This window comes from Bradyrhizobium sp. AUGA SZCCT0160 (assembly GCF_018130105.1).
GTDB lineage: Bacteria > Pseudomonadota > Alphaproteobacteria > Rhizobiales > Xanthobacteraceae > Bradyrhizobium.
The window spans coordinates 1-112,583 of sequence record NZ_JAFCMD010000005.1 but is presented as its reverse complement, the minus strand read 5'-3'; the positions used below and the strand labels follow the sequence as shown (position 1 = coordinate 112,583).

Sequence of the window (112,583 nt, the reverse complement as noted above, 5' to 3'; positions counted from 1 at the left end):
GCCCTTGTTGATGTCGATATAGGCCTGCGACAGGCGGGCTTCATAGCCGGTGGAGGATTGCAGGAAGATATCCTTACGCAGATCGAGCAATTGCTGCTTGCTGTCGTAATAGCCGGTGCGGGCGTCCATCGTCACCGTGCTCTTGTCTTCCAGCATCACCTTGGCGCGCGGCGCCCTGAGTTCCATGTGGTCGGGATCGGTCAGATCCTGGATCGCGGCCTTGGCCCAGACTTCGTACGGCCGCTGGTCGGTCGAAAAGCCGGCGAGATGCGGCGATTCCATCGTAATCTTGGTGCCGGAAACAACCAGATTACCGATGTCGACCGGGAGCTTCGGCAACAGCATCCGGAACGGATTGAAGATCGACACGGCAACGATGCTCGCCATCGCCAGCACCACCGCCGACGGCACCGCGATCCGCAGCATCCGTACCATCCGGCTGTGGCGCGCCGCGCTGGCAAAGCGCGCCTCCATTCCGGCGACGTAGGCTGGGTTCTGTGACGAGTTCACCGCTGCTCCAGAGCGAGGTTAGCCCACCATTGTAGCCGGGATTGCCTTAGGATGCAGCCCGGACCTCGCTTTACCAGTGTGACCGAAACGGGGCGTAAACACCCCCCAGGCGACCCTGAATGCCCCCTGGGGCTGCTTCAAATCGCCCCGGTTCAGGAATGGGCGAAAATATCCTCGGCCTCCCAGCCGCCAAGGTCGAGCCTGGCCCGGGTCGGCAGGAAATCGAAACAGGCCTGCGCCAGTTCGGTGCGCCCCTCGCGCGCCAGCATGGCGTTGAGCCGTTCACGCAGGCCATGCAGATGCAGCACGTCGGAGGCCGCATAGGCGAGTTGCGCCTCGCTGAGGCTGGCCGAGCCCCAGTCGCTCGACTGCTGCTGCTTCGACAGGTCGATATTGAGCACCTCGCGCACCAGATCCTTCAGGCCATGCCGGTCGGTATAGGTGCGGCTCAGCCGCGAGGCGATCTTGGTGCAGTAGACCGGCTGCGGCATCACGCCGAAGGCATTGTAGAGGGCGGCCAGATCGAAGCGGGCGAAGTGGAAGATCTTGATGACCTTGGGATTGGCGAGCAGCGCCTTCAGGTTCGGCGCGTCGCTGTGGTCCTTCGGGATCTGGATCACGTCGGCGGTGCCGTCGCCATTCGACATCTGCACCACGCAAAGCCGGTCGCGGTGCGGATTGAGCCCCATGGTCTCGGTATCGATCGCAACCGAATCCGTGTAGCGGGAAAGATCCGGCAGATCGCCGCGATGCAGGCGGATGGTCATGGTATTGGGAACCTCTTCGAATCGGCAGAGCCTAAAGTCCTAAGGTAACGTCGAAATCGCCGCCAAACGAGGGGCCGGCGGGCCCAAATCACGCTACTTTAGGGGGCCTTTTCCAGAATCGGCGGAGTTGCGTCAATATGGCCGCGACCACAAAGGGGGTGCACCAATGAAAGCCGAACAGCAGCGCTTGCCTCGTTTTGCCGTGCTGATCGATGCCGACAACACCTCGCCGCTGATTGCCGGCGGCTTGTTCGAGGAAGTCGCCAAATTCGGCGAGGCCAGCGTCCGCCGCATCTATGGTGATTTTTCCGGGCCGCACCTCAAGTCATGGTCCGAGATCCTGCAAAAGCACGCCATCGATCCCTACCAGCAATTTGCCTACACCAAGGGCAAGAACGCATCTGACATCGCGCTGGTCATCGACGCCATGGACCTCTTGCACAGCGGACGGTTCGACGGCTTTTGCCTGGTGTCATCAGACAGCGATTTTACGCGCCTTGCCTCCCGCATGCGCGAGCAAGGCGCCGACGTCTACGGATTTGGCGCCCAGAAGACGCCGGAGAGTTTCAGGCAGGCGTGCCGCAGGTTTATTTACACCGAGAATCTTTTGCCGGCGGCGCAGGCGGCCTCCAACGCGGAGACGCCGTCCAAGCCGGTTTCCCTCCAGCCTCGGAGTGCCGCGATTCCAATACTGAAAAAGGCCATTTCGCAGATCGAGGGCGAGGACGGATGGGTTTCGCTGGGGCAGGTGGGCACGCAACTTTCAAACCTATTCTCTGATTTCGACCAGCGCTCATACGGTCATAGCAAACTCATCGATCTGGTCCGCAAGACGGATGCCTTCGACGTTGAAAGGATCGATAGCGGGCATGTGCGGATCAGGGCCAAGGAAACAGCCAAGAATCCGAAGGGCAAGGCGAAGTAGGTTTTTCCTGCCGCTATTCGGCACGAGAGCTGGCCGCGCTGAACGCAGCCATACACCCGCGCCGCGCTGGAGTCTCTCATCACATCCTCGCGAGAGCCGACGCGATTTTTTACTTTCGTAGCCATCTTTCGATACGTTGCATCGCCTTCGACAACCTCTCGCCCGATTTCGGCGCTTGATCATCGCCGCCCGCCTCGGCCCGCGCCGTCCGTGTGAATCGATCTGTCCCAGCTCATATGTTTTCCGGCCATGCGGCGTCCGTGCGGCGCGCCGCACGGCATCGCTCCCGACGAGAGAATGTCATGACCGAACCGATCGCGGCAGCGCCAACCGAGCAACAACCGGAGCAGGAGCGCGGCTTTTCGCGCTACCAGTCGTTCCTCATTGCGCTGCTGGCGTTCGCGCAATTCACGATCATTCTCGACTTCATCATCATGTCGCCGCTTGGCGCCATCCTGATGCCCGCGCTCGATATTACCGCCGGGCAATTCGGCGTGGCGGTTTCGGCCTACGCATTCAGCGCCGGCATTTCAGGCATCCTTGCCGCCGGCTTTGCCGATCGGTTCGATCGCAAGCGCCTGCTGCTGTTTTTCTACCTTGGCTTTACGTTGGGAACGCTGCTGTGCGCGCTGGCGCCGAACTATCATTTGCTTCTGCTCGGCCGGATCGTGACCGGACTGTTCGCCGGCGTGATCGGCTCGGTGGTGCTCGCCATCATCACCGATCTGTTTCCGCTGCACCAGCGCGGCCGTGTGATGGGTTTCGTGCAAACGGCCTTCGCCGCCAGCCAGGTGCTCGGCATTCCGGCCGGACTTTTTCTCGCCAACCACTGGAGCTGGCACGTCTCTTTCGGTGCGATCGTCGGCCTGTCGATCGTCGCGATAGCTGCGATCCTGCTCGTGATGCAGCCCGTGAACGCGCATCTGCGACTAAAGCAGGACAGGAACGCGTTCCGGCACCTGATCGCGACCATCGGGCAGCCGCGCTATACGCTGGCCTTTGCGGTGACGACGCTGCTGTCGACCGGCGGCTTCATGCTGATGCCGTTCGGCAGCGCCTTCACCGTGCACAATCTCGGCATCGACATCCTGCATCTTCCGACCATCTATCTCGTTTCCGGCGTTTTCAGCATTTTCATCGGGCCGCTGGTCGGACGGGCGAGCGATACTTTCGGAAAATTCCCGACCTTTATGTTCGGCAGCGCCGTTTCGGTGGTCATGGTGCTGATCTACACGCATCTCGGCCACGTCAGTCTGACGACCGCCATCATCGTCAACGTCCTGATGTTCGTCGGCATCTTTTCGCGCATGATCCCGTCGCAGGCGCTGATTTCAGCGATACCCGACGCCAGCCAGCGCGGTTCGTTCAGCGCGGTCAGCGCTTCGCTGCAACAACTCTCCGGCGGGCTCGGATCGGTGTTCGCCGCCGCGATCATCGCGCAAAACCCGGACGGCACGCTCCGGCATTTCGACTGGCTGGGCTACGTCGTGGTCGCAACCTCGATCCTGTCGCTGATCATGATGTATTTCGTGCAGAAGTCGGTCGCGGGTCAGGCCGCCAAGCACATGGTCTGAGGTTTGAGCGTTCCGCCAGCCGCGGCAACGGGCATGCGGTTTTGGGACCGGTCTGCAGGCCGGTCAGCCCGCCTTTCAGCGTCATCATGGGCATGGGCAAATGGTGCCCAGGAAAGGACTCGAACCTTCACGGCCGTTAAGCCACTGGCACCTGAAGCCAGCGCGTCTACCAATTCCACCACCTGGGCCCGGGCGGGTTAGTAAGGATCAGTCGCGAGCTTGTCAAATTGATGAATTGCGGGCTGGGCAATAAATTTTTGGCCCATCGCCCTTGCGGAAAACCGGAGCCCACTTTTCCGGGCGGTGTGCAAATATGCTGTACAGCGGCGGCGGGTTGGCGTATCGCGAATCCGCTAAATATCCCCATTAGCTCTCGAATTTGACCGCAGGAATGGACCCGGCAATGGACCCGATGGCATCGAACCAGGAAACGCTCGTCACGATCTTCGGCGGATCGGGCTTTCTGGGGCGAAACGTGGTCCGGGCGCTGGCCAAGCGCGATTATCGCATCCGGGTGGCGGTGCGGCGGCCGGAGCTGGCCGGGCATCTGCAGCCGCTTGGCAGGGTCGGCCAGATCCACGCCGTGCAGGCCAATTTGCGCTATCCGGCCTCGGTCGAGGCTGCCATGCGGGATTCCCAGATCGCGATCAACCTGGTCGGCATCCTGGCCGAGGGCGGCGCGCAGTCCTTTGACGCCGTGCAGGCCAAGGGCCCGGCAACGATCGCCAAGGCCGTCGCCGCCGCCGGCGGGCGGATGGTGCATGTCTCCGCGATCGGCGCCGACGAAAACTCGCCGTCGGGCTATGGCCGCTCCAAGGCCGCCGGCGAACAGGCCGTGCTGGCAGCCGTGCCTTCCGCCACCATCCTGCGGCCGTCGCTGATGTTCGGCCCGGAGGATCAATTTACCAACCGTTTTGCCGCGCTCGCGCGGATGTCGCCGGCGCTGCCGCTGATCGGCGGTGGCGAGACGAGGATGCAGCCGGCCTATGTCGGCGACGTCGCGACCGCGGTCGCGGAGGCCGTCGATGGCAAGGCAAAGCCAGGCGCGACCTATGAGCTCGGCGGGCCGGAAGTGCTAACCATGCGCGAGATCATGGAAATCATTCTTATCATCACCGAACGTAACCGCGCGCTGGTTTCGCTGCCGTTCGGCCTGGCGAAGCTGAACGCACTGTTCCTGCAATTCGCACCGGGCGCGCTGAAACTGACGCCGGATCAGGTCGCCATGCTGCGCTCGGACAATGTGGTGTCGGATGCGGCGAAGGCCGCAGGGCTGACGCTGGAAGGACTCGGCATCGCACCCGATTCGATGGAAGCGATCGCCCCGCAATATCTCTGGCGCTTCCGCGCCGCAGGCCAGTTCCAGCGGAAGGCCGTGTAAGCAACCGCCTCGATTCGTAGGATGGGTTGAGCTCTACGCGAAACCCATCAATTGGTCGGCAAAGGTGATGGGTTTCGCAAGAGCTCACCCCATCCTACGATTCTGCAGGACCTACCGTCCCAGCGCCAGCGCGATCAGGCCGACCGTGCCGGCGATCACGCGCCACCACGCGAAAAACGTAAAGCCGTGGCGCGTGACGTAGGTCAAAAACGTCTTCACCACGATCATCGCGGTGATGAAGGAAACCACGAAGCCGATGGCGACGACGCCGATGTGATCGGTCGTCATCTCGCCGCGGTTCTTGTAGAAGTCATACGCGAACGCGCCGATCATGGTCGGGATCGCCAGGAAGAATGAGAATTCCGCGGCCGACCGCTTGTCCGAGCCGAGCAGCATCGAAGCCACAATGCTGGCGCCGGAGCGCGACACGCCGGGAATCATCGCCACGCACTGCGCGATGCCGATCCACAGATACATCATCAGCGGGAACCGCGTGGCGTCGAACTCGCGCGGTTTGAGCTCGAGCTGATCGACCCAGATCAGGATTGCGCCACCCACGATCAGCGAGAAACAAACCACCCACGGATTGAACAGCAGTTCCTTGATGTATTTGCCGGCAACCAGGCCGACGATGACAGCCGGCAGGAACGCCACCAGCACGCCGATGACGAAGCGCCGGTCGTCGGGGTTGGAGAACATCCCGAGTGCGACCCGCCACAATTTGGTGAAATAGAGCACCACGATCGCGAGAATCGCGCCGAGCTGAATCAGCACGACAAAACTCTGCCAGAAATTGCCCTCACCGAGGCCAAAGAAGCGTTGCGCCAGCAGCAGATGGCCGGTCGAGGAAACCGGTATGAATTCCGTCACACCCTCGACGATGCCGAGAATCACCGCCCGCACTGCATCTGACATCATGATTGGGTCCGTTTCCGATCGAAATCAGCCGAAAAAGCCGGGCCCTTCTCGCCTATTCAAACCCATCTCGCAATCGCAAAAAAACAGCAAACACCGGTTGCCTCGTATGCAGGCTCGGCTATAGCGTTTCGAGCGAACCGACACCGGATCGCGTAGCAATCTGCGTGAGGAAAACGCGCCGAAACAAGTGATTGCGGCCTCCCTTCTGATTTCAATCGGGACCCGAATAGGGTCTAGTGGCTCCGTTCGACTGACGCGGCCTTGAAGAGATTGAGGGTTTTTTAAGCGCCGCGAACTAACCCCGAGGATTCCTGATCCAAGGACTTCCAATTCCAAGGACTTCCAACTCCAAGGGCTTCCGATTCAAGGACTTCATGTACACGCTGCACCATCATCCGTTCTGCCCGCATTCGCGTTTCATTCGCCTGATCCTCGGCGAACACGGCCTCGATCTGCGCCTGGTGGAAGAACGGGTCTGGGAACGTCGCGAGGCGTTTCTCGCGCTCAACCCCGCGGGCACCACGCCGGTCCTGATTGCCCAAGGTTATCCCGCGATACCCGGCGTCGGCATCATCGCCGAATATCTCGATGAGGTGCATGGCCCCAGTGCCGACGAGCGGCGCATGCTGCCGGTCTCGATGGGCGAGCGCATCGAGGTGCGCCGGCTGATGGCGTGGTTCAACGAAAAATTTTTCGAGGAGGCCTCCAATCCGCTGGTGACCGAGCGCATCTACAAGCGCTTCATGAGCGAGGAGAATGGCGGCGGCGCCCCGGCGGCCGACGTGATCCGCGCGGCCAAGGTCAATGTGCGCTATCATCTGGCCTATATCGGCTGGCTGGCGCAGACGCGGAACTTCCTTGCCGGCGACCGGCTGACCTACGCGGACCTCGCCGCCGCGGCGCACCTTTCGGCGATCGATTATCTGGGCGATGTGCCATGGAGCGAGGACGACGCGGCAAAGGCGTGGTACGCGCGGGTGAAATCCCGCCCGTCGTTCCGTCCGTTGCTGAGCGAATGGCTGGCCGGCGTGCCGGCGTCGCAGAGCTACGTGGACCTCGACTTCTGAACAAGGCCAGACTCTCCGACGAAGATCTCAAGGCCGCGCTGGCGCATGAAGCGCGCGCGCTCGGCTTCGATGGCATCGGCGTCACCGGTCCTGAAGCGATCGTTCAGGCCGGGAAACATTTTCATGAGTTCCTTCAGACCGGCGCCCATGGCGACATGGACTGGCTCGCCGCCAGCCCCGAGCGCCGCACCGATCCGCGCGTGCTGTGGCCCGGCGTGCGCTCGGTAATCATGCTCGGCGTCAATTACGGGCCGGATGAAAATCCGCTGCACATTCTCGAAAAGCGCACGCGCGGTGCGATCTCGGTCTATGCGCAAGGTGACGACTATCACGATTTGATCAAGAAGCGCCTCAAGGCGCTGGCGCGATGGCTGGTCGCGATGTCGGGCGACGAAGTCAAGGTGTTCGTCGATACCGCGGCCGTGATGGAAAAACCGCTGGCGCAGGCGGCTGGATTGGGCTGGCAGGGCAAGCACACCAATCTGGTGTCGCGCGAGTTTGGGTCATGGCTGTTTCTCGGCGCGATCTACACCGCCACCGACCTGCCGCGCGACGAGGCGGACGCCGATCGTTGCGGTTCCTGCCGCGCGTGCCAGGACATCTGCCCGACCGCGGCATTCCCGGCGCCCTACAAGCTCGATGCGCGCCGCTGCATTTCCTATCTCACGATCGAAAACAAGGGCCCGATCCCGCGCGAATTCCGCAAGGCGATCGGCAACCGCATCTATGGCTGCGACGATTGCCTCGCCATATGCCCGTGGAACAAGTTCGCGCAACAAGGGCGCGAAACAAGACTGGCCGCCCGCACGGAATTGCGCGCACCGTCACTTTCGGAATTGGCCCGGCTCGACGACGGCGCGTTTCGCGCGCTGTTTGCGAAATCGCCGGTCAAGCGCATCGGGCGCGACCGCTTCATTCGCAATGTGCTGATTGCAGTCGGCAACTCCGACGATGCGTCACTGGCACATGAGGCGGAACGATTGCTTGACGACGAAAGCGCGCTGGTGCGGGGCGCGGCGGCCTGGGCGCTGTCGCAGCTGATGCCACCGGAAGCCTTTGCCGAACTGGCGAGCCGAGCCGCAGCCGGCGAGACCGACGCGACCGTTCGCGCGGAATGGATGGATTGCGCCCTGCCCGCTTGATTTTGCCCCGCGGTTTCCGTCATGTTCGCCGGTCATGACAAATCAGCCCTTCTTCGCCAAAAACGGCGACGCCTTCATCCCCAATCCGGTTTCGAACGGTCCGTGGAATCCGACCTCGATGCATGGTCGTGTCGTGGTCGGTCTTCTGGCCCACGTGATCGAGGAGCGCCACGGCTCCGACGAATTCGTGCCGGCACGGCTGACGGTCGACATGTTCCGGCTGCCGGACATCCACACGCCGGTGGAGGTCACCACGCGGCTGATCCGCGAGGGCCTGCGGATCAAGGTGGTGGAAGCCGAGTTTTTCTCCGGGACCACCCGCATGGCGCGGGCCTCCTGCCAGTTGTTGCGCCGGACGGAAAATGCTCCGGGCAATGTCTGGTCGCCGTCGAACTGGGACGCGCCGCTGCCCGAAACGATCCCGGCGCCGACCGACCCCAAGCTCGGCATGAACGGCAAATGGACGACCAGGCCGATCGCAGGCCACATGGGCTCGCTCGGCCCGCGGCGTTTGTGGATGAGCGAGGTCCGTGAACTGGTCGAGGGCGTGCCGATGTCGCCCTTCGTCCATGTCGCCACCGGCGCGGATTTCGCCAGCCCGTTTGCCAATGCGGGCGATAAAGGCCTCGGCTATATCAACAGCGACGTCACGCTGTATCTGCACCGCCTGCCGGTGACGCGATGGATCGGCTTCGACGTGGTCAACCATCACGCCAGCGACGGCGTCGCGATCGGCGAGTGCTGGCTCTATGACGAGAAGGGCCCGATCGGCACGTCGACGGTGGCAGCATTGGCGCAGAAGAAGCCGATGACGAACGTGCCGCCGCCGTAGGATTCTTCCGTCATTGCGAGCCACCGGGTCTCGCGAACGCGAGCCCGATGACAGGCTCCGCGAAGCAATCGATATCTGCACTCGGGGACAGATGGATTGTTTCGTTGCTATCGCTTCTCGCAATGACGGCTGCGCCGTCACTCCACCAAATGCCGCGCCATCTCGGGCCGCGCCTTCAGCGCGGCGCCCTGCTTGGCGACGATCTTGGCGATCCGCTCGGGCGCAAAATTCAACTGGACGAAAGCCGGCGCGGTGTTGGCGACCTCGTGATATTCGAGAATCTTGCCGTCGCGCAGCCGCATGATCGAAACGCCCTCGAACATCGCCCGCGCGCCCTTGGCCTCCGGCAGCGTCGAGCGGTAGCTGAACGTATAGCGCGCATAGAGCGTCTGGCCGTCGCTGACGGGACTGTGCATGTCCCAGCGAAAGTCGGTGGCCGTGCGATAGAACCAGTCGTCGATCAGCTCGGCGATTTTGGCGCGGCCGGTGAACGCGCCGTAGAACACGTCGTGATAAACGCCGTCTTCGGTGAACAATTCGGCGAACGCTTTGCCGTTGTGCTGTTCGACGCGATCGCAGAACGCGCGCAGCAGTTCGGATGTGTTCATAGCGTTTGTCTCCCGGCCGTTGTTTCTTCCCCCTCTCCCCTTGTGGGAGAGGGTGGCACGGACGCGAAGCATTCGAGACGGGTGAGGGGTTGTCTCCGCAAACGCAGTGCCCGCGGATAGAGACCCCTCATCCGGCGCTTCGCGCCACCTTCTCCCACAAGGGGAGAAGGGAAGAAGAAACTTACCCCATCTCCGCCACGGCGGCGATGATCCTTGCAATATCCTGCGGCCGCGACAGGCGGTGATCGCCGTCCTGGATCATGGTCAGCACCACATCCTCGCTCGGCAGCCGGTGCGCCAGCGCGAACGCGTGCTGCCAGGGCACGTCAGGGTCCTGCCCGCCTTGCAGGATGCGCACGGGGCAGCCGACCTCGATGGCGCTGCCGAGCAGAAGGTGATTGCGGCCGTCCTCGATCAGCGCGCGCGTGATCGGATAGGGCGCGCCGTCGCCATATTGCGACGGCCGCATCCAGACACCCTTGGTCTGGATCTCCTCCTGAATTTCGGGCGTAAACTGGTTCCACATCAATTGCTCGGTGAAGTCGGGCGCCGGTGCGATCAGCACCAGTCCCGCCAAGCTCGGCTGGCTCGCTTGCGATGCCGCCTGGCTCGCTTCCCGCTTTGCAATCTCACGCGACAGCAGCAGCGCCATCCAGCCCCCCATCGACGAGCCGATCACGACCTGGGGGCCGCGACAAAACCGCGCGAACACGGCAACGCTTTCCTCCAGCCAGCGCCCGATGGTGCCGTCGATGAAGGCGCCGCCGGACTCGCCATGGCCGGAATAGTCGAACCGGACACAGGCGCGGCCCTGTTCGGCGGCCCAGGCATCCAGCGCCAGCGCCTTGGTGCCCTTCATGTCGGAGTTGAAACCACCCAGCCAGATCAGGCCGGGAGTACCTCCGGCGCGGGCCCGCACCGCGATTTTGCGCTTGTCCTCGCCGCTACCCACCTCGATGAAGGCCGGTTCCTGATCGTTTACCGCTGAATTGGTCATGGATTCGCTACTCTTGCCCGCTGCTTTGTCGGCGAGCCCACCTTCTGGGTCAACCACCGGTCAACGCTGGCAAGCGCACAGGCAATCTCGGGGCTGTCCTTGCAGAACGTGCCGTTGCGCTATATTTGCCGGGCGTGACCAAAATGCCTCGCATTTGACGGTTTTCGAGCGCAGACAGCGAGTTCGCTTGCTCAGCGCCGCGTATTGCTTCAAAATATAGCCTTCCTTCACAGCATTGGAGAATTACCCATTCGCCGTCCCAACAGAGCCCCGCCCGCTGCAGCCAAAGACGGGCCGCGCACCAATGATGAAATCCGCAACGCGCAGATCCAGCTGATCGATCAGAACGGCACCAACCACGGAACGGTCGAGACCGTGGTAGCCGTCAAGATGGCCCTTGAAGCGGGCATGGATCTTGTCGAGATTTCGCCGAACAATAATCCTCCCGTTTGCAAGATCATGGACTACGGGAAGTTCAAATATTCCGCGCAGAAAAAAGCCGCTGAAGCCCGCAAGAAGCAGAAGGTCGTCGAGATCAAGGAGATCAAGCTGCGGCCGATGATCGACGATCACGATTACGACGTGAAGATGCGCGCGATGCAGCGGTTCTTCGAGGAAGGCGACAAGGTCAAGATCACCTTGCGCTACCGCGGCCGCGAAATGGCCCACCAGGAGATCGGCACCAAGCTCCTGGACAAGGTCAAGGCCGACGTCGCCGAGTTCGCCAAGGTCGAGCAGGACGCGCGATTCGAAGGCCGCCAGGTCGTGATGGTACTGGCGCCGCGCTGAGCGTCAATACGCGCTCAATCGATAGCGAAACACGCCCTCGGAATTGATCCGGGGGCGTTTTCAATTGGCGTCACGCGCTAACTTCGACGTCGCGGCGTTCGCGGCCCGAAATCATGGCGGCATCGATGCACGTAATGATGTGCCGTCCGTAGTCGCCGGTAACCGGCACATCCGTGCCATGAAGGATCGCCGCCGCCATCGCCTGCCATTCCCTGACGACGGCGTTCTGCATCCACACAGGATCATGGGAGTTCGGAACGTCCGTCCACGTTCCGTTTCGTCCGATTGCAACCCCGCGATCGAAGTCGATCCGGAGCGTGCCGCGCTCGCAGACGAGGTCTATGTCGAAGGTTCCAGCGCCGTCGCGGAAGCCGATGCTGGCCACCTGGGCGAACCGGCCGTCGGTAAAACGCAGCAGCATCATGGCGCTGTCATCGGCTTTTTGATCGTGAAACGACGTGCTGACCGCGGCCGAAACCGACCCGACCCGGCCGTTCATCAGCCAGACCAGCTGATCCAGTGCGTGGATCCCGGCCGTCATCAGCATGCCGCCGCCGGTTACGGGATCGAGGTGCCAGCCACGGCGGTTCGGCTCCATCCAGATCTTCTGCAGCGAACTCGACCCCGTCACGGGCCTGCCGAGCTCACCGCGATCGAGGATCTCGCGCGCCACGAGGCAGGGCCAGACGAAATGCATGATCTGCCCGACCATCAGTTTGCGACGGCCGGTTTCGGCGGCCGCAATGATGCGGCTGCATTCGGCGACCGACAGCGCCATCGGCTTTTCCAGCAATACGTGCTTGCCGGCCTGCAGCGCGGCCACCGCCAACTCGCAATGCAGGTGATGCGGCGCCGTGATCGCGACGGCGTCGACCGACTTGTCACCAAGCATCGCGCGCCAATCGCCATATGGCTTGCCGCCATGTTCGGCGGCGAACCTTCGGCGAGCGCCAGTTCTTCCGCACACACTGCGACGACGCTGACATCCGGAACGGCCGCAATCGCGCGCGCGTGAAAGGCGCCGAAAAATCCGGCGCCCAGAATACCTACTCCCAGCATCAGACGTCCCTTGATCGAGCCGCGTCTTGCGCGCGTGCCATCAAGTTACAGCCAATGCGGCGGATACGGCAAAGTCAGCTGCGTGTGGCCTGCCAGGTGCCGCTGCAGCGATCGCCGGTGATGATGCCGCTCCAGGAGCCGGCGCCGCTGGTGCCGGCGAGCCGGCCGCCGCCGCTGGCCTTGGACGCGCCAACCGACACGTTGACGGCAACCGCGCCGCCACGGCTGACCGAGCCGGAGACCCTGCCCCCGCCTGCCGATGACACCCGGGTTCCCATCACCTGGAACGGGACGCTGTAGCCGGAACTGCAATTGCCCCGGGTGGTAGCAAACACCACGTTCCAGGTGCCGTTGTAGGCGCCTGAGGCTCTGGCCGCGTCGGCGGAGGAGGGCACCGCGGTCACGGCAAGCGCGGCGAACACGGGGAGCCAGCGCAGGGTCGAAAAGTGGGAAAAGGTGGGGAAGCGGGAAATGGAACGATGAAATCTGGTCATTTTGGTCCTGCCAGGGCTGAGACGGGGATCACATCAACGACTACGTCACAGCACAGGGTTTACCGGTTCAACGTTGCAAACATGCGTCTGGTCTGCCATAAGCCCAGCCTTCATCGCCCGGCTGATTAAGGGCTGCCGTGTCGATGACCCCGTGCGGGTGGCTTCGTTTCGAAAAAACCTGAGCACTTTCAACGCTCTAACGAGCATTTTAAGCCGCAAAAGCGCCCCTCGGGGCGCGTTTTCTTGTGGCCATAGGAGAGCCAAATGCCCAAGCTGAAGACCAAGTCAGGCGCTAAAAAGCGCTTCAAGGTGACTGCCACCGGCAAAGTGATGCACGCCCAACGCGGCAAGCGCCACGGCATGATCAAGCGGACGAAGAAGCAGATTCGTCAGCTCCGCGGCACGCGCGTGCTGTTCAAGACCGACGGCGACAACGTCAAGAAGTACTTCTTGCCGAACGCCTGATCGCGCTCGCATTTCCGATTTAGCCGGCCGCGTGCGCGCGGCAATCCGTCACCTGATTTCAGATTTTAAGGATAGCAGTCATGTCTCGCGTCAAACGCGGTGTGACCTCTCACGCCAAGCACAAGAAAGTCTACAAGGCCGCCAAGGGCTTTTCCGGCCGCCGTAAGAACACCATCCGCGCCGCCAAGGCCGCGGTCGAAAAGGCCGGGCAATACGCCTTCCGTGACCGCAAGCGCAAGAAGCGCACGTTCCGCGCGCTCTGGATCCAGCGCATCAATGCCGCGGTCCGTCCGTTCGGCATGACCTACAGCGTCTTTATCAACGGCCTCTCGAAGTCGGGCATCACGGTGGACCGCAAGGTGCTGTCGGATCTCGCCATCACCGAGCCGGCGGCGTTCCAGGCGATCGCCGAAAAGGCCAAGGCTGCGCTCGCAGCCTGAGCTTCAGGGCGTTCGAGTTGAGGCATTAGCGAGCCCGTGCAGGGCTCGCAGCTTTCAGCGCCCGCTGCGAGTAACGCTGGGCGACCTTCGCCCGGCAGAACGCCGCGAACGAAATATACATCGTTCCCTCTTCGTGGCTGAACTTGCGGTCGCAGGCATCCTTTTCGTGCTGATAGGCCTTTTTCTGCGCCCGCTTGAGGCGGGCGAGGAAGTCGCCCTCGCATTTCTCCTCAACGGCGTCGGTGAGCCCAACGTCACCGGTGGCCCCGCCTGAGCAGGCCGAGGCGATTTGCATGGCACGGTTGCAGCTCGCCGCCTTCATCTTGGTCAAGACGTCGTCCCTCGATTTCGCTGGACAATCTTCGGCGGCGGCAGGTGCGGCAAACGACAGAACGAGGGCCAGAACGGCCACCCCAGGTGCAAAACGCATCGTGTATTCCTTCTCGGCTCACGATGAGTAGAGCGCGCGGGATCAAGGGTTCAAAAGCCGCCTGATCCGGTTACGGGCTTTTTGCTTGACGTTTTAGCCCGGGAGCGGCGACAACCGGCGGCCTTTTGCGAAAGAGATTTGACCGTGTCCGACCTCACAACACTCGAACAGACCATCCTCACCGATATCGCCGCCGCCGCTGACGAAGCCGCGCTGGAAGCGGTGCGCGTTGCCGCGCTCGGCAAGAAGGGATCGATCTCCGCGCTGCTGGCAACGCTCGGCAAAATGTCGCCGGACGAGCGCAGGACCCAGGGCGCCGCGATCAACGTCGCCAAGGACAAGGTCACGCAGGCGCTGACCGCGCGCCGCGATATCCTGAAATCGGCAGCGCTCGACGCCCGCCTTGCTTCCGAGACCATCGACGTCACGCTGCCGCTGCGCGATCCGGTGGCTGAACAGGGCCGCATCCATCCGCTGAGCCAGGTGATGGATGAGCTGACATCGATCTTCGCCGACATGGGATTTGCGATCGCCGAAGGTCCCGATATCGAGACCGACGACTACAATTTTACAAAACTGAATTTCCCCGAAGGCCATCCGGCGCGGGAGATGCACGACACGTTCTTCTTCAACCCGAAGCAGGACAATTCGCGCATGCTGCTCCGCACGCACACCTCGCCGGTACAGGTGCGCACCATGCTGAACCAGCAGCCGCCGATCCGCGTGGTCTGCCCGGGCCGTACCTATCGCATCGATTCCGACGCGACGCATACGCCGCAGTTCCACCAGGTCGAGGGCCTCGTCATCGACAAGGGCTCGCATCTCGGCCACCTCAAATGGATCCTGCACGAGTTCTGCAAGGCGTTCTTCGAGGTCGACCACATCAACATGCGGTTCCGCCCGTCGTTCTTCCCGTTCACGGAGCCCTCGCTCGAGGTCGACATCCAGTGCCGGCGCGACAAGGGTGAAATCCGGTTCGGCGAAGGCGAGGACTGGCTGGAGATTCTCGGCTGCGGCATGGTGCATCCGAACGTGCTCCGCGCCTGCGGCATCGATCCGGACGTCTATCAGGGCTTTGCCTGGGGCATGGGCATCGATCGCATCGCGATGCTGAAATACGGCATGTCCGATCTCCGTCAGCTGTTCGACAGCGACGTCCGCTGGCTCAACCATTACGGCTTCAAGCCCCTCGACATCCCGACGCTGGCGGGGGGATTGAGCACGTGAGCGCGCGCGAACTCCGAAAGAATTCCACCGATGCTGAACGTATCCTCTGGTCCGAACTCCGCGATCACAAGCTGAACGGCATCGGCTTCCGGCGCCAGGTGCCGATCAAGAACTACATCGCCGACTTCGCCTGCCATGCAGCAAAGCTGGTGGTCGAGCTCGACGGCGGACAACTTTTTTCGGATCAAGCCGAGCAGGCTGACGCCGTTCGATCGTCGGTGATTGAGGCCAGAGGCTTCCAGGTGCTCCGCTTCAGCAATCTCGACGTGATGACAAATCGCGCCGGAGTACTCGAAACGATTGCCACTACCGTTGTGGCGCGAGCCCCCACCCTGACCCTTCCCCGCAAGCGGGAGAGGGGACGAGAGAAGCAACCATCATGAAGTTCACGCTCTCCTGGCTGAAGGAACATCTCGACACCGACGAGCCGCTGGAAAAGCTCGCCGACAAGCTCACCATGATCGGGCTTGAGGTCGAGCAGATCGACGACAAGGCCAAAGCGCTGGCGCCGTTCTCGATTGCGCGGGTGATTTCGGCCGAACAGCATCCGAATGCCGATCGTTTGCGCGTCTGCATGGTCGATACCGGCGACGGTGGCGCACCGGTGCAGGTGGTTTGCGGCGCGCCAAACGCGCGCGCCGGCCTGATCAGCGTGTTCTCGCCGCCCGGCACGTTCATTCCCGGCAAGAACATCACGCTCGGCGTAGGCACCATCAGAGGCGTCGAGAGCCGCGGCATGCTGTGCTCGGCGGCCGAACTGCAGATTTCCGAAGACCATGACGGCATCATGGAGCTGCCGGCCGATGCGCCCGTCGGTGCGCCCTACGCGCAATGGGCCGGGCTCGGCGATCCCATGATCGAGATCAACCTGACGCCGAACCGGCAGGATTGCACCGGCGTGCACGGCATCGCCCGCGATCTTTCCGCCGCCGACATGGGCAAGTTCAAAGATCCCGGCATCAAGCCGATCAAAGGCGAGTTCCCCTGCCCGGTGCAGCTGACGGTGGAAGACGCCACGCTGTGCCCCGGCTTTGCGCTGCGGCTGGTGCGCGGCGTCAAGAACGGCCCGTCGCCGGAATGGTTGCAGAAGCGCCTGACCTCGATCGGACTGCGTCCGATCAACGCGCTGGTCGATATCACCAACTTCATGACCTACGACCGCGCCCGTCCGCTCCATGTGTTCGACGCCAAGAAAGTGAGGGGCAATCTCACCGTGCGCCGCGCGCGCGACGGCGAGAGCCTGCTGGCGCTCGACGGCCGCACCTACACGCTCGATCCCGCCATCTGCGTGATCGCGGACGAGCATGGCGTAGAGTCGCTCGCCGGCATCATGGGCGGCGAAGCCTCCGGCTGCGACGAGAACACCACCGACGTGCTGATCGAATCGGCGCTGTGGAACGATATCAACATCGCGCAGACCGGCCGCAAGCTCGGCGTCAATTCGGATGCGCGCTATCGCTTCGAACGCGGCGTCGATCCAGCGTTCATGGTGCCCGGACTTGAGCTCGCGACCAAAATGGTGATGGAGCTGTGCGGCGGCACGCCGTCGGAGAATGTCGTCGTCGGCAATCCCTTCGGCGAAGACCGCGTGATCGATTTCCCGCTTCATGAGGTCAAGCGCCTCGCCGCCATCGAAGTGCCGCTGGTCGAGATGAAGCGCATCCTCAGCCATCTCGGCTTCATGGTGGCCGGCAGCGGTCCGATCGTGAAGATCGCGGTGCCCTCCTGGCGTACGGATATCGGAGGCAAGGCCGATATCGTCGAGGAGATCGTGCGCATCGTCGGCGTCGACAAGGTGCCGATGACGCCGTTCGAGCGCGGTGACGCGCCGCGCAAGCCGGTGCTCACCACGATCCAGCTGCGCACCCGCCGCGCCAAGCGCGCGCTGGCCGCCCGCGGCATGGTCGAGGCGGTGACGTGGTCGTTCATTGCAAAGCCCGCGGCGGAATTGTTCGGCGGCGGACAGGCCGAGCTTGCGCTCGCCAATCCGATCGCATCTGATCTCTCCGACATGCGGCCGAGCCTGCTGCCCGGCCTGATCGCCGCCGCGCAGGCCAATGCCAATCGCGGCTCGTCCGATGTCGCGCTGTTCGAGGTCGGCCAGGTGTTCAAGGGCGACAAGCCGGAAGACCAGCTGGTCGCGGCGTCCGGCGTGCGCCACGGCTTTGCCTCCGCAGGGGGCATGGGGCGGCACTGGTCCGGCGCAGCGGAGGTCGACGCGCTCGACGCCAAGGCCGACGCGTTTGCGGTGCTCGCGGCCGCGGGCGCGCCGATGCAGGCGCTGCAGATCGTGCCGGGCGGCGCGAGCTGGCTGCATCCGGGACGCTCCGGCACCATCCAGATCGGCCCGCAAAACGTGCTGGGTTATTTCGGCGAATTGCATCCGCGCACGCTGGAGGCGCTCGGCGCCGACGGGCCGCTGATCGCGTTCGAAGTGATCCTCGATCGCGTTCCCGACGCCAAGCAGAAGCCGACCCGCGCCAAGCCCGTGCTTGAACTTTCCGCGTTCCAGCCGGTGTCGCGCGATTTTGCCTTCATCGTCGACCGCGCCGTCAAGGCGGGCGATATCGTGCGCGCCGCGCAGGGTGTCGACAGGAAGCTGGTCACGGGCGTCACCGTGTTCGACGTCTACGAGGGCAAGGGCATCGATGAGAGCAAGAAGTCGGTCGCGATCGCCGTGACCATCCAGCCGCGCGAAAAGACGCTCACCGATCAGGAGATCGACGCGGTGGCGGCGAAGATCGTGGCCGAGGTAACCAAGAAGACCGGCGGCACCTTGCGCGCATGATGCCGAACGGCGTGAGCGGTTCGGACATCACGCCCAAAAACGCGTTCCAGAAACAGAACATGAGCCTCGAAGGCCTGATCCCCGCCAGCGTCAGCCTCACCGCCGCAATCGCGATCTGCGCGATTGCGTTCGTGTCCGGCTTGGCGCGCGGCTTTTCCGGCTTCGGCTCCGCACTGATCTTCATGCCGCTGGCGAGCAGCATGGCGGCGCCGCAGCTGGTAGCGGCGCTGCTGCTGATCATCGATTTCATCGCAGCCGCGCCGCTGGTCCCCAACGCGTGGAAACAGGCCGACCGCAGGGCGACCGCGGTGATGGTGTTCGGCGCGCTGATCGGCGTTCCGATCGGCACCTATTTCCTGAGCCGGCTCGAACCGGTCACCACGCGCTGGATCATTTCCGCCTTCGTGTTTGCGCTTCTGCTGTTGCTGCTCTCCGGCTGGCGCTACCGGGGCAAGGACCATGCAAGCATTTCGGTCGGCATCGGCGGCGTATCCGGCTTTTGCAGCGGGCTGGCGCAGACCGGCGGGCCGCCGATCGTCGGCTACTGGCTCGGCCGCCCGATCGCCTCCAACATCGCACGGGCGAACATCCTGCTGTTCTTCGGTGCGTCGGATTTCTTCTCGGTCGTCAGCTACAGCCTGACCGGGCTGATCACGATGGAAGCGATCAAGTTTTCGCTGCTGGTCGGGCCCGTCTACGGCATCGGCGTCTGGCTCGGCGCCTCCTTGTTCGGCCGCGCCAGCGAGACATTGTTCCGCGCGATCTGCTACGCGCTGATCGCGATGGCCGTCATCGCCGGCCTGCCTGCGCTGGACGGCGTGCTGCGCTAGTTGCAGCGCGATTTCAAATGCATCGTCGTCCCGGCGAAGGCCGGGACCCATACACCGCGGCTTCAGTTTGGCGGAAGGTATCTGCTACCTTTACCCTAGTGTGAGATCACGCGGTATGGGTCCCGGCCTTCGCCGGGACGACGACATTTGTTCCAGCACCAGATCGCAATAGGCGTAGCCGTCGCGCTCGACGCGCTCACCGGTGCTGACGGAAAGTCGGTGCGAGAACATCGGCCCCGCCACCACGCAGGTGTGAAACTCGCCGTTCTCGCCGCAAGGATCGACGCTATCAGGCAGGTCAGCCAACAGCTGCGCATCGAATTTGCGGCCGGCGAATTCCGCCGACAGCTTCTTCATGTCGACGGTCGCAAGATAGGCTTCCAAACCACAACCCATCATCGCCCGCGCCAGTTCGGGCGTTGGCCGGTCCCAGAGTGGAAAGATTGGCGTGATGCCGGTGCCGGCGAGTTTCGCTTCGCGATAGGCGCGAATGTCGCGCAGGAACAAATCGCCGAAAATCATATGCGTGACGCCGTCCGCCACGGCCTCCGCGACCGCCTCGCCCATGCGGGCCTCATAGATCTCGTTCGGGCAGGGATACGGGATCGGCACGATGCGTTGCGGCAGGCCCGCGGCTTCGCATTGCGCCTGCAGGATCTCCTGCCGCACGCCGTGGATCGAAACGCGGCCGAACGTCTCCGTCACGGTGGTCAGCGCGCCCACCACATCGAATTCACCCGCGCGCCGCACTTCGTGCAGCGCAAAGGCGCTGTCCTTGCCGCTCGACCACGAGATCAGCGCCTTCGGTCGCACCATCAGTTGAACTGCGACGATGGCATTGCCGCCTTCGGCTGCGGTGCCCGCCGGCGCTGCTTCGGTGGTGGCGCCGCCGGTTCAGGATCTCTCAACGCGCCGATCCTGCGCAACGCCGCTTCGGCGGCGCGCTCGCCGCTTTCCCAAGCACCGTCGATCGTGCCCCACAAGGTTTCGTGCGTGGCTTCGCCGGCGAGATACATGCAGCCGAACGGCTCGGTCAGAACCTTTCGCGAGGCCTGCGCGCCCGGCCCGGCCGCGGACATCGCGCCGAGCGCGAACGGCGCGGCGTTCCAGCGCGTCGCACTCGATTTCTTCACCGCCGCCGCGACCTCGCTGCCGTACAGCTTGGTCAACCACTCCACCGCAAATGCGATCATGGCTTTTTCGCCCTGCGCGGAGAGATCGCGGCCGAACGAGCCGGCGACGTCGATCGAACATAGCGATGACGACCCCATATTGGCGTACAGCAAGGCGGTGCGCGTCGAGTTGCTCTGCTCGATGATGATGTCGTCGCGGGCTAATCCCAGCGGATTACCCGGCATTTGCAGCGCGATGCGGTCAAAGCTGCCGAGGCTCAGTTTGGCGGCGGCATCCAGCGTGCGCTTGGGAATGTCGGGCGTGAATTTGATGTTGCCCGCGGTCAGCACGTTGCTCGAGACCGTCACGACGGCGGCGCGCGCGACAATCTTGCCGGACGGCGTTTCCACCGCAACGTCGCGGCTGCCCCAGGAAATCCGGTTCGCAGGCGTCGACAGCGCCAACGGCACCTGCTCGCCGAGTTTCGTGATCAGCGTCCCCAGCCCCTGACGGCAGGCGATCGCGGTGTTGCGATCCTGCGCGCGGATCTTGTCGACGACAGAGAGATCCTTGAGATCCTTGCCGGCGAAATTGGCGCCGAGCACGAATTCGGTGGTGCCCGCCCAGTCGCCGAGGTCTTTGGGCAGCGCCGAGGCGCAGGAGACGTCGAACCGGCGCGAAGCCTCGTCGATGGCGCGGTTGGCGCGCACCAAAGCTGCAAGAAACTCCTCGGTCTCGCCGGCGCGGGCGTTGCGGCGGCCGATGCGGATTTTCTGGCCTGACGGCGCGGTGATAATCTCGAGCCCGGCCGATCGCGCAAGCTTGATCATCGGGTTGGTTTCGGGATTGTGCATCCAGCGCGCGCCGCGATCGAACGGCACTTCGAAGGTGGTGGTATCGGTCTGGCAGCGGCCGCCGATCTGGCTTGCCGCTTCCACTACGATCACCTTGCGGTTCGCCGCCATGACCCGCCGCGCCGCAGCAATGCCGGCGGCGCCGGCGCCGATCACGACAATGTCAGCCTCACGCGGCAATGGCGCGGCCCCCGCCCGCCCGCCGAAAACCGGCATCACCGCCAGGCCTGCGGACGCCGAGAGGAAATCGCGGCGGGTCATTGTCATGTCATGGTTTCCGGGGCCTTGAAACAAAGAGAACAGCTAGCGAACTCTGCCGCATCTCACCGTGCGCAGCAACACTCATGGTGAATCAATCCTGATTGACCCGCCTCACGCATGAACTAAATTGAAACGGCTTACGACCATGCTAATGGAGAATAAAAGCGGTCAAAGAACCGCGGGGGATTTCATGGGCGTAATGCTCGATACGATCGGCCAGTTGATTGCGGGCTACCTGCAGAAGGAAGTCCCGGGCTATGAACCGTTCACGCCCAGCGATCCCGAGCATCTGCGCGGCGTCATCGAGCCCGGCGATGTGCTGCTGGTCGAGGGCAACAACCGCATTTCCGGCATCATCAAATACCTCACGCAATCCACCTGGTCGCATGCCGCGCTCTATGTCGGCCCGATCGATGGCGCGACGGAACCGGACGGCGAACCGCATGTCCTGATCGAAGCCAACATCGGCGAAGGCGTGACGTCGGCGCCGCTGTCGAAATATTTTCCCTATCACACCCGCCTCTGCCGTCCGGTCGGACTGTCCTATGAGGACCGCATCACGGTGTGCCGCTACGCCATCAACCGGATCGGCTTCGGCTACGACACCAAGAACATCGTCGACCTGGCGCGATACCTGTTCCCGATGCCGGTGCCGCAGCGCTGGCGGCGGCGCATGATCGCGTTCGGTTCCGGCGATCCCACCAAGATCATCTGCTCGGCGCTGATCGCGCAGGCGTTCGACGCCGTGCGTTATCCGATCCTGCCCAAGATCACGCGCGCCGCCTCGCGAAAGGCCCGCCGCGAGATTCTCCACATTCGCGATTCGTCGCTCTACATGCCGCGCGATTTCGATATCTCGCCCTATTTCGAAGTCGTCAAACCCACCATCGTGCACGGCTTCGACTATCTGGCCTTGCATTGGGCCGACAAGCAGAAGCCGCTCCAGGAGGTAGCGGGCGAATTCCGTGTGTTTCCAGAAGTCGAGTCGCCGTCGCTTGTTCCTGAGGAGGCTAACGAAGAGGCGCCGGTTCCGGTTTCGGCTGAAGAAGTGACCGAGGTCGCGGTAGCGACCGAGGTCGCCGTGCAAACGACCCTGGTCGAACGCGTGACCGTGTCGGAGCATTTTCTCGCCGTCGAATATGTCCCGGTCCGCCTGCCGCAACGCCGCGCCCGTCGGCGCAACAAGGTTATTGAGGCGGCGTAAGCGCTAAAACCTTCCTGCCAGCGTCAGCCGCACCGCGAGCGGTTCTGCCGGATGCACATGGCGATCGGCAACACCGCCGATCGGCTCGCCCGGCAACCGCGACAGATAATAATATTCAATCTGGTTGGTCTTCGCGTTGAAGAGATTGAGCACGTCGAGCTGCAGGCGCAGTCCGTTGTCGAACCGGTAACCGGCGCGCGCATTGAAGATCAGCGATGAAAGCGACCGCACGCTGTCGTCCTCGATCAGCGGACGCGGACCGAAATAGCGTCCCTTCAGCGCGCCGAACCAACCTGTCTCATGGCCGAAGGTGATGGCACCACTCGCAATCCAGGCCGGCGCACCGGGGATGCGATCGCCCGCGGCGTCGAAATCGGTGAAGCGGGCGCGGGTATAAGCAACATCCAGATCGAACGTCAGCCACGGCACCGGCTTGTACTTGTTGGTCCATTCCACACCGACGCGGCGGCTCGGCCGGCTGGCCTCGGTGGTGCCGGCGTCGCCGACGAACAGCAATTCGGAATCGAAGTCGAGCATGAAGACCGCGACCGAACTTGTTAGGCCATCGATCGCCCTGGTGCGGACGCCGAGTTCGGCGCCCTTCGAGCGCACCAGCAGCGGCACCCGATCCTGCGGCGTTACCTTGTCGATCGGATCGACCGTGATCGTCGCGCCGCGGATGTCGTTGGAGTGCAGGCCATAGCCGGCATTTCCGAAAAACTCCGTCTTGTACCAGGGTCCAAGCACGATGCCGGCCTTCGGGCTCGCCATCGACGCCTGCGCATTGCCGGAGTTTTCCGGCGTGTCGCTCAGCACGCTTCCGGCGTGGACGTCCTCGCGAATGCCGACAGTGGTACGCAGCCAGTCCGTCCAGCGTGTCGTGCTATCCATCCAGACGCCGACATTGCCTTCCCTGACGCGGTCCTCACGCACGGTCGAAAGCCAGCCGCGCTGCTGGGTCTTGAACAGGCCGACATGGATATCGTCATAACGGCTTTGCAGGCCGATTCGTGTTTGCGTCTCAAGTCCGTCGAGGCGCCAATCGAAGGCGTGCCGAGCATCGAAGCCGCCGAGGGTACGGCTGTCGCGCTGGTTGAACTGGTCGCCATTGACGGGGTCGTCTAGGAAATAGGTGAAATTGTTGTAGAGCTGCAAGTTGGATCGGACGACATAGGCGTTGATCTTGCTCTGCCCGTATTCGCTCGAATGCGCGAAATTGCCGGACAGGCTGAAGCGGCTGGCGACGCCGCCGTCGGTCGGATCGAGCGTACCGAAGCGGCCGATCACGCCCTGGTCGACCGCGCGCTGCGCCACTTGGTCGGTCGAGTTCCAGGCGTTGGAATAGGCCATGGCGGTCAGCGTCATTCCGTCGGTCGCAGTACCCTGGCTGTAGCGCATGACGCCGTTGATCTTGCGCACATCGTCCGGCACGTCCCATGGACCGTTGTACTTCACGCCTTCGATGGCGGAGAGCAGCGTACCCGCACCGACCGCAACTGAACCGGCGGCCACCCCGCGCCGATACCCGAAACTGCCAACCGTGAACGCAGCCAGGTTTTTCGGCAGTTTCGTCAGGTAGTCGATTTCGAGCGAGCCGGCGGAGCTGAAGTCGCCCGCATCGGCAAAATACGGACCCTTGCGGACATTCAGCGACTGGATCAGCTCAGGGATCAGAAAGTTGATATCGGCATAGCCCTGCCCGTGGCCATGCGTCGGCATGTTGACGGGCATGCCGTCTACCTTGATGGAAAGATCAGTCCCGTGATCAAGGTTGAAGCCGCGCAAAAAATACTGGTTGGCTTTGCCCTCGCCGGAATGCTGGGTGACAATCAGCCCGGGAACGACCTCCAGCGCCTCACCGGGCCGCAGAAACGGAACGGCATTCACTTCCGCGCCGCTGATGCGCACGGCGCTGGCGGCGGTGGGCTGCAGGGCAGCCGCGCCGTCGGATGATGTACCAGGCGCCACGCCGCTGGCGCCCGCGGTTACCGGCTGGTTCGAGTTGATCGCCGTTCTATTCCGCGCGCCACGATTTTGCGACAGTTTTGACCGGGCGGCCCGCTTGGGCGTCGGGTCGGAAGCGGTGATGGTGACAGGCGGAAGCTGGCCAAGTTGAGCCGCCCGCTCCTGCGCCTCGGCCGGGAGCATCAGGACGGCAGAAGAAGCCGTAGCGGAGAATATCCGCAACAAGACTGTACGCACCGCCCTGCCCCCGCATGATAACTGCTACAGTCCGAGAGCGGCTGCGCTACACCTAACCCGGCCCCTCACGCTACCAAGCCCGGTATGATGATACAATAAAAATATCATACTGCCGAAAAGCACGGAATCCCAGATGCAACGGATCACCATCACGATCGAAGACGATTTGCTCGCCGAGATCGATGCCGCAGCGCAAACGCGCGGCTACCAGAATCGCTCCGAGATCATCCGCGACCTCGCCCGATCAGGCCTGCAGCAAAGCGCCGAGGACGCCGCACCGTCAGGGCAATGCGTCGCCGCGCTGGTCTATGTCTACGATCACGCCGCGCGCGACCTCTCAAAACGGCTGGTGCAGAATTTCCACGGCCATCACGATCTGTCGTTGGCGACGCTGCACGTCCATCTCGACGACGACAGCTGCATGGAAGTGACGGCGCTGAAGGGCGCCTCCGGCGAGGTCCGGCATTTCGCCGACCACATCATCGCCGAGCGCGGCGTGCGTTACGGCCGCGTGGTGATGATCCCGACCGCGGCGGACAAGAAGCCGAAGGCGCGCAAGCACGCGCATAAGCACGACTAGGGGTTGGGTCGCCTCGCCCCAAACAACACCGTCATGCTTCACTCAAGTAAGAAAGACGTGGATGGCCGGGCATAGGCGAGCGTGAGCGACGCCGTCCTTCAGACGGCTATGCCCGGCCATGACGAAATGTAGAGCCAGGCGAGGGAGAACTAAATCACGCCGCCTTCGCCGTCCCGCACGGCAATCCGGCGCGTGCCATCCCGCCATAGAGTTGCTCGTCCGGCATTTCCGATTTCAGGATTGATCGCACCGCGACCAGTTTGTTGATATCGATGCCGGTCGCAAAACCCTTGCTCTCGCACAGGAACACGAGGTCCTCGAACACGACGTTGCCGGTCGCGCCCGGCGCGAACGGACAGCCGCCGAGGCCGCCCAGCGATCCGTCCAGCACGCGTGCGCCGGCATCGAGCGCCGCCGAGGCGTTGGCGATACCCATGCCGCGGGTGTCGTGCAGATGAATGCAGACCGGCTTTGGTCCCGCGATCTTCACCACGGCCGCCGTCAATTCCCCGACCTGCTTCGGCCCGGCATAGCCGACGGTATCGGCGACCGCGACCATGTCGACGCCGGCCTCGAACAGCTTTTCCGCAATCCTGATCACTTCGTTCGGATCGACGGCACCGACGATCGAACAGCCCAGCGCCATCGAGATCGCAGCGTTCACGACAGGTTTGTGCGCGGTGGCGTCGCGCAATTCGCAGAGCCGCTTGACGTTGGCGATCGCAGATTTGCGGCTGCGGTTGGCGTTGGCCTGGCTGTGCTCTTCGGTCGCCGAGACCACGGTGGCCACTTCAGCCACGCCTGATGCCAACGCCTCGTTGACGCCGCGCTCGTTCAGCGTCAGCGCGATGCCATAGGCGCCCGGCAGTGACGCGATGGTGGCGATGACCTCGCGCATGTCGGTGAATTGCGGGAAGGTTTTGGCCGGCAGGAACGAGCCGACCTCGAAATGCCGCACGCCGGCGGCATATTCATCGCGGATCCAGCGCTGCTTGGCCGCCGTCGAGGGAAACTTCTTCACCAGCTGCAGCCCGTCGCGCAGGCCCACTTCACGCAGAATGATCTTGTTGTCGGGATAGACATCCTGAAGACGGGTCATGGCAGCCTCACGCAGCATTGTCGGTTGACGTTTGTTTGTTCAGTTCGGCTCTGACTGCCTCGGTATCGGCGCCGAGAACCGGCACCTTGAGGCCTTCGCCGATATTGCCGCCGTTCCATTCCACCGGCAATGCGGGAACGCGGAACGGCGCGCCATCGGCGTTGAAATTGTTGACGAGCCCGCCGGGGCGCAGCACGTGCGGGTCGTGCAGCAAATCCTCAGGCCGGTTGATTGGCGAGAAGCAGATGTTGAGTACATCGAGCTTGGCCGAAAGCTCAGCCACGTTCCAGCCTTTGATCACCTCGGCGACGCGCGGAATGATCCGGTCCCGCGCCATGATCCGCTCCGTGGTGTTGGTCAAGGTCGGATCGTCCAAAAATTCCTGCAGCCCAAACTCGCGGCAGAAACTCTGCCAATGGCCCTCGGTAACGACGCCGATGAAGATGCGGCCGCCACCTGCGGTGTCGAAAATATCGTAGATCGGCCAGGCATGTTCGCGCTCCGGCATCGAGCGCGGCTTGCGGCCTGTCATTTCATATTCGACCATGTGCTGCGCGACGAGAAACAGGCAATTCTCGAACAGCCCGATCCTGATATCGGCGCCATCCTTGTTGCCGTCGCGCTTCTGGTAGAGCGCGGCCAGGATCGCGATCACACCGAACATGCCGCCCATGATGTCGTTGGCGGACGAACCAACGCGCTGCGGCTTGTCTCGCGTGCCGGTCATCGCGGCGAGGCCCGACATCATCTGCACGACCTCGTCGAGCGCCGGACGATGCTCGTAGGGTCCGGACAGAAATCCCTTGTGGCCGGCCACGATCAGATGCGGATGCTTGCGGCGCAACTCCTCGATACCCAAGCCCTGCTTTTCGAGCGCACCGTCGCGAAAATTCTCCACGAACACGTCGGCGCTGGCAAGCAGCCGGTCCATGGTCTCGCGATCCTCCGCCTTGGAGAGATCGAGCACGATGCTGCGCTTGCCGCGGTTGAACAGCGGGAAGAACGAGACCCCCATGCCCCCTAAGCTGCGGGTCTTGTCGCCGACGGGTGGTTCGACCTTGATCACCTCGGCGCCGAGCTGCGCCAGGATCATGCCGCAGGTCGGGCCCATCACCATATGGGTCATCTCGACGACCCTCACGCCCTCGAGCGGCAATTCCGTCCCGGTCATGGCTTCTCCCTTGCGCCGTAGCTTGGGGATCAGACTAAGCCTTCAGGACTTGCCGGGAAAACATAATCTGCCGAACCGTGCCGTCACGGCTGCATAACGCAAATGCACGGGCGGGATCGCTGCCGGCGTTCCTAACCCGGGTCTGCCCAGGTCTTCTGCCCAGGTCTTGCCGAAGCCCGATTGCATCTCTACCTCTCGCGAGGGTTTTTTACCGAGAAACAGAGGCCATCATGCTGGACGCCGCCGTCAAGGCGCTTTCCCAAATCCTGTCACCGCCGATGCGCACCATTCTGTGGCGCTCGATCGGGCTGGCGCTGGTGCTGATCACGGTGCTGGCGCTCGGCCTGCAGCGGCTGCTCAGCTGGTTCGCCGAATATGGCGAGGTCTGGGCGGAAGGGCTGCTGGGACCTGGCTTTCACACGCCGCTGAACATTTTGGCCTGGATCGTCTCGATCGCGGCCGGGCTCGGCGTCGTGCTCGGCGGTATCTTCCTGATGCCGGCGATCACCTCGCTGGTCGCCAGCGTGTTCGTCGACGACGTCGCCGACCATGTCGAGCGCGAGCATTATCCGGCAGAAAAGCCCGGCTCCGCGCTGCCGCTTGGCGTGGCGATCCCCGAGGGCATCAAGACGGCGCTGCTGACCATCCTGGTCTATCTGATCGCGCTGCCCTTCGTGCTGTTCGCCGGCGCCGGCTTCCTGATTTTCTTCTTTGCCACCGCCTGGCTGCTCGGCCGGGAATATTTCGAGCTCGCGGCGATGCGTTTCCGCTCGCCCGCGGAAGCCAAGGCGATGCGCAAGGACAATGCGTCGACCGTGTTCACAGCGGGGCTGATCATCGCCGCCTTCGTGTCGATCCCGATCGTCAATCTCGCGACGCCGCTGTTCGGCATGGCCTTCATGGTCCATATGCACAAGCGACTGAGCGGCCCGCGGCCCGAGCTGATCGAGCCGTCGCGGCGCACGGGAATGCCGATGGTCTGATTGCGCTCCATCCACGTCGTTGCGAGCGAAGCGAAGCCGCACGGGGATAGATGGATTGCTTCGTCGCTGCGCTCCTCGCAATGACGGTAAGCCCTCACACCGTCTTCTCCGGCCACCTACAGAGATCGTTGATCAAACACACCTCGCAGCGCGGCTTGCGCGCGAGGCATGTGTAGCGGCCGTGCAGGATCAGCCAGTGGTGGGCGTGCAGCATGAATTCGGACGGGATTATCTTTTCCAGTCCGAGCTCGACCTCGAGCACGTTATTGCCGGGCGCCAATCCGGTGCGGTTGCCGACGCGGAACACGTGGGTATCGACCGCCATGGTGTGCTCACCGAAGGCCATGTTGAGCACGACATTGGCGGTCTTGCGGCCGGCGCCGGGCAGCGTTTCGATCTCGGCGCGGGTGCGCGGCACCTCGCCGCCGAATTCCGCAATCAGCTTCTGCGAGAGCGCGATGACGTTCTTCGCCTTGTTGCGATAAAGCCCGATGGTCTTGATGTAGTCGCGCACGGTGTCCTCGCCGAGATCAAGCATCTTCTCGGGCGTATCCGCCACCGCGAACAACGCGCGCGTCGCGCGGTTGACGCCGGCGTCGGTGGCCTGGGCCGACAGCACCACGGCGACCAGCAGCGTGTAGGGGTTGAGATGTTCGAGCTCGCCCTTCGGCTCCGGATTGGCCTTGCGAAAGCGGCTGAAGACCTCGTGGACCTCGGCTGAGGTCCAGGGTTTTGACTTTGGCGATCGCTTCGCCACGGGCTTGGCGGACGCTTTGGCCGGCTTCCTGGCCGTGGCCTTTTTGGCTGTTTTCCTTGCGGTTTTCCTTGCGGATTTACTTGGCACGGATAGAACGCTTGATTTTTTGGCAGCTTTAGCGCGGGTGATTTTGGCCATGATCCGGGTATACTGACCAGCGATGACCGCAAGCAACGACTTTGATCGGGATGTTGACCAGCCGAAGCTGTTTTCGGCGCGGCTGACGCCGCATCGCTCGCTCAACCGCACCGGCTTCCTGGTGCTGATGGCATTCCTTTGTGCTGTGAGCTTTGTCGCGGGCGTCGCGTTTCTGTTGATGGGCGCCTGGCCGGTGTTCGGATTCTTCGGGCTCGATGTGCTCGTGATCTACTGGGCGTTCCGGGTCAATTTCCGCAGCGCCAACGCGTCGGAGGAAATCACGGTGACGCCGTCGGAGCTGCGGGTGCGCCGCGTCAGCCATCGCGGCCATGTGGTGGAATGGGTGCTCAATCCACTCTGGGTGCGGCTGGACCAGACCGGCGATCCCGAATTCGGCATCGAGCGGCTTTATCTGGTCTCGCGCGGCCGCCGCGTCTCGGTCGGGCATTTTTTGGGGCCGGACGAAAAAGCAAGCTTTGCCAAGGCTTTACTGGCAGCGCTGCAGTCCGCCAAACGCGGTATTACCTACAATCCCATAACGTGAATCCGTATCGGAAATCGGGTGGTTGGAACGTCAGATGAGCCCTAAATCTGATCCCATGATGACACTCGCCATACATGACCAGCGCCTGGCCAAGCCGGGCCCCCAGAACGCCGCACTGCGCGACTATGATTCCGTGCGCCGTGCGATCGCCTTCATCTCGGAACACTGGCGCGCGCAGCCGACCATCGAAGCGATGGCGGACGCCGCCTCGGTGACCCCTGATGAATTGCACCTGCTGTTCCGCCGCTGGGCCGGGCTGACGCCCAAGGACTTCATGCAGGCGCTGACGCTCGATCACGCCAAGGGATTGTTGCGCGACTCGGCGAGCGTCCTCGACGCCGCGCTCGACTCGGGGCTGTCGGGTCCGGGCCGGTTGCACGATCTGTTCGTGACGCATGAAGCGATGTCGCCGGGCGAATGGAAGAACGGCGGCGCCGGCATGACGCTGCGCTACGGTTTCCATCCCTCGCCGTTCGGCACTGCCATCGTGATCGCCAGCGGCCGCGGCCTTGCCGGGCTTGCCTTCGCCGATCCCGGCGAGGAGCCGGCATCTTTCGCCGACATGAAGCGGCGCTGGCCGAACGCGACCTATGTCGAGGATCGCGACGGCACGGCCGGTCTCGCGCAACGCATCTTCGACACCAAATTGTGGCGGCCGGACCAGCCGCTGCGCGTGGTCCTGATCGGTACTGACTTCGAGGTCCGCGTCTGGGAAACCTTGCTGAAGATCCCGATGGGCCGCGCGGTCTGCTATTCCGACATCGCCAACAAGATCAAGAATCCAAAAGCCTCTCGCGCTGTTGGTGCTGCGGTCGGCCGCAACCCGGTCTCGTTCGTGGTGCCCTGCCATCGCGCACTCGGCAAGGGCGGCGCGCTCACCGGCTATCACTGGGGCATCACCCGCAAGCAGGCGATGCTGGGCTGGGAAGCCGGCCAGGTGGGGCTGCATTGAGATCGTTGTTCGTGGTTCGTAGGATGGGTTGAGCCCTTGCGAAATCCATCACGTTTGTCGCGCAATTGATGGGTTTCGCGAAGAGCTCAACCCATCCTACGGCCTCCGATTTCCCATGGCTGATATGTCGACCAAGCAGAGCACCCGGCCGGAACACTGACGGCGCGCCTCGATTGACGATCGCATATCGATCGCTCACAACCACGCTGGGGTAAACAGCGAAAGGCCCGTCGATGCAGGAACGTCGTCCCGTAATGCTAGCGATATTGGATGGTTGGGGCTGGCGAGAGGATCCGGCCGACAATGCTGTGCGTCAGGCCAAAACACCGAATTTCGACCGCCTGTGGAACGCGGGTCCGCGCGCCTTCCTGAGGACGTCAGGACGGGATGTCGGGCTGCCCGATGGTCAGATGGGCAATTCCGAAGTGGGACACCTGAACATCGGCGCGGGCCGCGTCGTGATGCAGGACCTGCCGCGGATCAACGACGCCATTGTAACAGGCGAAATCAAATCCGCGACGGCGCTCACCTCCCTGGTGCAGGCGCTGAAGCAGAGCGGCGGCACCTGTCACTTGATCGGGCTGGTGTCGCCGGGCGGTGTCCATTCGCATCAGGACCACGTCTCGGCACTGGCCAGGATCCTCGCCGAGCATGGCGTGCCGGCGGTCGTACACGCGCTCACGGACGGACGCGATACGCCGCCGCGATCAGGCGCCGATGATTTGAAGCGGCTAAGCGCGGCGCTGCCGCCACAGGTTCCGATCGCAACCGTTGTCGGGCGATATTATGCGATGGACCGCGACAAGCGCTGGGAACGCGTTGGCAAAGCCTATGACGCCATCGTCGAGGCCGAAGGCCCGCATTTTGCCGACGCGCAATCGGCCATATCAGATGCCTATGCGCATGATGTCTCCGACGAGTTCGTCGTGCCGTCGGTGATCGGCAATTACGCCGGCATCAAAGATGGCGACGGCGTGCTGAGCTTCAACTTTCGCGCTGATCGCGTCCGCGAGATTCTTGGTGCGATGCTCGATCCGTCATTCGACGGCTTCAAACGCAGACGCAGCGTCCGATACGCCGCCGCCGTTGGAATGACGCAGTACAGCGCTGATCTGGACAGGCTGATGCAGACGATATTTCCGCCGCAGGCGTTTCCAAACATCCTGGGCGAAGTCACATCAGCGGCAAACCGGACGCAAGTGCGGATGGCCGAAACGGAGAAATATCCGCACGTCACCTATTTTCTCAACGGTGGACGGGAAGAACCTTTTCCCGGCGAAGACCGCATCATGGTGCCATCGCCCAAGGTCGCGACCTATGACCTGCAACCGGAGATGTCGGCTGTCGAGCTGACGGCGAAGGCCGTGGAGGCAATCGACTCGGGCAAGTATGACCTGATCGTTCTGAACTACGCCAATCCGGACATGGTCGGCCACTCGGGAAACCTGGCGGCTGCGATCAAGGCGGTGGAGACCGTCGATACCGCGCTCGGGAAAATCTCGGAGGCGATCGAGCGATCCGGCGGTGCGCTGCTGGTCACGGCCGATCACGGCAACTGCGAAATGATGCGCGACCCCGCAACTGGCGGTCCGCATACGGCGCACACGACGAACCCGGTGCCCCTGCTGCTGCAGGGTGGCGGCGACGTGACGTTAGCGGAAGGCCGGCTGGCGGATATTGCGCCGACACTGCTCGACCTGATGCAATTGCCGAAACCGGCTGACATGACCGGCATCTCGTTGCTGCGCCCGAACAAGCAAGGGTAAAGCGTGATTTAGGTTGCGCGGACCACTCGCTTCCTATCGCGTCATCCTCGGGATGACGTCTGTGGGCTTCGCATTCGGCGCGTCCTCGAACTTCAGAAGTCGCCGAGGCCCAGCACATCGGCCATCGAATATAGGCCGGGCGTCTTGCCCTGCGCCCACAATGCCGCCTTGATCGCGCCCTGCGCAAACATGGTGCGGTCCTCGGCGCGGTGGGTCAGCTCGATGCGCTCCATCGCGCCGGCGAAGATCACGCTGTGTTCGCCGGTGACGGTGCCGCCGCGCAGCGCCGCAAAACCGATATCGCCGGCCTTGCGCGCGCCGGTAATGCCGTCGCGTCCGCGCGCCGAATGCAGATGCAGGTCGATGCCGCGGCCCGCGGCGGCGGCCTCACCCAGCATGAGCGCGGTGCCCGACGGCGCATCGACCTTGGCCTTGTGATGCATCTCGAGGATCTCGATGTCGAAATCGGTATCCAGCGATTGCGCGACGCGCTTCACGAGGGCCGCCAGCAAATTGACGCCGAGGCTCATATTGCCTGATTGCACGACGATGGCACGGGACGTCACGCTCTTGATCACGGCCATGTCGGAGCTCGACAACCCCGTGGTTCCGACCACGTGCACCAGCTTCCGTTCGGCGGCGATCGCCACATTGGCGATGGTGGCGGCGGGAACCGTGAAATCGAGAATGCCGTCAGCGTTCGCCGTGAGCGCCCAGAGATCGGCAGAGAGTTTGACGCCGTTTTCGGGCAGGCCGGCGAGGATGCCGGAATCCTTGCCCAGCAGTTCCGAACCCGGCGCCTCCAGCGCGCCGGCAAGCACCGCACCTGACGTCTCCGAAATGACGCGCACCAGCGCCCGGCCCATCCGGCCGCCGGCTCCAGCTACGATCAAACGCATGTCGGCCATGGCTTCACCTCTTCAAGCCCTATAGCGGGATGGGGACATTCCGGCAACCGATCAGGCCCGGGTCCGTCGTCATGGCCGGGCTTGGCCCTGGCATCCACCTCTTAGCTTTGGGCGCGCAACAGAGACGTGGATGGCCGTGACAAGCCCGGCCATGACGAGAAAACGAGACGCTAGGGCTGCGGGCCGTCATAGCCTTCGATCACGATCAGCTCGGCAATCGAGTGCGGTTGTCGAACCTTGATGTTGGCCTGGTATTCCGGCGAGTTATAGCAGGCCATCGCCGCCTCATAGCTGTCGAACTCGATCACCACGTTGCGCGAGCGGCTTTGGCCCTCGACGCCGGTGAACGTGCCGCCGCGCACGACGTAGCGCCCGCCGAACTTCTTGAAGATCGCGAGATTGGCCGCCGCATAGGGCTTGTAGCCCTCATCATCGTGAACGTCGACGCGACCGATCCAGTATCCCTTGGCCATCTTGTTCTCCCGTTTCTTAGTCTCGCTGATTGATTACGCCAGCGCCTGCGCGATTTCTTCTTGAATGGCATCCGCGGCGGCTTTGGGGTCGGCGGCCTCGGTGACCGGCCGCCCCACCACCAGATAATCCGCGCCGGCGGCAATGGCGCGCGAAGGCGTCATGATGCGCTTCTGGTCGCCGGTCGCAGAGCCCGCCGGCCGGATGCCCGGCGTCACCAGGTTCATCTGGTGGCCGACGATCTTGCGCAAACTCGCCGCCTCTTCCGGCGAACTCACCAGCCCGTCGACGCCAAGCACCTGCGCCTGCTGGGCCCGCGCCTCGACCAGATCGGAGACGTTGAGGCGATAGCCGGCGGCATGCAGATCGCCGTCGTCATAGGAGGTCAGCACCGTGACGGCGAGGATCTTGAGACTCGAGCCCTCGCGCGCTTCCACCGCCGCCTTCATGGTCTGCGGATAGGCGTGCACGGTGAGAAATGTCGCGCCGAGTTTGGCGACGCTCTCGACACCGCGTGCAACGGTGTTGCCGATATCGTGCAGCTTGAGATCGACGAACACTTTCTTGCCCGCACCGGATAATTGACGGACCAGCGGCAAGCCGCCGGCATAGGCCAGCTGATAGCCGATCTTGTAGAATGTCACGCTGTCGCCGAGCCGCGCCACCATCGCTTCGGCCTCGGCGACGCCGGGCAGATCGAGCGCCACAATCAACCGGTCTTTCGGAGCGATACTGGCAGGCTGCATGTCACCTCACATCATGCGTTGGGAATGGTCGATCAGCTGCCGCACCAGCGCTTGCAGCGCCTCGAAATCGGCAGGATGTTTCAGACGGTCCATCTCGTCATAGGCCTGCTCCGCGAACGACAATGCGAGCTGGTTCGGAACCACGCTGGCGTGGCAGGCCGACAGAATGAGGCGCAGCGCCGCCAGCGCGCGCGTGCCGCCGAGCCGCCCGCCCGAGGCCGATGCGATCGCAAACACGGCGCCGCGAAACACCTGGCCGCGGGTTTCGTGCGGGTCCTGCACCCGGCTGATCCAGTCGATGGTGTTTTTCACCAGCGCGGGCACCGACGAATTATATTCCGGCGTCACGATCAGGACGCCATGATGGGCTGATATCATGCGCTTCAGATTGACCGCGTGCTTCGGCACGCCGGACTTCGCCTGCAGGTCGCCGTCATAGATCGGCAACGGAAAATCCGACAGCGAAATACGCGTCACTTCGGCGCCGGATAGCGCCAGCTCACGGCTGGCCGCGGCCGCCAGCCTCGCATTGTGCGAGCCTGTGCGAAGCGATCCCGGGATCACGAGGATTTTCAGCGCGGACATATTTTATAAATCGCGGTTCGGGCCAAACCCGCCGCGCAGACGCGGGCGAGCATTTTCGTCGAAAATGCTCTTAACTAATATTTGGCGCGTATTCTATGCGCAAAACCGGCTTCCACTTTTGCGGAATACGCGCGGTATCAGCCCTTGCGATACACCCAGACCCGGGCGGGCGGAAGGTTCATCCAGATCCGCTCGGAAGCTTCTGTGGACACACCGGGCAGCGATTTCGGGATCGGCGGCGCAACCGAATAGGTGAACTGCACGAAGGGCGCCCCGGGTGCGAGCGCCGTAAAGGCGTCGCGGATCAGTTTGAGGCGCGTCAGCATCGGCTTTGTGACCAGCGGCAGGCCGGAGACCACGGCCGAGGCCGGCACGTCGAGAACCTTCAACAGCGAGTCGCGAAGTTTGTAGGCGTCGCCCTGCACCACCTTCGCGTGCGGGTAACGGTCGCGCAGCAGCGCGCAGAAGCCCGGATTGTATTCAACCAGCACGAGACGCTTCTGATCGACGCCATGTTCGATCAGCGCGTTGGTGATCGCGCCGGTGCCGGGGCCAAGTTCGACGACCGGTCCTTTCGAATCGACGTCGACATATTGCGCCATGGTGCGTGCGAGCAGCTTGCTGGACGGCATCACCGCGCCCATGTGCAGCGGCTTTTCGATCCATGAACGGAGAAAGCGCACCTCGTCGTCAAGACGGAGAGGCTTCTTCAACGCACGCACGGACGATTGCAGAGGCATGTCGCTACCAGGCGGGGACCGCGAACGGGCGGTTATGTCAGAAAACGGTCATAAAGAGGTATAGGTCGCAGCTCTTATGGTCAAGCAAAAGGCTTACTGCGGGGCAGCGCGGCTACCGAAGAAGTCCTTGACCTTAGTGAAGAAACCCGCCGCTTCCGGCTGGGTCGCACCCGACGACAGCTTTTCGAACTCGGCCAGCAATTCCTGCTGCTTCTTGGTCAGATTCTGCGGCGTTTCGACCATCACCTGGACATACATGTCGCCGGTCTGGCGCGAACGGAGCACCGGCATGCCTTTTGATGCGATGCGGAATCGCCGGCCGGACTGTGTTCCCGACGGCACCTTCACCTTGGTCTTGCCCTTGTCGATGGTCGGCACCTCGAATTCGCCGCCAAGGGCGGCCGCCACCATCGAGATCGGGACCCGGCAATGCAGGTCGGCGCCGTCGCGCTGGAAGAATTCGTGGGTTGCCAGCGACAGGAAAATATAGAGATCGCCGGGCGGTCCGCCGCGGACGCCGGCCTCGCCCTCGCCGGCGAGGCGAATGCGGGTGCCGTCTTCGACGCCTTGCGGAATGTTGACCGACAGGGTCCGGTCGCGCGTCACCCGGCCCGAGCCCGCGCAGGAGGGACAGGGGTCTTCAATCATCTGGCCGCGGCCCTGACAGCCCGGACAGGTTCGTTCCAGCGTGAAGAAGCCCTGGGCTTGCCGCACCCTTCCCTGCCCGCCGCATAGCGAACAGGTCTTCGGCTTGGTGCCGGCCTTGGCGCCGGTGCCGGAGCAGGACTCGCAAGTGACCGAAACCGGAATCTCGATTTGGGCGGTCTTGCCGAGGAAGGCTTCCTCCAGCGTGATTTCCATATTGTAGCGCAGGTCGGCGCCGCGCTCGCGGCCGCCGCCGCCGCGCCCGCGTTGTCCGGCCATGCCGAACAGATCCTCGAAAATATCCGAGAATGACGAGGCGAAGCCGGCGCCGAATCCGGGCCCGCCGCCACCCATGCCCTGCTCGAACGCCGCGTGGCCGTAGCGGTCATAGGCGGCGCGCTTGTCGCCGTCCTTGAGCACCTCATAGGCTTCGTTGATTTCCTTGAACTTCACTTCGCTGGAAGCATCGCCCGGATTCTTGTCCGGATGCCATTTCATCGCGAGCTTGCGGAAGGCGGCCTTGAGCTTGGAATCGTCCGCGCTCCGTTCGACTTCAAGGGTTTCATAATAGCAGCGCTTGGTGGACATCCGTCAGATCCGTCCGAATTTCGTCTTCATGCCGCAAGGGTGCATTTTTTTTGAGGATGCCGCCTTGCGCTTAACGAAAAATGACCCTCACCCATCGAGACGCAGCCGGCGCTCTTTGGTGTGAGGGTCATGATCGAAAGCCCGCTTATGCCGACTTCTTGTTGTTCTTGTCGTCGTCGACCTCGGTGAACTCCGCGTCGACGACGTCATCCTTGGCCGCATCCTTCTTGGCGTCGGCTTCGGCCTGCTGCTTGTACATGGCCTCGCCGAGCTTCATCGAAGCCTGCGCCAGCGTGTTGGTCTTGGCCTTGATCGCCTCGGCGTCGTCGCCCTTCAGCGCTTCCTTGAGGTCGCTGACGGCGTCCTCGATGGAACGGCGCTCGCTCTCCTCGACCTTCGAACCGTGTTCGGCCAGCGCCTTCTCGGTGGAATGCACCAGGCTGTCGGCATGGTTCTTGGCGTCGACCGCCTCGCGGCGCTTCTTGTCCTCGGCCGCATTGGCCTCGGCGTCCTTGACCATCTTCTGGATGTCGGCATCCGACAGGCCGCCGGAGGCCTGAATCCGGATCTGCTGTTCCTTGCCGGTGGCCTTGTCCTTGGCCGAAACGTTGACGATGCCGTTGGCGTCGATGTCGAACGTCACCTCGATCTGCGGCATGCCGCGCGGCGACGGCGGAATGCCCATCAGGTCGAACTGGCCGAGCACCTTGTTGTCGGCCGCCATTTCACGCTCGCCCTGGAAGACGCGGATGGTGACAGCGCTCTGGTTGTCCTCGGCGGTCGAGAACACCTGGCTCTTCTTGGTCGGGATCGTGGTGTTGCGATCGATGATGCGGGTGAACACGCCGCCCAGCGTCTCGATGCCCAGCGACAGCGGGGTCACGTCGAGCAGCAGCACGTCCTTGACGTCGCCCTGCAGCACGCCGGCCTGGATCGCCGCGCCGATGGCGACGACTTCGTCCGGGTTGACGCCCTTGTGCGGCTCCTTGCCGAACAGCTGCTTCACCACTTCCTGAACCTTCGGCATGCGCGTCATGCCGCCGACCAGCACCACTTCGCCGATCTCGGCGGCGGTGAGGCCCGCATCCTTCAGCGCCTTGCGGCACGGCTCGATGGTCTTCTGGACGAGGTCGTCGACCAGCGCCTCGAACTTCGAGCGGGTCAGCTTCATCGTCAGATGCTTCGGACCGGTCTGATCGGCCGTGATGAACGGCAGGTTGATTTCGGTCTGCGTGGTCGAGGACAATTCGATCTTGGCCTTTTCGGCGGCCTCTTTCAGGCGCTGCAAGGCAAGCTTGTCGTTGCGCAGGTTGATGCCCTGCTCCTTCTGGAACTCATCGGCCAGATAGCTGACGAGCCGCATGTCGAAGTCTTCACCGCCGAGGAACGTGTCGCCGTTGGTGGACTTCACCTCGAACACGCCGTCGCCGATCTCGAGAATCGAGACGTCGAAGGTGCCGCCGCCGAGGTCGTACACCGCAATGGTGCCGGCCTTGGTCTTGTCGAGGCCGTAGGCGAGCGCGGCCGCGGTCGGCTCGTTGATGATGCGCAGCACTTCAAGGCCGGCGATCTTGCCGGCGTCCTTGGTGGCCTGACGTTGCGCGTCGTTGAAATAGGCGGGAACCGTGATGACGGCCTGCTCGACCTTCTGGCCGAGATGGGCTTCCGCGGTCTCTTTCATCTTCTGCAGGATGAAGGCGGAGACCTGCGAGGGTGAGTAGGTCTTGCTGTCGGCTTCGACCCAGGCGTCGCCGTTCGATGCCTTGACGATTTTATAGGGGACGAGCTTCTTGTCCTTCTCGACCATCGGGTCGTCATAGCGGCGGCCGACGAGGCGCTTGACCGCGAAGAAGGTGCGCTCGGGATTGGTCACCGCCTGACGCTTGGCAGGCTGGCCGACGAGGCGCTCGCCATCATCGCTGAAAGCGACGATCGACGGCGTCGTGCGCATACCCTCTGCGTTCTCGATGACTTTAGCTGTCTTGCCATCCATTACGGCGACGCACGAATTGGTGGTGCCGAGATCGATCCCAATGACCTTTCCCATGGTCCTCATATCCTTCTTTTTGCGGCAGGTTGGCTGGGCCCTGGACGGCGCACCTAACCGAACCCCCAACGATCAATTACTCGCGATATTGCGACGGTGAGCCTCATATAGGAGGGGGGGTCCTGCCCGCAAGGACCGAACGCAACCTTAGGGCCTGAAAATGCTGACGTTTGAAAGATTGTGTCAGCTCAGGGCAGGTCAAGGTTCAGTCCTGGTTCAGGCCGCCAGCCGTGTTAACAAATCGGCAAGGAGGTGAGCGCGCACTCATCACCACGTCCGAAAATCAGCCCAGTTCGTGATCGCGGCCAGCGCGGTATTTGGCCGCTGCGCGGACCTGACCGGCGGTCCGGCACGCCGCCGAAACCGCCCGAAAACGTTTGGCTAGCCGCCATATCGCGCGAAAATTCCGGCGTTTCGGGACGTGACGAGGGAACGGACGCCCGCCCTGCCCTGTTGCAGGGACATCAAAACCGCTAAAAGCGGGCTGACTGAACCCACGCCCTCGAACCCTTGAGGGCTGCGCTGGCCGACCATTGAGCCGCCTCAAAGTAAACCCGGTAGACCCTTCATGAAGCCTGTTCGATACCTCGCTGCGTTTGCCCTTACCATCGCCGCGACCTGCGCTGCGTTCGCCGCCGACCCGGTCTTTCCGCCGGGTGCGCGGGTCGGCATGACCCCGCTGGTCGGCCTGGTCAAAGCCAGATCATTTGTCGGCTTCGAGACCGAGGATCAGGGCGTCAAGGTGCTGGTGGCGGACCTGCCCGCCGAGGCCTATGGCGAGGTCGCCAATGCTTTCAAGGCAAATCCCGGCGGCACCGGCGGCATCAAGCCGGAGAGCATCGAGACGGCGGCAGGGCTCGCCTATTACACCGCTGAAAACGCCAAGGACGGCGCCACCAATGTCCGGCGCTACTCGATGATCGTGCCGGGTCCGACCTTCTCCGGCTACGTCGCCGTGCAGGTGCCGGAGAATGCCTCCAGGATCTATACCGATGACGCCATACGGCAGATGTTCGCTTCCGCGGTGATCCGAAACGAAGTTCCGGTCGATGAGCAGCTCGGGCTGATGCCGTTCAGGATGTCCGAGCTCAGCAATTTCAAGACGGTCCGCACGCTGGCGCCGGGCGCAGCCCTGATCATTGCCGATGGCGACGAAAAAAGCGGTTTTGAAACCGCGCCCTTCATGATCGTCGGCCTGGTCGGATCCGCGCCGGCGCAGCCCGACGACCGCGGACGTTTTGCCCAGCAAATGGCGACGACGATTCCCGGCGTACGCGACGGGCGGATCACGATGTCGGAGGCGGTCCGCATCGACGGCCAACCCGGATACGAAACCCGCATCGAAGCCACCAGCGGCAAGGACAATACGCCGGTGACGATCGTGCAATGGTTGCGGTTCGGCGGCCAGAATTCGCTGCGCATCATCGGCAGTTCGCCGCGCGACGGCTGGACCACCGCGTTCACGCGTTTCCGCGCCGTGCGTGACGGAATTCGCCCGCGCTAACCATGACCCGTCCGGTGCCGAAGATTCAGCCGAAAGCCGCCGCGTAAAGCCGCTTTACGCTCTGCCTGCGACCTGATTTGCTGGAGCTCTTTTCTGGACGCGTTTTCTTCACGCGAACCGGTCCCCACTTCGCTCGAAAACGCTATAGTGTTGACCTCTTTGACAGGGAGATGCACCATGTTCGAGCGCAGGCAAATTCTCACGGGCTTCGGCACGATTCTCGGCACGGCGGCAATGGCGACCATTCTTCCGAAGGCAGCTTTGGCCGCGTCGATCAAACCCGACAATGCGTCGGCGTTGCTGGTGATCGACGTTCAGAACTGTTTCCTGCCGGGCGGCAGCCTTGCGGTGAAAGATGGCGACCAGGTCGTTCCCGTCATCAACCGCATCGCCAAGAGCTTTGCCAACGTCGTGCTGACGCAGGACTGGCACACCGCTAGCCATGTCTCGTTCGCCACGACGCATTCCGGCAAGAAACCGTTCGAGACGATCGATCTGCCCTACGGCAAGCAGGTACTGTGGCCCGATCACTGCGTGCAGGGCACCGAAGGCGCTGCGCTGTCAAAGGACCTCTCGATCGCCCATGCCGGCCTCGTCATCCGCAAGGGCTCCAACAAGGACGTCGACAGTTATTCGGCCTTCACCGAAGCCGATGGCAAGACCACGACGGGGCTTGCCGCCTATTTGAAGGCCCGCAAGGTGGAACGCGTGTTTCTCGCTGGTCTCGCCACTGACTTCTGCGTGGCATGGAGCGCGCTCGATGCCCGCAAGGCCGACTTTGAGACTTATGTCGTCGAAGACGCTTGCCGCGGCATCGACACCCAGGGCTCGCTCGCGAAAGCCTGGGCCGATATGAGCGCAGCCGGCGTCAAGCGCATCCAGTCCAGCGATATCGCCGCTTAAAGTAGAGCGTTCTCTCGCGAGAGAGCACAATGTCGGATTTAGGCGCACCGCTCGCGTTCGAAATGATCCGCCGTGCACCCTCACAGCGCACGGCCGGCCTGATCACGGGAATGACGGGCTACCGCGAGACCGCGCTTGGCCGATTTTCGCAGCGTGAAGCCGCGCACCTGATCGTGCCGCTGATCATCAGCCTCGGCAGCCCGTTCCTGATCGCGCTCGGCCGAAAGCCCGATGCGGCCGACCGCCAGCCGAGCTTCGCCGCGGGCCTCTATGCCGGGCCTGTTCATATCGAGTCCGATGGCGGCGCCGAATGCGTGCAGGTGGATTTTACCCCGCTCGGCGCCTATCGCTTCTTTGGCGGTGACGTCGCCGGTCTTGCCGCGCGCATGGTCGATATGTCGGACGTGCTCGGCCGCGAGGGCCGGCAATTGCGCGAGCGGCTGGGCGCGACGGCTTGCTGGCAACGCCGCTTCGACCTGCTCGAGGACTTCATCGCCGGCCGCGCCAATCATCTGCCGTCGCCGGAGATCGCGTTCGCCTGGCGCCGGCTGGCGCGTACCGCGGGCAGCGCGCGGATCACGGCGCTGGCCGGCGAGATCGGCTGGAGCCGCAAGCATCTGGTCGAGCGTTTTCGATCCGAGCTCGGCCTCGCGCCCAAATCAATCGCGCGCATGATGCGCTTTGATCGGGCTTGCCGGCTGGCGCGCAGCGGGACGGCGCCCGGCTGGGCCGGGATTGCCGCCGAGAGCGGCTTTGCCGACCAGGCCCATCTGGTCCGCGAATTCGGCGAACTGGCGGGCGAGACGCCGACGGCCTGGGCGCAGCGGCTGGCGCTGATCGACAGCCGGCTGACACGCCCGAACGAAGCGTTTTCGGACTGGTAACAAATCTTCAAGCCTACGCCACGCCGTATCAGCATACTGACACGGTGAAGCCAAAAGGTACGGAGTTTGTCCATGACCAATGCCAACGACGCGCAGCGCATCTATCCGACGATGCGCTGCAGGGATGCCGATGCGATGATCCGCTGGCTCAAGGATGTGCTGGGTTTCACCGAGCATGTCGTCTACCGCAGCGACGGCGTGGTGCAGCACGCGCAACTTGCCTGCGGCGCTTCGCTGCTGATGCTCGGTCAGGCCCGCGACGATGAGTACGGCAAGTTGGTCGGCGACATCTCTGGCCGGCGCACCGACGCGCTTTATGTCGCCGTCGAGGACCCCGACGCGTTGTGCGCCAAGGTCAAGGCATCAGGCGCCAAGATCGAAATGGAACTGCACAACACCGACTACGGCAGCCGCGATTTCGCCTGCCGGGATCCGGAAGGCAATCTCTGGAGCTTTGGCACTTACTGGCCGAAGGCGCACGAGAAGCCGATGGATGCGCCGGCCTGATCGCAGCCTTGTTAGATTGCGTCCGCCTCAGGTCGTGACGTCGGCGGCGGGCGCCGCCTTGGCGCCGCCCTTGGACACGCCGACCAGCGCCGGGCGCAGCACGCGCTCGCCGATCATGAAACCGGCCTGCACCACCTGCACCACGGTGCCCGCCGGCACCGACGTGTCAGGGACTTCGTACATCGCCTGCTGGAAGTTCGGATTGAACTTCTCGCCGGACGGATCGAATTTCTTGACGCCGTTTTTCTCCAGCGTGTTGAGCAGCGACCGTTCGGTCAGCTCGACGCCTTCGATGAACGCCTTCAGCGCCGGGTCGGCCGATTCCTTCATTTCAGCGGGAACCGCATCCAGCGCACGTTGCAGATTGTCGGCGATGTCGAGAATGTCGCGCGCGAAGCCGGTGATTCCGTAAGCCCGCGCATCGGCAACTTCCTTGGCGGTGCGTTTGCGCAGATTTTCCATCTCCGCCAGCGTGCGCAGCATCTTGTCGCGCGCTTCAGCCGCTTCCTTCGTCAACGCCTCGACCGATCCTTCTTCGGGATCGTCGGGCATGATGTAGGGCTTTGAGACCACGGGCTCGCTCGGCGCCGCCGCGTCATCATTCGGCCGGTTGGGATCGGTCATAAGTCTGCCTTCTCAAAAGAACCGTTCGGGTAAATGGGGATTTGCTGCCCGGGATATCGTGCTTTAGCGGGCGAAAATCAAGCGTTCCATGGCGTTTTCGAGCGATACCTGCACCGGACCTGATCCGGGGCGGGCCCCGGTTCGCGCCAGGAAAGGCGTCAAAACAACAAAGCGGAGCTTTTTTCGGGCCGGCTCAACCACCCAGCATCCGGCTGACGATGCGCGCGGCATAGTCCACCGTCGGAATCACCCTTGCATAGTTGAGCCGCGTCGGACCGATCACGCCGAGCACCCCGACGATGCGGCCGGCGGCGTCGCTATAGGGCGCGATGATGGTGGAGGAACCGGACAGCGAGAACAGCTTGTTCTCCGATCCGATGAAGATCCGCACGCCCTCCGCACGTTCGGCACGACCGAGCAGATCGATGACGCCGCGTTTGGTCTCGAGATCGTCGAACAGCGACTTCACGCGCTCCAGATCTTCCAGCGCATGCAGATCCTCGAGCAGATTGGCATGGCCGCGCACGATCAACTGGCGGTCCTCGCTTTCGCCGCCGGACCAGCTCGCAATGCCGGCCGCGATGATCTTCTGCGTCAGCTGATCGAGTTCGGCGCGGCTTTGCGTCAGCGCGGTTTCGAGTTCGAGGCGCGATTCGGCAAGCGTACGGCCGCGGATGCGGGAATTGAGGAAATTGCTGGCTTCCGTCAGCGCCGACGAGGGAACGCCGGGCGGCAGGGTCAGCACGCGGTTTTCGACCTGGCCGTCTTCGCTGACCAGCACCACCAGCGCGCGTTCCGGCTCCAGCCGCACGAATTCGATGTGCTTCAGCCGCGAATTGGATTTCGCTGTCAGCACCACCGCGGCGGCGCGGGTCAGGCCCGACAGCCGCGTCAGGGCTTCGCCGAGCGCCGCCTCGACCGACTGCGCGCGGCCGACGGACGCAAGCTGGGTCTGGATCGACTGCCGCTCGTCTTCGGTGAGGTCGCCGACCTGCATCAAGGCGTCGACAAAGAAGCGCAGGCCGAGTTCCGTGGGCAGCCGCCCGGCGGAGGTATGCGGCGCGTAGATCAGGCCGAGCTGTTCGAGGTCCGACATCACGTTGCGCACCGAGGCCGGCGACAGCGGCATCGCGATCAGGCGCGAGATGTTGCGCGAGCCGACCGGCTCGCCGGTGGCGAGGTAACTCTCGACGATTTGACGAAAAATGTCGCGCGAACGCTCATTGAGCTGGGCCAGCCCGGCATTCGGCGCAATCAGGCCAATCGGATCGTGGTGGGCCACCAATTACTCCCTCGCTAAGCCTCTAATCTGTCTATCCGGAGGCCCGGTGACAAGCACGCATTTGGGAGGCGGTCTTGGGTGTTATGGACCGTTTGGTTCTGGAGGCTTTTGGGGATTGGAACAGCGTGTTCCGCTCGGATTGGCGCTGCTCAGGCTACTGGGGCACCTCCTGCCCGACCGTCGCCGATGGGGCAGCAGGTGCCGGTTTCACCGACGCTTCCTCGTCGGCATCACTCGTTGTAATGGTGGCTACGACATCGCCGGCCATCGTTTCAAGCAATGCGACCTCGTTTTCTTCCAGGGTGCGGGGTTCGGAGTCGAGAATGCATAGCGCTCCGATTACCAGACCGTCCGCTGCGCGTAGCGGCGCCCCGGCGTAGAAGCGCATGTCCCATTGCTTGATCGTCTCGTTATCGGCAAAGCGCGGATCGCGCTCGATATCCGAAATCACCAACGTCCCGTCGTTGGCTACAACGTAGTTGCAGATCGCGTGTTCGCGGTCCATCGGCAGCAGCGTGCCTGCATCGTCGGTGATCGCAGCTGGCAATTTTCCACTTTGTCCGACGAAGTATTCGCGCTCCTTGTCGATGGTGGTGATCACGGCAACGCTGGTGTTGAACACGTCGGCCGCTCGCTTGGCGAGTGCATCCAGGGCTTCGCGCTTGTCCCCTTCCAACACCCCGGTCGCTTTCAGCGCGTCGACACGCTCTGCGTCATTGTCAGGCACGGCGGCCTGTTGGGCTGCCTTGGCCTCTTCAGGATCGACGATGCGGTGAATACGACGAACCGCCTCCTCAACCGAAGTCACGGCGGCATCGGCTTTGAGCGTTTCAAGAGATTCGTCGGTCAACAGTTCTGGCGGCGCGTTCCATAGCGCTAGAACGATGCGCACATCCGGCCATCGCCTTCGCAGCCGCCGGCAGGCGTGGCGAGCGGGGATCGCTGGATCCGGCGCAAAGTAACTGAGGCATACAATGTCCGCGCCCTTCAGATCGAGCTTGGCCAGATAGTCGGCATTGACGCTTGCAGCGGGTTGGGAAGCTGCGGCGATCCCTTCGAAAGCGAGCGCATGGGCCAGCATCTCGCCGCCGAGGGCATCGATTTCCCATTTCCCTCCGATGCACAGGACCCTGGGCTTTGCCTCCGGACTCAGGGAGGAGGGGTATTCGTCTCTCAGATCGTCGAGCAGCGTGTCCATTCCGCTTGCCAGGCGCAGGCGGTGCTCGGCGCTTGCGTTCTGGAGATACTCCTCGCTTGCCAGACGGAGGACCTCAATGCCGATTGCGTCGTAGAATGATATGACCGAAGATTTATCGATCTCGGCGCTTGCGATCTCGACAGCTTCGTCGGCATCATTTGCAATCAGCCGCTGATAGATGCGGGCCGGAACATCCAGTGCAGGCGTCGAGCCGAGCATGGTGTTGAGGAAGCGGAACTGCGGCAGATTGCGCCCGAGGACCAGCAGACAAACCGTGAGAGGGGTAGAGAGGATCAGCCCCACGGGCCCCCAAAGCGCTGTCCACAATATCGCCGAGGCGATGAGCGATATCGCCGACAAGCCGGTGCTGGATCCATATAGCAGCGGCTCGACGATGTTGTTGCTGATCAACTCGAGGATGACGATCAGCGCAACGGTCCAGAGTAGCATGCTCCAGCCGCTGTCGACGGCAAAGGCGAGCGCGATCGGAAAGATCGCAGCAATCAGCGGGCCGACATAGGGGACGAAGCGCATGACCGCGCCCACGGCGCCCCACAGCAGGGCGCCTGGTACACCGATGAACCAGAGGCCGGCCGCTAGCGGCACGCCGTAGCTGATATTTACGAGTAACTGCATCAGGAGATATCTGCTGATACGCGCGCCAGCCTCCTGAATCGCATCGGTCGAACGATGAAAGTTCCCACCCAACAGGCGCAGAAACCGATCGCGAAGGTCGCCAATATCAAGCAGCGCCAGAAAGACGAAGATCAGGATGATGCCGGCGGTGGCCAGAGGCTCCGCTGACCGCACAAGCCAGGCAAATGCCTGCTCGAACGGCGTTTGCGGTGTGGGGACGATTTCGACGCGCTGCGGGACGGGCCCGTCCGCGGGTTTATCGTCCTTTGACTGCACCTCCTTCTGCAAGCGTTCGACGGTTGTCAGCACACCGTCGAACATTCCCGGTGCTTTGAGATTCTGGCGCAGATCCGACAGCTTCGTCAGTATCGTCGATTGATAGGCCGGCAATTCGACCGCGATCGAACGGACCTGGGCGCCGAGAACGACGCCCAGTCCTACCAGAGCGCACACGACGGTCACCATGACCAGACTCGTCGCGAGCAGTCTCGGCAAGCCTAGTCGGACAAACCAGGTGACCGGCGGATTCAGTGCGAACGTGATCAGGAAGGCGATCGCGAGCGGTATGAGGATTTCGCGGCCGTAATACAGGCCGGCAAGCAGGACTGCGGCCGACACCAGGGCGGCGGCAACTTTCACAATATTCAGTTCGCGAGACGTAACGGAATCCCCCCGGGCCTTGCCGGGTGGTGGAAGGGCCGGGGCTGTAGACGCATTAGACATTTTGGTCAGCCTCACACGCAAACGCGAACGGACCCGGCAAGTTCCCATCTCGTGAGCAGCTCCTGCGGGCGGGGATTCCGACCACGGGAAAGTCTCTGAGCGCACAGATGGGCGAAGCCGATCGAGTATTCAGACGGTTTTGGCGTGGCAAAGGCCTTGCCGCTGCCCGCTCCCCCTCCTACAAGCACCGCGAACCGCTTTTACTTGATTTTCCGGAGGATTCCCCATGCGGCCAAGCCGCCGTGCGCCCGATGAGCTGCGTCCCGTGTCGCTGGAACGCGGCGTCGTCAAATACGCCGAAGGTTCCTGCATGGTGAAATTCGGCGATACCCATGTGCTGGTCACGGCTACGCTGGAAGAACGCCTGCCGCCCTGGCTCAAGGGTCAGGGCCGCGGCTGGGTCACGGCCGAATACGGCATGCTGCCCCGCGCCACCCTGGAACGCACCCGCCGTGAGGCCGCGGCCGGCAAACAAGGCGGCCGCACCGTCGAAATCCAGCGCCTGATCGGGCGCTCCTTGCGGGCGGCTGTCGACCTCGAAGCGCTCGGCGAGCGTCAGATCACGGTCGATTGCGACGTGATCCAGGCCGATGGCGGCACCCGCACTGCCGCGATCACCGGCGCCTGGGTGGCGCTGGCCGACTGCATCTCGTGGATGAAGAACCGCAACATGCTGAAAGCCAATGTGCTCCGCGACAATGTCGCGGCGATCTCCTGCGGCATCTATCAGGGTACGCCGGTGCTCGACCTCGATTATGCCGAGGATTCCGAGGCCGATACCGACGCCAATTTCGTCATGACGGGCGACGGCCGCATCATCGAGGTGCAGGGCACCGCGGAGAAAACGCCGTTCTCGCAGGACGAGTTCCTGGCGCTGATGGCGCTGGCGCGCAAGGGCGTCGCGCGTCTGGTGGACTTGCAAAAGATGGCCGTCGCGTAGTCTGATTGATCATGCACCGTCGAATCACAGGCCGCCTGGTGATCGCGACCCACAATCCCGGCAAGCTTGCCGAGATGCGCGAACTGCTGGCGCCGCATGGCGTCGAGGCGATCTCCGCGGGCGAACTCGGCCTCGATGAGCCCGAGGAGACCGGCGAGACCTTTCGGGACAACGCGGCGATCAAGGCGATCGCGGCCGCGAAAGCCGCGCAGCTTCCGGCCTTCGCCGATGATTCCGGCCTCGTGGTCGACGTGCTGGACGGCGCGCCCGGCATCTATTCGGCGCGCTGGGCCGGCAAACCTGCGGATTTTCTGGCGGCGATGACGCGGGTCGAACGCCTGTTGCAGGAGCGCGGCGCCAAAACGCCAGACAAACGCAAGGCGCATTTCGTGTCCGCGCTGTGCGTCGCCTGGCCCGACGGCCACCTCGAAGAGGTCGAGGCGCGGGTCGATGGAACTTTGGTGTGGCCACCGCGCGGCACCGAGGGTTTCGGTTACGATCCGTCGTTCCTGCCCGATGGGCACGGCCGCACCTTCGGCGAGATGGCCAGCATCGAGAAGCACGGCCTGCCGCCGCTGGGGCTCGGCCTGTCGCACCGCGCCCGCGCCTTCGTCAAACTGGCGGAGATCTGCCTTGGCTAGCTTCGAGCGCCCCGAGATCCTCAAGACCGGCAAAGCGGCTTTCGGCGTTTATGTGCACTGGCCATTCTGCCTGTCGAAATGCCCGTATTGCGATTTCAACAGCCATGTCCGGCACGCCCCGATCGACGAGGCGCGGTTCGTCAGCGCCTTTGCGCGCGAGATCGAAACTTCCGCCGAGCGCGCGCCGGGCCGCGAGGTCACCTCGATCTTCCTCGGTGGCGGCACGCCGTCGCTGATGCAACCGCAGACCGTGGGCGCGATCCTGGATGCGATCGGCAAACATTGGCGCGTCGCTGGTGACGTCGAAGTGACGCTGGAAGCCAACCCGACCAGCGTCGAGGCGACGCGGTTTCGCGGCTATCGCGCGGCCGGCGTCAACCGCGTGTCGCTCGGCGTGCAGGCGCTGGATGACGCATCATTGAAGGCATTGGGCCGCCTGCACAGCGCGCGCGAGGCGCTGGATGCGGTGGCGATCGCGCGGCAATCCTTCGACCGTTACTCGTTCGACCTGATCTACGCCCGCCCCGACCAGACGCCGCAGATGTGGGCCGACGAATTGAAGCTGGCGATTTCGGAAGCCGCCGAACATCTGTCGCTCTATCAGCTCACGATCGAGGAGGGCACGCCGTTTTTCGGACTGCACGCCGCAGGCAAATTGAAGACGCCGGATGAGGCCGTCGCCCGCGCGCTCTATGACGTCACGCAGGATGTTTGCGCCGCGCAGGGTCTCCCTTCCTATGAGATTTCCAACCACGCGCGGCCGGGCGCGGAGTGCAAACACAATCTCGTCTATTGGCGCGGTGAGGAATATGCCGGCATCGGTCCCGGCGCACATGGCCGCCTCGACATCGACGGCGAAAGGCACGCGATCGCGACCGAGAAACGTCCCGAAGCCTGGCTGATGCGGGTCGAGACCAACGGCCACGGCTTCATCACCGACGACGTCCTCAACTCGGAAGAACGCGCCGACGAATTTTTGCTGATGGGGTTGCGGCTTGCGGAAGGTATCGATCCCAAGCGCTACGCCGCGCTATCGGGCCGCACGCTCGATCCCGGCCGGATCGCCGTGCTGCGCGAAGAAGGCGCGATCACCGTCGACGCCGACGGAAGGCTGCGCGTGACGCAGGCAGGTTTCCCGGTGCTCGATGCGGTGGTGGCGGATCTGGCTGCGTAAGGGTCTGATAACGTAACGCGCAGGGTTTTCGAGCGTTGAGCGCCCGGCCGTGATAGATTCGACCAGAGAAATTGCCGCAACCGCCATTTGCATGACGATCGTGAACGACCGGACCATCACTCCGCCGATCCATGATCCCGAACTCGACCGCCGCATCAAAGCCGCCGGGGCGAGCAAGACGGTCTATGCGCTGGTGACATCAGAGACCGAAGCCGCGAAAAATTTCATTCTCGGCAATGCCTTCGCCGGCCCCGACGCCGCGCGGCGCCATCATCTCGAACAATTCCGCGACGCCTGGACCGGCAAGCAGTTCGCCTCGCATGAAGCCTTTATCGAACGCTGGATGGCGTGGGCGGCGCCCGTGGTCGCGATCGATGCGGCCGGGTTTCCCTGGCGTTATCCGACCGCCGGCGGCAGTGAAGCGCTGTTTCACGTCATCACCGCCTACGGCAACCGCGCCCGCGTCGAAAAATTCGATCCCGAGGTGCACGTCTTCGCCGGCGAGTATGAGGGCTACAAGGCCTATGCCGAAGCCTGCGGCATTGCCGTGATCGAACATCCGCGCAGCCATTGGCAGGCCGTCGCGCGCACGCTGCCCACAGACGCACTGTTCTGCCTGAGCCAGCCATCGGCGATCGACGGCAATGTCTGGCCGCACGCCAATGATTTTCTGGCGCTGCTCGCCGCCGCCGAAAAGCCCCGCGTGCTGCTCGACGTCACCTATGTCGGCTCGATTGCCGAACCGCCCGCCGCAAAAATTGCCGCCGACAGTCCGGCGGTGCAGGCGCTGGCCTTCAGCCTGTCAAAACCGTTCGGAGTCTATTACGACCGCATCGGCGGCATGCTGTGCCGGAACGCGATGCCGAGCCTGTTCGGCAATCAATGGTTCAAGAATCTCACCTCGCTGCAGCTCGGCATGGCGCTGCTCGAGCGTCACGACGTATTCGAGCTGCCGCGCCGCTACAGAAACGTTCAGCGCGAGGCGGCAATTCAGATCGGCCGACGTCTCGGGCTGACGCTGACCCCCTGCGACGTCAGCGTGCTGGCCCAAGCAGAAGCAAATGCCACCGATCCTGCGCTGGCGGATTTCCTGCGCCGCCCGGCCGGCGATCCCGCTGCCCGCTTGCGGCTGTGTCTGACGCCAACGATGGCCGAGATGATCGGAACCGCCGGGCCGATCGCCGCTCCTGGAGGCGCACCGTGAAAAACCTGGTCGTCCTGACGGATGCAAAGGAGATTCACCGCCACGTGCACGGTCTGTGGCGCAGCGCGCCGATCCGAGCCTCGCACGCCGAAGGCGGATTCATTCACGACATCGTCGAGCAGTTCGCCAGCCTGCCGCGGCTGTTCTGCGACTCCACCGACGACCGATTGGAGCGCGCGCATTTCTGCTCCTGGTGGGGCGTCACCATGAACCGCGCTTACGACAATCCCGCGATCGAGGACCTCTACCGCCTGCACGAGATGTTCCACGCAGCGTTCATGCCCTACTTTCCCGGCATCGGTTTCGACGCCTTCCACCGCAAGATGGAAGACAATGAACTAAAAGCCAGCGTCTGTTCGGAGATCCGGATCTATTTCGAACTGCCGCATCTGCGCGAACAGGCCTTTGCGCATCCGATCTATGCCGACCGCTATTTGTCCGATCCCGCGATGCAGACGCTGTGGGCCAGGAACAAGCCCGTTGCGATCGAAACGCTGCAGGAAGCGCGGCGCGACGTGATGTTTTCAAAACCCGAACATGAGATGGATTTGACGGAGCGCTGGATCCGCCGCTTCGCGCTGCAGAACCGTCAATGGTCAACCTGCTGGTACGATCGCTATCTGGAGATCGAAAGCCGCATGTTCGATTTCCAGATCAGGGCGTTGCGCGGCGATCGGGCGGGCGCGATCGCGGAGCACGCGGCCTGGATCGAGGCGCAGGCCGGTCAGGACGCCGAAGATCACATCCCCTACCGCCAGGAAGCCGCGCTGTTCGCCAATATCTATTGGAGCAACCGCCGCCGCTACGAGGCGGAATTCGCGAACGCGAAACCGAGCTAGTAATTACGCGCCAAAACTCTTCGGCGAGCCCGCAACCGGCGTGCTGCCGCCCTGGCCCACCTTCATGACCGCAAGCCCGCGCTCGTTGGTGCCGTCGGAGCGGAAGCGGAACAGCCCGTCGATGCCGGCAAAGCCCGACGGGTTGGTGAGCGTTTCCGCGGCAAAGCGCTGCGCGCCCTGCGTACGCGACAATGCGGCGACCAGCGCGACCGCGTCATAGGCCAGCGTCGCGGTGCGCACCGGCTCGCCGCCATATTTGGTGCGGTAGCGGCCGGCGAAACTTCGAAAACCCGACGGATCCGGCGCCGCGTAGAGACCGCCCTGCAGCGCCGGGCTACCGAACACCCGCGGATTGTCCCACAGGCCGGTGCCGAGCAACTGGATGTTGCGCAAATTCACGCCTGCCGCGGTGAGCGCGTCGGCCGCCGCCACCACCGAATCGCCGTCATCGGCCATGAACAGCGCGTCGGCCTGGCCGAGCGACTGCGAGACGGTGCGCACGGCGGCCGAGCGGTCCGCGCCATATTTTTCGAACGCGACGATGCGGCCCTTGCGCGCCGCCGCCTGCTTGAAGGCGGCCTCCACCACATTGCCATAGGCGTTGTCAGGCAACAGCGCCGCAAAGGATTTCTTGCCGATGCCGGCCGAGTAATCGACGATGCGGTTGACGTCGGACTCCGGCAGGAAGCTGAGCAGATAGACGCCGCGTCCGGCCACGCTCGAATCGGTCGAGAACGCAATCACGGACACGCCCTTCGCGCGCGTCTGCTGCGCGACCGCGGGAACCGACTGCGCAAACAGCGGGCCGAGGATGATCTCCGCGCCTTCACCGAGCGCCTGCTGGGTTGCCTGGCTGGCGCCTTGCGGGCTGCCGCCGTCGTCCTTGATCAGAAGCTGGATGTTGGGATTCTGGAACTCGGCCAGCGCCATCTCGGCGGCATTCTTCATCGACTGCGCGGCGACGCCGGCATTGCCGGCGGCCGAGAGCGGCAGGATCACGCCGACCTTGACCTGCCCGGTGCCGACCGCGAGCGGCTGCTGCTGCGGGCCGGCGGGCCCGGCCTCGGGTTGCGGCGAGGAGAACGGGTTGGAAAACTGGCCAAAACTCTGCTGCACGCTGGAGCAGGCGCCCAGCAGCGGCGCGCCGAGAATAAGGCCGACCGCCGTCCGCCGGGTTGCCCCTGACGGCTGAGGTTTGCGATTGAGCGGGCCCACCATCTTATCTCTTCTCTTGACCGACCTTGATCGGCCAGGACTTGAACCGCAAGGACTTGAACCTCAAAGGACCTGAACCTTAAGGCTCCAACCTCCGGAATAAAGGCGGGCGGATTCAGGCATATTGTCGGCGAATAGTTAACCAAAACAAAAGGATTATGGTCCCGCGGCCCCGCCGCCGGTTGCGGATACCTGCCCCTTCCCGTGATGCGTAGCACCAACGTTGCCACCGCGCTGTGGCGCTGGCGCTACTCCCACTGTGTTCCGGTTCTGATCTTATCAGAACCGGAACACCCGGTCTTTGTATCGACGCGTTTTCTTGACGCGAACCGGTATCCACTTCGCTTGAAAACGCTCTAGATTGGCATTATGCGCGCAAAAACCAGCTCCAACTACGGGCCTGAAGCCGAACCAGGTTCTAGGGACCGCACTTTTTCGATCGGCGGCCATGTCCTGACCGCCCCAAAGCCGGTTCCCGGGCTCTATCTGGTGGCCACCCCGATCGGCCACCTCGGCGACATCACGTTGCGTGCACTTGAAACCCTGGCCGGCGTCGACATCATCGCCTGCGAGGACACCCGCATCACCCGCCGCCTGACCGAGCGCTACGCGATCTCAGGCTTGCTCAAGCAGTATCACGAGCACAATGCCGCGCTGGCGCGCCCAAAAATCCTGGAAAAGCTGGCGCAGGGCGCCTCGATCGCGCTGGTCTCGGACGCCGGCACGCCCCTGATCTCCGATCCCGGCTTCAAGCTGGTCCGCGAGGTCTGCGCCGCCGGCCATGCCGTGATCGCGGTACCGGGCGCCTCCTCGGTGCTGACGGCACTATCGGTCGCAGCATTGCCCACCGACCGGTTTTTCTTCGAGGGATTTTTGCCCGCCAAGCAGCAGGCGCGCCGCACGCGCTTGTCAGAACTTGCCCGGATCGATGCCACGCTTGTGATGTTCGAATCCGGCAACCGCATCGCCGATACGCTGGGCGATCTCGCCGGGATCATGGCCGAGCGCGATGCCGCGATCTGCCGCGAACTGACAAAGCTGCATGAAGAAATTTCGCGCGCCCCCATCGCAGAGTTGGCAAAGGCCGCCGACACGCTGGAGACCCGCGGCGAATTCGTGCTGGTGATCGGCCCGCCCCGGGCGGATGCGCTTGTCATGACCGAGTCCGACCTCGACGACATCCTGCGGTCGTCGCTTGCCCAGGGCAGCGTCAAGGATGCGGTCGCGCATGCCGTTGAACTATCCGGCCACCCGCGCCGTGAGGTCTATGCCCGCGCGCTCGAGCTTGCCAAAGAAATTCGAGATGGAGACGGCGATGGCGAAGACTGACGGCGCCACGCCGCCCGACCCGTCCACAAAACTCGCAGCGCCCGAGCGGGTCGCCGCGTTCCAGACCGGGCTTTCGGCCGAGACCCGCGCCGCCGCGTTCCTGATGGCCAAGGGCTACCGCATTCTCGCCAAGCGCTTCAAAACCCCCTATGGCGAGATCGATATCGTCGCCAAAAAGCGCAATTTGATCGCCTTCATCGAGGTCAAGGCCCGCGCCCGGCTCGATGACGCCGCCTATGCGGTGACGCCGCGCCAGCAGGCCCGCATCATCGATGCCGCGCAGGCCTGGCTGATGGCGCATCCCGAACATGCCGAATTCGAGCTGCGATTCGACGCCATCCTGATTGCGCCGCGGCGCTTGCCACGCCATCTGTTAGCGGCATTCGACGCCAGCGTGTAAATAGACCCCTCCAGAGACCCGGACCTGCCCCATGAAATTGAATGTCGCCGTCCAGATGGACCCCATCGCGCGTATCAACATCCGCGGCGATTCGACCTTTGCTCTATTGCTGGAAGCGCAGAAGCGCGGGCACGCGATTTCCTATTACACGCCGGACCAGCTCTCGCTGCGCGGCGAGGAACTGGTGGCGCCGGTGCAGGTGCTTACCGTGCGCGACGAGCCCGGCAATCATTTTGCCCTCGGCGAACCGCACCGCACGGCGCTCAACGCTTTCGACGTCATACTTCTCCGGCAGGATCCGCCGTTCGACCTCGCCTACATCACCTCGACGCATCTGCTGGAGCGCATCCACCCGAAGACGCTGGTCGTCAACGATCCCGCCAGCGTGCGCAACGCGCCTGAAAAACTGTTCGTGCTGAACTTTCCGCAACTGATGCCGCCGACGCTGATCTCGCGCGACATCAATGAGATCAATTCGTTCCGCGACGAGCATGGCGCCGTCGTCATGAAGCCGTTGCACGGCCATGGCGGCGCGGCGGTGTTTCGCGTGATGCCGCAGGACATGAATTTCGGTTCGCTGTTCGACATGTTCTCGGTCACCTTCCGGGAGCCCTGGGTGATCCAGCGTTTTCTCCCCGAGGTCAAACACGGCGACAAGCGCATCATCCTGGTCGACGGCGAATTCGCCGGCGCCGTCAACCGCGTGCCGGCCGCCGACGATCTGCGCTCCAACATGGTGCGCGGCGGCGCCGCCCAGGCCACCGACCTTTCGCCGCGCGAGCGCGAGATCTGCGACACGTTAGGTCCGCATCTCCGCGAACGCGGCCTGCTGCTGGTCGGCATCGACGTGATCGACGGCAACCTCACCGAGATCAACGTCACCTCGCCCACCGGCATCCGCGCCATCGCCCGGCTCGACGGGCCTGACGTCGCTGCAAAGGTTTGGGACACCATTGAGGCAAAGCGGGCCGCGAAATAATTTTCTTCGCGGCTGTACGCCGGCACATCTCACCTGCACGCCTGGCAGGCGTCTAATCCTACTTGCCAATTTCGAGGCGCGGGAGCAGCCTGTCGCCGCGGATGAATCTGTCCGGGCGACAAATCCAAATTCTATAAAAACAATGGAGGAAGACCCATGACGATGGACGTATCGCGACGGTCCCTGCTTGCCCTCGGCGCAGGGCTTGGTGCCTCAACCATGCTCGGCGGCAGCGCGCTGGCGAAAGCGCCGAAGCTCGGCACGCAGACGCCCTACTGGCATCGCTTCGTTCTCGGTGACGCCGAGGTAACCGTGGTCTCCGACGGCCCGCTGCCGCTCGGCCCGCCCAAGGGCACCTTCGTCGGCGTCTCTGACGACGAAGTGAAGAAGATGCTGACCGACAACTTCCTCGACCCCGAAAATGTCGTGCTCGAGCAGAACTCGCCGATCGTGAACACCGGCGACAAGCTGATCCTGTTCGACACCGGCATGGGCACTTCGAAAGCGTTCGGGCCGACCACCGGCCGCCAGCAGAAGAGCATGGCGGAAGCCGGCATCAAGCCCGGCGATATCGACGCCGTGGTGTGCTCGCACGCTCATATCGACCACATCGGCGGCCTGGTCGGCGCCGACGACAAGCCGCTGTTCCCCAACGCGCAGGTCTACATCACCCAGAGCGATTTCGATTTCTGGACCGATGAAGGCAAGCTCGGCAGTCCGCTGAAGGATTTCGTGATTCACGCCCGCAAAAATCTGATGCCGGTGCGCGACCGCATCGTCTTCATCAAGGACAACCAGGAATTCCTGCCCGGCGTGACCGCGATCGCGGCGCCCGGCCACACCGTGGGCCACACCATCTTCATGGTGACGTCGAAAGGCAAATCCTTTGCCTTCCTCGGCGACCTCACCCACCACCCGATACTGCTGCTGGAGAAGCCGCGGATGCAATTCTCCTACGACTCGGATCCGAAGCAGGCGGCGGACACGCGGGTGAAGCTGCTCGACATGATCGCGGCCAACAAGACCCCGGTCATGTCCTATCACTTCGCCTGGCCCGGCTTTGGTCATATCGGCAAGACCAGCGAAGGCTTCCATTACTATCCGTCGGCGATGGTGATGAATCTTTGAGCTGCAATTATTCGGGGCCGGCCGTGCTGGCCCCGAATACCGCCGGGCTGAACCCGGCACTAGGGATCGACCCCAGACTGGCGTAAGCAAGGTTCAGCGAATTCTGACCCTGACGCTATCTAGGAGAGCCCCGTGACCGACCAACCGAACCCCAAACCGGGCGACCTCGTCTATGAAGACACCGGCGCCGCCGCCCCGCTGGTTTATTTCGACATCGTCGGCGCCTACGGCACCATGAACGGCTCGGTCGAGATCGAACTCGCCACCCGAATTCTCATTCCCAAGACTGACGGTTCGACCGAGGTAAAATTCATCTCCTCAGGCCGCCTGCGCTGCAGCCAGAACGCCGCCGTCAATCTGCGCAATGGCCTCGATGCCGCACTGAAGATGCTGGAGCAGCCGGCGGCGAATGTGGCGGTGGTTGCAGCGAGCAAGCTGAATTGAGTGCGTGTACCCCTCAATATGGCGTATCTTACAGGGCAACTATCCTCTCGGGAGAGTCGCCTGATCTAGCGCAATCAACCATCGCAGAAATGCAGTGCCGTTACTGATGGCTAACACTGCCAAGTCGAGCGGTGGCTGGACCGGCTCTTCACTGCCTGCCTCATGCCGGTAGTTGTGCGACGCATCTACCCAATCCTTGAGCGCTGCCACCTGCTTATTCGCAGCACGTTGCGCTACTGCATCTCCTTGGTAGAGCTTTTGGACTAAGTTCGTCAGATGGGCTTCAACAGCCGCCGTATTGAGCTGAGATGCTGAGGGAAACATGAGTCGGAAGAGTCCTTCCACCGCCGTGAACACAGCACGCCCAGTTCCCGTTCCAAAAGGCGACCGAGATCCCGCGCTTCGGTGGTGCTCAACAAGCTCTGCATCAGCGTGCCGAGCCGGTGACGAGCACGGGCACTGTCGGGTAGCGCCGCAGACTGTTCTATGTAGATCTGACTATATCGCGACACTTCTTCCTCGCGTTCTTGGTTTCAGTAGTCGGTCTTAGCAGCTGAGGACAGCTGGTCCCGCTGCCCATCCATTTTTGTGACCTTTCTGCAGCAGGGTCACTGTTCGAAAGACCGGGCGAGGCTGTGCCGGTCTTGCCGGAGAATGGCAAGACCGACGAGCTAGGGATCACCTCGCAACTGCGACTTCCTTAATCACGGTCAGACCTAGCGACACTCGGGTAGCGACAGCAGATTGTTAGGCTGCTCTCCGTCCGACTGCGTCTTGAGATATTTATTGCCAAAACGGCTGACAGCGACGACCACCCACGCGGCATCGGTATCAGGGGGTTTTACCCAAAAATCCCACTGACGCGTCTCGATCAGGACAATCGCGTCTTCCTGCGTGATCCTCCACCCGCCTCCCGCGTTCCCACCTACGTGAGTAATCCGCTCGTGAGGGTTGTAACGGTCGCTCTTGTTGATGCAGCCGATTTGGGCGATCTGGGTCTTGGTAACGACGGTCATATTATTCACCTGTGCTTGTGAGACAGGCTTGACCACCGGCTGTATCTCCGATTCTATCGGAGTTGCGTAACGACCAATGTCCCGCTTCGCCCATCTCACGGGTTAAGTAGCGGACCTGAACTGCAGAAGCCGTTGGACCTGGCAGGGTTTGGCGGCTTCGTTCGTTTAGGTTCCCTGAAGCCTGAGGGCTGTTTCCGATTCCGTCAAGGAATAGTCAGGTCGATTCACCTAAAACGCTATATATGGGGGAAAAGTGGGATAAGTCCGGATTGCGGCTCGCCGTACTATTCAGCCATTGGGCGGTAGCCAACGAATCGTTCCCGTAATGTTCTTGCACATCCCACTTGGTTCCGCTACCCTCGGTAGAGGCATGGGGTCGGCATGGTTCAGCGGGTTTCCACCGTCGCTTTTGAGGGGATCGAGGCCCGCGCGGTCGACGTGCAGGTGCAGGTCGCGCCCGGGCTGCCGGCGTTTGCGATCGTCGGCCTGCCCGACAAGGCGGTTTCCGAGGCGCGCGAGCGGGTACGTTCGGCGCTGATCGCCTCGGGGCTGGCGCTGCCGGCGCGGCGGATCACGGTCAATCTCGCCCCCGCGGACGTGCCGAAGGAAGGAAGCCATTACGACCTGCCGATCGCGCTCGGCCTGATGGCCGCCATAGGCGCGATCCCGCCGGACGCGCTCTCAGGTTTTACCGTGCTCGGCGAACTCGGGCTCGACGGATCAATCGCGCCGGTCGCGGGCGTGCTGCCGGCGGCGATCGGCGCCAATTCGCGCGACGAAGGGCTGATCTGCCCCGCCGCTTGCGGAACGGAAGCCGCCTGGGCGAGCCCGGATATCCAGATCATCGCGGCAAAATCGCTGATCCAGATCGCCAACCATTTTAAAGGCACGCAGCTGTTGTCGCGCCCGCAGCCGAAAGTGCACGAGCGGGAGGAGACGCTGCTCGACCTGCGCGACATCAAGGGCCAGGAAAGCGCCAAACGCGCGCTGGAGATCGCGGCGGCCGGCGGACATCATCTCTTCATGTGATTGTCTCGATGCCCATAGTGGGCTATTCGGAGACCAACATGAAGCGCATCACCACCGCCATCGCCTGCACCATTGCCACCGCTGCCCTAAGGCACAGCTGGGCCATCCAGAACGCCGCCGCACGCGACCAAGCCCGAGGGGAGCACATGGAAGCTAGGGTGCACCGCCTAGCCACTCGCTGGGGCTGTGTCGATGACATGATTGCCACGGTCACCAGCGAAGCCCTTTACAGCCGCTGAGAGCACCCCATGGATACGCAGCGGCCCGCGAGGGCATACAGCTACATCAGGTTCTCCACACCGGAACAGGCCAAGGGACACTCACTCCAGAGGCAGACTGATGCTGCGCAGGCGTGGGCCGCTGACAACAAAGTCATCTTGGATGATGAGCTGACATTTCAGGACAGGGGCGTCTCTGGGTTCACAGGGGCCAACCGGGAGACAGGCGAACTCGGGGTGTTCGTTGAGCGCGTCAAAGACGGCACCATCCCGAGCGGTTCTTGGCTGCTAGTCGAAAACCTTGACCGCATCAGCAGGCAGGTGGCGCGCAAGGCCGTTCGCGCTATCGAGGAGATTGTAGAGGCGGGGATCATCGTAGTCGATTTGTCGGACGGTGGACGCCAGTACAGCGCAGATGAACTCGACAGAGACCCCTTCCTCTTCATCATGATGGTTATGCGGTTCATCCGCGCCAATGAGGAGAGCGCGACCAAAGGAGGACGCGTAGCCAAGGCGCATGCGGCTAGGCGGCAGAAGTTCGCGGGTCAGGAGAAGCTCACCAAGCCGTACACCATGAAGCTCCCGGGGTGGATCAAATGGGACGCGAGCACCTGCAGTTACGCCTTGATCGAGGAGCGGGCAGCGCTGTTGCGATGGATGTTTGAAATGGCGGATGACGGCTTAGGCGTCCACAGCATCGCGGCACAGCTCAATGAAACCAAAGCGGACACTTGGGGAGCTGGGGCATGGAAGGCGAAGTATTGGCACCGCTCCTACATCCGCAAGCTCCTCAGCAACAAGGCGGCCATCGGCATCTTCGTTCCGCACCGCATGGTCAAGGTCGAAGGCAAGCGGGCAAAGCAGCGTATCCCTGAGGAAGCCATTGCGCACCGCTTCCCGGCGGCCATCGAGCGGGAGCTATTCGAGCGCGTCAATGCTCGGCTAAGCACCACTGAGGCACGGGGCAAGAACGCTGCGGCCCCTGTACGCTCTATCTTCGCAGGTGTGATGAAATGCCAGCACTGCGGGGGGACCGTCACGCGGGTGAACAAGGGAGACCACGTTTATCTCGTTTGCTCTGCGGCGCATGGCAAGTCAGGGACTTGTCGCTATGAGAGCGTGCCATATCGGCAGGCGGTGGACGCCTTCATGCGCGGGCTCAAGTTAACGATGAAGAGCGCGCCGCGTGGGAATGACACCGCAGAGCTTGACGGCAGGATTGAGCAGCTGCGGGTGGAGGTCGATGCTGGTGAGGACATGGTCAATGATCTTTTCGAAGTCCGGATCACTGATAAGACCCCACGGGCGAGGAAAGCACTACAGGACGCTGAAGATGAACTGAAGGCCGTAAGGGAGACCCTGAGGAAAACCGTAGAGCGCCGCGACACGCTCACGAGCATCAACGTCAAGATGCGATTGGCGGCGGTGGAGAAGGCACTCACTGCAGACCCGATGGATACCGAGGTCGCCAACAAGGCGTTGCGGGGAGCTGTGCGGAAGATGACCATGAGGCCGCAGGAAGGACGTTTGGACATCCTCTGGCACCACGCGGAAGATCCTCAGGAGACGCTGTTCTACACGAACCGCTTCGACCGGGACGCAAACCAGATTGAGAACCAAGAGAAGAGCATCGAAACGGAATGAAGAAGAGACCCAGCCAGATCAACGCACAGGTGGTAGCGGACGCTCTCAGGGAGGCCGAAAGGGAACTGGAGCAACCGTCGAGCACTGAGCGGCCGCTTTATGTGAACGTGAACCCCGCCAACATCGCTACGCGCCTTGAGCTATTTCAACCCCGCAGGTTCTCCGCAGGCCTGCGAGAAGTCGACCCGAAGCACGTGAAGGACCTTGCGACCCGGATCACACGCAAAGGAGACCTTGACCCTATTCTGATCATCAAGCTGGCGGGAAGCTGGGTGGTGATCGATGGCCATCATCGCCTTGCGGCCTATTTGAACCTCAAACGTAAGACGGACATCAAATGTGAATGGTTCACGGGGACGGTCCGGGAGGCAACAGACGAGAGCCTGAGACGGAACGAGCTGATCAAGCTCGCGATCAGCCATGCCGACAAGCAAGAAGAGGCATGGAGACGCACATTGAACAATTGGGGGAGCAAGAGCGATGTGGTCAAGCTGACAGGCGTCAGCGAGGGTATCGTGTCGATGATGCGCAGGGTCGTGAAGCAACATCGGACGCAGGAGACACCTGTGGGCCAACAGCTACGGCAGCAGCTTGGCCCCCACCTCTCCAACTACAACTGGAGCAGGGTTCGCGCGGAGTGGGTAGGTTTGACACCGGCCGAATGGTCCCTTGAGGAGGCAGCGGCAAAACTTGCGCGCAACCTCAGCAATCGGATGACCAACATGCTCTCAGCGAACCCTCAGGTAACCGCAAAGGCCCTGTGGCTTTATGATGCTCACATGTGCGTCGAACTCGCCAGCGCTCTCGCCCGTCAAGTGAAGGAAGGAAGCACAGAGGAGGCCAACGAAGCTCAGGATGCGGCCATGCGGGCCTTGGGGATCATGAGCGACGTCGAAGAGTAGCCCAAAGGGGTGCAAGAAGGACCTACCCTATGCACCCTGCATAAGCCACCGCTAGGGTTCCCAGTGTGGCCGTTAAGTTACAGAGCGGGAGGGGCGTGAGGCTGTTATAGGGCGACACGAACACGGCGGGCCTACCCCGCTCAAGGGCATTCCGAGCGGCTCGGGCGCACATACTAAGCCCACACCTAGAGGCAATCGGACCGCTGCGGGGTCCTTCGCGAGGCATTTTAGCCGCAACAGGAGTGCACATGGCGAAACGTGCGACCAGTTCTGGGGCTGGTTCGAGCCCACATCTCTCATACATGTCGGCGCTTCAGGATATTGCTGACCAGTCGCAACGCGAGCTGGGACGCATGATGCCCCACGCCGGGGAGCGCGGGCGCATCGCCGAGGAAATTATAAAGAGCGTTCTGTCTCGCACGCTGCCGAAACGCTTCTCCATTGGCACCGGCGTAGTCATCTCCGCCCACGGCGACGTTAGCCGCCAAACCGACATTGTGATCTATGACAATTTCTTCAACTCGCCGTTGCTTTCCGAGTTCGGCGCCTGCTTGTTCCCTGCTGAGATTGTCTTCGCCACGATTGAGGTTAAGTCGGTGCTGACGAAGCGCGAGCTTCGAACCAGCATGGATGCCATCATGCAGATGCGGAAGGTCGGATCGCAGAAGAAGTATGTTGTCCCCGTCACGATCAGCGACGTTGCGAAACCAAGTCGAACAGCAACGGTCCGGTACACCGAAAAAACGCCGCCGAGAAACTATATCGTGGCATTCGCGCAAAAGGGACTAGGTCCAAACTATCAGCGCTTCTGTGAGAAGCTAAGGGCATGCCTTGATGAAGATCATTCCCATGTACACGGCGTCTGTATCCTGGATGAAGGTTGGTTCGCCGGAAGGCGTGCGTACAAAAGGCCAGCGGAGTTGTTTGGCGGCGAGGGAAATGGTTTGCTACAGCTCTACAGTCACATCCTAAAGGCTCAGCAGAACTTCGCGGTTCACGCAATGGACTTGGATGCGTACTTGCCGAAGGAACCTTCTCAGGTGTGAGAGCAGAGGCCTTGCATATGTCAGAGAGCACCGAGGGACCTAAGGACGACAGGAAGGCACGGTGGAAGACCGATGAAAACGGCAACCTCCTTTCTTATCCGTTGACCGGATTTGAATTAGCTCAACTCGTCGGTTCGGAGCGCTGCGGGCTAAGACTTGAATTTGCCACTGCTGAAGACCAGCGACGGGCCCTGCAGCTTAGCATCGAGCCTTCTGAAGCTCTTCGGTTGGGCAACACCCTAGGAATACTCGCGGACCACATGCGGGGCGCCGATCCTCGTCCCAAAGCTCTGAAAGGTTCGATTGACGACATCACGCAGCCAGCGCCCTATCCACGCGTAGGACGCTGCATCTACTGCGGCGCAACGCGTTACTCCGAGGAGCGTGAGCGTCTCGGGGATGAGCACATAGTACCGCTCGCGCTCGGCGGCGAGGACATCCTACCGCAAGCTGCCTGCGGGAAGTGCGAGGGAAAGCTCAATTCCTACGAACAGTTTTGCCACAAGCTTACGTTTGGAACGCTCAGGTATCATCTGGGACTGCCCACTAGGCGACCCAAGGAGCGACCAAAGACACTTCCTTTGGAATGCACGATCAATGGAGAACGGGTTACACGGGACGTACCCCTCGACAACGTGCCTGTGAGCCTGCTTCTTCCGATTTTTGACCTGCCCGACATTCTCTTGGACAAGGACCCGACTGAGCGCAACATCTACACGGAAAGGTTCGTGATGAGGCAGCTGCCGCCCGTTAGCTTGAAGTGGGGAAATGAGAATGACATCTCAAGCATCAGTTCACCGTCAGCAGGCGTTCAGGGGATTAAGTTCGCGTCATTGATCGCAAAGATTGGACATGCGTACGCGACGGCTGTGTGCATTAACAACCCGGAATTCCAACCCATGCTGGCCGATCTAGTTCGCAAAGAGACAGGCCCTCATCCGTTGCCGTATTTGGTGGGAGGAGAGACCGAGATTTTGCCTCCGACACCCAGTCTGCACGAAGTTGGGCTCCTGCGAAGACGAACGCGCAAACACACGCTCATCGTAGTTCGAGTGCGCCTTTTTGCTTTCCTCGCGACCCCAACTTATTACGCAATCGCAGGAGCATGCCCAATACGTTGACCAAGATATTGAGGCCCTCAGGTGCGTTAGCGGTAGACGCACGACAGTGCAGTCTTCAGCTCGGCGGCGGCGGCGGCCTTTGAACCCAAGGAACTAGAAATCGCTCGGCGGAGCGAGACGATTAGGGTCCCATCTGCCCATAGGGGACCCGCTGGAGAATACTGATGGAATTGCGATCAACACTGACGTGCCCAGCATGTGGACATACGGCTATCGAGGCGATGCCAACGGACGCCTGCCAATTCTTCTATGACTGTCAGGGCTGCAACCAGCGGCTCAAGCCTAAGCCCGGCGACTGCTGCGTCTTCTGCTCATACGGCACCGTTTCATGCCCACCCATACAGGCCGGACTGAGCTGCAAATAGGCGGCATTCCCATTGACGAAATCACTTGCTGATGATCGGCTCGCCAGGCGCCGGCAAGTCGATGCTGGCGGCGCGGCTGCCCTCGATCCTGCCGCCGCTGTCGCCGTCCGAACTTTTGGAAGTCTCGATGATCGCCTCGGTCGCCGGCGAAATCCGCGACGGCGCATTGACGGCGCGGCGGCCGTTCCGGGCGCCACATCATTCCGCCAGCATGGCCGCGCTGACCGGCGGCGGGATGCGGGCAAAACCCGGCGAGATCTCGCTGGCGCATCAGGGCGTGCTGTTCCTCGACGAATTGCCGGAGTTCGATCCGCGCGTGCTGGACTCGCTGCGCCAGCCGCTGGAGAACGGCGAGGTCGCGGTGTCCAGGGCCAATCACCGCGTCACCTATCCGGCGCGCTTCATGCTGGTCGCGGCGATGAACCCGTGCCGCTGCGGCCACGCCTATGAGCCCGGCTATTCCTGCAAGCGCGGCCGGATCGACCGCTGCACGTCGGATTATCAGGTGCGTATTTCGGGGCCGATGATGGACCGCATCGATCTGCGCATCGAAGTGCCGGCGGTGACCGCCGCCGACCTGATCCTGCCGCCGCCGAGTGAAGGCTCGGCCGAAGTCGCCGCCCGCGTCGCCGCCGCGCGCGACGTTCAGCTCGCGCGGTACGCGGCGGCCGGCACGCCGCATGTCCGCACCAATGCCGAAGCGCCGGCGTCGCTCCTGGAAACCATCGCGCAGCCGGATGCGCAGGGACAAAAGCTGCTGCGCGACGCCGCCGAGACCATGAAGCTGACCGCGCGCGGCTATCATCGCGTGCTGCGCGTCGCCCGCACGCTGGCCGATCTCGACGGCGCGGAAAAGATCGGCCGGCTGCATCTGGCGGAAGCGTTGTCGTATCGCGCCTTGGCCGACGATGCGCGGCGCGCGGCGTGAGTCGTAGGGTGGGTGGAGCGCAGCGATACCCACCAGCTTCGTCGCCAGCCATTGATGGGTATTGCGGAGCCTGTCATCGGGCGCGCATTGGCGCGACCCGTTGGCTCCACCCATGCTACAAGATCGAACGATCACCTCTTGCACTCGGGAGTCAGAAAGCCGAAACAATTCAACTGCGGTTGTTGCCTTAGGACTGTGCCGGACCCGCAGTCGCCAAGTCGTCACTCTGGCACCACGCAAGCCGTCCCGGCGGGCCGCTTTCTAATCTTGTCGCGACAAATTGACCCGACGGTCAAATCAGTTCTGAGTTTCAGAAATCATGTCAAGCAGAAAATTTCTGTAAATCAAAAATATTTCTGTTGTCGGCCGGCCCAAATCAGTGCGCATCTATCGCAATCCCGCCCTGGTCAGAAGGGCGTCGGCCGTCGTCACGGACGTTGGGCGGGTTGCGGTGGACGCTGGGCTCACGTCTGACGATGGCGTGGATCGAGCGTACGGCAAAACCGTGTGGTCCTGGCACCCGTTGCTGGTGTCAAGCTGTCGGAGAAGCGCAAGCGGAAACGGCAGTGACGGAGTCAATCAAGAACTCGTCTCCGGGGAGAGCACGGCATAAGCCGTAAAGCCACTGCGCAGGGAATGTCGGATGTTCTCCGCTGCCCTGTATGCTCGTGTGCGCATTTTTCTGTGCAAATTGCACACGGGACCGCGGGTGCAGCGCGCATCCGGCATTCCCTGCGCCCTCTTAATTCTGGGGGCGGAACGAATTTACAAAGCTCGGGCGCAATGCGTCGCGAGATCGCGAACACATATTCAGTTGTCATCACCCGCGCATGCGGGTGATCCAGTATCCCAGAGACGACGATGATTGAACCGATAAGCCGCGGCGTACTGGGTCCCCCGCTTTCGCGGAGGACGACACCGCGCCTCATAAACCCCGTAGTAACGAGTTTTCTTTACCCTCTGCCAACCATAAGCTCCCTGTCGCGGGTTTGTGCTGAGTGGGTAGTGTCATGTTGCGTTTCAAGGTTCTGGCCTCGGTGGTTCCGCTGGCCGTCGTCGCCCTGTTCGCCCGCGGCGAGTTTTCGACCGGTCCGCGCCCCTGCATCGAGGTTGCGGGCGCTTCGGTCCAGATCGCGGCGCTGTCCTGGCAGGCCGAACGTCACGTCAGTTTCACTCATGATCCCGGCCGCGCCACCGTCCGCGTCCAGATCTCCGACAGCGCGGAAGCGGCGGACTTTACCGTCATTGACGACGTCGACAGCACCGAGCGTGGGGCCTGCGAAAGCCATTCGCCGCCGCAGCTGGTCGCGATTTCCAGTTCGCCGTCGCCGTCCGAACCCGTCATCTATCTCTCGACGGAGGGACCCGCCGATTACCGCATCTTCGTGCGCTCGAAGAGCTTTTCGGTGCGCGATGCCGCCGCTCTCATCGTCAGCGCCCGCGGCGCACAGCCTCGCGTCGTGGCCGCCTCGCTGTGAGTTAACACTTCATCAACCCTGTTCTTATCGCACCCGCGAAAGGCAGCCAGCCTCAAGCACTTTTCAAGATCGGCGACGCATCGTCTCTCGGGACGCACCGGGCGAATCGAGCCGCCTCAATTCGAGCAAACAATCTCAGGGTAACTGACGATGGGGCGGACTTACCGGATCAAACTATACTTCCGGCGCTTTGGCCGCCGGTATCCCTGGGTCAGCTTCACCCTCCGCTCGTTCATCGTCTTTTCCGCCACCTTTGGCGGCGCCTACGGCTTCATTACCGCAAGCCGCTCGGAAATATCCGGCTACAATCCGCACACCTTTGCGATCGGCATCAGTTTCCTGTTCGCGATCGCCTGCGTCGCCCTGGCCGCCCAGAGCGCCCGGTTTCGCTTCCTGCGCAAGAAGATGCACAAGGTCGCCCTGCACAATGAAGCGATGGCGGACCGCAACTGGGAACTGCAGGAGGCCGAGCAGCGCACCCGCCGCCTGTTCGAATCGCAGGGCGATTTGATCATCCTGCGCGACACCGACGGCCGCATCACCTTCGTCAACGATGCCTATTGCGAACTGGCGCAAGCGCCGCGCGAGGCCCTGATCAGCAGCACCGCCACGCTCGAAATTCTGGAACAGGGCGACAGCGTGCTGGAGTGGAACGGGACGCGTATCCATGACCAGAAGATCGCCGGTCCCGAGGGGCCACGATGGATCGCCTGGCGTGAAGCGCTGGTGCGCAACGATGCCGGCGGGCCTTCCGAAATGCAGAGCGTCGGCCGCGACGTCACCAACCGCACCGAGAGCGAGCGCGCGCTGGCCGAGGCCCGCGATCAGGCCGATGCCGCCAGCCGCGCCAAGTCGCGCTTCCTCGCCATGGCGAGCCACGAGATCCGCACGCCGCTGAACGGCATCATCGGCATGAGCGGGCTGCTGCTGGATACGCCGCTGACGCCGGAACAGACCACCTACGTCAAGGCGGTGAAGACCTCCGGCGACGCGCTGCTGTCGCTGATCGAGGAGCTGCTGGACTATTCCAAGATCGAGGCCGGCAAGATCGACCTCGAACATCGCGCCTTCGCGCTGCCAGAGCTGATCGAGGGCATTACCGAATTGCTGGCGCCGCGCGCGCAGGCCCGCAAGCTCGAGATCGCCGCCTATATCGACGAGCGCCTGCCGATGGAAGTGGTCGGCGATGCGGCGCGGCTGCGCCAGGTGCTGCTCAATCTCGCCGGCAACGCCATCAAGTTCACCGCGACCGGCGGCGTCGCGTTAATTGTCGAGCCCGGCATCCGTCCGGGTGAAGTCAGTTTTGTGTTGCGCGACACCGGCATCGGCATCGCTCCCGAGGCGCAGGACCGCATCTTCCGCGAATTCGAGCAGGCCGACGACCGCATCGCGCGCAGCTATGGCGGCACCGGATTGGGCCTCAGCATCAGCGACCGCATCGTCAAGCGGATGGGCGGCCGCATCACGCTGGAGAGCAAGCCCGGGTCAGGTTCGACGTTCGAGGTGACGATCCCGCTGCCGGCCTCCGATTCCGGCACGCCCAAGACGTTTGCCGCACCCGACCTGACCGGCCAGTCGATCATGCTGGTGTCGCCGCAAAGCATCGAGGCCTCGTTGACCGCGCGGCGGCTGCAGCGCTGGGGCGGCCAGACCTGCATGGTTTCCGACGCCGACGTCGCCGAGGCGCTGCTGCCGGAGCGGCTCTGGCACGCCATCCTGATCGATCACGCGCTCGGCACCAAAGCCATCGAAGCGTTCGGCGAGGCCGCACGGCTGCACGCCACCCAGCGCATCGTGATGTTCACGCCGGCCACGCGGCAGGAGCTGCAACCATCCGCGGCATCCCCCTTCACCGGTTATCTGGTCAAGCCGCTCCGCGCCGCCTCGCTCGCGGGGCGCCTGACGGCCACGCCTGAGATCTCGGCGCCGAGCGTCGTCAGCGATGCGATGACCGGCCTCGACGAGCCTGCCCCGACGCCGGCGCCGGCGAGCAAGGGGCTTTCGATCCTGGTCGCGGAAGACAATGAGATCAACGCGCTGTTGATGCGCTCCTTGCTGAGCCGGCTGGGGCACCAGGCCGTCATCACGACCAATGGCGAAGAGGCGCTGGAATCCTGGCTGTCGGCCAAGTCAGCCGGCGCGGGCTATGATCTGGTGCTGATGGACATCCAGATGCCGCAGCTCAACGGCATCGAAACCACCAAGCGGATGCGCACGCTGGAATCCGGCCTGCCCGGCCGCCGGACGCCGATCCTGGCGCTGACCGCCAACACGCTGGTGGAAGATCGTTACGCCTGTTTTGAAGCCGGGATGGACGGTTTCCTGATCAAGCCGCTCGACCGCGAGAAACTGGCGGAGGCGATCGCAGGGCTGGCAGCGTCGCGGCACATCGCGGCGTGACATCAATCGTAGGATGGGTTGAGCTCTTCGCGAAACCCATCAATGACTGGCGACGACGCTGATGGGTTTCGCAAGGGCTCAACCCATCCTACGAAGCTAGCTACAGCCGCCGCAGCGCCACCGTCTCGACGACGTGATCGGCGCCCTTCTTGAGAATCAGCGTCGCGCGCGGCCGGGTCGGCAAGATGTTGTCTTCGAGATTGGCAAGGTTGGTACGTTCCCAGATCGCCAGCGCCGTTGCCGTCGCCTCCTCGTCGGAGAGCGGCGCGTAACGATGGAAGTAGGACCGCGGATCGGTAAACGCCGTGTCGCGCAGCGCGAGGAAGCGCCGCACATACCATTGGCGCAGCACCGCTTCGTCGGCGTCGATATAAACCGAGAAGTCGAAAAAGTCGGAGACCACAGGAACCGCCTTGCCGTCACGCGGCAGGCGGCCGGTCTGCAACACGTTGACGCCCTCGACGATCAGGATGTCGGGGCGGTCGACCTCGATCCACTGGTTGGGAACGATGTCGTAGGTCAAATGCGAATAGACCGGCGCGCGCACCGGCCGGCGGCCGGCCTTGATGTCGCTCAGGAACGACAGCAGCATCGGCAGGTCGTAGCTCTCGGGAAAGCCCTTCTTCTGCATCAGGCCCTGCCGCTCGAGCACGGCGTTCGGAAACAGAAAGCCGTCGGTCGTCACCATTTCGACCTTGGGCCGCGGCGACCAGCGCGCCAAGAGCGCCTGCAGCACGCGCGCGGTGGTGGATTTGCCGACCGCCACGGAGCCGGCGACGCCGATGATATAGGGCACCTTGCGGTCGCGGATGCCGAGGAACTGGCGCTGCGCCTGGTAGAGCCGCAAGGTCGCGTCGACATAGATCGACAGCAGCCGCGACAGCGGCAGGAAGATGTCCTCGACCTCCTGCAAATCGAGGCGGTCGTGCAGCGAACGCAGCCGTTCGAACTCGCCCGGCTCCAGCGTCATCGGCGTGTCGTCGCGCAATCGCGCCCACTGCTCGCGGGTGAAGATCCGGTAGGGGTTGTATTGCTGGTCCGTCGCCCGAATATCCATGGCGTCGCCTCTTGCTCAATCGCGCTTGCGCGCGGCTTTTTCTTCCAGCCCGGACTGGTTGGTACGTTGCCCGAGCGCGGTCTCGACTTCTTCCAGCGTCACGCCGCGCGCTTTGAGCAGCACCAGCAGATGAAACAGCAAATCGGCGCTTTCGGCGATCAGGTGGTCGCGATCGTTCTCGACCGCGGCGATCACAGTCTCGACCGCTTCCTCGCCCAGCTTCTTGGCGCAGTGCTCCGCGCCCTTGTCGAGCAACTTGCGGGTGTAGGACACCTCTCCCCCCGATGCGGCCCGGGCATCGATGGTGGCGGCCAGATCATGAATGGTGAAACGTGGCATCGACTGAACTCAACAATTGCGCCGGCTGAAGGCCCGCGCCATCCCGATCACGGACTTAGCACTTTTGTGACGGGGAGTCGTCAGGGATCGAGCCGCATCGGCAGCCCGGCCCGCACCATGTGCTCCTTGGCTTGGCGAATGGTAAATTCGCCGAAGTGGAATATCGAGGCCGCCAGCACCGCGGTGGCGTGGCCCTGGCGGATGCCGTCCACGAGGTGGTCGAGATTGCCGACGCCGCCGGACGCAATTACCGGTACGGGAACACTGTCGGCGATGGCCTGTGTCAGCGGCAGGTCGAAGCCCTGCCTTGTGCCGTCCCGGTCCATCGAGGTCAGCAGGATTTCGCCGGCGCCGAGCGAGACCACTTCCTGGGCGTATTCGATGGCGTCGATCCCGGTCGAATTGCGCCCGCCATGGGTGAAAATCTCCCAGCGGTCCGAGCCGCCGGCGCGCTTGACCCGCTTGGCGTCGATCGCGACCACGATGCACTGCTCGCCGAACTTTTCGGCGCCCCGCTTGACGAATTCACGGTTGGAGACCGCCGCGCTGTTGATCGAGACCTTGTCGGCGCCGGATCGCAGCAGCGTCTTGATGTCGTCAATCGTCCGCACCCCGCCGCCGACCGTCAGCGGCATGAAGCAGGCCTCCGCCGTCCGCCTGACAACGTCGAGCATGGTGCCGCGGTTCTCGTGGGTGGCGGTGATGTCGAGGAAGCAGAGCTCGTCGGCGCCGGCGGCGTCATACGCAATCGCCGCTTCCACGGGATCGCCGGCGTCGCGCAGATCGACGAAGTTGACGCCCTTGACCACGCGGCCGTCCTTGACGTCGAGGCAGGGGATCACGCGGACCTTGAACATCGTAGTCTCCCTACGCCGCGCTGCGCGCGTTGCGGATCAGCGCCAATGCGGCTGCGGGATCGAGCCGGCCGTCATAGAGCGCACGGCCGGCAATCGCGCCCGCCAGCTTTTTGGCGCGCGGCTCCAGCAGCGCCTTGACGTCCTCGATGGAAGCAAAGCCGCCGGAGGCGATGACGGGAATCGAGATGCTCTCGGCCAGCGCAATCGTTGCGTCGAGGTTGAGGCCCTTGAGCAGACCGTCGCGCGCGATGTCCGTAAAGATGATCGCGGCGACGCCGGCGTCCTCGAACCGTTGCGCGATTTCGAGCACGGTCACCTGCGAGGTCTCGGCCCAGCCTTCGACCGCGACCTTGCCGTCGCGGGCGTCGAGACCGACCGCGACGCGGCCGGGGAATTTCTTCGCGGCGCTCTTCACCAGTTCCGGGTCGCGCACCGCGGCGGTGCCGATGATTACCCGCGCAATGCCCTTGTCGAGCCAGGCCTCGATCGTCTTGAGGTCGCGAATGCCGCCGCCGAGTTGCACCGGCATCGTGACCGCCTTCAGCATGCCTTCGACGGCGAGCGCGTTCATCGGCTTGCCGGCAAAGGCGCCGTCGAGATCGACGACATGCAGATATTCAAAGCCCTGATCGGCAAAGGCGCGCGCCTGCGCTGCGGGATCGAGGTTGAACACGGTCGCCCGCGCCATGTCGCCCTGTTCGAGGCGCACGCACTGGCCGTTTTTCAAATCGACAGCGGGAAAAAGGATCACGGCTTCCATTTCAAAAAGTTCGAGATCAGACCCAGCCCGAAACGCTGGCTCTTTTCCGGGTGGAATTGCGTACCGATCGCGGTGTCCTTGCCGACCATCGCCGTTACCGGCCCGCCATACTCGGCGCGCAGCAGCACATCCGCTTCATGCGAGGCGTTGAGGTGATAGGAGTGCACGAAATAGGCGTGGCGGCCCTTCGGCCCGAGCGGCAGGCGCTCCAGCACCGGGTGCTCGCGCACCATGTCGAGCGTATTCCAGCCCATGTGCGGAATTTTCAGGTTCTCTTCGCGCGGCGTTATCTTTTCGACGTCGCCCGCGATCCAGTTGAAGCCGTCGGTGGTGACATGCTCCTTGCCGCGCGTCGCCATCAGCTGCATGCCGACGCAGATGCCGAAGAACGGCCGCGCCTTGGAACGCACGGCTTCCGTCATTGCCTCGAGCATGCCGTCGACGGCATCGAGGCCCCTGCGGCAATCGGCGAAGGCACCGACGCCGGGCAACACGATGCGATCGGCGCGGAATACCGCTTCGGGATCGCGCGTCACCATGATCTTCGGCGAATTTTCCATGCTGCGCGCGGCGCGCTCGAACGCTTTGGCCGCCGAGTGCAGATTGCCCGAGCCGTAATCGATGATCGCAACGCTCATCGCAATCCTCCCGGCTCGGGAAACAGGCCGATGATGCCGCCTTGCGGCATCGGCGGCGGTTTTGAAAATGGCTGGCCCGGAATGTTGCGGGTCGGCGGCGGTCCGCCGCGCTCAACCGCCCATTGGTCGTTGGTGAGACCGCGCTGCCTTGCGGTCCAGCGATCGAAGAAGCGCTGCTCGGCGGCTTCCTCGTCATCGGCCACCACGATATCGAGCTGCCGCCATTTGCGCCGCGAGAACGTCCAGCGCCGCAGGCTGGCCGCTTCAAAGCCCATCAGAACCGCAACCAGGAAATTGGCGAACAGGATGGTACCACCGCCGGCGCCAAGCGCCCTCAGGCCGAATGCAATCGCAACTGTCAGCGCGATCCAGCCGATCAGCGCCAGCCACAGACGATGCCAGACAAGCCACGGCAGGCTCGCCACCGCGGCCCAGAAATGGAAGCCGTCGCGGACGAAAATAAACCTATCGGTCGACGCCAGATCGGCGCCGCCATTGACCGGGGCATGCACTGTATAGACCGGCATCGTCACTCTCCGCCGCGAACCAGATCGAGCTGATTGGTCAGTCCGATCAGCCTTTTAGTTCAAGCATGGACCGTTTCGGGGAAACCGGTGCCCACTTTCGCCAGCGGGGCCCCGGGTCCAGATCATGGTCCAAAATCAGCCGCCGAGCTGACCCTTGGTGGATGGCACTTCGCCTGCGGTTTTTGGGTCGATGGCAACCGCCGTCCGAAGCGCCCGGGCCAAACCCTTGAAGCAGGATTCGGCGATATGATGGCTGTTCTCGCCATATATGGTTTCGACGTGCAAAGTCACGCCGGCGTTGGTCGTGAACGCGTTGAACCATTCGCGAACCAGCTCGGTGTCGAATTCGCCGATCTTGTCGCGCGGAAAATCGGCCTTGAACACCAGCACCGGCCGGCCCGAAATGTCGATCACGACGCGCGTCAGCGTCTCATCCATCGGCATGTGGATCGAGGCATAGCGGGTGATCCCGGCCATGGTGCCGAGCGCCTGCTTGACGGCCTGACCCAGCGCGATGCCGACGTCCTCGGTGGTGTGGTGATGGTCGACATGGAGATCGCCATCCGCCTTGACTGTGATGTCGATGCGCGAATGCCGGGCCAGGAGGTCGAGCATATGGTCGAAGAAGCCGATACCGGTCGAAACCTTGGACACGCCCGTGCCATCGAGGTTTACCGCCACCTCGATGTCGGTCTCCTTGGTCTTGCGCTTGATGGTCGCTGTGCGCATGAAATGTGCTTTCCTTTGCCTCTTCCCGGCCGAAAACGCGGCCCTTTTAACAGGCCGAAGTCGCCTTCGCCACTGCGGGATCGTGCTTAAAAGGCTCAACTTCCCCCTATGGTGACCAAATCCGGCCGATTGTAACGGTGCGCTCGAACCCCTAAATCTGGTCGGACACGAGGTATTCCATGCAAGCATCCCCAAACGAGCCGTCGGTCTGGCACGGCACCACCATTTTAACGGTCCGCAAGGGCGGCAAGGTGGTGATCGGCGGCGACGGCCAGGTCTCGATCGGCCAGACCGTGATCAAATCCAACGCCAAGAAGGTCCGCAAACTCGGCAAGGGCGACGTTATCGGCGGCTTTGCCGGCGCCACCGCTGATGCTTTCACCCTGTTCGAGCGGCTGGAGAGCAAGCTGGAGCAGTATCCGGGTCAATTGACCCGCGCCGCGGTCGAACTCGCCAAGGACTGGCGCACCGACCGCTATCTGCGCCGCCTGGAAGCGATGATGATCGTCGCCGACAAGGACGTCTCGCTGGTGCTGACCGGCACTGGCGACGTGCTGGAGCCGGAGGCCGGCGTGATGGCGATCGGCTCAGGCGGCAATTATGCGCTGGCCGCCGCCCGTGCGCTGATTGATACCGACAAGGATGCCGAGGCCATCGTTCGCCGCGGGCTGGATATTGCCGCCGATATCTGCGTCTACACCAACCGCAACGTGACGATCGAGACCCTTTAGGGAGAGTGGCCGGTCATGGCTCCGCCTTATGTCTTCCGCCCGATGACCACGGCCGATCTGCCGCTGATTCAGCGTTGGCTTCTGGAACCCCATGTCGCCGAATGGTGGCATGATCCCGAGACCTTCGAGTTCGTCAGTGGCGACCTGGATCATCCTGATGTGGCGCAATTCATCGTGACGCTGGATGGCCAGCCGTTCGGCTATCTGCAATGCTATCGAATGAGCGACTGGGATAGCGGCTTTGGTCAGCAGCCGTTCGGCACACGGGGGATCGACCAGTTTATCGGCGAAGCCGATATGATGGGGCGGGGCCACGGGTCTGCATTCATCAGCGCCTTCATTGAAGGGCTGCTGAGGAATGACACGCCTCGCGTCGTGCTCGATCCCAAGCCAACGAATGGTCGCGCCATACGGGCCTATGAGAAGGCGGGATTCGTTAGAGATCGCTTGGTCGATACCCCCGACGGCGAGGCTCTGCTGATGGTCCGCAACCTATGACCACAGACAGCGCCGCCGCACGGCCTCCCTTCGCCAACAGTGTTACGGCCGGGCGCTGGCTGTTGATGGCCGCCGTCATCCTGGTGCTGCAAGCCTTGATCCTCTATGCGATGGGCCGCCTGCCGATCTGCGCCTGCGGCTACGTCAAACTCTGGCACGGCGTGGTGCAGAGCTCGGAGAATTCGCAGCACATCGCCGACTGGTACACGCTGTCGCATATCCTGCACGGCTTCCTGTTTTATGGCGCGGCCCATCTCGTGTTTCCGCGGCTGGCCTGGCCCGGCCGGCTGATCCTCGCGATGCTGGTCGAGGGCGCCTGGGAACTGGTCGAGAATTCAAATTTGATCATCGACCGCTATCGTGCCGCCACCATCTCGCTGGATTATTACGGCGACACCATCGTCAATTCGATCTCCGACAGTTTCGCCATGATCGGCGGCTTCCTGCTGGCGAAAAAACTCCCGGTCGCGGCCACCGTGGCGCTGGCCCTGGTGTTCGAAATCGTGTTGGCGCTGCACATTCGGGACAATCTGGCGCTGAACATCATCATGCTGCTCTACCCCGTTGAAGCGATAAAGCAGTGGCAGGCCGGCCCGCCGATTATCTAGGCCGCCTTGCCGTGAACGAAATTTCACCCTAGCTAAAGCCAATGACCGACTTTTCCCCCCGTGAAATCGTATCCGAACTCGACCGCTTCATCGTCGGCCAGGCCGACGCCAAGCGCGCCGTCTCGATTGCGCTGCGCAACCGCTGGCGGCGGCTGCAGCTCACCGGCAATCTGCGCGAGGAGGTGCTGCCGAAAAACATCCTGATGATCGGGCCAACCGGCGTCGGCAAGACCGAGATCGCGCGACGGCTGGCGAAATTGGCCGGCGCCCCCTTCATCAAGGTCGAAGCCACGAAGTTTACCGAGGTCGGTTATGTCGGCCGCGACGTCGAGCAGATCATCCGTGATCTCGTCGAGGTCGCGATCTCCCAGACCCGCGAGCGCAAACGCAAAGACGTGCAGGCCCGCGCCCAACTCGCGGCCGAGGAGCGCGTGCTCGACGCACTGGTCGGGCCGGCTTCCAGTCCCGCCACCCGCGATTCCTTCCGCAAGAAGCTGCGCGCCGGCGAACTCAACGACAAGGAAATCGAGATCGAGACGTCGTCGTCCGGCGGCATGCCGATGTTCGAAATCCCGGGCATGCCCGGCGCCCAGCTGGGTGCGATTTCGATCGGCGATATCTTCGGCAAGATGGGCGGACGGACCAAGACCCGCCGCCTGACGGTCGAAAACTCGCACGAGACGCTCGTGAACGAAGAATCCGACAAACTGCTCGACAGCGACCAGCTGGTGCTGGAAGCGATCAACGCGGTCGAGAACAACGGCATCGTGTTCCTCGACGAGATCGACAAGATCTGCGTGCGCGACGGCCGCACCGGCGGCGATGTCTCGCGCGAAGGCGTGCAGCGCGACCTGCTGCCGTTGATCGAAGGCACCACCGTCTCGACCAAGCACGGCGCGGTTAAAACCGATCATATCCTGTTCATCGCGTCCGGCGCGTTCCATATCGCAAAACCGTCAGACCTGTTGCCCGAGTTGCAGGGCCGGTTGCCGATCCGCGTCGAGCTGGAAGCGCTAACGCGCGACGACATGCGCCGCATCCTGACCGAGCCGGAGGCGTCGCTGATCAAGCAATATATCGCGCTGATGCAGACCGAAGGCGTCACGCTCGACATCACCGACGGGGCGATCGACGCGCTGGCGGATGTCGCGGTCGCCGTCAACTCCACCGTGGAGAATATCGGCGCGCGGCGCCTGCAGACGGTGATGGAGCGCGTGCTCGACGAGATTTCCTTTGCCGCCCCGGACCGCCACGGCGAGACCATCAAGGTCGATGCCGACTACGTGCAGAAGCATGTCGGCGATCTCGCCAAGAACGCGGATTTGAGCCGGTTTATTTTGTAGTATCAAAGATTGTCGTCCCGGCCTTGAGCCGGGACCCATAACCCCGGTCGTCTATTGTTGAACGAAGCCATCAACCCTTGTGCTAGGCAACGACGGCCGCGGCGTATGGGTCCCCCCGATGCACACTGCGCATCTGAGCTCAAGGCCGGGACGACGATGACGATAAATTTGCGGGTCTGGCAAACCCCCTGGCGCTTGATGCTTGCCGTCAATGTCGCCGTGTTTGTCGGGGTATTCCTGCACAAGATCGCGCTGCCGCCCTTCGTCCCCTACATTCATCTGCTGGTCGACTATCATTTCGGCTTCACCAAGCGCGCGCTGATCGGCGCGATCGTGGCGCTGTTCACTTCGAAGATCCCGGTGTGGCTGGTGTTCGCGATCAGTGGCGCGGTCTGGCTCATCACGGCGGGCCTGTTCGTGCGACTGTTCAGGCGGACGTTCGGTTTCGACGACGCGCATCTGCCGTTGTTCGTGTTCATGGTAGGCTCACCGTTCTTCCTGAAGAATTTCATGCACACGCTCGGGCATTTCGACATCTACGGATGCCTGTTTGCGATCTGCCTCTTACTGATTCCGGCGCGCTCGCTGTTCTATGTGCTGCTCGCCACGCTGTTCTCGATGATCCTCGTGCTGATTCACCATATTCATCTCCTGATGTATGTGCCGACCATCGCGGCCATCGTGGTGCTGCGTTATTATCTGGTGCAACCGCTGAGCCGCACCGGCGTGATCGCGGGCTTCGCCGCGCTTGCCGCCACCGGCATCCTTTTCTTCGTCGCGCAATTCTACGGGACGATGGCGGTGTCCGAAGCAGATTTCGTCGCTTATCTAAAGGGCCGGATGGCCGATCCCAGCCGCAGTAACCTGCTGAGTTTTGCCTATATCTGGTATCAGCCGTTGTCGACGGAAGTTGCCGACACCTGGCAACGCCTGCCGCATAATCTGCTCGGCTTTCCGATCTTCGCGCTGCTGATCTGGCTGCACACGCCGCTATGGCGATATTTTGCAGAACTGATCGCTGCGCTATCCGTCGAACGCCATCGCCACATCGTCAAGGCGGTGATCGCCGTCATCAGCCTCTTCTATCTCGTGATGTTTGCGATGGTGTTCGATTATTCGCGCTGGATTTCGAACTGGGCGGTGTGCCTGTTCCTGCTCCTGCACGCGGTAAAGGCCCTGCCCGCCTCGCGCGAGGTGACGCCGATATCGACCGATGATCGGAAGACCATGGTCTTCGGCTGGATCGTCACGCTGATCCCGCGCGTCGGGATCGTACGGCCGTTCTAGCGAACCCTTCGTACCCGCACATACAGCGCGCCCTCGCCGCCGTGGCCGATATGGGCCTCCTCGAAGCCGACCACCAGCGAGCGGAATTCCGGCAAACCCAACCATTGCGGCACCTGACGGCGCAACACGCCGCGCTCGGCCTCTGAGCCGCCCACTTTGCCCTTGCCGGTGATGATGAGCACGAAGGTGAGGCCATCGCTGTGTGCGCGCTGCAGGAAGGTAAGCAGCACGCGGTGCGCGCGGATCTGCGTCATGCCGTGCAAATCGAGCCGGGCGTCAATCTCTTTCCGGCCACGCGAAAGCTGTGAGCGTTCACGGCGTCCGATCGGCGCCAGCGGTGGCGGCTCCGGCCGGGACGGGGGAATGATTCGTGGCGAAGGCGTCGCCTTTGGTGACGCAACAGGCTTGGCAGCGGCACTGGCTTCCGCCTCCGGCGATGCGGCCGGCGGCTTCACGGTGCGGTGCCGCTTGCGCAGCGGCTTGACCTGCTTGGCCACGCTTTCCCACAGCGCACGCTCCTCTTCGCTGAGGCTGCGCTTGCGCCGCGGCGGCATTGGTATTTCGGGGATCGAGCTCGACGTCCGGCGTTTCATTGACGGTGGTGGCGGAAACGGCGGATGTGGCGGTGCCGCGGTTCGGAAACCGGTTTGACATCGGGCCGGGCCGCCGGCAACGGCACCGGTTTTACCACGGCGGCCTGCGCGGCGGATGTGGGTGCGGTCGCGGGCGGCGTTGCAGCGGGAGTGGCGGGAGCAGCGTTCTTGGGATCCTTCAGTGGATCAACCTGCGGAAACAGCTTTGCGATTTTCTCCGACGGCCGTTCGTCCGGCACCGGCAGCTTGCGGCCCCGCGCGGAGGGATCGAGGCTCTTCGGCAACAGCATGACAAAACGCATAGGATGGCGGAAGCGGCCTGCCACCTTGCCGGCATCGGCTCCGGCGCCGAGATAGAGATCGGCACGGGCCGGCCCGACGATCGCAGAGCCCGTGTCCTGCGCGATCATCAGCCGGCGAAACGGCGTCTTGGACGTTTCGGTGTCGATCGGCAAATCGCCCTCGATGAAGAATGGCGTGCCGTAGACATGCAGCGCCTTATCAACCGCGATCGAGCGACCCGGCGTCAGCGGCACACCCTGGGCGCCGACCGCTTCGTCCTTGTCGGAGAGGTTTACCTCGCGGAAGAACACGTAGGACCGGTTCTGGCGTCGCAATTCGTTGGCGCCATCGGGGTTTGCCGTCATCCACTCCCGGATCTTCTGCATCGACATCTGATCCCTGGGGATGATGTTGCGTTCGATCAGGATGCGGCCGACCGGGGTATAGGGATAACCATTATGCGCATCGTAATTGATGCGAACGGTCGAGCCATCATCGAGGCTGACCCGCGCCGACCCCTGGATCTGCGAGAACAGCAGATCGGTCTGGTCCTTCAGAAAGCAGATTTCGAGGCCACGGCCCTCGATCGCTCCGTCCTCGATCTCGGCGCGATCGTAATAGGGCACCAGCTTGCGGCGGCCAATCTTGCGAAACACCTTGCCCCCGTTGGGCAAACCGACCGAGCTCTGCGTGACGCCGCGAACGAACAGATTGGACGGCCGGCGATAGACCGGCACTTTGTAGACCTCGTTCTCCGTCCGCGAGCCGTCGACGATGGGCTCGTAATAGCCGGTGACAAAGCCCTCGGGCTCGCCGAGCCGCGATATCCGCAAGGGCAGAAAATGCTCCTCGAAGAACGCTTTCGCCCTGGCGCCGTCGGTTAGCTCAAGGCCCCTGGCGACGCGGCAGGGATCGCGCAGCGAGGTACCAATTGCTTTCGGTTCGGATGGTGGTTTGGTTTGCGCTGCTATCGGCTTGCAGCTGTCGCGAAAGGTCTTGTAGGCGGCGAGATGATCGTCTTCGCGCCAGCCGGTGATGTCGGACCAGGCGACCGGCGCATATTGGGTGTTGGTGATCTGGAACGGCAAATCCAGCTGCGGATAAGGAAGCTGACGCTCGGATACCGGATGCGGTGGCGGATGAGAATGCGACCGCATCCGACGCGCGGCAGATGCGTCCAGGGGAGCCAGTGACAACGCGATAGCGATCGCAGCCAGCGCCAACCTTGCAAGAGACCTTACAAGGCTGTGCTCGCTAGCTGGCGCTTCCGGTGCCAACCAACTTCCAGTTCGGATCGCGGGAACTCGTGTCGCGGGCAAATGTCCAGACATCGGTGATATCGGCGACCTTATCCGGCGTTCCATCGACAATGGCACCGGTCTTGTCGCGGGTGACCGAGATCATCTGCGACACGAACCGCACCGTCAGCTGCGCCGCCTTGTCGCGGGCTTCCGCACCCACCAGTTCGGCCTTGTCGATCGAAACAAACCGCGTTTCGGTTTTCTGCTCGTGCTTCTCGCGATCCTTGATCACCGCGTCGAAACTCTCATAGACCTCACTCGACAACAGATCCTTGAGCGCGCGGCGGTCGCCATTGGCAAATGCCAGCACGATCATCTCGTAGGCGCTGCGGGCACCGGAGAGGAAGTGACGGGGATCGAATGAGGAATCCTGCGCGACAAGCGCGTCGAGGCCTTGCGCCAGCGGCGTGCCGGCTTCCGCAATGCCCTTCCAGCGGTCAGTCGCCGGCGCAACGTCCGCGGCCGGCGCCAACGGCGTCTGATCGATCACGGCACCGGGCATCGGCACGACGTTGTTGTCCTGCGTACGCTGCACCACGTTCGGCGCGGCGCGATCATAGGGCGGCCGTTCGCTCCCGGTGCGCTGTCCGAGGACGCTGCGCAGGCGCAGGAAGATGAAGACGGCCAGCGCCAGGAAGATGATAGTGTAAATATCCACGTCGTATTCGCTTTCTGGTTCTAACGCCGGCAACGGGTCCGGCGGTCGAGGGTTCCCTCATGACCCCGGGAACGGCAGAGATTACATCTTCAATCGAGACTGCAGCATGTAGGCATGAAACTTTGCCCGGCCAATGGCGCGTTTTGGCGCGGGTGAATTGTAGCGCGTTTTGGCCGCGAGGGGAAATCCGATCATTTCCGGAAATCACGCATATTCAATTATTTAGGATGACCCCAAAGGGGCTCGCTGGGAGGCCGGCCGCGCGCTATTAGCCATATCTGTCACAAATGGCGGTTGGCCGGACCCGCCTTCAGGCCGTCGTCCTTGTGGAATAAGGCGGGGCTATGATAGCCACTCGCCCGGCAAAGGCATTTCCGCCCGCCGAGCGAATTCAGACAGAAACCCGGGCTCCGCTCGCCAGCGTTTTTAGGAGAGTTTCATGACCAACGGTAACGGCGCGCCCGCAGAGCAGGCCCCTGCCCAGCTCAACGTATTGGCGCAGTATACCAAGGACCTGTCGTTCGAGAATCCGAACGCCCCAGGATCGCTGGCGCCTCAGCAGCAGCAGCCGGCCATCAATATCCAGATCAATGTCGGCGCCAATAATCTCTCCGAGAGCGAGTTCGAGGTGACGCTTTCGATCGAGGGCAAGGCGGAAAATGCCGGCAAGCTCATGTTTTCGTTCGACCTCGCCTATGCGGGGGTGTTCCGCATCGTCAATGTGCCGAAGGAAAACCTGCACCCGCTGGTCATGATCGAATGCCCGCGGCTGTTGTTCCCGTTTGCGCGCGAAATCATTGCCACCTCGGTGCGGGACGGCGGGTTCCCCCCGCTGATGCTCGATCCCGTCGATTTCGTCGGCCTGTATCGCCAGAACATGGAGCGGCAGGCGGCAGAGCAGGCTGCCTCGGGCGCAAAGCCCAGCTAACAGGGGCGCTCAGCGGCTAAACGCCGCTGCAGCGTTTCAAGCAGCTCCCAGAAACTCGTTCCAGATCGCCTTGTCGCCCAGCGTGGCGACAAAGGCCCGGTGCGCCTCGCGGTCAGCATCGGTGATTCGGGGTGCGAGCGGCGTCTCGCGCTGCCGGCGCGGCATATCGCCGGTCCGCTCCGCCCGCGACTCGCGGGTCTCCGAGGCCAGGATCAGCTGCGACTGGCGTGCTCCGATCAGGTCGATATAGACCTCGGCCAGCAGCTCGGCGTCTAGCAACGCGCCGTGCTTGGTACGGCGGGAATTGTCGATCGAATAGCGCGAGCAGAGATCGTCGAGCCGGTTCGAGACGCCCGGATGCTTGCGGCGCGCCAGCAGCAGCGTATCAACCAGCCGGTCGCGCGAAATCACCTGGCGCTTGATGCGGTCGAGTTCGGCATTGATGAAGCTGATGTCGAACGATGCGTTGTGGATCACCAGCGGCGCATCGGCGATGAATTCCAGGAACTCCTCGACCACTTCCGTGAACAGCGGCTTGCTGGACAGAAACTCGGCGGAAAGTCCGTGCACCGCGAACGCTTCGGCCGGCATGTCGCGTTCGGGATTGATGTAGACGTGAAACGTCTGTCCGGTCGGCATGCGGTTGTAGATCTCGATACAGCCGATCTCGACCAGCCGGTCGCCGCGCAGCGGATCAAGGCCGGTGGTTTCGGTATCGAGAACGATTTCACGCATGGATTTACTTCAGGGCCCGGAAAGTCAGCGAATCAGGTCCGCCGCTGCGGCATCTTAACAACCTCGGCCAGAATGTCCTTGATCCGGGCGCGTACGGGGTCGAGACCATCCGAAGTATCCACCACGAAATCGGCGCGCTTGCGCTTTTCGGCGTCCGGTAGCTGCCGCGCCAGAATGGCGTCGAACCGCGCCTCGTCCATCGTGCCCCGCTCCAACACGCGCTGGCGCTGGATTTCGGGCGTGGTCGTGACCACCACGACCGCATCGACGCGCTTCTCGCCGCCAGTCTCATACAGCAGCGGGATATCCAACAGCACCACCGGCTTGCCCGCCGCTTCCGCATCTTCAAAGAATTTTTTTCGCGACGCGCCGAGCATCGGATGAACGATCTGCTCGAGCTGCTTCATGGCGGCGGGATTGTGCACCACCTGGGCGGAGAGCCGCGCCCGATCCACCTTGCCGTCGACTGTGGTGCCGGGAAACGCCGCTTCGATCGCGGGCGCCGCCTCACCTTCATAGATTTTGTGAACTTCGGCATCCGCGTCGTACACGGGAACCCCGGCCTCCGCGAATAACTTCGCAGTGGTGGATTTTCCCATCCCGATTGAGCCGGTCAGTCCCAGGATCAGCATTCAGATCGCCGTTGTTTGAAACTCAGACACCAAGCAGTCGCTCGCTGCGCAAGAATGCGAACAGCGGCAACAGCGGCAGGCCGAGGATGGTAAAATGATCGCCTTCGATGCGCTCGAACAAATGCACCCCGAGCCCTTCCAGCTGATAGGCGCCGACGCTGGTCGTCACCGCTTGTCCGGCCTGGTCCAGATAGGCCTCGATCTCGCCCTTGCTGAGAGATCGCATGATCATGTGTGCAACACTAACATGTGCGGACAATATCTTGCCGTCACGGGCAACAGCAAATGCCGAATGCAATTCGTGGCGCTTGCCTGCGAGCAAACCCAGTTGCTCCGTAGCTGCGGCACGCCCGGCGGGCTTGCTGAACAACCGATCTCCAAGTGCCAGCGTCTGGTCGGCGCCAACGACGTATCGGCCGGGTTTTTGCTGCGAGACCCACAGCGCCTTTTCCCGCGCCAGCAGTTTTGCGATCTCACCGGGCTCCGTCAGCCCGGAGCCCTTCTGCACGGAGCGCTCATCGATATCGGCCGGAACCGCTTCAAAGGCGATGCCGGCGTTGGCCAGCAGCAGCTGCCGCGCGCGGCTCTGCGAAGCCAGGATCAGCGGGTCTTTTCCAAGCCAGATGCTCATAGCCGTTGATCGTTGTTTTGACGCGTTTTCTTGACGCGAACCGGGGTCCACTTCGCTGGAAAACGCTCTGGTTTCATTCCGGAAGTCGTTGCCGCTGCCGGTCGGTGAAAAGTTTCAAGATTGCGGCCGCGGTTTCCTCGATCGACCGCCGCGTCACGTCGAGCTGCGCCCAGCCGAACTTGGCACTGAGCCGCCGCGCATACGCCACTTCATCGGTGACGGATTGGCGATCGATATAATCGTCGTTGCCGGAATCCGCGCCCATGCTCAGGAGCCGGTTTTGCCGAACCTGAATCAGGCGCTCCGGCGTTGCATGGAGGCTGACCACCAGCGGCTTCTTCAGCGTTTCCAGCTGATGCGGCGCCGGAATGCCCGGCACCAGCGGGACATTCGCGGTGCGGATGCCGCGGTTGGCGAGATAGATCGAGGTCGGTGTCTTCGACGTACGGGATACGCCGACCAATACGATATCGGCGTCTTCGAGGCCTTCCACATGCTGGCCGTCGTCATGGATCATCGTGTAGTTCAGCGCGTCGATGCGCTTGAAATATTCGGCATTGAGCACGTGCTGGGCGCCGACGCGCCCCGTGGTCGCCGCACCGAGATAGGCTTCGAACAATTGCATCACCGGGCCGATGATCGACAGGCTCGGGATGTTGATGTCCTTGCACTTGGTCTCGAGCCGGCCAACCAGATCCTTTTCCAGCAGCGTGAAAAGCACGATGCCCGGCGCCTCCTCGATCTCATCGAGCACACGGTCGAGCTGCTTCTGGCTGCGCACCAAGGGATAGACATGTTCGACCGCGGTGACGTTGGCGTACTGCGCGGCGACCGCGCGCGCCACGGTGATCAGCGTCTCGCCGGTCGAATCGGAGACCAGATGAAGGTGAAAATAATTGCCGGTCGTGGGCACCAAAACCCCTGTGTATTCTGTGAATCCCTGTGGACCTTATCCCAGAGATTTGGCCCTGGATCGTCCTCTCGGGGATAACCCGGCTTTTTCTACACAGGGCTCCCAAAAGGATAAGTCAGATCCCTGATCCGAACGATAGTGAGAATATGTGGATTTGTCTCTGCATAAGCTGCTGATAAGTTGGCGCAAGCGCTTGATGCAAGGGGCGTTATTTGAACGATCCAATTCTCTTGCGGAAAGGGTGATGGATGTGAACAAGCCGGGAGAACTGCGGGACGGTTTGTTGTGAGTCCAATTCACCGCTACTTAGACTCAAACCTAAGATTCTAAAAATATTAGTTTAGAGAAGCGGTGCATGAGGATATGTCTCCGTCCCACGCTGGCAGAAGCTTTTCAGGCAATGCTGAGAGCGTCTGAACGTTCCAAGCGGCGATGAGGACGAGGCGACGCACGATGTACGAATGGATCACGATCACGGCCTACCCGTGGATCAAGGCACTGCATGTGATTGCGGTCATCTCCTGGATGGCCGGCATGCTCTACCTGCCGCGGCTGTTCGTCTATCATTGCGAGGCCGAGGTCGGATCGAAGCAATCCGAGACTTTCAAGGTGATGGAACGCCGGCTGCTGAAGGCGATCATCAATCCGGCGATGATGATCACCTGGCTGGCCGGGCTGTATTTGGCCTGGAGCGGGCATTGGTACATGTCCGGCTGGTTTCACGCCAAGTTCGCGCTGGTGATCGTGCTGTCGGGCGTCCACGGCTTTTTTTCGCGCTGGGTGAAGGATTTCGCCGCCGACAGGAATGCGCGAAGCCAGAGATTCTATCGTATTATCAATGAGGTACCGACTGTTCTGATGGTCGGGATCGTTATTCTGGTCGTGGTCAAGCCGTTCTAGGCGGCGTTTTTGGCGCGAGGAGCACTTCAGGCCTGCTTGCGAAGCGCCGGGCGATTTTCTATATTAGCCAAATCCCACCCCACGCAGGCGGATGTGGTTGCGTTCCGGTCTCCTCGTTGAGCCGGCCACCGCATCAGGTTTGAAGCCTCACCGGCACTTTCCTCGCTTAGACCTGCGGACCTTCCGTTTTTCGTGTCCGCTTTTCCTATAAGCCTAGCACCCCTCCTCCAGTTATTCTCCACAGGACCACCCCAATGCGGGAAATGAAACTCCAAGACCTCAAAGCAAAAACGCCGGCCGAGCTCGTCTCGTTCGCGGAAGAGAACGGGGTCGAAAATGCCAGCACCATGCGCAAGCAGGAGCTGATGTTCGCCATCCTTAAGCAGCTCGCGATCCAGGAAACCGACATTATCGGCGAGGGTGTCGTTGAGGTTCTCTCCGACGGCTTCGGCTTCCTGCGTTCGCCGGATGCGAACTATCTGCCCGGCCCGGACGATATCTACGTCTCGCCTTCGCAGATCCGCCGCTTCGGGCTTCGCACCGGCGACACCATCGAGGGCCATATCCGCAGCCCGAAAGAAGGCGAACGCTATTTCGCGCTGCTCAAGGTCAACACGCTCAATTTCGAAGACCCGGAAAAGTCCAAGCACAAGGTCAATTTCGACAATCTGACGCCGCTGTTTCCGGACCAGCGCTTCCGCCTCGAACTCGAAGATCCGACGCGAAAAGACCTTTCTGCAAGGGTTATCGACATCGTTGCCCCGATCGGCAAAGGCCAGCGCGCTTTGATCGTGGCGCCGCCGCGCACCGGTAAAACAGTGCTGATGCAGAACATCGCGCACTCGATCACCGCCAATCACCCGGAATGCTATCTGATCGTGCTGCTGATCGACGAGCGTCCGGAAGAAGTCACGGACATGCAGCGCTCGGTGAAGGGCGAGGTCGTCTCATCGACCTTCGACGAGCCGGCGGTGCGCCACGTCCAGGTCGCCGAGATGGTGATCGAGAAGGCCAAGCGCCTCGTTGAACACGGCCGCGACGTCGTGATCCTGCTCGACTCGATTACGCGTCTGGGCCGCGCCTACAACACCGTGGTGCCGTCATCCGGCAAGGTGCTGACCGGCGGTGTCGACGCCAACGCGTTGCAGCGGCCGAAGCGCTTCTTCGGTGCCGCCCGTAACATCGAGGAGGGCGGTTCGCTCACCATCATTGCGACCGCGCTGGTCGACACCGGCAGCCGAATGGACGAAGTCATCTTCGAAGAGTTCAAGGGCACCGGTAACTCCGAACTGATCCTGGACCGCAAGGTCTCGGACAAGCGGACCTTCCCGGCGATCGACATCTCGCGCTCCGGCACCCGCAAGGAGGAGCTCATCACCGATCCGCAGCTGCTCAAGAAAATGTACGTGCTGCGCCGGATCCTCAATCCGATGGGCACCATGGATGCGATCGACTTCCTGCTCGACAAGCTCCGCAACACCAAGAACAACTCGGAATTCTTCGATTCGATGAACACCTGATCCATCAGGCGAGGTTGGGGAAGGGCGCCTTGTGTCGAGGGGCGCCCTTTTCATTTCCTGCGTTGCTGCAGCAATTTGCTGCAGCAAAGGTGCACCATGGTTCGGTGTGCTTCTTGGAACCGGACTGCACTTAAGTATTTGATATTGCTCGGGTTAGATGCGGTGAGCTACGAAACCCGGCCAAGCCATCGATTTTTGCAGCAAAATTGCTGCGCAAATGATGCAGCAAATTGGCTCTCGGCGGGGTGTTCCCCGTTTTGATCGGGAGGCCGACCCACAGCGCAAATTGCGTTGCCTTTTCAAGCACTCCTGCACAAATAGGCGATGCATCCGCGGGATCAGACCATTTTTGCGCTGTCTTCGGGCCGTGCGCCGAGCGCGATCGCGATTGTGCGCGTGTCGGGACCGGGAGCCGGTCCGGCGCTGGTCGCGCTGGGTGGCAGAATCCCGCCGGCGCGGGCGGCGACCCGCATGCTGCTCCGCGACGCCGGCGGTCAGCCATTGGACGATGCGGTCGTACTCTGGTTCCCCGGGCCGGCCAGCGCCACCGGCGAAGACGTCGCCGAGTTTCACGTCCATGGTGGGCGGGCAGTGCTGGCCTCGATCTTTGCGGCGCTGGCTGCCCAGGAAAATATGCGCCCCGCCGAACCCGGTGAATTCACGCGGCGCGCGTTCGAGAACGGCAAGCTCGATCTCACCGAGGCCGAGGGCCTCGACGACCTCATTCACGCCGACACCGACCGGCAACGGCGCCAGGCGCTACGCCAGCTCAAGGGCCTGCTCGGCGACAGAGCGCGCGACTGGCGCGCGCGCATCATCGAGGCATCAGCGCTGATCGAGGCCGGAATCGATTTTTCGGATGAGGGGGATGTGCCCGCGGAATTGATCGCGCCGGCGCTCGTGAAGATCAAGAAGCTCTTAATTGAAATCGAAGAAGTCCTTGCGGCACAGGGTCAAAGTGAACGCCTGCGCGATGGTCTCGTGGTGGCGATCGCGGGTCCCCCGAATGTCGGCAAGTCGACCTTGATGAATCAGCTGGCGCGGCGCGAGGTGGCGATCGTATCCCCACACGCCGGCACCACGCGTGACGTCATCGAAGTGCAGCTCGATCTCGACGGTTATCCGGTGACCGTCATCGACACTGCCGGCATTCGCGAGACCGACGATCCGGTGGAGCAGGAGGGTGTCCGTCGCGCGCGGGCTCGCGCCGCGGAAGCCGATCTTGTGCTGTGGCTTGCCGACCGGGTAGGCGCGAGAATTGATCACGCAGGCACCGCGCCGGTCTGGCGCGTGCGCAACAAGATCGACCTGGATCCGGCCGGTCGGCCATTGGCCGAGGTGCCGGACCGGGGCGAATTTGCGATTTCGGCCAGGGGCGGGGACGGGCTTCCCGAGTTGATCGCGGCCCTGGTCCAATTCGCGCAGGATTATTTTGGGGCCAGCGAGGGCCGGTTGATCAGCCGGACCCGGCAGCGGCAGTTGCTGCAGCAGACAGCGATTTCATTGCAGCGCAGCATTGATGTGGTCGGGGAGGGCGAGGAACTGGCAGCCGAGGAGCTTCGCGTCGCCGCGCATTCGCTTGGGCGGCTACTGGGGCGCGTCGATGTCGAGGACATACTCGACGTGATCTTCCGGGAATTCTGTGTAGGGAAGTAATGTTTCTTTATTATAGTATTTAATTCATTTCATGGCTAATCTGTTTCACGTGAAACGCTTACCCAAGGCGCTAATGGAACCCGCTGTTTCACGTGAAACAGATCCATTCCTTTCAGTTTCCCGCAACTTCCCGCTTCCGCGATTTCTGACTCCGCGATAGAAGTCCGCCATGATTTCGCGCTCAGATTCCTTCGACGTCATCGTCATCGGCGGCGGCCATGCCGGCTGCGAGGCCGCAAGCGCGGCCGCCCGGATGGGCGCAAAGACGGCGCTGGTCACCCACAGCTTTGCGACCGTGGGCGCCATGTCCTGCAATCCCGCCATCGGTGGTCTGGGCAAGGGTCATCTGGTCCGTGAAGTCGATGCCCTCGATGGTCTGATGGGCCGGGTCGCCGATGCCGGCGGCATCCAGTTTCGGATGCTGAACCGTCGCAAGGGCCCTGCTGTTCGCGGACCGCGGGCCCAGGCGGATCGCAAGCTCTATGCGGCGGCGATGCAGGCGGCGATCATTGAGACCGCCAATTTGAGCGTGATCGAAGGCGAGGCGGACGAGCTGATCGTTTCCAAAGGGCGTGTCACTGGCATTCGACTGGGCGATGGCCGCGAACTTAGCTGTGGTGCCGTCGTCATCACCACCGGGACCTTCCTCCGTGGTCTGATCCATCTCGGCGAAAAGAACTGGCCGGCCGGGCGGGTCGGCGAGGCGCCGGCGATGGGGCTTTCAGCCTCCTTCGAGCGTGCCGGCTTTACGCTCGGCCGTCTCAAGACAGGCACGCCGCCGCGGCTGGATGGCACGACCATCGACTGGTCCGCCGTCGAAATGCAGCCCGGCGACGATCCGCCGGAGCCGTTCTCGGTCATGACCGACCGCATTACGACTCGACAGATCGAATGCGGGATCACCCGCACCACGCCGGCGACCCATGAGGTGATCCGGGCCAATGTTCATCGCTCGCCGATGTATTCCGGCCAGATTAAGAGCAGCGGTCCGCGCTATTGCCCCTCGATCGAAGACAAGATCGTCCGCTTCGGCGACCGCGACGGCCATCAGATCTTCCTGGAGCCGGAAGGCCTGGAAGACACCACCGTCTATCCCAACGGCATCTCGACCTCGCTTCCGGAAGAGGTGCAGCTCGCGATCCTTTCGACCATTCCCGGTCTCGAGCGCGTCAAGATGGTCCGGCCCGGCTATGCCATCGAATACGACCATGTCGACCCGCGGGAGTTGGAGCCGACACTCCAGGCCAAGCGGTTGCCGGGACTGTTTCTGGCCGGGCAGATCAACGGCACCACCGGATATGAAGAGGCCGCCGCACAGGGAATTGTCGCGGGGCTGAATGCGGCACTGTCCGCCAGCGGCGGCGAGGCGATAGTTTTCGACCGTGCCGACGGCTATCTCGGCGTGATGATCGATGATCTCGTGACTCGTGGGATCACCGAGCCCTATCGGATGTTCACCTCGCGGGCGGAGTATCGCCTGACGCTGCGGGCCGACAATGCCGACCAGCGGCTGACCGACAAGGGGATCGCACTGGGTTGCGTAGGGCAGGCGCGTTCGCAGCGCCACGGGGCCAAGATGGCGGCGCTGGAGTCCGCAAGGTTATTGGCGAAATCTTTGACGATCACTCCCAATGAAGCCGGCAAGCACGGCCTGGCGCTGAACCGGGACGGTCACCGCCGCTCGGCATTTGAGCTCCTTGCCTATCCGGAGATTGAATGGTCCGCGCTGCAGGGTATCTGGCCCGAGCTATCAGCCATTGACCCATCGATCGCGGTCCACCTCGAGATCGACGCCAAATACGACGTCTATCTGAAGCGCCAGACCGCTGACGTCGACGCCTTCCGGCGCGATGAGGGTCTGGTTCTGACCGACATCGATTATTCCGATGTGCCCGGCCTCTCCAATGAAGCGCGCTCAAAGCTCGAGGCGGCGCGGCCGCGAACCGTGGGGCAGGCGGGGCGGCTGGATGGCTTGACGCCGGCCGCGCTTGGTATCCTGGCGGCTTATCTTCGGCGTGAAGCCCGGCGGAAGACCTCGAAGGCGACGGCTTAAAACGTTTCACGTGAAACGGGGAGGTCCGCTCGAAGCCGGCTGCAATCGTCGTTGCGAGGAGCCCTTGCGACGAAGCAATCCATTCTTCCTTTTGCGCGGACAGATGGATTGCTTCGCTTCGCTCGCAATGACAGTTTTGGGTGGGACGGGCCCCAAGCGAATCGCCAAAGCTCAAACGGCCGAAATTGATAATGACCTCCGACAAAGCCGCCGCCCTCGCCCTCACCCCTGTTTCACGTGAAACAGAGGCGCGGCTGGATCGCTATGTCGATCTGCTCCGGGAATGGCAGGCCAAAACAAACCTGGTGGCGCCGTCGACACTTCCGCATCTCTGGACCCGCCATATCGCTGACTCGCTGCAGCTGCTGAGCTTGGCTCCCACTGCAACGAGGTGGGTCGATCTCGGCAGCGGCGGCGGCTTTCCCGGCGTGGTGCTGGCCTGCGCTTTGGCGGAAACACCGGGCGCCAATATTCAATTGGTCGAACGCAACGCCAAGAAAGCCGCGTTCCTGCGCGAAGCAATTCGTGTGACCTCGGCGACCGGGACCGTGCATCTCGCTGACATCGGGGATATCGTGGATAGAATCGCCGGGCCTGTCGATTGCGTCACTGCGCGGGCGCTGGCTCCGTTACATCAGCTCATCGGTTTCGCGGAACCGCTGGTAGGAAAGGGCGCAAAAGCGTTATTTCTGAAGGGCCAAGATGTAGAGGCTGAATTGACCGAAGCCACTAAATATTGGAATATTGAGCCGCAACTTCATTCCAGCCGCACGGGCGGACAAGGCTGGATCGTCGAACTCGACCGCATCGAGCGACGCAAAACTTCCGCGATGGGCACCGGGTATGACCGTGATTGATCAAATATATCAAGAAGATAAAGCGCCTGCTCCGGCAGCCCGTCCGCGCATCTTGTCGCTCGCCAACCAGAAAGGCGGCGTCGGCAAGACTACCACCGCGATCAATCTTGGCACGGCACTCGCTGCGATTGGCGAACGCGTGTTGATCGTCGACCTCGATCCCCAAGGCAACGCCTCCACCGGCCTCGGCATCGATCGCCGCGACCGCAACTGTTCGACCTACGATGTGCTGATCGGCGAAGCCCCGCTGCGCGAAGCTGTCGTTGTGACCGCCGTGCCGCGTCTGCATATCGCCGCTTCCACCATGGATCTGTCGGGTCTCGAACTGGAGCTGGGAACGACGCCCGGCCGCGCCTTCCGCCTGCGCGACGCCATCGCCGCGCTGAACAACGATGCAGCGCCCGGATCCGATTACACCTATGTGCTGATCGACTGCCCGCCGTCGCTCAACCTTCTCACCGTCAATGCGATGGCGGCATCCGACGCGATCCTGGTGCCGCTGCAATGCGAATTCTTCGCGCTCGAAGGTCTGTCGCAATTGCTGCAGACCGTGGAGCAGGTGCGCTCGACGTTGAATCCTAATCTGTCGATCCACGGCATCGTGCTGACCATGTTCGACTCGCGCAACAATTTGTCCAACCAGGTCGTCGCCGACGTCCGGCAGTTCATGGGCGCCAAGGTCTACAACACCATGATCCCGCGCAACGTGCGGATCTCCGAGGCGCCGTCCTATGGCAAGCCGGTGCTGGTTTACGATCTCAAATGCGTCGGCAGCGATGCGTATCTCAAGCTTGCGACGGAAGTGATCCAGCGTGAGCGTGAGCTGCGAACGCATTAGCGCGAAATCGTAGGATGGGTAGAGCGCAGCGAAACCCATCGCACCACGACGAGCTTGATGGGTTCGCTACGCTCTACCCATCCTACAAGAAAAACAGTTTCTAATTTCGGAGTATGCTGCGTGAATCCAAGGGAGCTGGCGATGGCCGACGAAGCGCGTTCGCGACTGGGCCGCGGTCTTGCAAGTCTGATCGGCGATGTCGGCGGCGAGGCCGCGCATGTCGAACGCCCGCGCAATCAGCGCAAGGTGCCGATCGAATTTCTAAAGGCAAATCCGCGCAACCCGCGCCGGACGTTTGCCGACGCCGAACTCGGCGAGCTCGCTGCTTCCGTCAAGCAGCATGGCGTGATCCAGCCGATCGTGGTGCGTCCGGTCAAGGGCGCCACCGATCGCTATGAGATCATCGCCGGCGAACGCCGCTGGCGCGCCTCGCAGCTGGCCGGGCTGCATGAAGTGCCGATCGTGCCGATCGAGGTCAGCGACAGCGACGCGCTCGAGATCATGATCATCGAAAACGTGCAGCGCGAAGACCTCAATGCGATGGAAGAGGCGCAGGGCTATCACGCGCTCGCGGAAGAATTCAAACGCAGCCAGGAAGAGATCGCCAAGGAAGTCGGCAAGAGCCGCAGCCATGTCGCCAACATGATGCGGCTGACGAAACTGCCGGCAGAGGTGCAGGCCCTCATCTCCACGGGCGAACTGTCCGCTGGCCACGCCCGCGCGCTGATCGGCGTGCCGGATCCGCTTGGCGCCGCAAAGCGCATCGTCGCCGAAGGCCTCAACGTCCGCCAGGCCGAAGCGCTGGCGCATGAAGAGGGCGTGCCGGAACGCAAGCCGCAGAAGGCCCGCAGCGGCGGCAAGACCAAGGACCCCGATACGATCGCGCTGGAGAAACGCGTCAGCGACGCGCTGGGTTTGAGCGTGACCGTCAACCACCGCGATCCCGGCGGCAGCGTCCAGATCAGCTACCGCAACCTCGAGCAGCTGGATGAAGTGATGCGGCGGCTGGCGAAGGGCGGGTAGTCCGCGCCTGGATATTATTTTCGTCGTCCCGGCCTTGAGCCGGGACCCATACGCCGCGGCCCATCGGTAAAAGCGCTGGCGTTAGAGACCTTCTGCAACACTACGGCTGCGGCGTATGGGTCCCTGCGTTCGCAGGGACGACGAAGGATGGTTCATCCCCGCCGCTTCGCATTCGCTGCGATCGACAACAGCGTTCGTTGCGCGATCGCAGCCGCCAGCGTGGCCTGTTTGCGCATGTCGAAGGCGGCGGTCGCGAGCTGGTCGATGATCGCGACCAGCCGCGCAGCGCTGAAATTCCGTAGCGCGATTTCAACCGCGCCCTTGCGCGAAAAATGCAGCCGCGGATACCCGCTCTCCAGCAAATTCAAGACCGGCGTGCCTTCGGCTACCGCTAACGCCGATTTGTGCAGCCATGCGGCCTGGCGTTGGGCTGCCGAAATGATCACGCCGGGATAGGTGCCGGCGATCATCGCTTTGGCGAATTCGCTTTCGACCAGATCAGGCTTTCCAGCAAACGCGCCGTCGACGATCGGATCGAGCTTCAGCTCGGAGGCGTCAGCGACTACCGCCATCACGTCGTCGATCGACACCTCGCCCTGGCCATGGGCATAGAGCGCGAGTTTTCGAAGTTCGTTGCGCGAGGCCTGCCGGTCGCCGCCGAGCAGTGCGGTCAGCACGGCGCGGGCGTCGGGCGCGATGCGCAGGTTGGAGGGGCGCAATTCGTCATCGATCAGCTTGGCGAGGTCGCGCTCGGTGTCGGGATAGCACGCGATCGCGACCGCGGTTTTGGCGCGCTCGCAGGCCTTGCGCAGCGGCGATTCCGGCCGCAGCTCGCCGGCCTCGATCACGATGCGGCAATCCTTGAGCGGCATCTCCGCCAGCGTGTCGATACCGCCAGCAAAACTGCGTGAGCCGGCACGCACGCGAATCGCGCGGCGGCCGCCGAACAGCGGTACCGTCATCGCTTCATCGACCAGCCGCGACGGTTCGGCCGAAAGTTCGTCGCCGTCCAGCCGCACCATTGAGAATGGATCGTTGGGATCGTCGACGGCGGACGCCAGCAGCGCGTCGGCGCGCTCACGCACCAGGCCGGCGTCCGGGCCGTACAGCAGGATGATGGGACGGCCGGAATCAGGCCGGGCGAGAAAAGCGTCGATTTCTTTTCCGCGAAGCGCGACCAATTGCGGGATCAGGTGCCGGCGACGAAGAACGACGCTAGCCGGGTCTGGATGTTCTCAGCGATCTCATTGGCTGAGCGATCCTCGGCGTCGCGGAAGGCGCGGGCGCGGGCGAAACGCTGCATCTGGCCCGGGATGTCATAGGACACGCGGGAGAAGGTCGTGCCTGTCATGACAGACTTGTTCGTCGCCAGATCGATCAGATTGTACTGCGCGTCGATACCGTAATTCTCGCTCGACGGCAGCGCGGTGGTCGGATCGAGGATCAGCGACGAGCGGCTGGTGGAGAACCGCAGCACCAGCCGATGGGTCGGCGGCATGCCGGTCGCATTGCCATAAAGCTTGAACGCCAGCTGGTTGCGGATTTCGACCTGGATGCGGGCCTCGCGGGAGGCGTTGTTCTTGTCGACGGGCGGGATTTCCACGCCCATCAGCTTTTCGCGCAGGCCGGGCGAGCCGTCGGCGCGTTCGGCATACATCGGCTGAAAACAGCCGGCCGTCAGCGCCGCCAGAGCGACAACGGCGAGCAGCCGAGCGGCGATCCGGGTCCTAGCCAACGACATTCACGATCCTCATGGGAACAACAATCACCTTACGGACGGCCTTGCCGCCCAGGGCCAGTTTTACCGCATCAAGGGCCAGAACGGCAGCCTCAATTTCCGGATTTTGGGCGCCCCGTGGCAAGGTTACATCACCCCGTTTTTTGCCGTTGACCTGAACCACCAGCGTCACCGTGTCTTCAACCAGCAAATCGCGTTCGATTTGGGGCCAATTGGCTTCTGAAATCAGCCCGGATTGCCCCAATACCGTCCAGCACTCCTCGGCCAGATGAGGCATCATGGGCGCGAACAATTGAACAAGGATGACCGCGGCCTCCCGGACCGACCAGACCAGGTCCGGCGCCGGCTGCCCCTCGCGCCCCAGCACCTCGGCCAGCACATTGGTGAATTCGCGGATATGGGCGAGGCAGACGTTGAAATGCAGCCGCTCGATGCCGTTCGACACCTTGTCCAGCGCGCCATGGGCCGCCTTGCGCAAGCCCAGCGCATCGTCGCCGAACGAGGCTGGCCGGGCGGCCGGGGCTGCTTTGGCAATCTCGGCCGATTCGTTGACCAGCCGCCACAGCCGCTGCACGAAGCGCGAGGCACCCTGCACGCGCTCGTCGCTCCAGATCACGTCGCGATCCGGTGGTGAGTCCGACAGCATGAACCAGCGCGCGACGTCGGCGCCGTAGGTGGCGATGATGTCGTCGGGGTCGACAGTGTTCTTCTTCGACTTCGACATCTTCTCGATCGCGCCGATGGCGACCTCTTCACCCGTCGTCAGCAGAAGGGCGCGCTTGCCATTGCCGCCGGTCTCGATCTTCACCTCGGCGGGCGTGACGTAAGAGCCGTCGGCCTTCTGGTAAGTCTCGTGCACCACCATGCCCTGCGTGAACATGCCGGCGAACGGCTCGTCCATGCCGATATGGCCGGTCGCCTTCATCGCGCGGGTGAAGAAGCGGCTGTACAGCAGATGAAGGATCGCGTGCTCGACACCGCCGATATACTGGTCGATCGGCAACATCCGGTTGACGACGTCAGGCGTAGTCGGCGCGTTCTCGTTCCAGGGATCGGTGAAGCGCGCAAAATACCAGGACGAGTCGACAAACGTGTCCATGGTGTCGGTTTCGCGCTGGGCTTTGCCACCGCATTTGGGGCAGGCGACGTGCTTCCAGGTCGGATGATGGTCGAGCGCGTTGCCGGGCTTGTCGAAGGTCACGTCCTCCGGCAGCACCACCGGCAAGTCGCTGTCCGGCACTGGCACCACGTCGCATTTCGGGCAGTGGATCACCGGGATCGGGCAGCCCCAATAGCGCTGGCGCGAAATGCCCCAGTCGCGCAGGCGGAAGTTCACCTGCCGCTCACCGACGGGCATGTTGCCGCGCAGTTCACTCTCCAGCCGCTTTGCGACTTCTTCCTTGGCCTGCTCGATGGTCATGCCATCAAGGAAGCGGGAATTGATCATGCGGCCGTCACCGTCATAGGCGGTGTCCGTGATTACAAACGTCTTCGGGTCCTGGCCTTCCGGACACACGACGGGCGTGACGCCGAGCGCATATTTATTGACGAAATCGAGGTCGCGCTGGTCGTGCCCGGGACAGCCGAAGATCGCGCCGGTGCCGTATTCCATCAGCACGAAGTTGGCGACATAGACCGGCAGCTTCCAGTTCGGGTCGAACGGATGCACCGCGCGGATGCCGGTGTCGAAACCCTGCTTTTCGGCGGTGTCGATGATTTCCTGGGCGGTGCCGATGCGTTTGACCTCGGCGATGAACTCCGCGAGCTTGGGATTCTTCGCTGCCGCCGCGATCGCCAGCGGATGGTCGGCCGCGATCGCCATGAACTTCGCGCCGAACAGCGTGTCGGGCCGCGTCGTGAAGATCTTCAGCTCGCTCTCGCCGGCCGGCGTCGTTGCCGCATCCAGCGCGAAGCGCACCAGCAGGCCCTCGGAGCGGCCGATCCAGTTGCGCTGCATCAGCCGCACCTTGTCGGGCCAGCGATCCAGCCCATCCAGGGCGTCCAGCAGTTCCTGCGAGTACTTCGTGATCTTGAAGACCCACTGGCTCATCTCGCGCTGTTCGACCACGGCGCCGGAACGCCAGCCGCGGCCGTCGATCACCTGCTCGTTGGCGAGCACGGTCATGTCGACCGGGTCCCAGTTCAGCTTGCGCTTCTCGCGCTCGGCGAGACCGGCGCGCAGCATGTCGAGAAACATCTTCTGCTGATGCTTGTAATAGCTGGGGTCGCAGGTCGCGAATTCCCGGCTCCAGTCGAGCGACAGTCCGATCGACTGCAGCTGCTTCTTCATCGCGGCGATGTTGTCGTAGGTCCAGGCCTTGGGCGCGACCTTGCGCTCGATCGCGGCGTTTTCGGCCGGCAGCCCGAACGCGTCCCAGCCCATCGGGTGCAGCACGTTGAAGCCCTTGGCGCGCATGAATCGCGCCAGCACGTCGCCGAGCGTGTAGTTGCGGACATGCCCGATATGGATGCGCCCGGACGGGTAGGGGAACATCTCGAGGACGTAATATTTCGGCCGGGAATCGTCGTTTTTGGAGGCGAAGATCGCCTTCTGGTCCCACTGGCGTTGCCAGCGCGGCTCGGAGTCACGGGCGTTATAGCGTTCGGAGGTCATGGAATCGCTGGGCTTTTATGGATTCGGGGCCGTCTAAAAGACGGCGGACTAGGCCACAAAAGCGGTTGCGGGGTCAACGGGTTGGCGCAGATCGACGGGCGCCCTGGGGCGTCTGGAGCCGCATGCCGGCGGGTCGGTTGAGGGGCATTTAACGAATTTATGGGAACCTGCCTATGAAAAGAGCACCAATTCACCGGTAGGAAGCCATCAAAGCCGTGACCGCGGGATTCGACGAGCTCGATTTCGAATACGCGACATCGGTCGCTGAAACGGCCATGCGCTCAATGGCCGAGCATCGCGTGCCGCCGACGCCGAACAATTTCCATGTCTGGTTCAATTATACGCTCGGCACGCCGCCGGTGCTGAAGCGGGCGATCGACATCCTGATCGGCAACAAGCGCAAATTCGACGCCCAGACCAATCGTGAAATCTATGAGAGCTATATCGGATCGAAGGCCGCCGACGAGGCGGTGGCCTATGAAGTCTCCCAGCAACTGCATTCGGTAATGGCGTCGGCCAAGCAGTTCCTGACCACGGCGATCGCCGACAACCGCACGCAAATGGCCGCCATCAACGATGTCACCGAGCGCACCGGGGCCGGCGTCGATCCCAAGCTGCTGATCGAGAGCCTGATGAGCGAACTCTCCAAGGCGACGACGCGCGCCACCAAGCTCGAAGTCGGCTTTGTCGAGAAATCACGCGAACTGGCGACGATCCGCGATTCCCTGGTCAAGTCCGAGGAGCGGGCCAAGACAGACACGCTGACCGGCCTGCCGAACCGCCGCGCGCTGGAGGAGTTCTTCCGCAAGGCTCAGCTCGCGGCGATGGAGCAGGACGATCCAGTGAGTGCGCTTCTGATCGATATCGATCACTTCAAGCGCTTCAACGACGAGTTCGGTCACGGGGTCGGCGACCAGGTGCTGCGCCTGATGGCGAGGGTGTTGCGCGAGGCCGTGCGGGACATCGATCTGCCGGCGCGATATGGCGGCGAGGAGTTGATCGTCATCCTGCCGAACGCCGGCCTGACGACGGCTGCCACGATTGCGGAACGCATCCGGCGCCTGGTTGCCGAATGCCACATCTCCCGCCGTTCGACCGGAGAAGCACTGCCTGGCATCACCATCTCCATCGGAGTGGCGCAGTTCCAGGGCGGCGAATCGATGGCCGATCTGATCGAGCGCTGCGACCGCGCGCTCTATCAGGCCAAGAAGACCGGCCGCAACCGGGTCGTCACCGAGGCCGAACTCGTGCCCGAGCAGCGGGTGGCGGGCTAGCCCGCCAGCGCCATCCCGGCCTGATCCACCATCTTCGCAAATCCATGCTCGACCACGGTGTTGCGGCCGCGGTGTTTGGCGGCGTAGAGGGCGGCATCGGCGGCCTCGATCAGATCGCCCGGGCGCTGCGCGTCGTTCGGAAGCGTGCCGGCCACACCGATGCTCACGGTGACGGTGTGATGGCTGCTGGTGTGATGCGGTATTTTCAGGTCCAGCACCGCGGTGCGCACCATCTCGCCGATCGCCAGCGCTTTCAGCGAATCGGTGTTCGGCAGCAGCAGGCAGAATTCCTCGCCGCCATAGCGGCCGGCGAAGCCCATGGTGTCGGCGGCGATGCCGGCCAGCGTTTCGCCGAGCCTGGTCAGGCAGGCGTCGCCCTCCGGGTGGCCATAGGTGTCGTTGTAGAGCTTGAAGTGATCGACATCGATCATCAGCAGCGACAATTCGCTGTTGTATTGCTGCGCCTTCATCCACTCGAAATCCAGACGGCTCTGAAAGCCGCGGCGATTGGCGAGACCCGACAGCATGTCGATCGACGCGATCACGGTGAGGCGGTCGTTGTTGGCGAGGAGCTCGCGCTCGCGTTGGCTTAGCTGGGCGGCCATCGCGTTGAAGGCGCGCGCCAGCGGCATGAATTCCGAAGGCAGTTTGCTGCGCGCGACGCGCGCCGTGCGATCGCCCTCGCCGAACCGCCTGGCCATGCCGGTCATCACCTCGATCGGGTTGATGATCAGTTTTTCCGCGCCGATCAGCGCGCCCAGCAGCACGAACAGGCAGACAAATCCCAATTGAAGATAGGCGGTGCGGATCTCGCGATTGATCGCGGCGGTCACCCTGGTTTCGTCGATGCTGACGATCAGGCGGGACTGTGTTCCGGAAATCCGGGAGAAACTGATGGTGCGATTCGAGCCGTCGGACGCGGTGAACGAAAGCGAGCCGGTCGGGGCGTCGGAGCTCAAGGCCTTCTCCGCCACGGCGGACATCAGCGGCACCGAATCCAGCGGCCGGCCGATCATGCTGGTCTGATCGGTAGGCGCGGCGAGGACGACGCCGGCGCTGTCGACCAGCAACGACGAAATTCCCGGCCGCCCGCCGAGATTGGTCATGATCTTCGACAGCCAGTCGATATTGATGCCGGCAACGACGACGGCGTCTTCCTCTGGATTGATGGCAGCCACCGGATAGGCCGCCATCATCATCGGCCGGCCGTTCGTCCTGCCGAACAGATAGTCGCTGAAAACGAAGTCGCGGCTTGCCTGCGCCTTCTTGAAATATTCACGGTCGCCGATCTGCAGTCCGACCTGAATGTTCAAGGTCGAGCACTGCACGAGGCCGTCCTTGGACGCGATCATGATGCTGCGGATCCAGGGCAGGTTGCTCGGCAGGCTGGCGCGCAGGATTTCGCAACTGCGCCCGATGCCGCTGGAGGCGCGGATATAGGCCGCCGATTTCAGCATCGTCTCGACGGAGGAGACGACTTCGCGCTGGGTATCGGCGCTGTGCTGGGCGATGTTGAGGAATTCTTCGGTGGCAAGGGCGATTTGCTTGGAGCGGGTATGTTCGAGCGAACGGACGCGTTCCAGCATCAAGGGCGCCACCAGGATCAACGCCAGCAGCACCAGCCGCGTGCGGATCCCCAGAAGCTTCTTGAGTTTCACTCTGTTGCGGTTGAAAATAACGGCAGACATCCTGTTCCCCACCCCGCGTGGCAGGATAGAGCGAAGGGTTCAAAAAGCCCTTCTCGAACTTGGTAAAATCCAAGGAAATTCCGTAAATGTACGAGCCGCAACCGATATGACGCCTCCGACAACCACCTCGCTAACTGAACCTTTACCCAACGGTCTTGCGACGGTGGAGCAGGATATCGCGCGCGCTTGCAGGGAAGCGCGCCGTGATCGTGCGACGGTACAACTGATCGCGGTGTCCAAAACGTTCGACGCGTCGGCGATTTCGCCCATTATCGACGCCGGACAGCGCGTATTCGGCGAGAATCGCGTGCAGGAAGCCAAGGCGAAATGGCCTGGGTTAATGTCCGCTTACCAGGGGCTGGCGCTGCATCTGATCGGGCCGCTGCAATCCAACAAGGCGAAAGAGGCCGTCGCGCTGTTCGACGCCATTCACTCGGTCGACCGCCCGAGCATTTGCGAAGCGTTAGCCAAGGAAATCAATTCCCAAAAAAAGCAGCCGGAATTGTTCGTCCAGCTCAACACCGGCGAGGAGCCGCAGAAGGCCGGCGTCGCGCCTGGCGAGGCCGATGCGTTCATCACGGGCTGCCGGGAGAAATATGGCCTGCTGATTTCCGGATTGATGTGCATTCCACCGGTCGACCAGGCACCGGCACCGCATTTCGCGTTGACCGCAAAGATCGCCGCGCGCAACGGCTTGAAGAATCTGTCGATGGGCATGAGCGCCGATTTTGCGATCGCGATCCAGTTCGGCGCCACGCATATCCGCGTCGGCTCCGCGATTTTCGGGCATCGCTGACTTGTCGTCCCGGCGAAGGCCGGGACTCACGCCGCGGCTTCTCGGTTGAGCAGTTAGGTAGACGCCCTCTTTCGACAACCAGCGTTGGTGGTTATGGGTCCCGGCCTTCGCCGGGACGACACCGAGCGTGAAGCCGCCTACTCGAACCCCACCGACACTTTCCCCAGCACTCCAAAATCAACCGCACAGAAATCGCCCGCCTGGATCGGCAGCGGCGGATGGCAGGTGCCTGTGGTGACGACCCGGCCCGCTTTCAGTGTTACGCCGAGCTGGCGCAATTCGTTGGCGAGCCAGGTCAGCGCCAGCCGGGGATCGCCGAGCACGTTCTTGCCATGACCGACGAATTGCTGGCCGCGTAGCGTGGTGACAGGTCTCTCCTCGACCAGATCGCGCGCGCGCCAGTCCGCCGTCGTGGCCGGGCCGAGCACGAACAGATGCGCGCAGGCGTTGTCGGCGATGATCTGGGCGTCGCCGGCGCTGACGAAATCTGTAAAGCGCGAATCCGGAATCTCGATCGCCGGATGCAGCGTGTCGACGGCATCGAGCACCTGGCTCATCGTGTAGGGCGTCGATCGCGACGGAAGATCGTAGCGCATGCGAAACGCGAATTCCGGTTCGGCAACGCGCATTTCGTTGCCGGCCATCGACGCCGTGCCGCCGTCAGGGATCACGGTCTCGGCGAGAATGCGTCCGGCCATTGGACCGCCGACATTGATGTGCTTCTGCCCGGCCTCGCTGGTGGCCGCGATCTTCCAGCCGAACAGATGGGTCGTCGAAAATCTTTCGATCGCGGCCTGGATCGCATACGCCTCGATGCGGTCCTGTGGACGCAGCCAGTCGTCGAGTGCGTCAAGCTTGGTGCCGGCGCGCCAATGGTCGTGCAACGTCTGCGACGCCGACGCAATCTGATGTCTGTCCTGCATAATCCCCGCACCCTGAAATGAAGTTCATCCAATAATAATTTTGGTTTGCGGCCCCATCCGCCGCAGCAACCGCAGCATCGCAGACTTTGTCATCGAAACGCAGCCTGCCGTGGCGGAAAAATTCGGGCGCGCCAGATGCAGGAACACCGCGCTGCCGCGGCCGGCAATACGCGGCGCGCTGTTGTGATCGATCTCGACGATGAAGTCGTAGAGGTGATCGTCGCGTGTGAGGCGGTCGCCGATCTGGTCACGCATCAGCCGTATCGGCTGGTTGTAGTGGCGGTCCTTCGGATCTTCGCACCAGCCGTCCTCGGGCCGGATTGGCCGGACCGGCAGAAAGGTTGGCGGGCGCGAGTGGCGGTCGGCGCGCCACCATAATTGCAGCGGCCGGTAGGTGCCCCGCGGGGTGCCGCCATCGCCTTCACGCTTGTTGGCGAGGATGCCGCCGCGACCAAGTGCCACCGGGATGGTCCAGCCGTCGGCCGTCAGCCAGCCCCGGCGTGGATCGCCCGCGGCGCGATGAACCCTGATCGCCGAGAGCGGCCGATCACGCGCTTCTGTCTCATAAGTGATTGAAAAATTGGTGTTTCCCATGCCAAAGGTCCAAATCCTGGGGTTGCGTCCCCGGCCGCAATTGCTCTATTTGACGCGCATTACAGGACATTCATCCAACAGCCCCTCGAATCTGGGATACACTGCGGTTCGCCTTGTGAAATTGTAACAATCTCCTACCTGATTCCGTACCCGATGGCCGAGGTTCGCCCGCGAGCCAGTTTCGTCATCGACCAACCGACCAAGACCGGCTTGAGACGCTCCCACTTGTGTCCGCCGCCTGCCTCTAGAGGATCGTACCTATGGCCAATGCCCGCAAGATCCTGATCGTGGATGACGATACCGATCTGCGCGACACGCTGGTTGAGCAATTATCACTGCATGAGGAGTTCGAAGCCTCCGCGGTCGATACCGGCGCCAAGGGCGCCAGCGCCGCCAAGGCCAATTCCCCCGACCTGGTGCTGATGGATGTCGGCCTGCCCGATACCGACGGCCGCGAAGTGGTCCGCTCCCTGCGCAAGGGGGGCTTCAAGGCGCCGATCATCATGCTGACCGGCCACGACACCGATTCGGATACCATTTTGGGCCTCGAATCCGGCGCCAATGACTACGTGGCAAAACCGTTCCGCTTCGCCGTGCTGCTGGCCCGGATCCGGGCGCAACTGCGCCAGCACGAGGCCAGCGAGGACGCGGTGTTTTCCGTCGGCCCCTACAGCTTCCGCCCCGGCTCCAAGATGCTGACCGGCGCCAACGCCCGGAAGGTGCGGCTGACCGAGAAGGAAACCGCGATCCTGCGCTTCCTGTACCGGGCCGGCCAGATGCCGGTGTCGCGCGAGACGCTGCTGCAGGAAGTCTGGGGCTATAATTCGGGTGTCACCACCCACACCCTGGAAACCCACATCTACCGGCTGCGGCAGAAGATCGAAAAGGATGCCGCGAATCCCGAGATCCTGGTGACGGAAGCCGGTGGCTACAAGCTGGTGCCGTGATACGATTCGGCCCACGAATCGTACCTCTTTGGGCATCACCGGTTCCGTATGTCGATCGAAGATGATGTAGCTCTGCTCGAGCGCGTCCCGACACTGCGCTTGTTGGGAACGACGGCGCTGCGCATGCTGGCGATCGGCTCGGAGCAACGCGAATTCGGCCGCGGCGACCAGTTGTTCAACGCCGGCGACGAGGCGGACGCAGGCTATATCGTGCAGCGCGGTGCGTTCCGGGTCGAGGACGGCGGCGCTGAAGTCATCGCAGGTCCCGGTGCCCTGATCGGTGAGCTGGCGTTGATCGTGGCGATGAAGCGGCCGTCGAGCGCGATCGCGATCGAGAATTCCACCGTGATCCGGGTGTCGCGCAGCCTGTTTCAGCGCGTGCTCGAGAGCGATCCTGCCGCGGCGCGGGCGCTGCGCGACGAACTCGCCACCCGCACCAGCCAGCTTGCCAGCGATATATTGATGGCCGGCGCCAAGCTCTCTACCTGATCGCAATTCTTGTTTTGACGCGTTTTCTTCACGCGAACCGGTATCCACTTCGCTCGAAAACGCTCTGACCTCACACCTCCAGCGTCACCGTAACCGGCACGTGATCCGACGGGCGCTCCCAGCTGCGCGCGTCGCGGGTGATGCGGAAATCGCTGACGCCATCCTTCAGCGCGCGCGAGACCCAGATGTGATCGAGCCTGCGGCCGCGGTCGCCGACGGTCCAGTCGGCGGCGCGGTAGCTCCACCACGTATAGACCTTCTCCGACAGTGGAATGCGCATCCGGGCGACATCGAACCATTCGCCATGGGTCTGTGCCGCCAGCAGCTTTTCGCATTCGATCGGGGTGTGCGAGACCACCTTCAACAGCTGCTTGTGCGACCACACATCGTTCTCGTGCGGCGCCACGTTGAGGTCGCCGACCAGGATATGCCGGTCGTCGCCGCGCGGATGCAGCGGTTCGCAGGCTTTCATCTCGTCGAGAAATTTCAGCTTGTGATCGAACTTCGGATTGAGCGCGGGGTCGGGGATGTCGCCGCCGGCCGGGACGTAGAAATTATGCAGCACCAGCGGCTTTGCGAGCTGGGCCTTTTCGCCGAATGCCACCGAGATGTGCCGCGAATCGATGTTGTCGCAGAAGGTGCGGATATCCTTGGTCTCGAACGGCAGTTTCGAGACGATGGCGACGCCGTGATAGCCCTTCTGTCCGTTCAACGCGACATGCTCATAGCCGAGGCGCTTGAAGCGCTTCAGCGGGAAGGCATCGTCGATGCATTTGGTCTCCTGCAGGCAGAGGACGTCAGGCCGTACCGATTTGAGGAATTTGGCGACGATGTCGATGCGCAGGCGCACCGAGTTGATATTCCACGTGGTCAGGGAAAAACGCATGCGGGCCCGAAATGAAAAAGACGTGCGCTTGATGACGCACGTCCTTCGTCCCTAATCAAGAATCATCAGCCTGGCGGCACCGAATAATTGGTGAAATCGATCTTGAACAGGCCGGGATCGACCTTCTTCGACGTATCGAGATTATAGACCGCGACCGTGGTGTCGTAGCCCTGCGGGTCGGTCACGGTCCATTGCTTGAGCTGGCCGTCCTTGGTGCCGACCATCAGCATCAACCGGCTGGTGCCGATCAGCGCCTGCTTCTCCTCGATGGTGACGCTGATGAAGACGTCATCGGCAGTGACGCTGACGACGTTGGTATCCTTCAACAGATCGATACGGTCCGACAGCAGGAACCGGAGCGGCGTTTGCGACAACGGATAGATGTCCTGGGTCGCGAGCTTCTTGTCGCGCACGGCGAGCGAGGATCCGTCGGCAACGATCGCGATCTGACTCGGCGCGTCATATTCGAAGCGTACCTTGCCCGGCTTCTGGATCACGAAGTCGCCCTTGGTCTTGCTGCCGTCCGGCCCGACCTGGACGAAATTTCCGACCAGCGTCTGCAGCGACGACAGATACGTACTCACCCTGGCGGCCTGCGCCTTCTGGTTGGCATCGAAGGTCGCGAAAATATTGGCGGGCACATTGCGATTTGGATCGGGGATGACAGGGTTCGGTGGCGCTTGCGTCGCGCCCGCCTTCGGCGGCGCCTGGGTCGCACCCGTCGTCGCCGGACCTTTTTGCGAATCCTGCGCGCTCAGCTGCACGCCGCCGTCGCGGGCCTTGGGTGCGGGCTTTGGGACCGGAACGTTCTGCGAAAAGCCTGATGTCGCTGCGCCGGCAACGGACATGGCGATCACAAGCGCCAGTCCGTAACGGACGCCGCGATGGGTAAAGTAGTGTGTCATCAGATATTTCGAATCTCTATTCAACGGATCGTCCCACTGCCGGTGGTTTTATCGCGCTTTCGACCAAAGGAGATATCGTTTTTCCGTGAGAATTATTACGCCAAATTCAGTTCGTTAGTGGACCTATTCGCTTGAAATCGCTCTAGAAACCGCTCTCTTCTTCCTCGACCAGAATTTCGCGTTTGCCGGCGTGGTTGGCCTGGCCGACGATGCCTTCGAGTTCCATCCGCTCCATCAAGGACGCCGCGCGGTTGTAGCCGATTTGCAGCCGGCGTTGAATGTAGGAGGTCGAGGCCTTGCGGTCGCGCTTGACGATGGCCACGGCCTGCTGGAACAGGTCGCCGCCGCCGTCGCCGCCCATGCCGGTGGAATCGAACACCGCGCCGTCCTCGCCCTCGGCAGGTTCTTCCGCCGTAACGGCCTCGAGATATTCCGGTTGGCCCTGCGTCTTGAGATGGCGCACCACCTTCTCGACTTCCTCGTCGGAGGCGAACGGGCCGTGCACGCGGCTGATGCGTCCGCCGCCGGCCATATAGAGCATGTCGCCCTGGCCGAGCAGTTGCTCGGCGCCCATTTCGCCGAGAATGGTGCGGCTGTCGATTTTCGACGTGACCTGAAACGCGATGCGGGTCGGGAAGTTCGCCTTGATGGTGCCGGTGATGACGTCGACCGACGGACGCTGCGTGGCGAGGATCACGTGCAGGCCCGCGGCGCGCGCCATCTGCGCCAGCCGCTGCACCGCGCCTTCGATGTCCTTGCCGGCCACCATCATCAGGTCGGCCATTTCGTCGACGATGATGACGATGTAGGGCAGCGGTTCGAGGTCGAGCTTTTCGTCCTCGTAGATCGCCTTGCCGGTTTCCTTGTCGAAGCCGGTGTGCACCGTGCGCGTCAGCTCCTCGCCCTTGCCCTTGGCTTCGACGAGACGCTGGTTGTAGCCGTCGATGTTGCGGACGCCGAGCTTGGACATCTTCTTGTAGCGCTCTTCCATCTCGCGCACCGCCCATTTCAGCGCGACCACGGCCTTCTTCGGGTCGGTCACGACGGGCGTCAGCAGATGCGGGATGCCGTCATAGACGGAGAGTTCGAGCATTTTGGGATCGACCATGATCAGCCGGCACTGATCGGGCCGCAGCCGGTAGACCAGGCTCAGGATCATGGTGTTGATGGCGACCGATTTGCCGGAGCCGGTGGTGCCGGCGATCAGCATATGCGGCGTGCGCGCCAGGTCGATGATGATGGATTCGCCGCCGATATTCTTGCCGAGGCAGAGCGGCAGCTTGGCGTGCGACTCGTCCTTCAGCGACAGCAGCTCGCGCAAATAGACCTTCTCACGGTGCGCGTTCGGCAATTCGATGCCGATGGCGTTGCGGCCGGCCACCACGGCGACGCGTGCCGACAGCGCGCTCATCGAGCGGGCGATGTCGTCGGCGAGGCCGATGACGCGCGAGGATTTGATGCCGGGCGCCGGCTCGAGTTCGTACAGCGTCACCACCGGACCGGGATTGGCCTTGACGATCTCGCCGCGGACGCCGAAGTCGCCGAGCACGCCTTCCAGCGCGCGCGAATTGGCTTCCAGTTCGCTCTTGCTGAGCGGCTGGCGATCGGATGCTTTTGGTGCCGTGAGCATCGAGACCGCGGGCAGTTCGAACTTGTCTTTGCGTGTCGATGCTTTTGGCGCTGCCGCCTTCTTGCGCGGGGCGCGGGCGACGGGGGCTTCCTCTTCCTCGTCTTCTTCCTCTTCCTCGTGGCCGTAATCTTCCTCGGCCTGCGGGGCAATCGATGGCGCCGGGCGGCCGCCGAGACTGGGCTCCTGTCGCTCGAACGAGGCGGTGCGGGGCTGCGGCGCGCTTGCGACCAGCGAACGGTAGGCCGTGGACATCAGCCAGCCGAGCCGGGCCTTGGCGCTCATCAGGGCATGATAGACCCAGCCGAGCGAAACCGAGCTGCGATCGCGCTCTTCCTCGAACGGCGCGTCGTCATCCTCAATGGGTGTCAGCTCTTCGTCGTCGCGTGGACGCGAACCCCAGCCGCTCGCAAACAGGAAGGTGGCGCACATCGCCGCGAACAGGATGGTGCCGAGCACCAGCCGGTAGATGAAACCGGCGGGCCCGAAGATTACGGCTGGGGCGCGCACCAGCGCATCGCCGACGACGCCGCCGAGCCCGGTCGGCAGCGGCCATGCGCCGCCATGCGGCCAGCAGCTGGCAAAGCCTGCCGCAATGATGGTGCAGAGGATCCAGCAGGCCAGGCGCAACGCTTCGCGGTCGAAGGTGCGATGGGTCAGCATGCGCCAACCCCACACCGCGACGGGCAGGATCAGCATGATCGCGCCGAGGCCGAGAATCTGCATCAGGAGATCGGCGCCGATCGCGCCGGGATAACCAAGGACGTTGCGGATCGCACGCGAGGTCGCGTGGCTCAAACTTGGATCCTGCACCGACCACGTCATCAGCGCGGCGGCGGCGACGCCGGAGATCGCGATCAGACACAGGCCTGCGAGCTCCCGCAGGCGCCGCGCCAGCGCGTCGCGGATCGAGGCCGGCAGATGGCCAACCAGGGGAATGACACGTTCGATCGCTGGCATGCTCATGGGGCCCTGCGACTAAGCCAAAGTTTCGACCAGGCGGTGCAACGCCTCGGCCGTTGATTCACTGTCCGATACCAGCGCCAGGCGGATATAGCCGGCGCCGGGATTGCTGCCGTCGTTCTGCGGACGCGACAAATAGGTTCCGGGGATCACGCGCACGCCGGCATCGCGATAGAGCTGCACCGTTGCAGCCTCGTCGCCGCCGCGGTCCGATACATCGAGCCAGACGCAGAAGCCGCCGGCGGGCCTGGCATAGCCGTAGCGATTGCCGAGGATCTGATCGGCGAGATCGAACTTGATGCGATAGAGCCGGCGGTTTTCCTCGACATGCGCCTCGTCGCTATAGGCGGCGACCGCGACCTGCTGCAGCGGCACCGGCACCTGCGGGGCGGCGACGTTGCGCAGTTCGTGAAAGACGCTAAGAAATTTCTTGTCGCCGGCCGCAAAGCCGACGCGCATGCCCGGCAGGTTCGAGCGCTTCGACAGCGATTGAAACGCCACGACGTTGCTGAAATCGGATCCTGCGCATTCGAGCACGCTGCCCGGCGCCTGTTTGGTGTAGATCTCCGAATAGCACTCGTCGCTCAGGATCATGAAGCCGTAGCGATCGGCGAGTTGCACCAGGCGGGTGAAGTAGTCGCGCGAGGCGACGGACCCTTGCGGATTGGCCGGCGAGGCGATGTACATCGCAACGGTGCGCGCCAGCGTCGCCTCGTCGAGTGCATCGAGATCCGGCAGGAAGCCGTTGGCGCGTGTGGTCGGCAGATAGATCGGCTCGCAATTGGCGGCGCGCGCGCCGGCGCCATAGGCCGGATAGAACGGGTTCGGCATCAGGATCGCCGGCCGGCCCTTGCGCGGGCCGACATAGCGCGCGGCTGTGATCGCGGCGAAGAACAGGCCCTCGCGGCTGCCGTTCAGCACCAGAATTTCACTCTCGGGATCCATTGCCCGAGGCAGCTGGAACCGGTTCGAAAGCCAGCTTGCGACCGCCCGGCGGAACGGCTCGATGCCCTTGGCGATCGGGTAGCGGCCGAAATCGGCGATGTGCTGGGCCAGCACCGGGCCGACAAAGGACGGAACCGGGTGCTGCGGCTCGCCTAATGACAATGCAATCAATGGCTTACCGGGCTGATAGGGAGCCAGAAGCTCGGCCGTCCGCAGAAACGGCGAACGTTCGGCCTGACCGGCCGGGATACTGCCGGCGCCCTGCGCCACGCCGGAAGAGGCGGTCATTGCCATGCGAGATACGCCAGTACTTTCAATAGCGGTCGGGGGACGGTGGAGCGACCGGTAACGGATCAAACCACCATAGATACGGCGAGGTTAAGACGCGATTAACCATCGGCGCCAGCGTCGAATTTGAGTGGATTTTGGTCGATCATGGCAGCGGTGCGGCCCCACTCATCGCTGTCGTCCTCCGCGAAAGCGGGGGACCCAGTACGCCGCGGCTTCTCGGTTCTGTCATCAGTTTCTCTGGGTCGTCCGTTTATCTCGATCCGTCATCCTGAGGCCCGCAAGAGCGCGCACCTCAGGATGACGGGGATACAGTTTCGCATTCTCGCGACGCATTGCGCCCGAGCTTTGCCAGAAACTCCTTGCCCTCGAAAATGAGGGCGCAGGGAAGACCGGGTGCGCGCTGCACCCGCGGTCCCGTGTGCGGTTTGCACTAAAAAAGCTGCACACGAGCATACAGGGCAGCGGAGAACACCCGGCCTTCCCTGCGCAATGGCTTTACGGCTTATGCCGTGATCTCCCCGGAGACGAGTTCTTGGTTGACTCCGTCGCTGCCGGTTCAGCTCTCGCCTACCCGACAGCTTGACACCTGCAACGGGTGCCAGGACCACACGGTTTTGCCGTACGCTTACCCACGCCGTCGTCAGACGTGAACAAGCGTCCACTGCAACCCGCCCAACGTCCGTGACGACGGCCGACGCCCTTCTGACCAGG

At 62.8% G+C, this 112,583-nt stretch carries 108 protein-coding genes, 1 tRNA gene and 2 pseudogenes (1 of these 111 running past the window's edge); 60 read left to right on the top strand and 51 right to left on the bottom strand.

Going from position 1 to position 112,583, the window contains the following annotated elements; genetic code table 11:
* Positions 1-510: the 5' portion of an LPS export ABC transporter periplasmic protein LptC gene (gene lptC, locus JQ558_RS10495; protein ID WP_212293596.1), read on the bottom strand. Its footprint begins 225 nt before the window's first position; 510 of the gene's 735 nt are visible here — the first part of the coding sequence; its start codon is at positions 508-510; its stop codon lies beyond the left edge, outside the window.
* A gap of 152 nt (positions 511-662) precedes the next feature.
* Positions 663-1,277 (bottom strand): ribonuclease D, encoded by a 615-nt coding sequence (locus tag JQ558_RS10490; RefSeq protein ID WP_212207445.1) that lies wholly within the window; start codon positions 1,275-1,277, stop codon positions 663-665.
* Positions 1,278-1,443: 166 nt separating this feature from the next.
* Between JQ558_RS10490 and JQ558_RS10485 the strand changes: the two genes are divergently transcribed.
* On the top strand, positions 1,444-2,202 hold the full coding sequence (locus tag JQ558_RS10485; RefSeq protein ID WP_212207446.1) for an NYN domain-containing protein: 759 nt from the start codon (positions 1,444-1,446) through the stop codon (positions 2,200-2,202).
* Between the two features lie 302 nt (positions 2,203-2,504).
* Entirely contained in the window at positions 2,505-3,776 is a 1,272-nt protein-coding gene (locus JQ558_RS10480) for an MFS transporter (RefSeq protein ID WP_212293595.1), read from the top strand.
* A 101-nt stretch (positions 3,777-3,877) separates the two neighbouring features.
* Here the strand turns inward: JQ558_RS10480 and JQ558_RS10475 are convergent.
* Positions 3,878-3,964 (bottom strand) — tRNA-Leu (locus JQ558_RS10475).
* A 224-nt stretch (positions 3,965-4,188) separates the two neighbouring features.
* Here JQ558_RS10475 and JQ558_RS10470 point away from each other — a divergent pair.
* Entirely contained in the window at positions 4,189-5,157 is a 969-nt protein-coding gene (locus JQ558_RS10470) for a complex I NDUFA9 subunit family protein (protein ID WP_212207617.1), read from the top strand.
* A 111-nt stretch (positions 5,158-5,268) separates the two neighbouring features.
* Here JQ558_RS10470 and JQ558_RS10465 read toward each other — a convergent pair whose 3' ends face one another.
* Positions 5,269-6,075 (bottom strand): undecaprenyl-diphosphate phosphatase, encoded by an 807-nt coding sequence (locus JQ558_RS10465; protein ID WP_212207532.1) that lies wholly within the window; start codon positions 6,073-6,075, stop codon positions 5,269-5,271.
* A 374-nt stretch (positions 6,076-6,449) separates the two neighbouring features.
* Between JQ558_RS10465 and JQ558_RS10460 the strand changes: the two genes are divergently transcribed.
* Genes JQ558_RS10460 through JQ558_RS10450 form a run of 3 tightly spaced genes read left to right on the top strand, consistent with a single transcriptional unit; the run spans position 6,450 to position 9,116 of the window.
* Positions 6,450-7,142, top strand: coding sequence for a glutathione S-transferase family protein (locus JQ558_RS10460; RefSeq protein WP_212293594.1), 693 nt, complete (start codon positions 6,450-6,452; stop codon positions 7,140-7,142).
* Entirely contained in the window at positions 7,091-8,284 is a 1,194-nt protein-coding gene (queG, locus tag JQ558_RS10455) for a tRNA epoxyqueuosine(34) reductase QueG (protein ID WP_212293593.1), read from the top strand. Before JQ558_RS10460 ends, queG begins: the two co-directional genes overlap by 52 nt.
* Before the next feature lie 34 nt (positions 8,285-8,318).
* Positions 8,319-9,116, top strand: coding sequence for an acyl-CoA thioesterase domain-containing protein (locus JQ558_RS10450; RefSeq protein ID WP_212293592.1), 798 nt, complete (start codon positions 8,319-8,321; stop codon positions 9,114-9,116).
* A 137-nt stretch (positions 9,117-9,253) separates the two neighbouring features.
* Here JQ558_RS10450 and JQ558_RS10445 read toward each other — a convergent pair whose 3' ends face one another.
* Positions 9,254-9,724, bottom strand: coding sequence for a nuclear transport factor 2 family protein (locus JQ558_RS10445; RefSeq protein WP_212293591.1), 471 nt, complete (start codon positions 9,722-9,724; stop codon positions 9,254-9,256).
* Positions 9,725-9,905: 181 nt separating this feature from the next.
* The gene (locus JQ558_RS10440; protein ID WP_212293590.1) at positions 9,906-10,721 is read right to left on the bottom strand and encodes a carboxylesterase; all 816 of its coding nucleotides are present in this window, start codon (positions 10,719-10,721) and stop codon (positions 9,906-9,908) included.
* Positions 10,722-10,970: 249 nt separating this feature from the next.
* Between JQ558_RS10440 and infC the strand changes: the two genes are divergently transcribed.
* Complete coding sequence (infC, locus tag JQ558_RS10435; RefSeq protein ID WP_192736529.1) at positions 10,971-11,510, top strand: translation initiation factor IF-3; 540 nt, start codon at positions 10,971-10,973, stop codon at positions 11,508-11,510.
* 70 nt (positions 11,511-11,580) lie between these two features.
* On the opposite strand, the gene JQ558_RS10430 is transcribed toward infC, so the two are convergent.
* Entirely contained in the window at positions 11,581-12,477 is an 897-nt protein-coding gene (locus JQ558_RS10430) for a Gfo/Idh/MocA family protein (protein ID WP_409410504.1), read from the bottom strand.
* 166 nt (positions 12,478-12,643) lie between these two features.
* Entirely contained in the window at positions 12,644-13,063 is a 420-nt protein-coding gene (locus JQ558_RS10425) for a hypothetical protein (RefSeq protein WP_212293589.1), read from the bottom strand.
* 264 nt (positions 13,064-13,327) lie between these two features.
* On the opposite strand from JQ558_RS10425, the gene rpmI reads away from it, so the two are divergent.
* The gene (rpmI, locus tag JQ558_RS10420) at positions 13,328-13,528 is read left to right on the top strand and encodes a 50S ribosomal protein L35 (protein ID WP_008539890.1); all 201 of its coding nucleotides are present in this window, start codon (positions 13,328-13,330) and stop codon (positions 13,526-13,528) included.
* An 80-nt stretch (positions 13,529-13,608) separates the two neighbouring features.
* Positions 13,609-13,968 (top strand): 50S ribosomal protein L20, encoded by a 360-nt coding sequence (gene rplT / locus JQ558_RS10415; protein ID WP_192736192.1) that lies wholly within the window; start codon positions 13,609-13,611, stop codon positions 13,966-13,968.
* A 25-nt stretch (positions 13,969-13,993) separates the two neighbouring features.
* Here the strand turns inward: rplT and JQ558_RS10410 are convergent, their stop codons facing one another.
* Positions 13,994-14,398 carry a hypothetical protein gene (locus tag JQ558_RS10410; RefSeq protein ID WP_212293588.1) on the bottom strand — a complete coding sequence of 135 codons (405 nt, stop codon included), beginning with the start codon at positions 14,396-14,398 and terminating at the stop codon, positions 13,994-13,996.
* A 144-nt stretch (positions 14,399-14,542) separates the two neighbouring features.
* On the opposite strand from JQ558_RS10410, the gene pheS reads away from it, so the two are divergent.
* Genes pheS through JQ558_RS10390 form a run of 4 tightly spaced genes read left to right on the top strand, consistent with a single transcriptional unit; the run spans position 14,543 to position 19,243 of the window.
* The gene (gene pheS / locus JQ558_RS10405) at positions 14,543-15,625 is read left to right on the top strand and encodes a phenylalanine--tRNA ligase subunit alpha (protein WP_212293587.1); all 1,083 of its coding nucleotides are present in this window, start codon (positions 14,543-14,545) and stop codon (positions 15,623-15,625) included.
* Positions 15,622-16,008 (top strand): DUF559 domain-containing protein, encoded by a 387-nt coding sequence (locus tag JQ558_RS10400; RefSeq protein WP_312014978.1) that lies wholly within the window; start codon positions 15,622-15,624, stop codon positions 16,006-16,008. Before pheS ends, JQ558_RS10400 begins: the two co-directional genes overlap by 4 nt.
* Positions 16,005-18,413, top strand: a complete 2,409-nt coding sequence (pheT, locus tag JQ558_RS10395; protein ID WP_212293586.1) for a phenylalanine--tRNA ligase subunit beta — start codon at positions 16,005-16,007, stop codon at positions 18,411-18,413. Before JQ558_RS10400 ends, pheT begins: the two co-directional genes overlap by 4 nt.
* Positions 18,414-18,472: 59 nt before the next feature.
* The gene (locus JQ558_RS10390) at positions 18,473-19,243 is read left to right on the top strand and encodes a sulfite exporter TauE/SafE family protein (protein ID WP_212274540.1); all 771 of its coding nucleotides are present in this window, start codon (positions 18,473-18,475) and stop codon (positions 19,241-19,243) included.
* A gap of 90 nt (positions 19,244-19,333) precedes the next feature.
* Here the strand turns inward: JQ558_RS10390 and JQ558_RS10385 are convergent, their stop codons facing one another.
* Both JQ558_RS10385 and JQ558_RS10380 read right to left on the bottom strand, forming a co-directional pair.
* Positions 19,334-20,059: an adenine nucleotide alpha hydrolase gene (locus tag JQ558_RS10385; protein ID WP_212293585.1), complete on the bottom strand. Its 726-nt coding sequence runs from the start codon at positions 20,057-20,059 to the stop codon at positions 19,334-19,336.
* A complete protein-coding gene (locus tag JQ558_RS10380; RefSeq protein WP_212293584.1) occupies positions 20,059-21,477 on the bottom strand; it encodes an NAD(P)/FAD-dependent oxidoreductase in 1,419 nt (472 codons plus the stop codon). Before JQ558_RS10380 ends, JQ558_RS10385 begins: the two co-directional genes overlap by 1 nt.
* A 184-nt stretch (positions 21,478-21,661) precedes the next feature.
* Between JQ558_RS10380 and JQ558_RS10375 the strand changes: the two genes are divergently transcribed.
* Complete coding sequence (locus tag JQ558_RS10375; RefSeq protein WP_212274515.1) at positions 21,662-22,675, top strand: YiiX/YebB-like N1pC/P60 family cysteine hydrolase; 1,014 nt, start codon at positions 21,662-21,664, stop codon at positions 22,673-22,675.
* Positions 22,676-22,678: 3 nt separating this feature from the next.
* Here JQ558_RS10375 and JQ558_RS10370 read toward each other — a convergent pair whose 3' ends face one another.
* Entirely contained in the window at positions 22,679-24,823 is a 2,145-nt protein-coding gene (locus JQ558_RS10370; protein ID WP_212293722.1) for a TonB-dependent receptor, read from the bottom strand.
* A 187-nt stretch (positions 24,824-25,010) separates the two neighbouring features.
* Between JQ558_RS10370 and nikR the strand changes: the two genes are divergently transcribed.
* Positions 25,011-25,457 (top strand): nickel-responsive transcriptional regulator NikR, encoded by a 447-nt coding sequence (gene nikR, locus JQ558_RS10365; RefSeq protein ID WP_212274514.1) that lies wholly within the window; start codon positions 25,011-25,013, stop codon positions 25,455-25,457.
* Positions 25,458-25,611: 154 nt separating this feature from the next.
* Here nikR and JQ558_RS10360 read toward each other — a convergent pair whose 3' ends face one another.
* Both JQ558_RS10360 and JQ558_RS10355 read right to left on the bottom strand, forming a co-directional pair.
* Positions 25,612-26,556, bottom strand: a complete 945-nt coding sequence (locus JQ558_RS10360; RefSeq protein ID WP_212293583.1) for a hydroxymethylglutaryl-CoA lyase — start codon at positions 26,554-26,556, stop codon at positions 25,612-25,614.
* Between the two features lie 7 nt (positions 26,557-26,563).
* Positions 26,564-27,727 (bottom strand): CaiB/BaiF CoA-transferase family protein, encoded by a 1,164-nt coding sequence (locus tag JQ558_RS10355; RefSeq protein WP_212293582.1) that lies wholly within the window; start codon positions 27,725-27,727, stop codon positions 26,564-26,566.
* 230 nt (positions 27,728-27,957) lie between these two features.
* On the opposite strand from JQ558_RS10355, the gene JQ558_RS10350 reads away from it, so the two are divergent.
* Positions 27,958-28,710, top strand: coding sequence for a sulfate transporter family protein (locus JQ558_RS10350; protein ID WP_212274511.1), 753 nt, complete (start codon positions 27,958-27,960; stop codon positions 28,708-28,710).
* Between the two features lie 94 nt (positions 28,711-28,804).
* On the opposite strand, the gene nth is transcribed toward JQ558_RS10350, so the two are convergent.
* Positions 28,805-29,605, bottom strand: a complete 801-nt coding sequence (gene nth, locus JQ558_RS10345) for an endonuclease III (protein WP_212293581.1) — start codon at positions 29,603-29,605, stop codon at positions 28,805-28,807.
* A gap of 22 nt (positions 29,606-29,627) precedes the next feature.
* On the opposite strand from nth, the gene JQ558_RS10340 reads away from it, so the two are divergent.
* The 3 genes from JQ558_RS10340 (at position 29,628) to gpmI (ending at position 32,867) form a co-directional block, all read left to right on the top strand.
* On the top strand, positions 29,628-30,149 hold the full coding sequence (locus JQ558_RS10340) for a DUF2244 domain-containing protein (protein ID WP_212207551.1): 522 nt from the start codon (positions 29,628-29,630) through the stop codon (positions 30,147-30,149).
* Positions 30,150-30,204: 55 nt separating this feature from the next.
* The gene (locus JQ558_RS10335; RefSeq protein WP_211995550.1) at positions 30,205-31,101 is read left to right on the top strand and encodes a bifunctional helix-turn-helix domain-containing protein/methylated-DNA--[protein]-cysteine S-methyltransferase; all 897 of its coding nucleotides are present in this window, start codon (positions 30,205-30,207) and stop codon (positions 31,099-31,101) included.
* A 233-nt stretch (positions 31,102-31,334) separates the two neighbouring features.
* Complete coding sequence (gpmI, locus tag JQ558_RS10330) at positions 31,335-32,867, top strand: 2,3-bisphosphoglycerate-independent phosphoglycerate mutase (RefSeq protein WP_212293580.1); 1,533 nt, start codon at positions 31,335-31,337, stop codon at positions 32,865-32,867.
* A gap of 92 nt (positions 32,868-32,959) precedes the next feature.
* Here the strand turns inward: gpmI and dapB are convergent, their stop codons facing one another.
* The 7 genes from dapB to dnaK all read right to left on the bottom strand — a co-directional run bounded on the left by dapB (position 32,960) and on the right by dnaK (position 39,597).
* Positions 32,960-33,775, bottom strand: coding sequence for a 4-hydroxy-tetrahydrodipicolinate reductase (gene dapB, locus JQ558_RS10325; RefSeq protein ID WP_212274508.1), 816 nt, complete (start codon positions 33,773-33,775; stop codon positions 32,960-32,962).
* Between the two features lie 170 nt (positions 33,776-33,945).
* On the bottom strand, positions 33,946-34,248 hold the full coding sequence (locus JQ558_RS10320; protein WP_212207555.1) for a DUF1330 domain-containing protein: 303 nt from the start codon (positions 34,246-34,248) through the stop codon (positions 33,946-33,948).
* Between the two features lie 33 nt (positions 34,249-34,281).
* Positions 34,282-34,992: an orotidine-5'-phosphate decarboxylase gene (gene pyrF, locus JQ558_RS10315; RefSeq protein WP_212293579.1), complete on the bottom strand. Its 711-nt coding sequence runs from the start codon at positions 34,990-34,992 to the stop codon at positions 34,282-34,284.
* A gap of 6 nt (positions 34,993-34,998) precedes the next feature.
* Complete coding sequence (locus tag JQ558_RS10310) at positions 34,999-35,577, bottom strand: NADPH-dependent FMN reductase (RefSeq protein ID WP_212207557.1); 579 nt, start codon at positions 35,575-35,577, stop codon at positions 34,999-35,001.
* Positions 35,578-35,714: 137 nt separating this feature from the next.
* Positions 35,715-36,317: a class I SAM-dependent methyltransferase gene (locus JQ558_RS10305; RefSeq protein ID WP_192736168.1), complete on the bottom strand. Its 603-nt coding sequence runs from the start codon at positions 36,315-36,317 to the stop codon at positions 35,715-35,717.
* 93 nt (positions 36,318-36,410) lie between these two features.
* On the bottom strand, positions 36,411-37,550 hold the full coding sequence (dnaJ, locus tag JQ558_RS10300) for a molecular chaperone DnaJ (protein ID WP_212207558.1): 1,140 nt from the start codon (positions 37,548-37,550) through the stop codon (positions 36,411-36,413).
* A gap of 145 nt (positions 37,551-37,695) precedes the next feature.
* On the bottom strand, positions 37,696-39,597 hold the full coding sequence (gene dnaK, locus JQ558_RS10295; protein ID WP_212207559.1) for a molecular chaperone DnaK: 1,902 nt from the start codon (positions 39,595-39,597) through the stop codon (positions 37,696-37,698).
* 568 nt (positions 39,598-40,165) lie between these two features.
* Here dnaK and JQ558_RS10290 point away from each other — a divergent pair.
* The 4 genes from JQ558_RS10290 to JQ558_RS10275 all read left to right on the top strand — a co-directional run bounded on the left by JQ558_RS10290 (position 40,166) and on the right by JQ558_RS10275 (position 43,395).
* Positions 40,166-41,101 carry a hypothetical protein gene (locus tag JQ558_RS10290; RefSeq protein ID WP_212293578.1) on the top strand — a complete coding sequence of 312 codons (936 nt, stop codon included), beginning with the start codon at positions 40,166-40,168 and terminating at the stop codon, positions 41,099-41,101.
* Between the two features lie 177 nt (positions 41,102-41,278).
* A complete protein-coding gene (pncA, locus tag JQ558_RS10285) occupies positions 41,279-42,004 on the top strand; it encodes a bifunctional nicotinamidase/pyrazinamidase (RefSeq protein WP_212293577.1) in 726 nt (241 codons plus the stop codon).
* 29 nt (positions 42,005-42,033) lie between these two features.
* Positions 42,034-42,888, top strand: a complete 855-nt coding sequence (locus JQ558_RS10280; protein ID WP_212293576.1) for an AraC family transcriptional regulator — start codon at positions 42,034-42,036, stop codon at positions 42,886-42,888.
* Positions 42,889-42,960: 72 nt separating this feature from the next.
* Complete coding sequence (locus JQ558_RS10275) at positions 42,961-43,395, top strand: VOC family protein (protein WP_212293575.1); 435 nt, start codon at positions 42,961-42,963, stop codon at positions 43,393-43,395.
* 27 nt (positions 43,396-43,422) lie between these two features.
* Here the strand turns inward: JQ558_RS10275 and grpE are convergent, their stop codons facing one another.
* The 3 genes from grpE to JQ558_RS10260 form a co-directional block, all read right to left on the bottom strand.
* Positions 43,423-44,019, bottom strand: coding sequence for a nucleotide exchange factor GrpE (gene grpE, locus JQ558_RS10270; RefSeq protein ID WP_212293574.1), 597 nt, complete (start codon positions 44,017-44,019; stop codon positions 43,423-43,425).
* Between the two features lie 193 nt (positions 44,020-44,212).
* Positions 44,213-45,301: a heat-inducible transcriptional repressor HrcA gene (gene hrcA, locus JQ558_RS10265; RefSeq protein WP_192736160.1), complete on the bottom strand. Its 1,089-nt coding sequence runs from the start codon at positions 45,299-45,301 to the stop codon at positions 44,213-44,215.
* A 154-nt stretch (positions 45,302-45,455) separates the two neighbouring features.
* Complete coding sequence (locus tag JQ558_RS10260) at positions 45,456-47,774, bottom strand: AI-2E family transporter (RefSeq protein ID WP_312014977.1); 2,319 nt, start codon at positions 47,772-47,774, stop codon at positions 45,456-45,458.
* 310 nt (positions 47,775-48,084) lie between these two features.
* Here JQ558_RS10260 and rph point away from each other — a divergent pair, with 310 nt between their 5' ends.
* The 5 genes from rph to JQ558_RS10235 all read left to right on the top strand — a co-directional run bounded on the left by rph (position 48,085) and on the right by JQ558_RS10235 (position 52,656).
* Entirely contained in the window at positions 48,085-48,798 is a 714-nt protein-coding gene (rph, locus tag JQ558_RS10255; protein WP_212293572.1) for a ribonuclease PH, read from the top strand.
* A gap of 11 nt (positions 48,799-48,809) precedes the next feature.
* The gene (gene rdgB, locus JQ558_RS10250; RefSeq protein ID WP_212293571.1) at positions 48,810-49,439 is read left to right on the top strand and encodes an RdgB/HAM1 family non-canonical purine NTP pyrophosphatase; all 630 of its coding nucleotides are present in this window, start codon (positions 48,810-48,812) and stop codon (positions 49,437-49,439) included.
* Positions 49,432-50,613: a radical SAM family heme chaperone HemW gene (gene hemW / locus JQ558_RS10245; RefSeq protein ID WP_249128170.1), complete on the top strand. Its 1,182-nt coding sequence runs from the start codon at positions 49,432-49,434 to the stop codon at positions 50,611-50,613. The genes rdgB and hemW overlap by 8 nt, the downstream gene beginning before the upstream one ends.
* Positions 50,614-50,704: 91 nt before the next feature.
* Positions 50,705-51,817 carry an aminotransferase class I/II-fold pyridoxal phosphate-dependent enzyme gene (locus JQ558_RS10240; RefSeq protein WP_212293570.1) on the top strand — a complete coding sequence of 371 codons (1,113 nt, stop codon included), beginning with the start codon at positions 50,705-50,707 and terminating at the stop codon, positions 51,815-51,817.
* Entirely contained in the window at positions 51,814-52,656 is an 843-nt protein-coding gene (locus JQ558_RS10235; RefSeq protein WP_212274495.1) for a hypothetical protein, read from the top strand. Before JQ558_RS10240 ends, JQ558_RS10235 begins: the two co-directional genes overlap by 4 nt.
* A 3-nt stretch (positions 52,657-52,659) precedes the next feature.
* Here JQ558_RS10235 and JQ558_RS10230 read toward each other — a convergent pair whose 3' ends face one another.
* Complete coding sequence (locus JQ558_RS10230; protein ID WP_212293569.1) at positions 52,660-53,874, bottom strand: penicillin-binding protein activator; 1,215 nt, start codon at positions 53,872-53,874, stop codon at positions 52,660-52,662.
* Between the two features lie 366 nt (positions 53,875-54,240).
* On the opposite strand from JQ558_RS10230, the gene rsmI reads away from it, so the two are divergent.
* From rsmI to JQ558_RS10205, 5 genes are all read left to right on the top strand, one after another.
* Complete coding sequence (gene rsmI, locus JQ558_RS10225) at positions 54,241-55,200, top strand: 16S rRNA (cytidine(1402)-2'-O)-methyltransferase (RefSeq protein ID WP_212293568.1); 960 nt, start codon at positions 54,241-54,243, stop codon at positions 55,198-55,200.
* A complete protein-coding gene (locus tag JQ558_RS10220; protein ID WP_212293567.1) occupies positions 55,187-55,600 on the top strand; it encodes a YraN family protein in 414 nt (137 codons plus the stop codon). The genes rsmI and JQ558_RS10220 overlap by 14 nt, the downstream gene beginning before the upstream one ends.
* A gap of 31 nt (positions 55,601-55,631) precedes the next feature.
* Entirely contained in the window at positions 55,632-56,579 is a 948-nt protein-coding gene (gshB, locus tag JQ558_RS10215; protein WP_212293566.1) for a glutathione synthase, read from the top strand.
* Positions 56,580-56,735: 156 nt separating this feature from the next.
* Positions 56,736-57,707 (top strand): MBL fold metallo-hydrolase, encoded by a 972-nt coding sequence (locus JQ558_RS10210; protein ID WP_212293565.1) that lies wholly within the window; start codon positions 56,736-56,738, stop codon positions 57,705-57,707.
* Between the two features lie 132 nt (positions 57,708-57,839).
* The gene (locus JQ558_RS10205; RefSeq protein ID WP_192736149.1) at positions 57,840-58,151 is read left to right on the top strand and encodes a hypothetical protein; all 312 of its coding nucleotides are present in this window, start codon (positions 57,840-57,842) and stop codon (positions 58,149-58,151) included.
* A gap of 716 nt (positions 58,152-58,867) precedes the next feature.
* On the opposite strand, the gene JQ558_RS10200 is transcribed toward JQ558_RS10205, so the two are convergent.
* Complete coding sequence (locus JQ558_RS10200) at positions 58,868-59,167, bottom strand: DUF3892 domain-containing protein (protein WP_212293564.1); 300 nt, start codon at positions 59,165-59,167, stop codon at positions 58,868-58,870.
* 381 nt (positions 59,168-59,548) lie between these two features.
* Here JQ558_RS10200 and JQ558_RS10195 point away from each other — a divergent pair.
* From JQ558_RS10195 to JQ558_RS10155, 10 genes and pseudogenes are all read left to right on the top strand, one after another.
* Positions 59,549-60,193, top strand: a pseudogene (locus JQ558_RS10195) (magnesium chelatase domain-containing protein); the annotation flags it as partial.
* Positions 60,194-60,234: 41 nt separating this feature from the next.
* Positions 60,235-60,435, top strand: coding sequence for a hypothetical protein (locus JQ558_RS10190; RefSeq protein ID WP_212293563.1), 201 nt, complete (start codon positions 60,235-60,237; stop codon positions 60,433-60,435).
* A 9-nt stretch (positions 60,436-60,444) separates the two neighbouring features.
* Positions 60,445-62,058: a recombinase family protein gene (locus JQ558_RS10185; RefSeq protein ID WP_212293562.1), complete on the top strand. Its 1,614-nt coding sequence runs from the start codon at positions 60,445-60,447 to the stop codon at positions 62,056-62,058.
* Complete coding sequence (locus JQ558_RS10180) at positions 62,055-62,960, top strand: ParB/RepB/Spo0J family partition protein (RefSeq protein ID WP_212293561.1); 906 nt, start codon at positions 62,055-62,057, stop codon at positions 62,958-62,960. Before JQ558_RS10185 ends, JQ558_RS10180 begins: the two co-directional genes overlap by 4 nt.
* A gap of 248 nt (positions 62,961-63,208) precedes the next feature.
* On the top strand, positions 63,209-64,006 hold the full coding sequence (locus JQ558_RS10175; protein WP_212293560.1) for a DUF6602 domain-containing protein: 798 nt from the start codon (positions 63,209-63,211) through the stop codon (positions 64,004-64,006).
* A 17-nt stretch (positions 64,007-64,023) separates the two neighbouring features.
* On the top strand, positions 64,024-65,127 hold the full coding sequence (locus tag JQ558_RS10170) for an HNH endonuclease (RefSeq protein WP_212293559.1): 1,104 nt from the start codon (positions 64,024-64,026) through the stop codon (positions 65,125-65,127).
* 164 nt (positions 65,128-65,291) lie between these two features.
* Positions 65,292-65,492, top strand: a complete 201-nt coding sequence (locus JQ558_RS37195; RefSeq protein ID WP_249142422.1) for a GDCCVxC domain-containing (seleno)protein — start codon at positions 65,292-65,294, stop codon at positions 65,490-65,492.
* A 19-nt stretch (positions 65,493-65,511) separates the two neighbouring features.
* Positions 65,512-66,420, top strand: a pseudogene (locus JQ558_RS10165) (YifB family Mg chelatase-like AAA ATPase); the annotation flags it as partial.
* 1,010 nt (positions 66,421-67,430) lie between these two features.
* A complete protein-coding gene (locus JQ558_RS10160) occupies positions 67,431-67,898 on the top strand; it encodes a hypothetical protein (protein WP_212207578.1) in 468 nt (155 codons plus the stop codon).
* A gap of 150 nt (positions 67,899-68,048) precedes the next feature.
* Positions 68,049-70,298, top strand: coding sequence for a PAS domain-containing hybrid sensor histidine kinase/response regulator (locus tag JQ558_RS10155; RefSeq protein ID WP_212293557.1), 2,250 nt, complete (start codon positions 68,049-68,051; stop codon positions 70,296-70,298).
* Positions 70,299-70,398: 100 nt separating this feature from the next.
* Here JQ558_RS10155 and coaA read toward each other — a convergent pair whose 3' ends face one another.
* The 7 genes from coaA to hisB form a co-directional block, all read right to left on the bottom strand.
* Positions 70,399-71,355 (bottom strand): type I pantothenate kinase, encoded by a 957-nt coding sequence (gene coaA / locus JQ558_RS10150; protein ID WP_192736144.1) that lies wholly within the window; start codon positions 71,353-71,355, stop codon positions 70,399-70,401.
* Between the two features lie 15 nt (positions 71,356-71,370).
* Complete coding sequence (locus JQ558_RS10145) at positions 71,371-71,694, bottom strand: phosphoribosyl-ATP diphosphatase (RefSeq protein WP_212293556.1); 324 nt, start codon at positions 71,692-71,694, stop codon at positions 71,371-71,373.
* 80 nt (positions 71,695-71,774) lie between these two features.
* A complete protein-coding gene (gene hisF / locus JQ558_RS10140; RefSeq protein WP_212293555.1) occupies positions 71,775-72,551 on the bottom strand; it encodes an imidazole glycerol phosphate synthase subunit HisF in 777 nt (258 codons plus the stop codon).
* 10 nt (positions 72,552-72,561) lie between these two features.
* A complete protein-coding gene (gene hisA, locus JQ558_RS10135) occupies positions 72,562-73,311 on the bottom strand; it encodes a 1-(5-phosphoribosyl)-5-[(5-phosphoribosylamino)methylideneamino]imidazole-4-carboxamide isomerase (RefSeq protein ID WP_212207581.1) in 750 nt (249 codons plus the stop codon).
* Positions 73,299-73,949, bottom strand: a complete 651-nt coding sequence (gene hisH / locus JQ558_RS10130) for an imidazole glycerol phosphate synthase subunit HisH (RefSeq protein WP_212274466.1) — start codon at positions 73,947-73,949, stop codon at positions 73,299-73,301. The genes hisA and hisH overlap by 13 nt, the downstream gene beginning before the upstream one ends.
* Positions 73,946-74,476, bottom strand: a complete 531-nt coding sequence (locus tag JQ558_RS10125; RefSeq protein ID WP_212207583.1) for a DUF2628 domain-containing protein — start codon at positions 74,474-74,476, stop codon at positions 73,946-73,948. The genes hisH and JQ558_RS10125 overlap by 4 nt, the downstream gene beginning before the upstream one ends.
* A gap of 135 nt (positions 74,477-74,611) precedes the next feature.
* Entirely contained in the window at positions 74,612-75,205 is a 594-nt protein-coding gene (gene hisB / locus JQ558_RS10120; protein WP_212207584.1) for an imidazoleglycerol-phosphate dehydratase HisB, read from the bottom strand.
* A gap of 179 nt (positions 75,206-75,384) precedes the next feature.
* Here hisB and hslV point away from each other — a divergent pair, with 179 nt between their 5' ends.
* The 5 genes from hslV to JQ558_RS10095 all read left to right on the top strand — a co-directional run bounded on the left by hslV (position 75,385) and on the right by JQ558_RS10095 (position 79,672).
* Positions 75,385-75,936 (top strand): ATP-dependent protease subunit HslV, encoded by a 552-nt coding sequence (hslV, locus tag JQ558_RS10115; protein WP_212207585.1) that lies wholly within the window; start codon positions 75,385-75,387, stop codon positions 75,934-75,936.
* Positions 75,937-75,951: 15 nt separating this feature from the next.
* Complete coding sequence (locus JQ558_RS10110) at positions 75,952-76,434, top strand: GNAT family N-acetyltransferase (protein ID WP_212207586.1); 483 nt, start codon at positions 75,952-75,954, stop codon at positions 76,432-76,434.
* Complete coding sequence (locus JQ558_RS10105; protein ID WP_212274462.1) at positions 76,431-77,042, top strand: DUF2585 domain-containing protein; 612 nt, start codon at positions 76,431-76,433, stop codon at positions 77,040-77,042. Before JQ558_RS10110 ends, JQ558_RS10105 begins: the two co-directional genes overlap by 4 nt.
* A gap of 41 nt (positions 77,043-77,083) precedes the next feature.
* Positions 77,084-78,385 (top strand): ATP-dependent protease ATPase subunit HslU, encoded by a 1,302-nt coding sequence (hslU, locus tag JQ558_RS10100; protein ID WP_212207588.1) that lies wholly within the window; start codon positions 77,084-77,086, stop codon positions 78,383-78,385.
* A 162-nt stretch (positions 78,386-78,547) separates the two neighbouring features.
* Positions 78,548-79,672 (top strand): hypothetical protein, encoded by a 1,125-nt coding sequence (locus tag JQ558_RS10095; RefSeq protein ID WP_212207622.1) that lies wholly within the window; start codon positions 78,548-78,550, stop codon positions 79,670-79,672.
* Here the strand turns inward: JQ558_RS10095 and JQ558_RS10090 are convergent.
* The 3 genes from JQ558_RS10090 to JQ558_RS10080 all read right to left on the bottom strand — a co-directional run bounded on the left by JQ558_RS10090 (position 79,669) and on the right by JQ558_RS10080 (position 82,506).
* A complete protein-coding gene (locus JQ558_RS10090; protein ID WP_212274460.1) occupies positions 79,669-80,265 on the bottom strand; it encodes a Smr/MutS family protein in 597 nt (198 codons plus the stop codon). The two genes, JQ558_RS10095 and JQ558_RS10090, sit on opposite strands and share 4 nt — an antisense overlap.
* Positions 80,262-81,635 carry a murein transglycosylase A gene (locus tag JQ558_RS10085; protein WP_409410506.1) on the bottom strand — a complete coding sequence of 458 codons (1,374 nt, stop codon included), beginning with the start codon at positions 81,633-81,635 and terminating at the stop codon, positions 80,262-80,264. Before JQ558_RS10085 ends, JQ558_RS10090 begins: the two co-directional genes overlap by 4 nt.
* Positions 81,636-81,801: 166 nt before the next feature.
* Complete coding sequence (locus tag JQ558_RS10080) at positions 81,802-82,506, bottom strand: Tim44/TimA family putative adaptor protein (protein ID WP_212207591.1); 705 nt, start codon at positions 82,504-82,506, stop codon at positions 81,802-81,804.
* A gap of 439 nt (positions 82,507-82,945) precedes the next feature.
* Here JQ558_RS10080 and secB point away from each other — a divergent pair, with 439 nt between their 5' ends.
* Positions 82,946-83,434, top strand: a complete 489-nt coding sequence (gene secB / locus JQ558_RS10075; RefSeq protein WP_212207592.1) for a protein-export chaperone SecB — start codon at positions 82,946-82,948, stop codon at positions 83,432-83,434.
* A 36-nt stretch (positions 83,435-83,470) separates the two neighbouring features.
* Here the strand turns inward: secB and dnaQ are convergent, their stop codons facing one another.
* The 4 genes from dnaQ to JQ558_RS10055 all read right to left on the bottom strand — a co-directional run bounded on the left by dnaQ (position 83,471) and on the right by JQ558_RS10055 (position 86,345).
* Complete coding sequence (gene dnaQ, locus JQ558_RS10070; protein ID WP_212293553.1) at positions 83,471-84,169, bottom strand: DNA polymerase III subunit epsilon; 699 nt, start codon at positions 84,167-84,169, stop codon at positions 83,471-83,473.
* Between the two features lie 32 nt (positions 84,170-84,201).
* Positions 84,202-84,801 (bottom strand): dephospho-CoA kinase, encoded by a 600-nt coding sequence (coaE, locus tag JQ558_RS10065; RefSeq protein WP_212293552.1) that lies wholly within the window; start codon positions 84,799-84,801, stop codon positions 84,202-84,204.
* 22 nt (positions 84,802-84,823) lie between these two features.
* Complete coding sequence (locus JQ558_RS10060; protein WP_212293551.1) at positions 84,824-85,432, bottom strand: Maf family protein; 609 nt, start codon at positions 85,430-85,432, stop codon at positions 84,824-84,826.
* Positions 85,433-85,505: 73 nt separating this feature from the next.
* Positions 85,506-86,345: a pyruvate, water dikinase regulatory protein gene (locus tag JQ558_RS10055; RefSeq protein ID WP_212207596.1), complete on the bottom strand. Its 840-nt coding sequence runs from the start codon at positions 86,343-86,345 to the stop codon at positions 85,506-85,508.
* A gap of 453 nt (positions 86,346-86,798) precedes the next feature.
* Here JQ558_RS10055 and hemJ point away from each other — a divergent pair, with 453 nt between their 5' ends.
* The 7 genes from hemJ (at position 86,799) to JQ558_RS10020 (ending at position 95,192) form a co-directional block, all read left to right on the top strand.
* Positions 86,799-87,245 carry a protoporphyrinogen oxidase HemJ gene (gene hemJ, locus JQ558_RS10050; RefSeq protein ID WP_212293550.1) on the top strand — a complete coding sequence of 149 codons (447 nt, stop codon included), beginning with the start codon at positions 86,799-86,801 and terminating at the stop codon, positions 87,243-87,245.
* A gap of 254 nt (positions 87,246-87,499) precedes the next feature.
* Positions 87,500-88,765 carry a transcription termination factor Rho gene (gene rho / locus JQ558_RS10045; protein WP_074821153.1) on the top strand — a complete coding sequence of 422 codons (1,266 nt, stop codon included), beginning with the start codon at positions 87,500-87,502 and terminating at the stop codon, positions 88,763-88,765.
* A gap of 324 nt (positions 88,766-89,089) precedes the next feature.
* The gene (mnmE, locus tag JQ558_RS10040; RefSeq protein WP_212293549.1) at positions 89,090-90,421 is read left to right on the top strand and encodes a tRNA uridine-5-carboxymethylaminomethyl(34) synthesis GTPase MnmE; all 1,332 of its coding nucleotides are present in this window, start codon (positions 89,090-89,092) and stop codon (positions 90,419-90,421) included.
* Between the two features lie 169 nt (positions 90,422-90,590).
* On the top strand, positions 90,591-92,474 hold the full coding sequence (gene mnmG, locus JQ558_RS10035) for a tRNA uridine-5-carboxymethylaminomethyl(34) synthesis enzyme MnmG (RefSeq protein ID WP_212293548.1): 1,884 nt from the start codon (positions 90,591-90,593) through the stop codon (positions 92,472-92,474).
* Between the two features lie 191 nt (positions 92,475-92,665).
* Positions 92,666-93,331: a 16S rRNA (guanine(527)-N(7))-methyltransferase RsmG gene (gene rsmG, locus JQ558_RS10030; RefSeq protein ID WP_212293547.1), complete on the top strand. Its 666-nt coding sequence runs from the start codon at positions 92,666-92,668 to the stop codon at positions 93,329-93,331.
* The gene (locus JQ558_RS10025; protein WP_212274452.1) at positions 93,318-94,169 is read left to right on the top strand and encodes a ParA family protein; all 852 of its coding nucleotides are present in this window, start codon (positions 93,318-93,320) and stop codon (positions 94,167-94,169) included. Before rsmG ends, JQ558_RS10025 begins: the two co-directional genes overlap by 14 nt.
* 141 nt (positions 94,170-94,310) lie before the next feature.
* A complete protein-coding gene (locus JQ558_RS10020) occupies positions 94,311-95,192 on the top strand; it encodes a ParB/RepB/Spo0J family partition protein (RefSeq protein ID WP_212293546.1) in 882 nt (293 codons plus the stop codon).
* Between the two features lie 152 nt (positions 95,193-95,344).
* Here the strand turns inward: JQ558_RS10020 and holA are convergent, their stop codons facing one another.
* The 3 genes from holA to leuS are packed head-to-tail and all read right to left on the bottom strand — an operon-like array spanning position 95,345 to position 99,544.
* Positions 95,345-96,373: a DNA polymerase III subunit delta gene (gene holA / locus JQ558_RS10015; protein ID WP_212293545.1), complete on the bottom strand. Its 1,029-nt coding sequence runs from the start codon at positions 96,371-96,373 to the stop codon at positions 95,345-95,347.
* Between the two features lie 8 nt (positions 96,374-96,381).
* On the bottom strand, positions 96,382-96,933 hold the full coding sequence (gene lptE, locus JQ558_RS10010) for an LPS assembly lipoprotein LptE (protein WP_212207605.1): 552 nt from the start codon (positions 96,931-96,933) through the stop codon (positions 96,382-96,384).
* Positions 96,920-99,544 carry a leucine--tRNA ligase gene (gene leuS, locus JQ558_RS10005; RefSeq protein WP_212293544.1) on the bottom strand — a complete coding sequence of 875 codons (2,625 nt, stop codon included), beginning with the start codon at positions 99,542-99,544 and terminating at the stop codon, positions 96,920-96,922. The genes lptE and leuS overlap by 14 nt, the downstream gene beginning before the upstream one ends.
* Positions 99,545-99,828: 284 nt before the next feature.
* Here leuS and JQ558_RS10000 point away from each other — a divergent pair, with 284 nt between their 5' ends.
* On the top strand, positions 99,829-100,818 hold the full coding sequence (locus tag JQ558_RS10000) for a GGDEF domain-containing protein (RefSeq protein ID WP_212293721.1): 990 nt from the start codon (positions 99,829-99,831) through the stop codon (positions 100,816-100,818).
* Here JQ558_RS10000 and JQ558_RS09995 read toward each other — a convergent pair.
* Positions 100,815-102,506 (bottom strand): diguanylate cyclase domain-containing protein, encoded by a 1,692-nt coding sequence (locus JQ558_RS09995; RefSeq protein WP_212293543.1) that lies wholly within the window; start codon positions 102,504-102,506, stop codon positions 100,815-100,817. The two genes, JQ558_RS10000 and JQ558_RS09995, sit on opposite strands and share 4 nt — an antisense overlap.
* A 106-nt stretch (positions 102,507-102,612) precedes the next feature.
* On the opposite strand from JQ558_RS09995, the gene JQ558_RS09990 reads away from it, so the two are divergent.
* Positions 102,613-103,302 carry a YggS family pyridoxal phosphate-dependent enzyme gene (locus JQ558_RS09990; RefSeq protein ID WP_212293542.1) on the top strand — a complete coding sequence of 230 codons (690 nt, stop codon included), beginning with the start codon at positions 102,613-102,615 and terminating at the stop codon, positions 103,300-103,302.
* Between the two features lie 137 nt (positions 103,303-103,439).
* On the opposite strand, the gene JQ558_RS09985 is transcribed toward JQ558_RS09990, so the two are convergent.
* Positions 103,440-104,225 (bottom strand): 2-keto-4-pentenoate hydratase, encoded by a 786-nt coding sequence (locus JQ558_RS09985; RefSeq protein WP_212293541.1) that lies wholly within the window; start codon positions 104,223-104,225, stop codon positions 103,440-103,442.
* A 24-nt stretch (positions 104,226-104,249) separates the two neighbouring features.
* Positions 104,250-104,819, bottom strand: a complete 570-nt coding sequence (locus tag JQ558_RS09980; RefSeq protein WP_212274446.1) for a L,D-transpeptidase — start codon at positions 104,817-104,819, stop codon at positions 104,250-104,252.
* A gap of 260 nt (positions 104,820-105,079) precedes the next feature.
* Here JQ558_RS09980 and JQ558_RS09975 point away from each other — a divergent pair, with 260 nt between their 5' ends.
* The gene (locus JQ558_RS09975) at positions 105,080-105,766 is read left to right on the top strand and encodes a response regulator transcription factor (protein ID WP_044539278.1); all 687 of its coding nucleotides are present in this window, start codon (positions 105,080-105,082) and stop codon (positions 105,764-105,766) included.
* Positions 105,767-105,814: 48 nt separating this feature from the next.
* Positions 105,815-106,255: a Crp/Fnr family transcriptional regulator gene (locus tag JQ558_RS09970; protein WP_192740640.1), complete on the top strand. Its 441-nt coding sequence runs from the start codon at positions 105,815-105,817 to the stop codon at positions 106,253-106,255.
* A 70-nt stretch (positions 106,256-106,325) separates the two neighbouring features.
* Here the strand turns inward: JQ558_RS09970 and JQ558_RS09965 are convergent, their stop codons facing one another.
* The 4 genes from JQ558_RS09965 to JQ558_RS09950 form a co-directional block, all read right to left on the bottom strand.
* The gene (locus tag JQ558_RS09965) at positions 106,326-107,141 is read right to left on the bottom strand and encodes an exodeoxyribonuclease III (RefSeq protein WP_212207611.1); all 816 of its coding nucleotides are present in this window, start codon (positions 107,139-107,141) and stop codon (positions 106,326-106,328) included.
* Positions 107,142-107,206: 65 nt separating this feature from the next.
* Entirely contained in the window at positions 107,207-108,046 is an 840-nt protein-coding gene (locus JQ558_RS09960) for an outer membrane lipoprotein carrier protein LolA (protein ID WP_212207612.1), read from the bottom strand.
* A gap of 142 nt (positions 108,047-108,188) precedes the next feature.
* Positions 108,189-110,639 carry a DNA translocase FtsK gene (locus JQ558_RS09955; protein ID WP_212293540.1) on the bottom strand — a complete coding sequence of 817 codons (2,451 nt, stop codon included), beginning with the start codon at positions 110,637-110,639 and terminating at the stop codon, positions 108,189-108,191.
* Between the two features lie 12 nt (positions 110,640-110,651).
* Positions 110,652-111,875: an aminotransferase class I/II-fold pyridoxal phosphate-dependent enzyme gene (locus JQ558_RS09950; protein WP_212293539.1), complete on the bottom strand. Its 1,224-nt coding sequence runs from the start codon at positions 111,873-111,875 to the stop codon at positions 110,652-110,654.
* Positions 111,876-112,583 lie beyond the last annotated feature (708 nt).

Excerpts from the sequence above, each read along its gene's own strand:
- JQ558_RS10490 (WP_212207445.1), bottom strand. The coding sequence starts at position 1,277 with ATGACCATCCGCCTGCATCGCGGCGATCTGCCGGATCTTTCCCGCTAC.
- JQ558_RS10485 (WP_212207446.1), top strand. The coding sequence starts at position 1,444 with ATGAAAGCCGAACAGCAGCGCTTGCCTCGTTTTGCCGTGCTGATCGAT.
- JQ558_RS10480 (WP_212293595.1), top strand. The coding sequence starts at position 2,505 with ATGACCGAACCGATCGCGGCAGCGCCAACCGAGCAACAACCGGAGCAG.
- JQ558_RS10470 (WP_212207617.1), top strand. The coding sequence starts at position 4,189 with ATGGCATCGAACCAGGAAACGCTCGTCACGATCTTCGGCGGATCGGGC.
- JQ558_RS10465 (WP_212207532.1), bottom strand. The coding sequence starts at position 6,075 with ATGATGTCAGATGCAGTGCGGGCGGTGATTCTCGGCATCGTCGAGGGT.
- JQ558_RS10460 (WP_212293594.1), top strand. The coding sequence starts at position 6,450 with ATGTACACGCTGCACCATCATCCGTTCTGCCCGCATTCGCGTTTCATT.
- queG (WP_212293593.1), top strand. The coding sequence starts at position 7,091 with ATGGCTGGCCGGCGTGCCGGCGTCGCAGAGCTACGTGGACCTCGACTT.
- JQ558_RS10450 (WP_212293592.1), top strand. The coding sequence starts at position 8,319 with ATGACAAATCAGCCCTTCTTCGCCAAAAACGGCGACGCCTTCATCCCC.
- JQ558_RS10445 (WP_212293591.1), bottom strand. The coding sequence starts at position 9,724 with ATGAACACATCCGAACTGCTGCGCGCGTTCTGCGATCGCGTCGAACAG.
- JQ558_RS10440 (WP_212293590.1), bottom strand. The coding sequence starts at position 10,721 with ATGACCAATTCAGCGGTAAACGATCAGGAACCGGCCTTCATCGAGGTG.
- JQ558_RS10425 (WP_212293589.1), bottom strand. The coding sequence starts at position 13,063 with ATGACCAGATTTCATCGTTCCATTTCCCGCTTCCCCACCTTTTCCCAC.
- rpmI (WP_008539890.1), top strand. The coding sequence starts at position 13,328 with ATGCCCAAGCTGAAGACCAAGTCAGGCGCTAAAAAGCGCTTCAAGGTG.
- rplT (WP_192736192.1), top strand. The coding sequence starts at position 13,609 with ATGTCTCGCGTCAAACGCGGTGTGACCTCTCACGCCAAGCACAAGAAA.
- JQ558_RS10410 (WP_212293588.1), bottom strand. The coding sequence starts at position 14,398 with ATGCGTTTTGCACCTGGGGTGGCCGTTCTGGCCCTCGTTCTGTCGTTT.
- pheT (WP_212293586.1), top strand. The coding sequence starts at position 16,005 with ATGAAGTTCACGCTCTCCTGGCTGAAGGAACATCTCGACACCGACGAG.
- JQ558_RS10390 (WP_212274540.1), top strand. The coding sequence starts at position 18,473 with ATGAGCCTCGAAGGCCTGATCCCCGCCAGCGTCAGCCTCACCGCCGCA.
- JQ558_RS10385 (WP_212293585.1), bottom strand. The coding sequence starts at position 20,059 with ATGGTGCGACCGAAGGCGCTGATCTCGTGGTCGAGCGGCAAGGACAGC.
- JQ558_RS10380 (WP_212293584.1), bottom strand. The coding sequence starts at position 21,477 with ATGACAATGACCCGCCGCGATTTCCTCTCGGCGTCCGCAGGCCTGGCG.
- JQ558_RS10375 (WP_212274515.1), top strand. The coding sequence starts at position 21,662 with ATGGGCGTAATGCTCGATACGATCGGCCAGTTGATTGCGGGCTACCTG.
- JQ558_RS10370 (WP_212293722.1), bottom strand. The coding sequence starts at position 24,823 with ATGCTCCCGGCCGAGGCGCAGGAGCGGGCGGCTCAACTTGGCCAGCTT.
- nikR (WP_212274514.1), top strand. The coding sequence starts at position 25,011 with ATGCAACGGATCACCATCACGATCGAAGACGATTTGCTCGCCGAGATC.
- JQ558_RS10360 (WP_212293583.1), bottom strand. The coding sequence starts at position 26,556 with ATGACCCGTCTTCAGGATGTCTATCCCGACAACAAGATCATTCTGCGT.
- JQ558_RS10355 (WP_212293582.1), bottom strand. The coding sequence starts at position 27,727 with ATGACCGGGACGGAATTGCCGCTCGAGGGCGTGAGGGTCGTCGAGATG.
- JQ558_RS10350 (WP_212274511.1), top strand. The coding sequence starts at position 27,958 with ATGCTGGACGCCGCCGTCAAGGCGCTTTCCCAAATCCTGTCACCGCCG.
- nth (WP_212293581.1), bottom strand. The coding sequence starts at position 29,605 with ATGGCCAAAATCACCCGCGCTAAAGCTGCCAAAAAATCAAGCGTTCTA.
- JQ558_RS10340 (WP_212207551.1), top strand. The coding sequence starts at position 29,628 with ATGACCGCAAGCAACGACTTTGATCGGGATGTTGACCAGCCGAAGCTG.
- JQ558_RS10335 (WP_211995550.1), top strand. The coding sequence starts at position 30,205 with ATGATGACACTCGCCATACATGACCAGCGCCTGGCCAAGCCGGGCCCC.
- gpmI (WP_212293580.1), top strand. The coding sequence starts at position 31,335 with ATGCAGGAACGTCGTCCCGTAATGCTAGCGATATTGGATGGTTGGGGC.
- dapB (WP_212274508.1), bottom strand. The coding sequence starts at position 33,775 with ATGGCCGACATGCGTTTGATCGTAGCTGGAGCCGGCGGCCGGATGGGC.
- JQ558_RS10320 (WP_212207555.1), bottom strand. The coding sequence starts at position 34,248 with ATGGCCAAGGGATACTGGATCGGTCGCGTCGACGTTCACGATGATGAG.
- pyrF (WP_212293579.1), bottom strand. The coding sequence starts at position 34,992 with ATGCAGCCTGCCAGTATCGCTCCGAAAGACCGGTTGATTGTGGCGCTC.
- JQ558_RS10310 (WP_212207557.1), bottom strand. The coding sequence starts at position 35,577 with ATGTCCGCGCTGAAAATCCTCGTGATCCCGGGATCGCTTCGCACAGGC.
- JQ558_RS10305 (WP_192736168.1), bottom strand. The coding sequence starts at position 36,317 with ATGCCTCTGCAATCGTCCGTGCGTGCGTTGAAGAAGCCTCTCCGTCTT.
- dnaJ (WP_212207558.1), bottom strand. The coding sequence starts at position 37,550 with ATGTCCACCAAGCGCTGCTATTATGAAACCCTTGAAGTCGAACGGAGC.
- dnaK (WP_212207559.1), bottom strand. The coding sequence starts at position 39,597 with ATGGGAAAGGTCATTGGGATCGATCTCGGCACCACCAATTCGTGCGTC.
- JQ558_RS10290 (WP_212293578.1), top strand. The coding sequence starts at position 40,166 with ATGAAGCCTGTTCGATACCTCGCTGCGTTTGCCCTTACCATCGCCGCG.
- pncA (WP_212293577.1), top strand. The coding sequence starts at position 41,279 with ATGTTCGAGCGCAGGCAAATTCTCACGGGCTTCGGCACGATTCTCGGC.
- JQ558_RS10280 (WP_212293576.1), top strand. The coding sequence starts at position 42,034 with ATGTCGGATTTAGGCGCACCGCTCGCGTTCGAAATGATCCGCCGTGCA.
- JQ558_RS10275 (WP_212293575.1), top strand. The coding sequence starts at position 42,961 with ATGACCAATGCCAACGACGCGCAGCGCATCTATCCGACGATGCGCTGC.
- grpE (WP_212293574.1), bottom strand. The coding sequence starts at position 44,019 with ATGACCGATCCCAACCGGCCGAATGATGACGCGGCGGCGCCGAGCGAG.
- rph (WP_212293572.1), top strand. The coding sequence starts at position 48,085 with ATGCGGCCAAGCCGCCGTGCGCCCGATGAGCTGCGTCCCGTGTCGCTG.
- rdgB (WP_212293571.1), top strand. The coding sequence starts at position 48,810 with ATGCACCGTCGAATCACAGGCCGCCTGGTGATCGCGACCCACAATCCC.
- JQ558_RS10240 (WP_212293570.1), top strand. The coding sequence starts at position 50,705 with ATGACGATCGTGAACGACCGGACCATCACTCCGCCGATCCATGATCCC.
- JQ558_RS10230 (WP_212293569.1), bottom strand. The coding sequence starts at position 53,874 with ATGGTGGGCCCGCTCAATCGCAAACCTCAGCCGTCAGGGGCAACCCGG.
- rsmI (WP_212293568.1), top strand. The coding sequence starts at position 54,241 with ATGCGCGCAAAAACCAGCTCCAACTACGGGCCTGAAGCCGAACCAGGT.
- JQ558_RS10220 (WP_212293567.1), top strand. The coding sequence starts at position 55,187 with ATGGCGAAGACTGACGGCGCCACGCCGCCCGACCCGTCCACAAAACTC.
- gshB (WP_212293566.1), top strand. The coding sequence starts at position 55,632 with ATGAAATTGAATGTCGCCGTCCAGATGGACCCCATCGCGCGTATCAAC.
- JQ558_RS10210 (WP_212293565.1), top strand. The coding sequence starts at position 56,736 with ATGACGATGGACGTATCGCGACGGTCCCTGCTTGCCCTCGGCGCAGGG.
- JQ558_RS10200 (WP_212293564.1), bottom strand. The coding sequence starts at position 59,167 with ATGACCGTCGTTACCAAGACCCAGATCGCCCAAATCGGCTGCATCAAC.
- JQ558_RS10190 (WP_212293563.1), top strand. The coding sequence starts at position 60,235 with ATGAAGCGCATCACCACCGCCATCGCCTGCACCATTGCCACCGCTGCC.
- JQ558_RS10185 (WP_212293562.1), top strand. The coding sequence starts at position 60,445 with ATGGATACGCAGCGGCCCGCGAGGGCATACAGCTACATCAGGTTCTCC.
- JQ558_RS10180 (WP_212293561.1), top strand. The coding sequence starts at position 62,055 with ATGAAGAAGAGACCCAGCCAGATCAACGCACAGGTGGTAGCGGACGCT.
- JQ558_RS10175 (WP_212293560.1), top strand. The coding sequence starts at position 63,209 with ATGGCGAAACGTGCGACCAGTTCTGGGGCTGGTTCGAGCCCACATCTC.
- JQ558_RS10170 (WP_212293559.1), top strand. The coding sequence starts at position 64,024 with ATGTCAGAGAGCACCGAGGGACCTAAGGACGACAGGAAGGCACGGTGG.
- JQ558_RS37195 (WP_249142422.1), top strand. The coding sequence starts at position 65,292 with ATGGAATTGCGATCAACACTGACGTGCCCAGCATGTGGACATACGGCT.
- JQ558_RS10160 (WP_212207578.1), top strand. The coding sequence starts at position 67,431 with ATGTTGCGTTTCAAGGTTCTGGCCTCGGTGGTTCCGCTGGCCGTCGTC.
- JQ558_RS10155 (WP_212293557.1), top strand. The coding sequence starts at position 68,049 with ATGGGGCGGACTTACCGGATCAAACTATACTTCCGGCGCTTTGGCCGC.
- coaA (WP_192736144.1), bottom strand. The coding sequence starts at position 71,355 with ATGGATATTCGGGCGACGGACCAGCAATACAACCCCTACCGGATCTTC.
- JQ558_RS10145 (WP_212293556.1), bottom strand. The coding sequence starts at position 71,694 with ATGCCACGTTTCACCATTCATGATCTGGCCGCCACCATCGATGCCCGG.
- hisF (WP_212293555.1), bottom strand. The coding sequence starts at position 72,551 with ATGTTCAAGGTCCGCGTGATCCCCTGCCTCGACGTCAAGGACGGCCGC.
- hisA (WP_212207581.1), bottom strand. The coding sequence starts at position 73,311 with ATGGAAGCCGTGATCCTTTTTCCCGCTGTCGATTTGAAAAACGGCCAG.
- hisH (WP_212274466.1), bottom strand. The coding sequence starts at position 73,949 with ATGAGCGTTGCGATCATCGATTACGGCTCGGGCAATCTGCACTCGGCG.
- JQ558_RS10125 (WP_212207583.1), bottom strand. The coding sequence starts at position 74,476 with ATGCCGGTCTATACAGTGCATGCCCCGGTCAATGGCGGCGCCGATCTG.
- hisB (WP_212207584.1), bottom strand. The coding sequence starts at position 75,205 with ATGCGCACAGCGACCATCAAGCGCAAGACCAAGGAGACCGACATCGAG.
- hslV (WP_212207585.1), top strand. The coding sequence starts at position 75,385 with ATGCAAGCATCCCCAAACGAGCCGTCGGTCTGGCACGGCACCACCATT.
- JQ558_RS10110 (WP_212207586.1), top strand. The coding sequence starts at position 75,952 with ATGGCTCCGCCTTATGTCTTCCGCCCGATGACCACGGCCGATCTGCCG.
- JQ558_RS10105 (WP_212274462.1), top strand. The coding sequence starts at position 76,431 with ATGACCACAGACAGCGCCGCCGCACGGCCTCCCTTCGCCAACAGTGTT.
- hslU (WP_212207588.1), top strand. The coding sequence starts at position 77,084 with ATGACCGACTTTTCCCCCCGTGAAATCGTATCCGAACTCGACCGCTTC.
- JQ558_RS10090 (WP_212274460.1), bottom strand. The coding sequence starts at position 80,265 with ATGAAACGCCGGACGTCGAGCTCGATCCCCGAAATACCAATGCCGCCG.
- secB (WP_212207592.1), top strand. The coding sequence starts at position 82,946 with ATGACCAACGGTAACGGCGCGCCCGCAGAGCAGGCCCCTGCCCAGCTC.
- dnaQ (WP_212293553.1), bottom strand. The coding sequence starts at position 84,169 with ATGCGTGAAATCGTTCTCGATACCGAAACCACCGGCCTTGATCCGCTG.
- coaE (WP_212293552.1), bottom strand. The coding sequence starts at position 84,801 with ATGCTGATCCTGGGACTGACCGGCTCAATCGGGATGGGAAAATCCACC.
- JQ558_RS10060 (WP_212293551.1), bottom strand. The coding sequence starts at position 85,432 with ATGAGCATCTGGCTTGGAAAAGACCCGCTGATCCTGGCTTCGCAGAGC.
- hemJ (WP_212293550.1), top strand. The coding sequence starts at position 86,799 with ATGTACGAATGGATCACGATCACGGCCTACCCGTGGATCAAGGCACTG.
- rho (WP_074821153.1), top strand. The coding sequence starts at position 87,500 with ATGCGGGAAATGAAACTCCAAGACCTCAAAGCAAAAACGCCGGCCGAG.
- mnmE (WP_212293549.1), top strand. The coding sequence starts at position 89,090 with ATGCATCCGCGGGATCAGACCATTTTTGCGCTGTCTTCGGGCCGTGCG.
- mnmG (WP_212293548.1), top strand. The coding sequence starts at position 90,591 with ATGATTTCGCGCTCAGATTCCTTCGACGTCATCGTCATCGGCGGCGGC.
- rsmG (WP_212293547.1), top strand. The coding sequence starts at position 92,666 with ATGACCTCCGACAAAGCCGCCGCCCTCGCCCTCACCCCTGTTTCACGT.
- JQ558_RS10025 (WP_212274452.1), top strand. The coding sequence starts at position 93,318 with ATGACCGTGATTGATCAAATATATCAAGAAGATAAAGCGCCTGCTCCG.
- JQ558_RS10020 (WP_212293546.1), top strand. The coding sequence starts at position 94,311 with ATGGCCGACGAAGCGCGTTCGCGACTGGGCCGCGGTCTTGCAAGTCTG.
- lptE (WP_212207605.1), bottom strand. The coding sequence starts at position 96,933 with ATGTCGTTGGCTAGGACCCGGATCGCCGCTCGGCTGCTCGCCGTTGTC.
- leuS (WP_212293544.1), bottom strand. The coding sequence starts at position 99,544 with ATGACCTCCGAACGCTATAACGCCCGTGACTCCGAGCCGCGCTGGCAA.
- JQ558_RS10000 (WP_212293721.1), top strand. The coding sequence starts at position 99,829 with ATGGCCGAGCATCGCGTGCCGCCGACGCCGAACAATTTCCATGTCTGG.
- JQ558_RS09995 (WP_212293543.1), bottom strand. The coding sequence starts at position 102,506 with ATGTCTGCCGTTATTTTCAACCGCAACAGAGTGAAACTCAAGAAGCTT.
- JQ558_RS09990 (WP_212293542.1), top strand. The coding sequence starts at position 102,613 with ATGACGCCTCCGACAACCACCTCGCTAACTGAACCTTTACCCAACGGT.
- JQ558_RS09985 (WP_212293541.1), bottom strand. The coding sequence starts at position 104,225 with ATGCAGGACAGACATCAGATTGCGTCGGCGTCGCAGACGTTGCACGAC.
- JQ558_RS09980 (WP_212274446.1), bottom strand. The coding sequence starts at position 104,819 with ATGGGAAACACCAATTTTTCAATCACTTATGAGACAGAAGCGCGTGAT.
- JQ558_RS09975 (WP_044539278.1), top strand. The coding sequence starts at position 105,080 with ATGGCCAATGCCCGCAAGATCCTGATCGTGGATGACGATACCGATCTG.
- JQ558_RS09970 (WP_192740640.1), top strand. The coding sequence starts at position 105,815 with ATGTCGATCGAAGATGATGTAGCTCTGCTCGAGCGCGTCCCGACACTG.
- JQ558_RS09965 (WP_212207611.1), bottom strand. The coding sequence starts at position 107,141 with ATGCGTTTTTCCCTGACCACGTGGAATATCAACTCGGTGCGCCTGCGC.
- JQ558_RS09960 (WP_212207612.1), bottom strand. The coding sequence starts at position 108,046 with ATGACACACTACTTTACCCATCGCGGCGTCCGTTACGGACTGGCGCTT.
- JQ558_RS09955 (WP_212293540.1), bottom strand. The coding sequence starts at position 110,639 with ATGAGCATGCCAGCGATCGAACGTGTCATTCCCCTGGTTGGCCATCTG.
- JQ558_RS09950 (WP_212293539.1), bottom strand. The coding sequence starts at position 111,875 with ATGGCAATGACCGCCTCTTCCGGCGTGGCGCAGGGCGCCGGCAGTATC.